Below are 115,343 nucleotides of genomic sequence, written 5' to 3' on the forward strand. Positions count from 1 at the left end.
TAGTCCATGGGCGCATAAAGTCAATACCACCACCAGACACAATAAAGGTCTTGAAGTCATGGGCTCTAAAGTATTCAAGTACTTCCAGCATGGGTTGAAAAACCATTTCCTTGTACAGCAAATTGGTTTTGGGATGTCGGGCGGTATTGATCCAATCCGTAACTTCTTTAGCAAAATCCTCTTCACTAATTCCTGAATGGGTCGCCATAACTATCTTCAAAAGTCCTTCCTCACCAAAAGACATAAGTTTTTCAATATCACCCATTGCTGCGGCATTCATTAACTCATCATCCCTCCATTCTGGATGATCTGCCGCCATGGATTTAACTCGGTCGATTGCAAATTGTAATTGAAAATAATATGGCTGCTCAGACCAAAGAGTCCCGTCATTGTCAAAAGTGGCTATTCTATCTTCGGGCGCTACAAAATCCGGACTTCCTGGAGTAGTGGTCGCCTTTACAAAATCAATAATGGATTGTTTGTTTGGCCCTTCATTCCATGAAACTAAATACTCAATCTGTGGCTCTGAAACGTCTTTAACTTCTTCCGGAGCGGAGCAAGCCACAGCTAGTAAAAGTATCCCCAACCAAATTTTCTGAATGAATTGTTTTCCCATTTTGTCTATTGCTTTGTGTTAGTCATTAGCCGAATTTCTACTTTCCGGTCTTTATCAGTAGATCCTTTTTTTGTTCCCCTGAGTATTAAACCACCTGCTTCGATCTGGATTCTATCTTTTGCGATTCCATACTGAGATTCAAGTAAGTCGGCCACAAATTTGACTCGATCTTCTGAAATCTTCAAATTATATGCGATACTTCCAGTATTATCAGCAAAGCCAATGAGCTCTACGTCTGTATTTGGATTTTCATTAAGGTAAGCAGCAACTTGATCAAGCTTGGCAGCTTCTTCGGAAGTAAGAGTGCGTGCATTAATGTCAAAATAAACTTCCACTTTACTGCTATTCAGAAGCATAGTTGTTGTTTTTTCGATCTGCACCGTATCGACTTGCGGAGGTACCCGTCTCAAGCTATCGATGAGTAAGGAATCGCTCGCTATTCGAGCAAGAAGTAAGGAATCAGGTTGTACATAAATACTATCTATTCGTACTTCATCCTTCCCACCACTGGTAATGGCTGCCGTGGCAGCTGCTGTTCCTCCAACGAGCAATGCATCCTTCAGAAGTTCATTGTTTTTCTTTTCTATTTTTTCTTGTTGTTTGTTTGCACGCTCTTCAGCTTTCCTCGCTTTCTCGTTGTTTTTCTGAATTTTTTTGGCGGTCTTATCATCCAGTGCTTCCTGGTTGATAATTATTTCTTGGGGCTCGGTATCTTCCTCGGAGTCTTCTTGAGCTCTGGTTTGACGGGCTTCTGCAGGAGGAGTTGATTCATATTTTTGGGCGAAGGCCATCATCATAGCTGAATCTCTTGTGGCTTGAGCTTGAAGCATTTCGCTCCTAAATTTCTCCATTTGTTCGTCAAACTCTTCTCTGCTCATGGTTTGGGAAGAAGTAGTCGCTGATGTCTGAGTCATACTGGAGTCCGTTAATACTCGAGTGGTTTGGCTATTGCCATATTCTATTCGAGTCACCTGGCCTGGATACAATAGAATTTGATTGAAATCAAGAGAATCAGGAGCAGCCTTTGGCTGAGAATCCATAACTAATAGTGAGTTCAAAGAATCCAGTTTAAAGGTATTTACCTGCTTGCTGGAATCTATGCTTGAAAGTTGAGTTTGCATAGAAATCTCTTGCTCACTTAAGCTTTGTAGTCTAGCTTCTCTCACTGCCTCCGAAGTGGTAGAGTCAGTCATCGCCAAACCTTTTACCTGATCCAATTCGCTCATCTCGAATTGCAAGGATTCTAAAGATTCTTGGATTTCTGCTGAGTCTCTTCTTGCAAATTCGATTTCTTCCAAAACGGCAAACCTGTCAATGGAATCAAGACTTATAGATAAACTATCCGCGGCTTGATATCTTCGCTTTTCAGGAAGTTGAATCACAGTAATGTAGTTGGTTTGCCCTTGGCTTGGACTTAGTTCTTGTCTTGCCTCTCTGGCGGCTTCTTCCCTTAACTGTTGTAAATCAAGTGAGGATGGTTCGAATGTATACCGTTGTGTAATCACAGGTGGTACAAAAGATTTTTTATTCGCACCGAAGCTGAATTTGATTCCCATACCATGATAGATATACCAATCCGGATTTCGATTATCGAAGCCTCGATTTCTGTTTTCTGGAGTGACAAGGTTCGTACCTGGTTTAGCAGCGTATTGCTGAAAATCATTGTCATAGACCGTTCTGTACTCTCCAGCAACGTCGTCTAGATAGTCTGTTGCTGCTCGTTTAAAATCGCTCTGCGCGAAAATTTCAAGTGATTTGGTGATTCTAAAACGAACTCCGAGACCCAAATTGGCATAAAATGTAGTGTTTCGGTAGCCGTTAGAAGTTTCTGTACCGAGGTCATTTAGCTGTGTCTCAAAGGTGCCATCAGGAATGGTAGCAGGATTAGTGTAATCGTAGCGATTTCCATCGGCATCAAGTAAGTCTCCGTAAACTGCGAAAGTCTGAACGCCAAATCCTAAAGTGAAATAGGGAGCTATGAAGGACTTTCCTGAGAGAATCCAATCATTATCAGGTTTAAATACGAATGATAAGCCCGCGTCGTACAAATCCGTCTGGAAATTAAGTGCACGATCAAAGTTCAAACCTTCAGTCAAAAGTGTCCCATCATTTTGAACGAATCGATCTCCAGCCCCGAACTGATAGGTCCCAGCCGAAAGCATTAAACCCACCGAATTGCCAAGCGCATACTCTAGAGATACTTGGTAGGAGAGTTGCTCAGAATAGGTGTCATATCGCTTGTAGAGCCTAGTGAAATTTTCGAAATCGTTCAATTTCAATGGCCTAATATCTCCTAGATAGTTTGTCACTCCGCCGCTTAGGCCAAAGCGAAACTTATTGCCATGTAGCTGAGCATGTGCTATGCTTACTACGAGAAAGGACAGAAGTAAAAGGGATAGTCGTTTCATATTACTTCTTTTTACCTATTCCCAACCAAAGATTAAACTCCGCACTCACACCGATGAAAGGATTGAATGAGTTTTGGTTTGTTCCATTCAGTTGCTCTGTAGTAATAAATGTACCACCGGCATTCAATCGGATAAATCGGAAAAAATTATAGCCAAGTCCCACGTAAATCGGGCGATCTATTACGGGTCCCGAAATGCGCTCTCCAAGGCTATTTTCCATCTTTCCACTGAGAAATACTCCAGTGGAAAGAGAAAGATTATTCATGAATTTGTTGAATGCTCGATTACCTAATGGAAAAGAAACTCCCACGTATGGGCTAGCCACAAACTCCTGTTCTTGCAAGTTCTTGCTTAAGGAAATCGCACCATAACCTGCATTGAGCGGAATTACATTTGGTTTATTCTCTGATCGGTAGCTCTTGAATATTTTTTCATCTACCATTACAAGCATGTTTGGAGAAAAATATTGTTTGAGTTCTGAGCCGATGATGGCATATACTTCATCGAGGTATGTCCTGGCATACACGGCACGAGCATTATCATTTTCACCTAAACCAGTCGCATTGTATTTCGCCTTACCCATTTTCAAGTTTTTGTGTTGCTCTAGTTTCGCTCGAGTAATGTCACTGAATCCGGGGAAAGGTTGACCATTTGGTAATTCAAAATAAAAAGTCCCGGACTCAACGATACTAGCCATTTGGGACATGATATTGGGAATGCTTTCTGAAAATTCCACACCTCCTTTTTTGATCGTCGTGATGGTAGAAAGGTAGGTTTCTAAATTTTGATAGACCAATTCAGCTACTTCACGAATTTGTTCTGGCCCAGCTTTTTGATAAAATCTAAATTCTAGTTCATAGTCGTCATTCGACCTCAACGGTTGTTCTACATTGATCTGGAAAGCTTCGTCTTTGTATCCAAAGGGAGATTTCCAAAAGTAGCTTGCCCCGGCCTTTTCTGATTTTTTAGATGGAAAAATGGTCAGCTTAACCATTTCAATTTTGTCAGGTACCGCACCAGTCACTGCAAATTGCTCTTCAGCCGGAATAGGCATCCCGCCATTCAATTCTCCATAGATCAGATTAAGATTGATCTTTTTTATTTGTCCAAATGCGGGACTTATGCAGAATGCCACAAAGACAAGAAGAAGGAGTAAATTTTTTTTCATATAGTATTGTTTTGATCCACACAGAGAAATGCGTTAGCTGAATTTAAAGATTTTTGATTACTAATTGAATTTTTTAAACCGAAATGAGTAGCCGATAAGTAGCCCGATGTTAGAGTATTTCGCCTGGGTAATAGTTAGCGCACCTTCCAAATCTGATGGCTGCCCATTCGAACTAAAGCTATTTTCCTGAATGTATGAACTAGTACCTCCAAAACTACCAACCAGTCCAAGAGTTAAACTGCTTCGATCTTTTTCAAAAACTGAACCCAGTGTAAAATGATAAATATCCCATTGGGTCAATTCTGTTGTGATTTGCTCTCCGAGAGTGGGGCCAGAGTCGTAGTAGGAAAAGTCGGTTCTAAAACTTCCAAGAAGTTTAAGCCCCGAGTTTAATCGTGTTTCATAGCCCAGTGCAAAATTGGTCACGGCCCGCATGGCGGTTTCTACATTCAGGAAATTTTCAGGGTTTAAATCATCACTTGCCAGAGAAGCAGGGCGAATAAAGTCACCTGGTTGGGCTTCTATAATCCTATAAGTGTCCACTCCTCCGAAATGTGTAATATTGAGGCTTATGATACTGTTATTGAATTGTTTATGACCTCCAATGCTAAGTTGAAATGGGGATTTGTAATTGGACTTAAGCTTTTCTTGTCTTGCCGAGCCAAAACCAGTAAGACGATCACCATCTTCGGAAAGCCTGAGATTCGTAATGGTAATATCTTCAGCAATTTCCCCATTTCCCATCCAATTGATCCCTGGACTCTGAACGGTGAGTGCTAGCCCGTAGCTAGCTTTTTGATAATTGAGTCCGGCTTTAATAGCTGAGCGTAGCGACCAATAATTCACGAATTCATTTTGGCTGCGAGAAATCAAAAATGGAGGATCCACGTTCGCAAAGGTCTTCGCGCTAAAGCGATAATTGTATTCTACATTCCTGAAGGTATTGATCAAGCTGAATCCAAAGCCAAAATTTGGATTGAGTCTTTTTCCCAAACCAAATACTACGCTCGTTTCCTGTACGCGCGTATTCAATCCAGATTCTGCAACCAAGTCTTCAAGTCCTGGGCTATCCTCTTCTTTGATAATGTCAATATTTTGGTCGATGCGGGCTAACCCATTAAACTTAAAACTTACTGGCGTAATCAGGGCGTAACTCAGGTTCCAATCCGATTTATTCCTTAATGTACCACTAATTAGAAGGGGAACGGTATTCAATTGAAGTCCTTGGAAATTTTGCTTTTGGCCAAGTGCGTTTTGGATTTCTATGTTTTCCAATCCATAAAGATTTGCATTGATCGAAAGTGAACTTGTGTCCAAAAAAGCCAAATTGGCTGGATTGTAATACACACCAGCATTATCCACAGTATCAGTCAAAACAGCCCCGCCAAGTAGCGCTGCACGGGTTCCAAATTGATTACTCCAGTGGTGAGTATCTTGACTCCACGCCACTTGGAAAAAAAACACCGACAGGCCAGCCAAAAGGATAATTTTATTCAAGCTGAAATTAAGGCGGATGATACCAAAAGAGCTTTTCATAAAGACAATTTAATTATTTATCCTCAGTCTGGATGACAGATCTTGGTATTTCAACATGGATGATTTGAGAGGATCAATGGATTTTGTGCAAGCCTGTTATTTCAAAACCTGCTTTAGGAGTTCTCTCCGGACAAAAACAATCAAAACCCAGGAAAGAAAACCAAGTGCCATTCCAATTGCCGCTCCAAGTACAATATCAAAAGGATAATGAACACCTAAATAAACTCTTGTATAGGCTACAACTCCAGCCCAGAGAAAAAGCCAAGGCAAATAAGGGAGTTTACGTTTCAGTTTTAAATTCAAAAACATGGCGACGGCAAATGTATTGGCTGCATGGCTGGATACAAATCCGTACAAACCTCCGCAGCGACCATAATTATGGATTACTCCTTCCCACCTAGGGTCGTGGCATGGCCTGAGACGCTCGAAGAAGGGCTTCATCAAGCCTGAGGTCAATTGATCTGCAAGGAGGATAGAGAGCGCTGCTCCAGCAAAAACCCACCAGCTGTTTTTTGGGTCCTGCCGATAAATAAAGTATATCAAAAAGGCATAAAAGGGGAGCCAAGTAATGGTCTGAGTCAATTGAAACATTACAGGATCTAACCAATCTGCCCGAAGGCCATTGAGGATCAAAAAAAGCTGCTCGTCTATTTCTTTCAAATTGTCAATCATGGCTTCCAGTTAACCCAATCCATTCCTTTAATAAGAAGCCTAAGAGTCTGTTCTTCAGCACTTCCCGATTCTGGAGTATGCATGTATTCCCATCCTGCATTAGGTGGCATGCTCATCAGAATGCTTTCGGTGCGCCCATTGGTATCAAGTCCGAATTTTGTTCCGGCATCCCAGACTAGGTTGAATTCTACATATCGTCCTCTTCGCATATTTTGCCAAGCTTTGTGGTTGTCGTCGAATTTAATTTCGTGATTTTTACCCATAAAGTGACCGTAAATATCAGGAAATAGATTTCCAATAGCTACGCTGAAATCTAGGGTCTTCTGAAATTTTTCATCTGTGTCGGGCTTAAGGTGATCGTAAAATATTCCACCTATTCCCCGGGTTTCGTTGCGATGTTTGATGAAAAAATAGTCATCTGCCCAGGATTTGAATTTGGGATAGTATGCTGAATCAAATTGGTCACAGACTCGTTTCACCTCGGTGTGGAAATAATGAGCATCCTCAGGCACCACATAATGCGGAGTTAGGTCAATTCCGCCACCAAACCAATGAACGCCATTGTCCATTTCAAAGTATCGGATGTTCATATGAATGATGGGGACGTGAGGGTTATGGGGGTGAAGGACAATAGATACTCCAGTAGCAAAAAAGTCAGCCTTTTCAAGCTTCAATTTTTGAAGTATTTTGTCAGGTGTTTTGCCATGGACAGCAGAGAGTGCCACACCTCCTTTTTCGATGATCCGTCCATTTTTAAAAATCCTTGTTCTTCCGCCACCGCCTTCGGGTCTCTGCCAAAGATCTTCATGAAACTCACCTTTTCCGTCGTGACGAGTGAGTTCTTTACAGATGTGGTCCTGAACACTTTTATATATTTCAGCTATATCTTCTTTGGTTTTTTTCATCATTATTAGATTAAAATGGATAGCCAATTCCAAAGTTGAGAACGGTTTGTCCACGCACACCAAAAGGCTTTCGGAAAGAAATATTATCTAATACCCATCTATTGCCCTCAGGTTGTGCAGGGTCTATGGCTTTGGTGGCCAAGTCAAGTCTTACGACCAAAAAGTCAAAATCCATTCGTAGTCCTATTCCAGTACCTACTGCGAGTTCTTTGTAGAAGCGATTCCACCTGAAGTCCGCTCCGGGTCTTGCATTATCCACCCCGATTACCCAGGAGTTACCCACATCTATAAACAAGGCTATATCAAAATATCCATATAGTTTCCTTCTGTATTCAAACATGGATTCAAAAATCATCTCCGCAGGCTGCTCAATTCTATAGTCATAGGGACCATTTTCGCCTACAGTAGGAGAGTAACTTCCTGGCCCCAATCTCCTTGCCTGCCAAGCCCTAACACTAGTACCACCACCAGCAAAAAAGTATTTCTCGTAGGGTAAAATCCCTCCGCTTATACCATATGGCTGAGCGATACCAAAATTTGCTCGATAGGCAAGAGTTTGTTTCTTGTCAAGGGGATAGTATCTTCTAAAATCAGCCTGAAATTTCAACCATTGGAAGTTTGCGAATTCAATATCTTCCTCATTACTAGGCACATCAAAAAAGTTTAAGCTGGTACCACCACTTTCTACAAAAAGCCTCAGGAGTGATGCATTTCGCTGCTTGAAGTTTCCATACTCATTAAAATTGATGATACTTTGAGCCGATACAGCGCTCACGAATGAGGGCAAAAATGACCAAATGAGGTTGTTTCCCTCAGCCTGTAGGTCCTCTAAAATCTCAACGAATTCGGGTAAAATACTTGGTGTCCGAACATAATTGATGTCTGCAGCATTTATGGTGAATTGTTGGCGATTATTACGGGTCGCCCAGGTGTAAGCTAGGAGTCCATTGAATGAGGTTCGAGTATATTCCGGTCGATTGGTGTAATTATATCCGAATTGAGCTCTCGTATTCGGATTATATCGACCGAATTTTTGCAAGCTAGTCCGATAAAAGGGTAACAAAAACCTAGGAAAAATCACTGATACAGATGTTCCCAGTTCTCTACTTTGATACACGCCTTGATCAGTGGCAGAAGCTACACCCTCTAAACCAGCTCTAAAGTTGAACTCAAGAATTTCTCCAGCCCTAAAGAAGTTTCTATTTCTCAATGAGGTTGAAAAGAAAGGACCAGGGAGCTGCTCTGTAATACTCAGACCAAGCTGATTTGTCAGCTGATATTTTTGATTCGGTTGGCTAAAGATTTTTGCAGTCAAAGAGGTCCCTAGCGTGTCAAAAGAGATGTTCAAAAAGCGGAAAAGGTCGAGGTTATTCAGTTGTTTTTGACTTTCTATAAAATCATCTCTACTGTATAAATCTCCTTCTCGGAAAAAGATCCTTGAGGCGAAGATCCGTTCTGAATAGCGCTCTTTGTAAAAACTAAAATCGATATTCTCGAATTCTCGTTGAACTTTCTCATCTACAAAATCCTCGCTAGGCGGGACAATGGTAAAAGTAATCGAATCAATAGTATAAGCGTTATGCTTTTCTGCAAAGGTGGGTTTTAGGATGAGCTGCTCCACATTGAGTCTTTTGGTGAGGGTATCCATAAAGACGTTGTATTCGATGTAGGACTTCGAAAAAGTATAGTAACCGTTGTTTTTCAGTAGTTTTTCTATTCGCTCTCTTTCTGCTATTACGTCCGACTGCGTGTAAATTTTACCGGTGTCCAAGAAGGATTCCTTTTTGGTTTTATTCAGAAGTCGAAGAATATCTTGATTTTCACTTTTGGTGTAAAAGGAATCCACCAAATAGGGCTCCTTCTCATTAATCAAGAAGCTGACATAGGCTTTTTGTTTTTTGGTGGTCACCTCAAAATCCACATCGGCATCAAAAAAACCGTTATTGATTAAATAGTTTTGTTGCTGGGTAACTGTCTCTGAGACCAGAGCGCTGTCCAAAATAGTTACAGGATTTCCTGTACGCATGAGCAGGTTACCATACTCGGCTTTTTCTTCCAGATGCTCAATTTTCGCATCCTTCTTTTCAGCTTTCTTTACTAATTTCTTGGTATTTCCTAAACTGTCTAGCTCGGCGATCAACAGGCTTTTTTCTTCCTTTGTTCGCTCAAGTTTTTCTACCACTTTGGCACTGTCATAAAAACTCTTTCCAAGCCGATAGATCGAAACTCCAAGCGAACGATTGATTAAGGGGATTCGAGTATTTGGTTCCTGACGGTATAATTCCGCAAGACCTTCTTTGTCAGATAGTTCTGTCCCAAGTAATTCATTTTCATACAAAACGAACTCTCCATCGGGTAGATTCTTGGTTAAAGAGCAGGCTGTCATAGCCATCAGTCCACCGATAAAAAGTATATATTTGGAAAATTTCAATGTTGGGGAATAGATCAGAATGCTTAGCAAAAATACAGTTAAGTTTATAAAATCCTTGCACCAGAAAAAATACCGATCAATTGAAGGGATGTTTCTGGTAGAAGGGGAGAAAAGCGTACTTGAGACCGTCAGATCCGATTTTTCGGTTCATCTTTTGGTCGGTACTGAATCATTTTTCCACAAACATGCTCTGGAACTTCGTTCTTTTCAAGGCCAGCAGATTCAAGTCACCCAAAATCAACTGGAGTCTTTGGGCACCTATAAGAGCAATAAAGATGCCTTGATTGTTGCAAAAATGCGAGATGAGCGAGTTGGAAGTTTGGATGAAAATGAGCTTGCAATCGCACTTGATGACGTGAAGGATCCCGGTAATTTGGGTACGATCATTCGGATAGCTGATTGGTATGGCATCAAAAAAATCATTCTTTCTCCACAATCAGCCGAGCTGTATAACCCAAAAGTGATTCAAGCGAGTATGGGTTCTTTTTTAAGAATTGACTGGTGGTATGAGGACTTGAGTCTTGCCCTCAAAAGACTGAAAATGCCTGTTTATGGAGCTTTTTTGGAGGGTGAAAACCTACATCAGCTCAAAAGTATTCAGCCCGGAATAATCTTGATGGGAAATGAATCCAAAGGGATTTCGAAGGAGTTGGAAGGTATGGTGACAAAAAAAATTACCATTCCTGCTTTTGGCGTGGCTGAAAGTCTCAATGTGGCTATTGCGACAGCAGTGATCACAGATACGATGAAACGATTACTCACCTAATGCCAAGCCCCATTCAACTTCTTCGAAGAATAGGCATCAACGGATTGTTGGTGGGAATAATCTTTTCGGCCTTTTTGGGATATTTTATACCCGAATGGGGGTCAAAGGACTCACCGATCCCTTGGGGTATTTTTACTACCATCGGGATTTCTTTTATTTTCTTTTTCTATGGTGTGAAGTTAGATCCCATCTCTCTCAGAAAAGGAATTTACAATTGGCGATTGCACCTCCTTATCCAATCAGGAACCTACTTGGTTTTTCCTTTAGTGGTGACTTTAATTATGCCACTTTTACCTTTTTTGACAGGGAACCTTAAAGTAGGCTTGTGGTTTCTTTCAGCACTTCCTTCCACGGTCAGTGCTTCCGTGGTTTTAGTGAATATTGCAAAGGGAAATCTACCTGCAGCGATTTTCAATGCGAGTATTTCCAGTTTGTTGGGTGTTTTTATCACTCCCATTTGGATGCTCGTGCTCACGGGAAACGAAACATCCGGTGTAGAGTTTACAGGCATTCTTACCCAGCTGATGCTAAAAATTCTACTGCCTGTTATTTTGGGGATTGTGCTCCATCGAAGGCTGTATCCAGTCCTTAATCCGTACTTCTCAAAATTAAAATATGTGGATCAAGCGGTCATCATGGCTATAGTCTACACTTCCTTTTCTGATGCATTCGTAAATGACGTCTTTAGTGGTTATAGTTCATCTTCAATGCTCGGTCTGGTCTTGGTCACAGGTTTTCTATATTTTTTGATCGGATTTTTCCTATTCTTTATTGCCAAATCACTTGGATGGGGAATGGCTGATCGGATTACCACAGTTTTTTGCGGTGCAAAAAAATCCTTGATTCAAGGGGTAGTAATGGGAAAAGTCATTTTTTCCGACCCTTTAGTTTTGAGCATAGTAATCCTACCTGTGATGATTTTTCACATCCAGCAATTGATTTATGGAAGTTTGTTGGCGGGTTTTTTTCAAAAGAAAATGTCCAGCCAGGACACTTAAGAAATGTATTTGGTGGCTAAGTTTGCAACCAAAGCTACGTATTCGCTTTCTGCCACAGTTTTATCTTTGCCCTTGAGGGCGATCCATGCATTGTATTTTGCCGCTGCTTTGAAATCAAAGCCACCTGGGCGCTCGCCTAAATTATCACCCTCAGTAGCTTGTTTGTATAGGGCGTAAAGTTTAAGTAGTTCTTCGTTACTAGGTTTCTGGGTGAATTGTTTGGTCAGGTTCACTGCTTCTTCTAAAGTCATGTTGCTAGAGGGATAAATACTGCGCAAATCAAGGTTGATTTGCTCTTTAAACAAAAAAAGCTCCAAATTTTGAAGCTTTTTTTGTCCTAAATCAAATTGATTATCGGCGATTCATAGAAACATATTCTCTTTCCTGAGCGCCTACATATACTTGACGAGGTCTTCCGATTGGCTCCCCGTTTTCTCTCATTTCTTTCCATTGCGCGATCCAGCCTGGGAGTCTTCCTAGGGCAAACATCACTGTAAACATATCAGTAGGAATACCTAAGGCTCTATAGATGATTCCTGAATAGAAATCAACGTTTGGATAAAGCTTCCTATCGATAAAGTATTGATCGTTAAGAGCAGAGTGCTCTAGTTCCTTGGCAATATCCAGAACTGGGTCATTTACCCCAAGTTTTTCCAAAACATCATCTGCCGCTTTCTTGATGATTCTTGCTCGTGGGTCAAAGTTTTTGTAAACTCTGTGTCCAAAGCCCATCAAACGGAATGGATCATTCTTATCTTTTGCTTTGTCAAGATATTTCTTGGCGTCTCCACCATCCGCTTTGATTGCTTCTAGCATTTCTATTACAGATTGGTTCGCTCCACCATGAAGTGGTCCCCAAAGAGCATTGATACCCGCTGAGATAGATGCATAAATACTCGCTTGAGAAGATCCTACAATTCTCACGGTAGAAGTAGAGCAGTTTTGCTCATGGTCTGCGTGAAGGATAAGGAGTTTATCCAAAGCTGAAGCAATTACTGGATCAACGTCATACTTTTCAGCAGGTAGCGCAAACATCATTTTCAAGAAGTTTGAGCAATAATCCAGTCGATTGTCAGGATAATTAACTGGATGACCTACTTCATTCTTGTATGCCCAAGCTGCGAAAGTTGGCATTTTTGCGATCAAACGAATGATGCTCAAGTTTACTTCTTCTTCACTACGGTTTGGAGCGAGCGAGTCTGGGTAGAAAGCAGTCAATGCGCAAATCAAGGAAGATAAAACTCCCATTGGGTGTGAATTACTTGGAAATCCCTCAAGAATTTTTTTGATATCCTCATGCACCAAGGTATGATGCGTGATTTCTTTCGAAAAAGATTCGTATTGCTCTTGCGTAGGAAGCTCTCCATAAATTAAGAGGTATGAAACCTCAAGGAATGATGACTTTTCAGCGAGATCTTCAATCTTGTATCCTCGATATCTCAGGATGCCTTCTTCTCCATCCAAAAAAGTGATGGCGCTTGAAGTTGATCCTGTGTTTTTAAATCCAGGATCCAAGGTGATTAGCCCGGTGGAGCCACGAAGTTTTGCGATGTCTATTGCGGATTCATTTTCTGAACCAGTGATTACCGGAAATTCGTACTCTTGGCCGTTATAGGTCAATTTGGCGTTTTCTGACATAGTTTTTTATTTCAAAAGGAAATTCTCATTAATTCTTCTTGGGTGCCTAAGATAATAAAATCATAAAGCAAATTTATGCTCATTTGTTTAGATGGAAATAAAACCTTTTCAACTGAGCAGAAAATATTTTTTTCCAAATCTTTGATTATGGTTTTGCAGGGTATACGAGAAGTGACCAACAAAGATTTGAAAACTAAAAAAGCCCACGAGGGGCTTTAATTATGCGCAAAAATGCTCGAATACTTCAACTAAATGATCTCCGATCATCTTAGCGTTTCTACCTTCAATGTGATGTCTTTCGATGAAATGCACTAGCTCGCCATCCTTGAAAAGTGCCATAGCAGGAGAGGAGGGAGGGTAAGGCAAAACAATCTCTCGCACTTTGTCTACAGCTTCACGGTCATTGCCTGCAAAAACTGTGGCCAAGGTTGTTGGTTTTACTTTTGCCTGATCTAGGGCGTATTTCACGCCTGGTCTTGCTGCTCCGGCTGCACATCCACATACTGAATTTACTACCACAAAAGTGGTTCCTTTATGGTCTGGGCCTAAGTGATTGGCCACTTGCTCCGCTGTTCTGAACTCTTCAAAACCTATGCTGGAAAGTTCTGCACGCATGGGTGCGATTAAGTCTTCTGGGTACATATCTCTTTAGTTTTTATTTTCAGTTATAAGAATCCTAATTCTAGTTTGGCCGCCTCTGACATCATGTCCTGAGAGTATGGAGGATCAAAAGTTAATTCAACTTCCACATTGGCTATACCTGGGATCTGCTGGATTTTATTCTTGATTTCAGATGGAATAAACTCTGCGGAAGGACAATTTGGAGAAGTCAAAGTCATCAATAAATAGACATTATTTACTGGATATACTGTGATTTCATAGATCAAGCCCAATTCATACACGTCCACAGGAATTTCTGGATCGTAGACTTGCTTGATGGCCTGAACTACTTTTTCTTTCAGGTTTTCTATTTGTCCTCCTGCGTTTTCCACTGTCTTTTCTGCTTCCATTTTATACATTTTGTTTGGCTTCAAAGGCCAAAGCGTAACGTTTCATTTGTTGGATCATTGAAGCCAGGCCATTTGAGCGTTGGCTTCCGATGATATTACCCATTCCGATCTTTTGGATAAAGTCCAAATCAGCATGAATGATGGCTCTAGGCTTTTGATTATTCAGGACTCTAATTAACAAGGAAATTAATCCCTTGGTGATATCTGTATTAGAGTCTGCTTGGTACTGAACTTTGCCTTCGCTTTCGCTAGCGGTCAGCCAAACTTTCGATTGACAACCTTTAATAATGTTTTCTTCTACTTTCGACGATTCTGGAAATTCAGGCAAATTGCCACCCAATTCCATGATATAGTAAATCGTAGATTCCTTGTCATCTCCAAGGATTTCAAATTCTGAAATGATCTCTTCTTGTATGTCCTGAATTGAACTCATTTATTCTTTATTCTAGCGATTTTTTCCACTCCCTCAGCAAGGGTTTCCACTTCTGATTTGGTGTTGTAAACAGCAAAAGAGGCTCTGACGGTTCCCTCAAGACCTAATCTTTTCATCAAAGGTTGAGTACAATGATGGCCTGTCCTCACGGCTACTCCCTTTGCGTCTAGCATCACTCCCACATCAAAAGGATGCATTCCATTGATTCCAAAGGAAAGAACGCTAACTTTTTCTTTAGCTGTTCCCACAGGCTGGAAGCCTTTGATTGGTAGCATTAGCTCATTAGCATAAGCCAAAAGATTGTCCTCATGTTCTTTAATTGCCGATTTTCCCAAGTCATTGATAAAGTTCAATGCAGCCTTAAAAGCGATCACATCTCCAATATTTGGCGTGCCTGCCTCAAATTTGAAAGGGATTTCATTATAGGTGGTCTTTTCAAAAGTCACCTCTTTGATCATTTCTCCTCCACCTTGAAATGGTGGCATGGCTTCAAGTATTTCTCGCTTTCCATATAGCACCCCCAAACCCGTCGGTCCGTACAATTTGTGAGCAGAAAATGCGAGAAAATCACAGTCCAACTCCTGCACATCAATCTGAAGGTGACTTGTGGATTGAGCTCCATCCAGCATCACTTTCGCTCCATGCGCATGGGCTAGATCGATGATTTGTTTGACAGGATTTATGGTGCCTAGTGCGTTAGACGCATGGACCACACTCACTAGCTTTGTTTTTGGGCTGATGAGCTTTTCAAATTCTTCGAAAACTATCTCTCCTGAATCAGTTATCGGAATGATTTTCAACTCAGCACCCATTTCCTCACATAGCATTTGCCATGGGACAATGTTCGAGTGATGCTCCAGCGTGGAGATGATTACTTCATCACCTTCCTTTATAAACTTTCTACCAAAAGTAGCTGCCACCAAGTTGATACTTTCGGTAGTACCTTTAGTGAAAATAATTTCAGCCGCTTCTTTGGCCCCAATAAATTCACGAACAGCCTCTCTTGTTTCCTCAAAATAACCAGTGGCACGATCTGCCAAGGCGTGTGCCCCTCGATGTATGTTGGAGTTATCCTTGGTATAATAATTTGAGATGGCGTCCAGTACGACTTGTGGCTTTTGAGTGGTCGCTGCATTGTCGAGATAAACCAAGGGTTTACCATATACTTCTTGATGAAGTACAGGAAACTGACTCCGGATTTTCTCGATATCGAATTTCATAAGGGTTTTAGAAGTTTGTGCCAAGTCTTTCTTGAATCAACTCAACACAATGATTTTTGAAGCTTTCGTCTGAAATATTTTCAATTACCTCACCGGCAAAAGCGTATAGCAATAAACCTTTGGCTTTTTCCTTACCAATACCTCTGGCTTGAATATAGAAAAGTGCTTCTTCATCCAACTGACCTGTGGTGCAGCCATGTGAGCATTTGACGTCATCTGCCCAAATCTCTAACTGTGGCTTGGTGTTTACGATCGCATCCTCAGAAAGCAGAATGTTGTTGTTTTGCTGAAATGCGTTAGTCTTTTGTGCATCCTGACGGACAAAGATTTTACCGTTGAAAACTCCTCTAGACTTGTCGGTTAGAATTCCTTTATACAATTCATTGGATTCAGCATGTGGAATGGTATGATCAACGTTCGTGTGATTATCCACATGGGTTGACCCGTTGAGCATATATAGCCCATACATATTGCCTTCGGAATTGCTTCCAAGCAGATTCAGGTTTAGATTATTTCTCACCATCTGTCCAGATAGGGAAAGATTCACTGAACTGAATGTAGCGTCTTTCTGAATGTCCGTTTCAATATTACTCATCGAAATAGATGACTTGCCTTCATTTTGAATTCTGAAGATTTTCAAATGAGAACTCAGTCCACCTTTGATTTCCTTCACCTCATTGTAGAAGTAAGGTGTGTCATTTAGTAAAACTTGTTGCTCAATAAATGTTGCCTCTGCAAAATCACCACTTTCGATCCAAAATCTTGGTTGGATGAAATTACCAGAAGTGGCATCGATGAAATTCAAAATCAGAATAGATCCCTCAACTTGCGTGTTTTTTGCAATTTGAATACAAACACCTTCTTGGAAAGTGGCTTGATTTAATGCGCAAAATGGATCCTTTTCTGGCTTCGCAATGGAGCCTAAAGATAAATTAGTAGCTTCAGAAAGCTTTGAAACTTTAACTCCTTCAATTTGTGATGACACTTCGGGTTGGAAGAAGCCATTGGCAAAGACCAAAACGTACCCCTCAAAGCCTTCAAACGTAGCCTCCTTCACTTGCTCAGCAGTTAACTGAAACTCAGCTCCAAAAACCAACTCCTCAAATGACTGGGCGATTTTTTTGGTGAGATTGGTGAATTTATACTCTTCTGCCTTGGCTGAAGGCAATCCTTGTACTTTAAATTCTTCCAGTCCTTTTTCCCTTGCCTTTTGATGACCATTTTGGGGCAAAGTCAATACAGAGTCAAGGGGATGTTGACTAATCAATGTGCTCATAATTGTTAGAGATTTAATTATACTGCTGCTGCAGCGTCAACTTCTTCTTTAATCCAGTCGTAGCCCTTTTCTTCAAGTTCCAAGGCTAGCTCTTTTGTTCCGGATTTAACAATTCGGCCTTTATACAAAACGTGCACAAAGTCAGGAACGATGTAGTCAAGCAATCTTTGGTAGTGTGTTACCACAATTGTTGCATTTTTATCAGACTTCAATTGATTCACCCCATTTGATACAATTCTCAAAGCGTCGATATCTAGTCCAGAATCTGTTTCATCTAGTATGGAAAGAGTAGGCTCAAGCATGGCCATTTGAAAGATCTCGTTTCTTTTCTTCTCCCCACCAGAGAAACCTTCATTAAGCGCTCTGCTCAATAATTTTTGATCCATTTCCACTAGCTTCATTTTCTCCTTCATCAAAGTGAGAAATTTAACTGCATCAAGTGGATCCTGACCTCGGTATTCTCTCACTTGATTTACAGCTGTTCTCAAAAAGTTCGTAGAACTAACTCCAGGGATTTCGACCGGATATTGGAAAGCAAGAAAGACACCTTCTCTTGCCCGGTCTTCTGGAGCAAGGTCAAGCAGGTCTTTATTTTTGAAAAGTACTTCGCCCTCAGTTACTTCATATTCTTCTCTACCAGCAAGCACCGAAGCTAAAGTTGATTTACCTGAACCATTTGGTCCCATGATCGCGTGAACTTCACCCGCTTTTACTTCGAGGTTGATGCCTCTTAGGATTTCAGTGCCTTCTATTGAGGCGTGGAGATTCTTTATTGATAACATGATTTAATCTTTTTTATTCGAAATTTTTTATCCTACACTTCCTTCAAGAGTCAAAGCCAAAAGCTTTTGTGCTTCTACAGCAAACTCCATTGGAAGTTGATTTAGTACTTCTTTGGCATAGCCGTTTACGATCAAAGCCACAGCATCTTCAGTAGCAATACCTCTTTGGTTGCAATAGAAAAGTTGATCTTCTCCGATTTTTGAAGTAGTTGCCTCGTGTTCTACTTTCGCCGTAGGATTATTGATGTCTATGTAAGGGAAAGTATGTGCGCCACATCGATCACCCATCAATAAGGAATCACACTGTGAGAAGTTTCGAGCATTGGCTGCTCTCTTCATCACTTGAACTTGACCTCGATAGGAGTTCTGAGATTTTCCTGCGGAAATTCCTTTGGATACAATCCTTGACTTCGTGTTTTTGCCGATGTGGATCATCTTGGTACCCGTATCTGCTTGCTGATAGTTATTAGTCACGGCAACGGAATAAAATTCACCAATCGAATAATCTCCTTTTAGTATACAGGATGGATATTTCCAAGTGACTGCAGAACCCGTTTCAACTTGAGTCCATGAGATTTTAGAATGATCGCCAGCACAAAGTCCACGCTTAGTTACAAAATTGTAGATTCCTCCTTTTCCGTTTTTATCACCGGGGAACCAGTTTTGAACGGTAGAGTATTTCACTTCTGCATTCGTCGCTGCATAGATTTCAACTACGGCAGCGTGTAGTTGGTTCTCGTCACGTTGTGGAGCAGTACACCCTTCTAGGTAGCTGACATAGGAATCGTCTTCAGCTACAATTAAGGTTCTCTCAAACTGGCCTGTGTTTGCCGCATTGATTCGGAAATAAGTCGATAGCTCCATAGGACATCTGACACCCTTCGGTATATAGCAAAAAGATCCATCGGAGAATACTGCTGAATTTAATGCCGCGTAATAGTTGTCTGTCATTGGCACTACAGATCCCAAATACTTTTTGACCAATTCAGGATGCTCTTTTACAGCTTCCGAGAAGGAGCAAAAGATAATTCCCAATTTAGATAGAGTGCCTTTGAAAGTGGTAGCTACAGAAACTGAGTCTAGAACCGCATCGACGGCAATACCTTGAAGGCGCTTCTGCTCATTGAGATTAATCCCCAATCTCTTATAGATATCCAATAATTCAGGGTCGACCTCGTCCAAGCTTTTAGGATTTTTCTGCTGCTTAGGTGCAGAATAATATCGAAGGTTTTGAAGTTCGATTTTTGGATAGGTAACATTAGCCCATTCAGGCTCAGTCATTTTCTGAAAAGTATCAAAAGCCTTAAGTCTCCAATCCAAAAGCCACCGCGGTTCTTCTTTCTTAGCTGAGATCCACTTGATGATTTCTTCATTGAGACCGATAGGAGCTTCGTCTGCCTCATAATTGACTGACCAGCCGTGCTCATATTCTTTGGATGTAAACTCTTCTAATATCTGATTGTCCTTACTCATGTGCTGACTTATTTAGACTAATTACATTTTGACTGCGAATGTACAACATATTCATAAAAAAAATTGTTCAGCATGCTTTGAAAAATCTATTGGCAATTCAAAAAATCTATCTCAGGATGGATTTCGGCCTGATTTATAGTCTAAAAAAAAGAAAAGACCAACTTATGATTGGCCTTTCATGTGAATGATAACGGAGCGGTATGTGCTATTTTATTTTATTTAGATTTAATCCAAATAACTATTTATCGGTCTCGAAGAACTGGATTGGTCTATTAATGCTTTCTTCCAAAACGATCAAAGTTTCGGTTCGGTCTGTTCCATCTACCTTTTGGATAGAGTTGAGCACATGTCGTAAGTGATCTGTGTCCTGACAGATGATTTTAGCGAAAATGGAATAATTCCCTGTTGTATAATAGGCGCTCACCACTTCAGGGATTTCTTTTAGTTTTTCTATCACATGATCGTATAGAGAGCTTTTTTCGAGATATATTCCGAGGAATGCTGCGATGTCGTATCCGAGCTTTGAAAAATCAATATTTAAAGTGGCACTTTTGACAACTCCCATATCCTCCAATTTTTTCATCCGGACATGGACCGTACCAGAAGAGACGAAGACTTTTTTGGCAATTTCAGTGTATGGGGTTTTAGCATCCTCGTTGAGGAGAGATATGATTTTTAGGTCGATATTATCGATATCTAAATTTTTGTCCACTTTCATTCCTGACTTTTATCTGATTTATAATAAATAGAGCGGGAAATTAAGGATTGTTCAAAGTATTGCAAAATTTTTTCTAGAATTTGTAATTAAAATTAAAATCTATTTTCTTTGCTGACATTTCAAGGACAGATTTTAAATTTGGTTTTAGGTCAGACTTGAAAAATGAAAGTTTGGATTTTCATGAAAAGTCCGATTTTCTCATGTTTAAGAACTTTTATCTCTAAAGTTATATTTGGGTTTATATTCTGAAAAGAGTCTTGCTAGTAGCAAGACTTTTTTATTTGCTCAATAAATTTTTAAATACATAAAATTGTATTTCAGAATATATTTTCTGTATTTTTGATCAGATTTTAAGAGCAGTATGAAAATTTCCATTTTCCCACCTTTTTTTCTTTTACTCATGGCTTTTGGCTTTCCAGGAACCTTAGGCCAAGCGTATTCCCAAGAAACAACCCATTCCGAGGTGGTTTCATTAGAAAGTGCCTTAGGGAAATATCATAACCTCAACCTTAAAAAAGTATCAGGCGATCCAGAGAGTTCTAAAATTTCAATGGCAAATGAAGTGGAATACCAAGAACTTACTGAGGTCGAGAAGGAAATCGTACTTGAGCTAGGGTCGCATTGGGCATGGCCAGAGAACACCTTAGAAATGATTGATAGTTACAGTCCATTTTTATTTCGTACCAAAAAGAGTAGAGCTTTTGAAGAAGTAAAAGTTCTACTTTATGTAAACGAGAAGGGGCGTGTTTCTGGGTTTGACATGGTTAGTGAGGTGGACAGAGGTTTGGAACAGAGATTAGATCATATGATCCGGAAATTACCTTCCTGTAAACCTGTCCCAGGGTTCAATTCATATGGATTTGAGACGTTTGAACTTACCATTTCAAAATAGAATTTAACCTCGGCTTTTTTTTAAACGGTCGCACAGGTATTAAAGGCTTGAGTATTTTTGATGCTCAATCTTTAATACCATGAAAAAGTCCATCGCCTTTATTTTTTGCTTTGTTCTCATAGGAACCTTATCTGCTCAGGTTCGGAGCTTTACTGCACCCAAAGTTTACACTGAACAGGATACCAGCAAAAAATTTCACACCGTTTCTGGGGAGAGACATGGCTCCTCATTTTTCGAGAAGCACCGATTTCCCGAAGTAGAGTATGTGCCGGGAGATGCTCTGACCTTCGATCATTACCATACCGTGGATGTAATGTATGCCTGGTATGAAAAATGGGCAGCCCAGTACCCTGATATCGTGGATTTGTATCAAATCGCGGAATCCTATGAAGGCAGGCCAATTTATCAAATGACAATTACTAACAAGTCAACAGGAAAAGATACAGATAAGCCTGCTGCATATTTTGAAGGAGGGCGTCATTCAGGTGAAATCACGTCGAGTGAATCCATCTTGTGGCTTACCCAGCATATTTTGACTAACTATGGTAAGGACCCTGAAATCACCCATTTGGTAGATACCAAAGCCATTTATTTGCGTCCGCAGAATAATCCTGATGGTTCAAACTTATATCTGCATACTGCCCAAAGGAATCGAAGTTCTGTAAAACCACAAGACAATGATCGAGATGGGCTTCTTGATGAGGACCCGGAAGAAGATTTGGATGGGGACGGGATTATCTATCAAATCAGAAAACTTGCTAGCACAGAAGGAGAAAAGAAAAAAGCCAATTTTATCATCGATCCAGAGCATCCAGATGAGCAGTTGATGAAGCGTGTGCTACCGGGTAAGGGCGATTATTTGATTTTTACCGAAGGTATAGACAATGATAAGGACGGCAGCTACAATGAAGATGGAGTAGGAGGACTAGACCTCCATAGAAATTACCCAGAAAATTGGAGACCAGATATAGGTGGAGACCTGACAGGAAGAGGATATACGCAGTATGGGGCAGGGGAATATCCCTTGAGTGAGCCAGAATCGCGCAGTATTGTTTTGTGGATGCTGAGTCATCCTAATATTTCAGTAGTTAATTCTATGGATACTCGCGTCCCGATGCACCTTCGTGCCCCTTCGACCTCAAAAGCGGAGGAAAGCATGTATCCCAGCGACCTCGCTATATATAAGGAGATGGATGAGCTTGGTTTGTCATTCACTTCGTATCCTTGGGCAGGAGATGTCTATGAAACTTACTCTACGAGATACAAGGTGAATAGCATGACTGGAGATCCTTTGAAGCCTTCACCGCTTTTTGGGCATGGACCTGACTTTGGATATTTCTACTACGGAAGTATTTGGTACGGAGATGAGCTATGGAATAATGGAGCCATGAAAGATTATAATGGTGATGGAATCTATGACGATTACGATGGCTATGTTTGGGACAAAACCGAAAATGGCGGAAATGGCTTCCGCGATTGGGAAGAATTTGATCACCCTGAATTGGGTAAAGTAGAAATTGGTGGGTTTCACCCCAAATTTTTTGGGCAAAATGGTCCACCATGGCAACTTGAAGATTGGGCCAAAAAACAGGCGCTTTTCAATCTTGCTATGGCCAAAAGATTGCCTGAAATCAAAATCGATGATGTGAAAGTGGAGAAGGCTGCTGATGGCCTTTTCAACATCTCACTCACTTGGACCAATGTAGGCGGTTTACCAGTAGCTCTGGAGCAAGCGAAGCTTGTGAAAATTGTACAGGAAGATCGAGTTTCTTTGGTCTTCGACAAAAAACTAATCGAAGGATACGAAGAGGCTATAGTTCAGATTGTTGCCCCTGAATTGTATGATAAAACCATCTACTCCGGATATACAGATCGTGACGAGCAGAAAAGCGTAAGCTTTACGGTAAAAGTGAATTCAAATGAAGAAATAAAAGGTAAGATTAGGCTTTCCTCTACTCGAGGAGGGCTTCATGAAAGAGAAATAATTTTAAAATAGGATAGCGGTAATATGATCAAACAAAAGTTTACACTTCTCGCCATTTTGGCGATTTGTATTGTGCAAGTTGGCTTCGGACAACAAAAAAGAGCATTGACTCATGCAGATTATGATGGATGGGAGAGTCTTTCTTCTGCCAGAATTACTGCGGATGGAAAGTGGGTTGGATACTCCATCAGTCCTCAGGAAGGGGATGGGCGTTTGGAGCTTATGCCTTACAAAAGCCCAACAACTAAAACGGTGATCCCCAGAGGATCGGGATTTTTGTTTTCTCCCGCAAATACGTTCGCCATTGGTAAAATTGTGCCGCAGGAGGATTCTGTGAAGCTATTAAAGCTGAAGAAAACTAAGAAGGATGAGATGCCAAAAGATAGTTTATTCATCTTTGATTTTGCCTCGGGCAAACTTGAAAAGCTTGCAGAGGTCAAGTCATTCTCCATTCCTGAAAAGGAAGGGGACTGGTATGCTATTCACTTTGAAAAAGAAAAGCCAGCGAAAAAAGATGAGGCTGATTCTACAGCTAAAGCAGAAAAGCCTAAGAAAACAGATGGTTCTAAGCTTTTGGTGAAGTCCTATGGGAGCGGGAAATCCTATGAAATAGATCGGGTGAAATCCTTCGGCTTTTCTGACAATGGAAAATTTTTGCAGTATGAATTGGCAACTGAAGACACCCTAAACAATGCTGGACTTTACCTTATGGAGCTTTCGTCAGGAGAAAAGGTCACATTGAGCGAAGGGATGACCAGCTACACGAGAGTAAAATTTTCACCCGAGTCGAGCTATGTTACTTTTATGGCTACAGCCGATTCAGCTAAAGCTGAAAAGCCTTACCATCAATTGTTTTTAGCTGATACAAAGGCCAAGTCCGTACAGGAAATTGTCAATGCTTCAACATCTGGTATCTTGGAAAATTCTCGAGTAAGTCCAGATGCGAGTCTAGCGTTTTCTGAAGATGAGTCGCGTTTGTTTTTTGGTGTGGCTGATGAATATAAAGAATATGACTACGAGTCTGATACCACGATTTTGGATGAGGATCGCGTGAGTCTGGATATTTGGGGTTGGCAGGATGATGAGATTCAGCCAATGCAGTTAAGGCGTAAGTCACAAGAAGAAAAACGTTCTTATCTAGCTATTTATGAAATCAAGGGAGGAAAGGTCATTCAACTGGAAGACCGAGAAATCAATAATGTTTCACTTCCTTCCAAAATTAAATATGACTTTGCCCTAGCAAGTACAGATAAGCCTTACCGTAGAAACTATTCTTGGGATATTCAGATTGGACGTGATTTGTACCTAGTCGATTTTGCTTCCGGCGATAAGTCTTTAGTAGCAAAGAATGCAACTGGTTATCCAAGTATTTCTCCTGAAGGAAATTATCTCTCTTGGTATGAAAGTGCTGATAGCACCTGGATGGCTTATGATATTGCCGCTAAAAAAATGATCAACCTTTCTGCGGGAATTCCAACGAGCATGTATGACGAATTGCATGACAGTCCGTCTCGTCCAGGAAGTTATGGGAGTGCAGGCTGGCTTGCCGATGACGCTGCCATTTTGATATACGATAGGTTTGATATTTGGAAAGTGGATCCAAGAAATCCCGGTAATGCAGTCAATATTACCAAAGGAGAGGGAAGAGCAAAGAATATAGTTTTCCGTAGGCAGACCATTGACAGGGATGAAGAATCTATTGATCCTAGTGAAACCTTAATTCTCTCAGCTTTTAATGAAGTTTCTAAGGATAGTGGTTTTTTTACCGGTGATTTTGAAGGGAAGAACGCTCCAAAGCAAGTGCTTTTCACTGCTCATGATTACAATGGACTGACCAAGGCGGAGGATTCTGACGAAGTTTTGGTTCGTAGAAGTACTTATCAAGACAATCCAGATTTGTATTTGACAGACTTGAGCATGAAAAATCTAACCAAAGTTTCCAATCTCAATCCACAGCAATCGAATGTAAATTGGGGCTCAGTGGAATTGGTGAACTATCTGGCAAATGACGGAACTCCGCTTCAGGGTTTGCTTTACAAGCCTGAAAATTTTGACCCAAATAAGAAATATCCAATGATGGTTTATTTCTACGAAAGAAGCAGCGATGGTATGCATCGATACAGATCTCCAGCTCCTAGTGCTTCCACGATCAATATTCCATATTTCGTGAGTAACGATTATTTGGTGCTTGTGCCGGATATCAAGTACGATTTGGGTCTTCCAGGACCAAGCGCATACAACTGTATCATTCCGGCAGTTCAAGAAGTGATGGCCATGGGTTTTGTGGATGCAGACAATATGGCAATCCAAGGTCAAAGCTGGGGTGGCTATCAAGTGGCTTACTTGATTACCCAAACCAATATGTTTAAAGCTGCTGGTGCCGGCGCGCCGGTGGTGAATATGACGTCTGCCTATGGCGGGATTCGTTGGGGAACAGGCATGAGTCGTATGTTTCAGTATGAGCAGACCCAGTCTAGAATCGGTGGTACCCTTTGGGATAAGCCACTTTATTACATCGAAAACTCTCCTTTGTTTTTTATGGACCGAGTAAAAACTCCAGTCCTTATTATGCACAACGACGAAGATGGTGCTGTGCCGTGGTACCAAGGCATAGAGATGTTTATGGCTTTGAAAAGACTGAATAGCCCAGCATGGTTGCTACAATATAACGGAGAGGATCACAATTTGCGCCAGCGAAAGAATCGAAAGGATTTATCGATCCGATTGAGTCAATTCTTTGATCACTATTTGAAAGGTGCTCCCGCTCCGCTTTGGATGACCGAAGGACTGCCCGCTGTAGAGAAAGGTAGAACCTTGAAGTATGGATTAGAAGAAAATTAAAAAAGCAAAAGGCCATCCAATTGGATGGCCTAATTTTATACTGCTACGGCTGCTTTGATATGCGGATGAGGATCATAATTGAGGAGTTCAAAGTCCTCGTATTTGAAGCTAAAGATATCTTTTACATCAGGATTGATTTTCATCTGGGGTAAGGGTCGGATTTCACGACTCAACTGAAGATTGGCTTGTTCCAAATGATTGGAGTACAAGTGCGCATCCCCAAAAGTGTGGACGAAATCACCTGGCTTAAGATCGCAAACTTGAGCCACCATCATGGTGAAAAGAGCATAAGATGCAATATTGAATGGTACACCAAGGAAGACATCTGCACTGCGCTGATACAGCTGGCAGGAAAGTTTGCCGTCGGCCACATAAAACTGGAAAATAGTATGACAAGGAGGTAATGCCATATGATCTACATCTGCCACATTCCAAGCACTCACGATATGTCTGCGGCTGTCGGGCTTAGTTTTAATTTGATGGATAAGATTTTTGATCTGATCAATTTCTCCTCCTTTTCCGTCAGGCCAGTGTCTCCATTGGTAGCCATACACGGGGCCTAAATCACCATTTTCATCTGCCCATTCATCCCAAATTGAAACTTTGTTTTCTTTGAGATAGCCGATATTAGAATCACCCTTCAAAAACCAAAGTAACTCTATAATGATGGATCGAAGATGAAGTTTTTTGGTAGTAACCAAAGGGAAACCTTCTGACAAATCAAATCGCATCTGATGGCCAAAAATACTGCGTGTTCCCGTACCCGTGCGGTCACCTTTAACAACCCCTTCATCGAGGATTTTTTGCATCAGTTCGTGATACTGCTTCATAGACTTTTTGCTAAAATACTTTCCGAGGCAAGATAGCTAGTCTTGCCAATAAATGGAACCCAGACTGAACAAAGCTCAAGGATTCCTTGTATAATTGACAGAAACTATCACACCGTAGAACGAGTATGTTCGCCAAGTCGATCTCCTATTTCTTTTTGGGTTTAGCACTTTTGGTCTCCTTGGCTTTGGTGATTTTGAGGCCTACTCCCGAATTCAATTACGATTTTGATCAGTTTTTCCCGCAGCAAGATCCTGACTTGGATTTTTACCAAGAATTTAAAAGGACTTTCGAAAATGATAATGATTATCTTCTTTTTGCGATCAACAATGGCGAGGAAGACTGGTTGGACTCTAGTTTTTTGGCTAAAAGCTTCCAGCTTCAGCAGTCCATCGAGCTTTTAGATGGAGTGGATTCAGTCATTTCAATTTTGAGCTTAAAAAAGCCAGTTATCGGAGTATTTGGTATTAGAGAAACGCAAGTTTTGAACTGGTCCAGTGAAGCGAATTTGAAACGAACTTCCGCTGATTTATCCATTTATCGTTCAGGTTTGATCTCAGAAGATGGAGAAGCCTTTCTCCTTTGGATAAAGAATGAACAAAATATTTCGAAGGAAAAAGGGGATCAGGTTTATGAAAGTATCCAAGCTGAGTTTCGAAAAAGCGGGATTGTTCCTTTGGCTGTAGCTGGCAAAATCCAGGCTCAAGGAGATTTTGTCAAGCTAATGCAATCCGAGTTTGGACTGTTCTTGGGCTTATCCTTTCTCTTGATTTTACTGGTTTTGACATTGATCTATAGGAACTGGACGGCTGTTTTGATCCCTGTGATTGTTCTTGCTGTAGGTGTTGCTTGGGCGTTTGCTTGGATAGTTTTGAGCGGAAGGTCGCTTGATGTCATGTCCATCATGCAGCCCACGATTTTTTTGATTGTGGGGATGAGTGCCTTAGTTCATTTTTTCACTCATTTGTCCAATGAGTTGAGGACAAGTGAGAAAGAGCTTGCGATCCGTTCTGTGTTCAAAATTCTAGCTATTCCCGTCGGTCTTACCATTTTAACTACTGGACTGGGTTTTATTTCTCTTTATTTTACCACCATACCTGCACTCAAATCATTTGGCCTAACCACCGGCATAGGGATTTTCGTCGTCTTTTTTGCGGTGATAGGTATTACTCCGGGCTTGCTTTTTCTTCTGCCAGTGAAGTTTCCCAGAGCGAATCAATCCAAGGCGAGACCGTTTCTCCTGGGTATTCTAACTTGGATTTTTCATCAAAAAAAGAAAATAGCTTTTGGTTTTTTAGGGCTTTCTGCCCTCTGTATTTTATTAGGGACTCAAGTAAAAATTAATGGTTTTCTCTTGGATAGCCTTCCCAAGGATCATCCCATTCAAGCAGATTTGAATTACTTTGATGCCCAATTTGGAGGGTCCAATCCTTTGGAAATTTCCATTCAAGCCCAGTCATCCGAAGTCAATTTATTGAGTTTTGAAGCCTTACAAGAAATACACAAGGTCGAGGAGAAGTTGAATGAGCTTTTTGCCCAAAGGGAATTTATTTCACCTGTGACTTTAGCAAAGATTCTCAATCAAGCTCAAAATCAGGGAGATGTAGATGCCTACGTATTTCCCAGTCCTGCTCAGTATCAGCGCATGTCTCGCTGGATTAATAGAGCTAGCAAAGAGTATGAGGGGAGAATGATTTCGTCAGACTTAAAGACCGCAAGAATTTCAGGTCGGCTTCCGGATTTGGGAAGCCTTGAAATGCAAAAGCGAAGAGAAGCCTTGGAGCAATTTGTGGGGGAAGAAGTCGATAAAAACCTGATTGCATTTCGATGGACGGGGACAGCCTATTTGATCGACAAAGGGCATGAATCTGTTACTTGGCAGATGGCACGAGGCTTATTTGTGGCTTTTTTGTTGGTGGGGCTAATTGCTGGTTTTTTATTTAAGTCTTGGAGGATTTCCTTGATTCTATTGATACCCAATCTCTTTCCTCTATTCATGATGTTGGGTTTGATGTATATGCTTGGTGTGGAATTTAAACTGTCCACCGCTATCCTTTTTTCAGTTGCATTTGGCATCGCTGTGGATGATAGTATTCACTTTATGACTCGCTTGAAGTTTGAATTAGGTCAAGGCAAAAACCTTTTGTATGCGATTAAGCGAACCTTTTTAGAAACCGGCTTTGCCATCGCTTTGACTACACTGGTTTTGGTGTCTGGCTTTGGGCTCTTGATTTTTAGTCAGTTTGAGGTCACCTATTTCACCGGACTGCTGATTTCAGCTTCACTGATTTTTGCGCTTTTGGCTGATTTGGTTTTGCTTCCAGTTCTTTTGTTGCCCATGAAGAAAGTTTGGGAGGCTAAAAATCCTGGGAATTTGGAAGAGTAAAAGTCGCAGAGACAGGGTAGTGATCCGAATAATCTACTTCTCTGTGGGTTTTAAAGTCTACTGCCTTGAGTGTAGGGGAGCTAAAAATATGGTCGATACGCAGGAAGAAAAGGATACGATTGTATGTAAATCCAAAACCTCTACCTGCCGTTTCAAAGGCATTTTTGAGATTTTCTGATAGTTTAAAATAAGTGTAAGAATAAGGCACTTCATTTAGATCGCCCATTAAAATGACAGGATGAGGGCTAAAAGAAATATGCTCTACTAGCACTTTGAGCTGCCTGCTTCGAGTAAGACTGCCACGATGCAGTTTGCCCAAGGTTTGCCGGTAATTGTCACGAACCCCCTCAATATCTTCCAAACCGTCAGAGTTGATTTTCATTGATTCGAGGTGGCTGTTATAAATCCGAATCGTATCCATATCAATCACCATATCGGCAAAAATAGCTCCGTTTGTCCGTTGATTATCAAAGACTTTCCCTTCATTAATGATGGGGTATTTCGAGAAAATCGCCAAACCATAGGAGCGTTTTTCTTCCTGGCCATCGATGACATGATAGCTCGATTCGAATCCTACATCCTCGCCCAAAAGCTTTAGTGCATTTCGACTTGAGGAGGTGCGATCATTGTAAAACTCTTGGAAAACCTTGATTTCAGCGGGATGCTCTTGGAGCCATTTAAAAACATTTGCATCAAATTCTCCACCATTCAATCTTCGCTTATAGTCAAATAAATGTGCATTGTAAGTTAAAACCTGAACTTTTGGAGTGGACACTTCATCAGGTGAGTTGAGCTGAAAAGTAATTTCAGTAAATCGATATCCTATAAGCAAAACCGCCAATGGAATGAGTGCCCATTTACGCCATGAGAGAATTCCTATGCATAGGAGGAAGAAATTCAATAGCCATGCTACTGGGATAAAAAATGGGAGCAGCCCAACATATGGAAGATATTCTGGAGAGACAAAAACACTTGAAAAGAGAATCAGCGTAATTATTCCTACAAATACATTTAGGATTTTCATGTAGCAAATTGAAACGCCAAGGTAGTTGGAGAGTTGTTAAAATTAAAAATTATGCGGCTATCCCTTAACATTTTTTTCTCTTTCACGTGATAGGGCAATGATTACATGCAATAATGTGAACGAATTAAATGATTAATCATTTTAGCATCCTTACATTTGAGGCAAAGATTTTGCTCTAGGATCAAAGGATTTTAAGATTAAAAAAACCAACTAGGATGGAGCAGGGGAGATGTCACCCTTAAGTGTAATAGCAGTCCCTGATAGATTTCGTCCAATAGCCAAAGGTTTGGCGATTGAAAAAAATGTAAAGACATGAAAAAGACAAGTATACTTCTCACATCCCTGACAGCGGCCCTTTCATTGGCAGCTTGTGACCCTAAGTCGGCGGAATCGATCGAAGGCTCGACAGCCGAAAACCAAATGGCTGCGGTAGAAGAGGAACAGCGTTCTAGCCCCTTGGTGAAACTCGATGGTGAAATAAATGGCAAAAAGGTTTTTATCCAATATGGTGCACCTTCAGTTAAAAATAGAGAGCTGTGGGGCGATTTGGTTCCATATAATGTAGTCTGGAGGACTGGCGCCAATGAGGCCACTTATATTGATGTCTCTGAAGAAATCATGGTTGAAGGAAAGGCCTTGAGTCCCGGAAAGTATTCCATTTTCACTATACCCAAAGAGAATCAGCCTTGGACAGTAATTTTTAATTCCGATTGGGATTTGGAGCACGGTCACTTTCAATACAATGAGAAAAATGATGTATTAAGAGTCAATGTTCAACCTGTAATAGGAGATAATTTTGAGGAGGTACTCTCCTTCGCTATAGGAGATCCAGGGATAATCCTGAAGTGGGAAAAAATGACTCTTCCGATTTCCATTCAATAATTAGAATTCAAAACCTCCAAATTGGAGGTTTTTTTATAGTGTAGGTTCTAATTTGATTTATGCATTTTTTTAGGAAGCAAACAAATCAGTAAATTCGCAGTCTTCACCCAAAGATTACATTCATGAAATACGTTTCGTTTATTCTGGCAGCTGTTCTTTCGGTTTGTTTGGCTGTTGCAGTCTCGAGATCTATCGGCTCCATTCCGCCCTTAGCGGGATTACTTGATCCCAATCATGGCTTTTGGCAAAATACGATCAGTGAAGATCAAATGGCAGAAAAGGAGCTTGAATTAGATAATCTCTCTGCCGAAGTGAAAGTGATCTATGACGAGGATCTTATTCCTCACATTTTCGCCCAGAATGAATTAGACCTTTATCGAGCGCAAGGGTATATCACTGCAAAGCACAGGCTTTGGCAAATGGAATTCCAAACCATGGCTGCTGCGGGAAGAATCTCTGAAATTGTAGGTCCAGTGGCCATTGAGTTGGACCGAATGACTCGTCGAAAAGGCTTGGCTTATGGGGCAGAAAAAGGTTTGGAGTTTTTGTCCCAAGATCCTCAAACTCTTGCATTGATGGAAGCCTATGCGGATGGAGTGAATCAATACATCGATCAGCTTTCCAATGCCACACTTCCAGTTGAGTACAAGATTCTCAACTATCGACCAGAACACTGGTCCCCTTACAAGTCAGCCTTGCTCTTGAAATACATGGCGGATATGTTAATGGGAGATAGAGATTTAGAGTATTCAAATCTCCGTAAAATCCTTGGACAGCAGATGCTAGACAAGCTTTTTCCTAACTTCCCTGAAGATAATGATCCGGTCATAGAAGCAGAGAGAGTTTGGGATTTTGAAGCTTTACCAATCAATACACCAGATAGTGCAAATTACCCAAATGATCTCTTGGTGATAGATCCTTTGCCTCAGCCAGAAGAAGGAATAGGATCGAACAACTGGGCAGTATCCGGGACTAAAACCAAGAGTGGACGGCCTATATTAGCTAATGATCCACACTTGGCCTTAAATCTACCCTCTATTTGGTATTCGCTTCAGCTGACTACTCCTGAGCATTCTGTAAAAGGAGCCTCACTTCCAGGAGCTTTGGGTATCACTTCAGGATTTAATCAAAACATAGCTTGGGGTGTAACTAATGCAACCAAGGATGCCAGAGATTGGTATAAGATTACCTTCAAGGATGAATCTAGATCTGAATATAAATATGGAGATGGATGGAGAAAATCTGAACTCAGAATCGAAGAAATTAAAGTAAAAGGGGAGGAGACATTTTTGGACACGGTAATTTACACGCATTACGGCCCTGTGGTGTATGATCGGACATTTAGATCCGATCGTCAGGATGTCAATTTTGCGTTGAAATGGACTGCTCATGAAGGCTCCAATGAACAAAAAACTTTTCTCATGATGAATAAGGCTAAAAATCATGATGATTATAATGCCGCCCTTGACAACTACAATGCCCCTCCACAAAACTTTGTTTTTGCATCCAAGTCAGGTGATATCGCTATGCGGATTCAAGGTAAATTTCCAGTGAAATGGGAAGACCAAGGCAAGTTTTTCATGGATGGAGCAGATCCTCAAATGGAATGGTCAGATTATATTCCTTTTGATCAGAATGCGAGTACGCTTAACCCAGAACGCGGTTTCGTGTCTTCGGCAAATCAGCATCCTGTAGATCCTTCGTATCCTTATTATGTGTTTGACAATTCATATGAACATTACAGAAATAGAAGGCTCAATTCAAGGCTTCGAGAAATGACGGACATTACTGTCGATGACATGAAGGCCTTGCAGTTTGATGACTATTATTTGCATGCCAAAGAGGCACTTCCCGTTTTACTTGGACTTCTTGATGAGAGTAAATTCCAGACGGATGCGGCTAAGAAATATTTGAAGGAATTGAAAGAATGGGACTTTTATGCCGACCCTAATCAGAAAGCACCCACTCTATTTTATATATGGTGGAACAAGACCACTGGCAAGATTTGGAAGGAATGGTATGAGTGGAATGCCCCAGTGGTGACTCCAAACTATTATCAGACAGTATCATTACTTGAAAATGAGCCCGAATCGGCTATTTTTGATTACACTGGGACTGAGACGGTAGAAATGGCAAAAGACCATGTGAACCTAGCTTTTGAAGAATTCTTGGAAGCCATGGCAGACTGGGAAAGAGAGGAGGGTGATTACTCTTGGGCTAACTATAAGCGAACTAGCATTAAACATCTGGTTCCTCAATTTGCTTCATTTTCGGTGGATAATGTCTACACAGGTGGAGGTAGAGGAATCTTGAATGCCACTAGCGAAAGACATGGGGCTTCATGGAGAATGGTGGTGGAACTAGGCGATGAGATCAATGCCTTTGGGATTTATCCTGGGGGGCAATCTGGAAACCCTGGGAGCCGCTTTTATTCTAACATGATCAATCGTTGGGCGAAGGGTGAATACATCGATTTTTCCTTGAGATCGATCGAAGACACACAAGACGCTCTTTTCACTACCACATTAAAATAAGCAGTATGAAATTTATAGGACTTACCTTTTTGGTTGTATTGGCAGTTGGGATTGTCAATCCCTTTTTACCCTTTTGGGTGGTAATGATCTGCATTGCAGTGCTCTCCGCATTAATAGGGATTTCTGGATTCGCATCTTTTTTGGCAGCTGGGCTCGGAATGGGCTTGGTCTGGATTGGTCAAAGCTTCTACCTGAGCATTTACACGGGTAGCGATCTTCCCCAAAAAATGGGAGAATTAATGGGTGTTGGGTCTGGGATGACTTTAGTAGCCATTACCGGGCTTTTAGGCTTTTTGTTGGGTGGTCTTAGTGGTTGGACCGGTACTGCGTTTCGGAAGGTAATCACTCCTGAGCCTTCAAACATTTACAAAGGCTAACAGCTTATTGTCCGCTGCAAGATTCTTGTCGTTTTTATTTTAGGAGTTGAGCCAAATGAGTACCTTTGTTACTCACTTTGCAAGTGGTTTTTATGCTAGAATCGTTGATCACCTCAAAGACCAGATTGAGGTTACTAGTCAAATTTTTTGTGAATGCTCAGAACCAAAGCCATCTGAGAGGCCTTGCGGATGAGTTTGGCGAGTCGACGAATTCTATTCGTAAAGAACTGAATAATCTCACCAGCGCTGGCTTTTTGGTCAAACAAAATGATAAGAATAAAATCACTTATCAAGCCAATATTGAACACCCTTTCTTTAATAATATCCAAGACATCATCCGTAAATATTTAGGGCTAGATAAGCTTCTAGAACAGATTTTGTCGCGTATGGGAAATGTTGACCAAGTGGTCTTGGTGGGTGATATCGCGCAAGGTAAGGATACCGGCCAGATTGAGGTTTTGATCTGCGGTGAAAAACTTAACGATAGGTATATCAACTATTTAACTGAGCGATTGCAAGAACTGATCGATCGCGAAGTGATTTTTGAGCTGGTCAACGAAAAAACGAAGGACCAAGGGTTGGTTCTTTTTGAAAAGTAAAAACCGGATACGGGATTTACTGGTAGTGAGGCTAAGTCCAAATGTGACTGAAAGGGCGAAGCTGTATCATAAGCTATTTATTTTCAGATTTAAATTGCAAATTAGCCGTGATTTTGAGTAGAATATATCCGAGCAAATTGAAAGAAAACATCTTTACTGCTAATCCAACATTTTTGAGAGCCCTACTAGTCCTCGTTTTGACTTTAGTTTTTCAGATATCTATGGCCCAAAGCCTTTCTGATATTCAAAACTTGAAAGTTGACAATCTAACAGACGCCCAAATTGAACAATTGATCACCCGGGCTCGCACTGAAGGCATCAGTCCTACTCAAATTGATGCACTCGCACGAGAACGGGGGATGCCGGCGACAGAGGCTTTGAAGTTGAGAAATCGGATCAATAATTTGCTTTCTGGTTCTTCTGCTAACACAACTGGTAGTGTAAATTCATTTCAAGGTCGCAGCACCTCGGGAGCCGAAGAAGACTTTTTGTTTGATTCGCTCCGCAAAAGTGATCCCTACTATGACCTGACGCCGACTCAGAAGAAAATTTTCGGATATAAACTATTTCACAATAGAGAATTAGATTTCAGCCCAAGTTTAAATTTACCTACGCCTAGCTCGTATATTATCGGCTCAGGAGACCAATTGCTGATTGATATTTATGGGGCTTCTCAGCAGTCTTATGATCTTACTGTCAATCCTGAAGGGACCATTTTCATTCCAAATTTGGGTCCCGTGCAAGTTGGTGGGGCAAGCATTGAGGCAGCTAGATCTAGGCTGAAATCCAGTCTGGGAAGAATCATTTCTGGACTAAATGGCTCAAACCCATCTTCCTTTCTTGAGATCCGCTTAGGAAATATCCGGTCGATCAAAGTTTCTATGGTTGGGGAATTGACTAAGCCGGGGACCTATACTTTACCTTCTTTTGCCACGGTATTTAATGGTTTGTTTGCTGCGGGAGGTCCGAATGAAAACGGGGCATTTCGAAATGTTCAAGTTTACCGAGATTCTAGGTTGGTTGCTTCCGTTGATATTTATGAGTTCTTATCGAAGGGAGATCAAAGTGCGAACATCAACCTGCAGGACAATGATGTGATCATTGTTCCTCCTGTTCAAGCTAGAGTTGAAATCATTGGGCCGGTACGAAGAGAGGGACTATTTGAAGTAAAGCAAGGGGAGTATCTATCAGATTTGTACGTCTACACAGGAGGATTTACTTCCTTAGCATACCGTGATAGGGTCACCATCCGAAGAATCGAAAACAATCAGAGAAAGGTAATTGACGTTCCTTCAGAGCAATTCAATCAGTTTGCCTTGATGGACGGAGATGAAATTTTGATAGGAGAGGCACTAGAGCGTTTTTCTAATCGTGTTCAGGTTACTGGATCGGTTAATCGTCCTGGCGAGTTTTCTATAAATGAGGGTAATCTAACAGTGAAGGGACTGATTGAGAAAGCGGAGGGGCTTAGACCGGAAGCCTTTACCAATAGAGCCACTCTTTATCGTACGAGTAGTGATTTGACTTTGGCTGCAGAATCATTAGACCTTCAAGGTATTCTCGATGGCACTGCCGAAGATATTGTCCTAAAAAATGAGGATTTATTGTTCATTCCTAGTCGCTACGATATTCAAGAAGAATTTTATGTCAAAGTATCTGGTGAAGTTAATTTCCCAGGAACTTATCCATTCGCTAAAGATATGACGGTGGGTGATTTGATTTTGAGGTCTGGTGGTTTGCTTCGCTCAGCTACCAACTCATCCATCGAAATAGCTAGAAGAGTTCGAGATTCTAATTCTGGCAAAATCGCTGATATTAAAACACTTTCCATAGACCCCAACTTAAATTTGACCGAGGAGGAAAAAAGCTTACCACTTGAGCCTTTTGATCATGTATTTATCCGGAGAAGTCCAGGTTATGAGGAGGAGCAATTGGTGACTCTCAAGGGAGAAGTTTTATATCCTGGTGACTTTGCCATTTCAGGTGCCAACGAGCGAATTTCCGATGTCATCAAACGAGCTGGAGGTCTGAGTAATTTTGCCTACCCAAAAGGTGCTAGCCTCATTAGAAGAACGGTTTATTATAAAGGGCCTACCGCTGAGGAGCTTAAGGAGAAAGTTCTTCGGGAAATAAGAAATAATCTCGATCCAGAGATGACGCGAAAACAAAATGAAGCGGAAGAATTGCTCTACGATAGAATCGACAATAAACTCAATCAAAAAGAACTTGACCGCTTGAAAAAAGAGCAAGAGCAAGCTCGGCAACAGCTTTTTCAAAACTTATCCGTTTTAGATTCACTGAGTTCAGATTCGACTCTTGTGAAAATGAGACTCAATGAGCGTGATTTTGTGGGTATAGATCTGGAATCTATAATGAAAAATCCAGGATCAGAAGAAGATTTGATATTGATGGAAGGTGATGTGATTCAGGTACCTAAAGAATTGCAAACGGTACGAATGATTGGTGAAGTATTGCTTCCAACGACCACTCGGTTTATCCAAAATCAAAGTTTAAAGAAATACATTTCAAAAGCCGGTGGCTTTACAGAAAAGGCAAGGAGGTCGAAAACCTACGTGGTTTATGCGAATGGAGACGCTAAGAGGACTCATAGCTTTTTGGGGCTGAAATTTTATCCTCAGTTAGAACCCGGGGCAGAAATAATTGTACCATTAAAACCAGAACGCCAAGGGCTAAGTGCAGCAGGCTGGATAGGACTAGCCTCTAGTTTGGCTACCCTAGGTATTTTGGTAGATAGATTAATCCAATAATTATTAAACAAACTTTTATACAATGAAAATTGCAGTAGTTGGAACCGGCTATGTTGGCTTGGTATCCGGAGCATGTTTTGCTGATGTGGGAATTGAAGTGACCTGTGTAGATATCGATCAGAAGAAGATTGATAATCTGAAGAAAGGAATTATGCCGATCTATGAGCCGGGTCTTGAAGAAATCGTCAATCGGAATTATAAGAGTGGAAGACTTCACTTTAGTACTGATCTAGGTGAGGCGATTCAAGGTGCTTCTGTGGCATTCATCGCTGTGGGCACACCTCCTGGAGAGGATGGATCGGCAGACTTGCAATATGTTTTGGCAGTTGCGGATGAGATAGGTACTAAGATGACCGATTACATTGTAGTTGCCACAAAAAGTACCGTTCCAGTGACAACTGGGGAAAAGGTACGGGCCGCGATCCAAGCCGCCTTGGCGAAAAGAAATTCAGATTTACAATTTGCTGTAGCTTCTAATCCTGAGTTCTTAAAAGAAGGAGCAGCAGTCGATGATTTCTTAAAACCTGACAGAATCGTAATTGGTGTTGATGATCAGCGTGCAGAAGAAATCATGAAAAGGCTATATAAGCCATTCCAGCTTAGCGGAGAGCGTATTATTTATATGGATATTCCTTCTGCTGAAATGACCAAATATGCAGCCAACTCCATGCTTGCTACCAAGATTTCATTCATGAATGATATCGCAAATTTGTGCGAGCTCGTAGGTGCCGATGCCAATATGGTCCGTAAGGGAATCGGTTCTGACCCACGAATTGGTAACAAATTTATCTACCCAGGAGTAGGATACGGAGGCTCATGTTTTCCAAAGGATGTGAAAGCCATCATCAAAACGGCCAAACAATATGGATACGACCTTCGAGTTCTTCAAGCAGTCGAAGATGTCAATGATGACCAGAAACATGTGCTGTCAAAGAAAGTAATGGCTCATTTTGGTGAGGATCTTTCAGGTATGACATTCGCCATGTGGGGATTGAGCTTTAAGCCAAATACAGATGATATGCGGGAAGCTCCGGCTGGAGTAATTGTGGATGATTTGAGAGCTGCCGGCGCTACAGTCAAAGCCTATGATCCGGTAGCGATGGAAGAAGCCAAAGAACACTACCTTTTTGATAAGGTGACCTATTGTAAGGATGCTTATGATGCGTTGGTAGATGCAGATGCACTATTATTGGTGACTGAGTGGTCTGAGTTCCGAATTCCTAGCTGGGAAGTGGTCGGGAAGCTTCTAAAGAACAAGATGATTTTTGATGGTCGAAATATTTATGACAGGAAATACCTGAGCACCTTGGGTTTTGATGTTGTGAATATCGGATCAAAGTGATAAAATATGCCTCTATGGGTTCCATAGAGGCATAACTTTATTAACACACCTAAAATTCAGGTATAAGAAATGTTGGAAAAGGCATATATAATCGCAGAGGCAGGGGTGAATCACAATGGGGATATTAGCATTGCCAAGGAGTTGATTAAAAAGGCCAAGGAAGCAGGCGCTGATTGCGTAAAATTTCAAACTTTTAAAGCGGAGCAAATCGTCACAAAAACTTCCCCAAAAGCCAAGTATCAGTTAAAAGTTACCGATAAGGCAGAAAGCCAATTTGAAATGCTCAAGAAGCTTGAAATGGATTTTTCAGGCTATTTGAAATTGGTGAATTACTGTAAAGAAGTAGGGATTGATTTTATGTCTACTCCTTACAACAAGGAGGATGTTGATTTTTTGGAAGAATTAGGGGTGGATTCCTATAAAATAGCCTCTGGTCAATTGACCGAAATCCCATTTTTAAAATACGTTGCGAAGAAAAAAAAGCAAATCTATCTTTCTACCGGAATGGGAACGATTGGTGATGTTTTTGAAGCAGTAGAGGCAATAAGAGGAGAAGGAAATACGCAATTGACGGTTTTACAATGTACTACCAACTATCCCTCAAGAATCGAGGATGCCAATATATTGGCGATGAATGGAATTAAAGAAGCGTGTGATGTGGAGGTTGGATATTCTGATCATGTTACCAATAATTACGCTTGCTATGCTGCTGTAGCTTTGGGCGCAAAAGTAATTGAGAAGCACCTCACTATTGATAAATCATTGGAAGGGCCGGATCATAGTTGTTCCCTCACTCCAGCTGAATTTAAAGACATGGTAGTTGGGATTCGAAATATCGAATTGGCACTTGGTTCAAAAATCAAAAAGCCCAGCCAAGTTGAAATAGAAAACAGTAAAGGAATGAAAAGGGGGCTGGTAGTCCTTCAAGATTTGCCCAAAGGAGCCGTTTTGACTGAAGATTTAATCGGGTTCAAAAGGCCCTTAAAGGGAGTCCCTATCAATATGTTGGATCAAGTGATTGGTAAAAAAATCTCAAAGGAAATGCATACTGATGATTCTATTGACTTTGATTGCATTATCTGGTAATGGAGTTTAACATCAGAAAAATAGGTCTAGGAGATTTAGAGGCCTTAAGTTTATTTGTTCAAAATCTCGGGGAGTCATCCAAAACCTTCAGGTATTTCGAGAGCAGGCCTTTGACTATTATTGAAAATCATCTGCTTACGGTACTGGCTAGCAATAATGAAGGGGAAGAAATAGGCTACGGTCATTTAGACCTTGAAGATGGTGTCACTTGGTTGGGCGTTGCTGTTTCTGACAAGCATGTTGGGAAGGGGCTTGGTACGGCCATAATGAATTTTTTAATAGACTACGCTGATAATAATGGAGTCGATGAGCTCAAACTGGCTGTGGATAAGATAAATAAGTCAGCAATCAAATTATATAATCGAACTGGCTTTAAGGTCAGTAAAGAATTAGAAAAATCCATTTTAATGGTAAGAAATGGACAGTAAGCTTTATGTGAGTTCTTTGGCCTTTATGGGCAAGCCTGTCAAAGAGATGATTCAAATTTGTGCTGAGAACCTATTCAATTTGGAATTCAGTTCTGGAATCCCTTTTCACCAAGATATGGAAGGTATTTACCTTAGGGCCAATATTCAGAAAATGCTTCACAATTATTTTCCGGCTCCTAAAATTCCATTTGTTTTAAACCTAGCCAGCAAGAATGATAAGATCAGGGAGATGTCAATTGATCATTGTAAAAATGGCCTGAGCTTATCCAGTAAGAGTAATGCTCCATTTTTTGCAGCTCATGCAGGATTTTGTATAGATCCTGATCCTGCCGAACTTGGTAGAAAGCTGAGTTTTGATCCGGATTTTGATCGAGAGTTGCACAAAACATTATTTGAAGACTCAGTGAAAAAAATTTTAGCCTATGCAGATAGCATTCAGGTGGATTTTCTCGTTGAGAATAATGTGTTAGCTTCATTTAACTTTGATGGAGTAAATCCGCTTTTATGTATAGATTCCAGAGGCATTAATGAGTTTTTTGAAAAAGTGAATCACCCAAGGCTAGGGTTTCTTTTGGACACAGCTCATCTAAAGGTGAGTTGCCAAACATTAAATTTAGACTTGGACGAGGAACTTCAACTTGTGAAAAAGCACATAAAGGGAATACATCATAGTGATAATGAAGGGGAAGTCGATAATAATCAGCCTATTGGGCAGGATTATTGGTTTTTAAAATATAGAGATCAGTTTGATTCCACAGTACAAGTATTGGAGGTGAAAAATCAAACAGTAAGGGAAATTAAGGATCAGTTAGATTTATTAGGAAATCTTGGAAGTTAAGGAATTGGTAGTTGCAGAGGATCATTCCATCCGAACTGCACTCAAACAACTAGATAAATTAGGTTCAGGAATATTGTTTGTCGTAAGCAATGAATCGAAATTGATTGGGATCATCACGGATGGGGATATTCGTAGATCTTTGATCAATGATGTTTCATTGGAAGCCGAGGTAGGAACTATCATGAACAAAAATTTCATTGCCCTGCCTGTAGGGTCTCCTAATGTATCCATTCTCAATGCCCTGAGCGATCGAATTAAGACCATACCTTTGATCGATAAGGAAGGTAAGGTGGTAGATTATGCTACGCGCAATCGACTAAGAAAAATCCCAATTGCTTCGCCTCAACTAGAAGGAAATGAATTGGCCTATGTGACTGATTGCATCAGAACTAATTGGATTTCTTCTCAGGGAAAATATGTGACCGAATTTGAGCGACTTTTTTCAAGCTTTCATAATGAATATCATGCTTTGGCTGTCAGTAATGGTACTGTCGCTTTGCATTTGGCATTGGTAGCGCTAGGAATAGGTGAAGGAGACGAAGTCATTGTTCCTAACCTAACTTTTGCGGCTTCAATAAATGCTATCATTTACACGGGTGCCACGCCTGTTTTGGTAGATGTGGATCCGACATCTTGGAATATTAGCGTCGAGCATGCGCGACGAGCAGTTACTTCTAGAACAAGGGCTATCATGCCGGTTCACCTGTATGGTCAGCCTTGCGAAATGACAGAAATCGTTGAGCTAGCACGAGGGTATGAGCTAAAGATAATTGAAGACTGTGCGGAGGCATTAGGCTCTCAATACCATGGAAATCCTGTGGGAATATTTGGAGATGCAGCTACTTTCAGTTTCTTCGGGAATAAAACCATCACAACGGGTGAAGGAGGCATGATTCTTTTCAAGGATAAATCTATCTTTGAAAAAGCAAATGTTTTGCGAGATCACGGCATGAATAAGAGTCGTCGATATTGGCATGATATGGTGGGCTACAATTACCGTTTGACTAATCTGCAAGCTGCGATAGGAGTGGCCCAATTCGAAAGACTTGGGGCTTTTGTAGAAAGAAAGAGAAATGCAGCTGCAGCCTATGATGCAGTATTATCTCAAAGCTCTTTTTTTCAAACTCCCGTTGACCAGCCTGAAAAATTCAATTCTTATTGGTTGTATACATTTTTGATCAAGAGCCATTCACCTTTCAGTAGGGATGAGTTTATGGATTATATGACAAGTAGATCTATTGAAACAAGGCCAGTTTTTTATCCATTGCATGAAATGCCTCCATATCAGGAATTTGGAAACCCAGAGGAACTGAGAATTTCTAAAGCTATATCTGATTCTGGCGTAAGTCTCCCTTCCTCGGTAAACCTTACTCAAGGCGAATTAGAGTATATCTGTCGGACCATTGCCGAGTTTGTGGAAGAAAAAAGCTCAATCCAAGTCTAAAATCTAAGTGTCAGAAAAGAAAATTCTATACTTGATCCCAGCAAGAGGTGGATCCAAAGGCGTTCCTAAGAAAAATATTAAGGAATTGGCAGGTGTTCCGCTGATTGGTCATAGCATCAAGGTTGCATTAGGGCTTTCCGACCCAAAAGACATTTGTGTTTCAACTGATTCAGATGAAATAGCCGAAGTTGCTGAAACCTTTGGATTGAAAGTTCCTTTTAGAAGACCAGAGGCCATTTCAAATGACTCTGCGAGTAATGAAGATGTCATCCTTCATGCACTCGATTTTTACAAAGAAAGAGGGGTTGATTACGACTATGTGGTAGTCTTGCAACCCACCTCACCCCTTCGAAAAGAGAGTCATGTTCAGGAGGCCATAGATCTAGTTCAAGATAATACCGAGTTGATTGTTTCTGTCAAGGAAACAGATTCCAATCCATACTATGTACTATTTGAAGAGGGCGAAGATGGGGTTTTGGACAAGGTTAAAAAAGGAGTATTTACTCGGAGGCAAGATTGCCCAACAGTTTATGAATTGAACGGTGCCATCTACGTGATTCATGTAGAAAGTTTGAGACGAAAAGGATACCAAAACCTTAAAATGACCAAATACCTGATGGAAAAGGATTATTCTGTAGATATAGATAATTTGATCGATTTCGCCTTAGCTGAATTACTGCTGAATCACCAAGAAGATACCCAAAATTCCTGATCGATGAATTTATTTAAATTCATACGCCATCATTACCGAACGTATAAGAAAAGATTCAGAATCAAGCGAAATACTGAAAAGGCGAAGAAAGTCTTAGGAGGATATGGCAGTCCACTCACGGTGAATTTTGAATGCCTTTTTAATGAAAAAGTCTTTTTGGGAAATAATTGCCATTTCAATGGGATAGAGATTCCTAAAGGCGGAATAGTGAGAATTGGGGATAATTTTCATTCTGGAAAGGGTTGCATGATTCTGTCTAAATATCACAATTACGAAGGCGATAAAATCCCATATGATAGCACCTATATTGTCAAAGATGTGACAATAGAAGACAATGTCTGGTTGGGAAATAATGTGACCGTACTTGGCGGAGTGACGATTGGTGAAGGCGCCATCATTCAAGCTGGAGCTGTCGTGGTCAAAGATATTCCAGCCTGTGCCATAGCAGGGGGAAATCCGGCCAGAGTATTCAAGGAGCGGGACAAGGAACACTACTTTAAGCTTAAAAAAGAGGGGAAATTTCACTAAGTCTCTCTCAAGAGTAGGCGTTTTACATGTTCAAAAAACTATTCAGTCACACTGTCATTTATGGTTTTGCTCCGCAAATTCCAAAAGTTGCTCAGTTTTTCATACTTCCGATTATTACCCAAGATTTAACAGAGGTAGATTTTGGTGTAGCAGGAGTACTTACTGCCTATACAGGAAGTATTGCAGTTTTGGCTTTTTTAGGCCTGAGAGTTATTTTGGTAAACTCATTTTATAAATCTCCCTCCCAATACAAATGGGCTTGGAGACAAATCTACGGATTCCTGTCTCTTTGGAATTTGGTTTATGCTGTGCTTTTAGGGGTCGTGGTCTATCTGGTGGTGCCTGAGGTGGCCCATGAAAATAGGTTTTTGATCATGTTAATCAATGTAGCTCCTCTGGTGATTTTTGGACCAGTGGGAAATATTGGCATGACCTTTTATCAGATGAAACAGAAACCTCTGCAGATTGGTCTTCGTACGGCGTTTTTTGGAATCTTGACGGTGTTCCTAAACCTCTATTTTATCTCCTATCTCAAGTTAGGTTACATGGGATGGTTTTGGGCGACGTTCATAGCCACCATTCTTTCTAATGCCTCCTACTACTATCCGATCAATTTTATTTATGGGATTAAACCCATTTTCAATTTTAAGTGGAGGTCAATTAAGCAATACCTGAAAGTCAGCCTACCTACCGTACCTCATTACTATTCCAGCTATTTGCTGAATTCATCGGACAAAATGGTCATGGACTTGGTGGGAGTGAATGTAGGAAACATAGGAAAATACAATGCTGCTTACACGGTAGGAAATATTTTTCAGCAATTGGGCATGGCAGCTGGATTTGCAGTTGCTCCCATGATGACAAAGAGTTTTAAGGAAGGAAATGACAAAGCAGCCAGAGACCTTATTTTTGGGTTACAATTTGCCTTTTTTGTTCTCACTTTTTTAGTAAGTATTTGGCTCAAAGAATTCTTTGGCTTCTTGTTGAGGAGTCCTGGATTGGCCGAAATGTATTCTTTAGGGATTATTATTGTGATGAGTTACAATTATCGCCCCATGTATATGGGCTCGGTGAATAAGCTGTTTTTTGTTGAAAAAACGAACATCGTTTGGAAAGTCACCTTTTTGGCAGGAGCCATAAATGTGATTCTCAATTTGCTATTAATTCCCAAATTTGGTTTTGAAGTAGCAGCCTACACCACATTTATTTCACTTATGTTTATGGGCTATATCGGGTATTTCCTCCCATCCATCAAAAAAGTGCATGAGGTAAATTATCATCCGATTCGATGGTTTGGCTTGACTTTAGTATTGACTTTCATGGCCTTTTACCTTTCTGAGATCTCAGTGGAAATGAAAATACTTATTTCCGCAATCGCTATTCTTTCCGCTATAGGTTTAGGCTTCTTATTCAAAAAGAAAATTATTCGATGAATTTCTCTGAAAGACAAGAACTCATAGGCTTTTTTAATGAATTTGAAAGAAAATTTTCAACAGAAAAGTGGGAATACCAAGGAGCAAAGGTTTGGCCCATTCTTAAGAATTCCTTGTTTTTAAGCTTGTTCTGGAGTCGAATGAAAAAGCGCAAGCACATCGCCAGAAAGCCTAGTTTATTTCAGTCCTTTAAGCCGGTAATCAAGAAAAAACTTACTGCTTTAAAATTTCACAAATTACAATTCGATCAGGTTGATTCTCTATTCTTCTCTGGCGGCAATTTTCGAGAGGAATTTAATGGTGAATCATTCAATAAATACTATGATCCCATTGGAGACTATTTGGAGGATAAAAACAAACGATTTCTATTCTTGGAATATGGAAACAAGGTGTCTCAAAAAACCTACAAGAACAGAGGATTGAATATTCAGCTTGTTTATCATTATTTCGAAACTAAACAGGAAAATTCGAAACCAGACTTTTCGAATTGGGTTGGGATGGATGATTTTGTAGCTTTTTTACAGGATAAATTCTCAGATTCAAACACTTCGATCTATTCCGAGGTCATAGAAACCCTACGGAAAGTACTCATTTGGAAGGCAAGCTTTGATTGGATTTTAGATCAAACCAAGCCTCAGCAAGTATTTCTGTTATCGTATTATAATCTTCCATGTTTTGGACTACTCTTGGCTGCAAGGAATAGAAATATTTCTTGCATAGATATTCAACATGGGGCCCAAGGAGTTTTTCACCCAGCCTACTCGGGATTTAAGGAAGATTACTCCATGCTTCCGACGGTTTTTTGGCTCTGGGATCAAAAAACAGAAAAACAGCTCAAGGAGAATCTGCATTTCCCAAATATTCATACCAAAGTGGGAGGGAATCCATGGCATCACTTTTTGAATAATACCAGAAACAAACTAAGTTTCAAGAAACCAGCCATTTTATATACGCTTCAACCTTTAGATCCACTTTTGGACGAATACGTTATTGAAGCCATCCTGAAGACCAAGCAAGATTTTGTTTGGTTGATTCGGTCGCATCCTAGAATTGATTCTGATTCTAAAAACCAATTCATTAGTAAGTTGAAGTCTTTAGAAATTTTTGATCAAGAGACATGGGGTCTGGCTAATAATACCCCTTTACCCCTATTGTTGAAAGAAGTAGACCTTCATATTTCTAAGTTTTCGGGTTGTATTTCTGAGGCGGCTGATCTAGGTACATTTAGTGTTATTCTTGAAAAGAATGGTGAGTCAAGCTTTAGCCATTTGATTGAAGAAGGAATTGCGATAGGAGGCATAGATTCTAATACCGAAAATCTAATAGCTGCCATTTATGCCAACCTTGGCAAAAAGAAAGCAATAAGTCAGGTGGATTTAGACTTGGTGATGGATCAATTGCCTTAAGTTTTTGATTTGAAGCTTCGTGTTTGTATTCATGACGAAAATTGAGTGTAGATTTAGGTTTAATAGTGGGATTTGCGAGGTTTCCTGAGATAAATCGTATTTAAATGAAAAATTGAATCTAATTTTGGATTCTACCTTAGGAGATACAACTATCGCAACGCGTCGAAAAAATGCCTCTATTCAAAAAGACAAGTCCAAAGAAGTGTGGAGTCTTGTCGTATCAGCTTTGATGAGCGAATGATCATCTCAGTTATTATCCCTGTTTTTAAGGATTGGAAGCGTCTTTCGAGATGCTTAGAAGGACTGGATAAGCAGACCTTGTCCAAAGAAGAATTTGAGATTCTGATTGTGAACAACGATCCGAAGTCAAAGGTACCTGAAGGCTATTGTTTTCCAGTAAATTCGAAACTAATCCATCAATCCATCCCCGGGTCGTATGCCGCTCGGAATTTGGCAATAGCTACTGCGAAATCAGAATATCTTGCATTTACCGATTCGGATTGTATCCCAAAAGAAGACTGGCTAGAAAATGCATTAGAATTACTATCATCCGGGTTGGATCTTGTTGGAGGTAAAATCACCTTATTCAAGCCTTCCAAAGGCACTGATCTAGCCTACATTTACGAACACCATTTTTCTTTCAATCAAAAGAAAAATGTGCAAGAAAAAGGGCAAAGCGTAACTGCTAATTTGATTGGAAAAAGAGCAATTTTTCAGGATATCGGGCTTTTTAGAGAAGATTTATTATCTGGAGGTGATTTTGAGTGGACCCGGCGAGCCACAAGCAAGGGTTACAAAATTGGCTTTGGCGAAAATGTGATTGTTTCCCATCCTGCGAGAAAAAACTTGAAGCAGCTGGTCAAAAAAAGAAAAAGAACGGTTGGGGGGATGTATTTTATGAATTTCCATAAATTCAGTTCTAAGCAAAGACTTGAGTATACGCTCATGGCTCTCAGGCCAAGAGTAACAATATTTACGTATCAAGGAATTGGATTGAAGCAGAAATTCCAGCTCTTTTTTGCAACTTGGTACGTTGAGTTTATAGGAGTAATGGAGCTATTCTTACTGGATAAGCGATTTAAAGGAGCAGAAAGACTCTAGGAATTGTCAAGTTTTGCAACGGGCTTTCGATTAAAACTCAAATCATAAGGTTACATGGATAAAGAGGTTAAAGAGATTTTAATGAATGATGATTTCACGATCATCAATATCTTCAAATTGGCTAAGCGGAAGAGTCTATTGCTAATTGTAATAATTGCGCTATTCATGTTGGGTGGTTTGATTTATTACTACACCACTCCGAAAATGTATGCCACCATGTCCGTCTTATTGGTTGAATCTCAACAAAAGGACAAAGGGGGATTGAGTTCGCTTGCTTCAGTAGCCGGGCTCGGGGGAGCAGGTTTTGGAGCTGAATCTGCAACTCTAGATCCTGCTCTTTATCCTGTGATTTTACAAAGTAAACCCTTCTTAGAGGAGTTAATCAATTCTAAGGTTTGGTCTGAAAACTATCCAGACTCAGTCACCATTTTTAAGTACATGGTGGAAAACATGCCGGATAATTCAATCTACAAGGTTTTTAAAAGACCAATGTCTGTTTTTGATGAATCGACAGTTATCAACGATGCCGAAAGACTGGCCTCTAGACCAGAAAAACGAGTGCAGTATGAGTCTCTTGAACTTCTTATTTTGTATAAAGTCGCAGACCTCATCACCCTTTCTAGTGAAGGGAGAATTTTGACGATTATGGCAAAAATGCCAGAGCCAGGATTGGCGTATCAATTTTCGCAATTGGTACAATCTCTCCTGATCGACTATGCGACAGAATATCTACAGGAAAAGCAAAGAAGCCAAGTAGAATATCTGGAAGCTCAACATGCCAAAAGTGAAGAGGGCTTTAAAAAATCGCAGGCTACTTTAGCCTCTTTTAGAGAAAGGAATCAAGGACTTTATCTTGAAAGTCAGAAAGCAATTGAGCAAAACCTAAGCTCCGATTACAATTTAAAGTTTGACCTTTACCGTACGGTAGCGCAGGAACTTGAAAGAGCCCGAATTGAGCTAAATAGCCAAAAGCCAATATTTACTTCCATCGAGCCACCTTTCATCCCAAATAAACCTGCAAGTCCTAGAATGCAGCTCACTTTGGGTTTTTGCTTCGCCATCGGCTTTATTTTTGGGTTGATTGCCATTGTGTTGTATTACATTCGAGCTTACATAATCCTTCGCGCTTAGGTTGGACTTGAAGGTTTCCATCCTTATTCCCAGCTTTAACAATTCTGAATTTATTTCAGAAACCATTCAATCTGTACTATCTCAAAGCTATCCCGAACTCGAGTGTATTGTTGTGGATGACGGGTCTACGGATGCCACAAGAGATATTGTTAGCACTTTAGCAAAACAGGATTTAAGGCTTTCTCTTTACAGTAGACCAGATCATTTGCCAAAGGGAGCAAATAGCTGTAGAAATTATGGTGCTAGTTTGTCTTCTGGAGATTTGCTCTTGTTTCTCGATGCAGACGATTTACTAAGTTTGGAATGTTTGGAAAATCGATTAAAAAATTATCAAGATCAAGATTTGCTTATTGGGTCTACAGGTAATTTTTCATTAGAGATACAAGATGCGACACCATTTTCTAAAGGTCTAAGTCCTACCAAAACACCCGAAGACTACTTGAGCCTATTTTTGGAATATTCGATTCCCTGGCATACAAGTAGTGGCCTTTGGAGGAGAGCTTTTTTTGATCAAATCGGAGGTTTCAATCCAGCACTTCAGCGGTTTCAAGATGTGGAAATACATGTAAGGGCCTTAAGTCAAGATGGAATCAAACTTAAAATCGATCCTACCAACGATTTCACCAGCTATTATCGAAAGTCTGCTTTTCACCAGAAAATGACGCTTGAAAAGCGCAGATATATTTTTGATCAAGGAATGGTTTATCTGGAAACCGTTGATGAATTTCTGCCTGTGGGTTTTAAAAACAGATTGGAAGGAACAATGATCTATTTGATGTTTAGGTTTGAGGAGGTCTTTACTGCCTTGGATTTGAACAGATTTAATGAAATCATTTCTACGGTAAAGCAAACATCATCAGCCTCTTTTGGTTCTTGGGAGTTCCAGGGTATACGAGCCATGTTTGAAAAATCTGGTCCAAATCGATTGAGGAAATATTTGAGTTTTGTCTTGTATCGCATGTATGCAAGGCGAATAGAAAGTGAATTAGGATCATGAAGCTGTATTATGAAAATATGGAGCTATGGGACTTTTTGACCTTACCCTTCTATTTTCTCTTCGTGTATTTAGTTTTAATTTGGGCAGCAAAGTCCGTTTTGCTCCCAGATTCTAAATATCTCAACTTACATTTTTTCGGGCTTTTACTCTTTTATCTAACTATTGGTCTGATTGACTTCAATTTTAAATTGATTCCATTTTTTCCAGACACAAACCTATTCACCAGAATCTTAGAAACCGGGGAAACACCATTTAACCAATCCATAGGAGTGAGGATTGGCTACAAGTACCTCGCAATACCCATCTACCAGCTATCGCTAAGATCCATTTACAATTACTTCCTGTTTAATATTTGTTTCCTCCATTTGGGTTTGATTTTTCTAGCTGCTGCGTTCAATCAATTTTATGCTCAGTCGGATGTTTGGGTACAGCGGTTTTTCTTGTTACTAGGAGCTGTGGCTCCTTCGATCCTGGTGTATTCATTTACTCCGCTACGCGAAAGTTACTTTGTGCTAGCTCTAGGGCTGTTTTTTTATGGTTTGTCCAAAAAGAATCTCCTGAATATTTTCCTCATTTTGGGAGTGTTGTTGGCGGGGATTCTCAGGGTTCAGCTATTACTATATTTCTTCATTTTGTTCTTTGTGCAATATCTCCACAAGAAAAAATTAAGCACAGGACTACTTGTGGTGCTTTTGATTTTTGCGATTCCCGTAGGTTATTTTAGCCTTAATTTCCTTTCACAGGCAATTTTGAATATTCGCATTACACCAGAGAGTTTGAGCTTGTTTCGAAATCTTCAGCGTCTTGAATATTTTGAATCTGGGGTGACCTACCCCGAAGTGTTTTGGACCAGTTGGTTTGATGTGATTTTGGATTTTCCGGGCCTATTTTTCCAGTTTTTATTGACCCCATTTCCAGTCATTATTTTCATTCCATTTTGGACCAAATTAGCCTATTTTGCTGATGGACTTTTTCTATTGTTTTTACTTTTCGTAGCGATTCCTATTTTCTCGGATTGGCGCAAGTATTCCGTTTGGCTTCTTTTTATTGGGATATACATTGGAATGTCGGCATTCTTCGAATTCCATCTTTTGGGAGCAGTGAGGCATAGACTTCCAGCGACCTTATTGTTAATGGCTTTAGCTGCCAAAGCTTTAGCATACCTTTTGACCAAGTATAGATGGATTTTCAGGTACTGATTTCTACTCAAAATCCTGACCCGAATGCTTTCAGAAAGTCGGATTTTAATAAACTCATTATTTCTCAAAACCCAAGTGGAGTTGGTCTTGATGAGGATAAATTGAAATTTATTTCTGTTGATGAAGCAGGCCTATCCAAAAGCAGGAATAGAGCTTTGCAAGAATGTGAGGCTACTTTTGCTTTAATCGCAGATGACGATCTGGAGTATTGCCAGGATTTTGAGGATAAAGTGGCAGCAGGCTTTCGTCAATTTCCAGATGCCGATATTCTCACCTTTAAGATTATTAGTCCCGAGGGAAAACCCTATAAAAATTACAAAGAGAGCGCATTTGAGCATTCTCGCACTTCCATTTACAAGGTGTCCTCTGTGGAAATGGTATTCAGGATGTCCAGTATAAAGGCCAAAGGACTTCGATTTGATGAGCGCTTTGGCTTAGGAAGTGAGTTTAAAAGTGGTGAAGAGACTATATTTTTAAATGATGCGCTCAATGCTGGATTAAATCTGTATTACATTCCAGAATATCTCGTGATTCATCCCATCGAAAGCTCCGGAAAACTTCTGGACCAAAATTTTTTTTATAGCAAAGGAGCTCTAATCAAACGACTTTATGGAGGCTCTTTTAAATTAATTTTGGGCTTACTTTTTTTAGTCAAACAAGTGACTAAGCCTCAAAATAAGCTAACTTTGACCGCTTCAATTCAAGCTATCAAAAAAGGTTATTATTCGATAAAATAGGTAAATGCTAGTATCGATCATCACACCCGTACACAATGCGGTTTTGCATATTGAAGAGACGATAGAATCTATTTTGAAGCAGACCTATGAAAATTGGGAATTGATCCTAATTGATGATAAGTCATCGGATAACGGGATCGATATTCTTAGAGACTATGAGGGAAAGGACCCGAGGATCAAGGTACTTCGAAACAATAATAACCAAGGTGCTGCGCTCACCCGTAATAGGGGCATAAAAGCTGCACAAGGCAGGTTTATCGCGTTTCTGGATAGTGATGATTTATGGTTGCCTGAGAAGCTTGAAAAGCAATTGGATTTCATGCTGCAAAATGGGCATGCTTTTACCTATACAAGTTATATCAAATTTCGAGATCAAGAGGATGTTGGGGTCATGAAGGTTCCTAAAAAGGTCAATCATAGAGATTTGCTGAAAACCTGTTCCATTGGGTGTTTGACTGCCATGTATGATACAGAACAGCTTGGCAAAGTCTATATGCCCATAATTTCCCGAAGACAAGATTTTGCGCTTTGGCTACAGATATTGAAGATTATTCCTTTCGCATACGGCATACAAGAGCCACTAGCGAAGTATAGGCTGCGCAGTGATTCTATTTCGGGTAATAAGTTTAAAGCGGCAGGATATCAATGGAGAGTTTATCGTGAATTTGAACATCTCAATGTAGTCGAAGCGGGCTATTACTTTCTTCACTATTCCTTCTTTGGTGTGATTAAAACCTATTTCAATAGGAAAAAGAACTAGCCCAGCGTGACTTTCATTTCCATTATCATCCCCACCTATCGCGACAATGAAAGGCTTGGCAAATGCTTGGATGCCATTGCAGAGCAAGTGAACCATGAAAGTCAGGTGGAGGTAATCGTTGCCAATAATGATCCCGAGTCAGAAATGCCTGATTTTGGCAAATTCCCTATTTCACTTACTATCGTGAATGAATCTATTGCCGGCTCGTATGCGGCAAGAAATAAGGGGATCGAAGTGGCTAAAGGAAATTTTTTGCTTTTTACTGATTCGGATTGTATTCCATCTAAAAATTGGATTTCCAAAGCCCAAGAAATTGCAAATGATCCACAAAGCGATATCATTGCTGGAAAAGTGGAGGTTTTTTCCAGGACTGGTAGCAGTTACGGAAAATTTGATCAGGTATTTGCCTTCCCAAATGAAGATTATGTTCAAAAAGAAGGCTTTGGCGTAACGGCTAATTTATTGGTAAGTCGAAAGGTGATAGAGACTACAGGGGGATTTAAAACTGGTCTATTAACTGGTGGAGATCGTGAATTTTGCCATAATGCATCGACTCACGGGTTTACACTCACTTACGACAAGGACATGTCAGTCTTTCATCCCGCACGAGAAACTTGGGAGGAAATGTCTGTCAAAGCCAAACGATTCGGAGGGAAGATTCCACAAGATTCAAGTAAGGCATTGGTTTTTTTAAAGTTGATAGGGAAATTTCGAATTAGAACCTCAGATTTCTCCACAGTGCACCGTGCTGATATTTCACTTATTGATAGAGTGAAATTTCTAGGGATCATCGCAAGACTCCGATGGGTGGAGGCAGCCGAATCAATGCGAGTATTCTTTGGGAAAGCTCCAGGGAGATTGTAAAAATGCAGCCCAGAAAAAAGCTTTTTGTTTTGATGTCAATGATTGTGCTGAACCTCTTGGTTCCACGTCATGCAAGGTTACAAACTCTGAATGCAGGTCTACCAATTTTAGAGGAATACCTCAGAAGGGATCAATTGAAAGGCAATTTTGGTCTGAGCAATTCCTTTATGATGAGGCCCCTCAATTTTCAAACCTTACGAGATTCAGGGAATGCTATAAATACGCTCCATTCTTTTTATCCGATAAATAAGGGAAGAAAGCCAAATTCATTTCGATTTAGCATTTTACCAATCATTTCTACTACAGAGTTCAATTCCAAAAGACCATATGGTTGGGGAAATAAGGGGCTGACTCCAAATGTAGGTTTACAAACCTATTTAAGTGCGGGTATTTTTGCGTCAGTTGGATTTTTAGAAATTCAGCTACAACCCGAATTGACATTTTCTGAAAATAGATCGTATCAGGGATTCTGGAATGGTTTCCGTACTCCAGTAACTAGTGCACGCTTTTTTTATTGGAATGACGGCGATAATCCTGAGAGATTTGAGTCGAATTCTTTCAGAGCGTGGTGGGGACAATCTCGAGTGCAATTGAATCTAGGTGGCTTTGGATTAGCGCTAAGCTCAGAAAATATATGGTGGGGTCCTGGCCAATTCAATGCCTTGATTTTTAGTGACAATGCAGAGGGTTTTCCTCATTTATCGCTGCATAGTACTAGGCCTCTAAAAACCTTCATTGGAAATTTTGAGGGCCAGTTGTTGATGGGAAGGCTAGAAAACAGTCTTTTAGACCCGAGCCAAAACGAAACGATGAATAACCGCTTTTTCCAGGATTTTACAGGAGACTGGCGCTATTTGAATGGACTGTCGATCACATACAATCCAGTATTTCTACCCAACTTGTTTTTTGGATTCAATAGAACTTTCCAGCAATACAATGAGCTAAAGGGCAATACCTTTAGAGATTGGTTTCCTGTTTTTGAGTTCTTCCAAAAAGAAAGGGTATTTGATGATGGGAATACGATCACCTATGACTCACGAGGCCAAGATCAACAGGTAAGCGTTTCTTTTCGGTATCTGGCCCCTAAGGCTAATTTTGAAGTGTATACTGAGTTTGGTCGAAGAGATCATTCATTCAATTGGCGGGAATTTATTTTAAATCCGGAGCATGCCAGAGCTTACATTTTTGGCTTTCAAAAGCTTTTTCCAGTGGCCAGACCAAATACATTCATTCAAGTTAGAGGTGAAATCACACATCAGCAGGAATCTGTAAATCGATATATTCGATATCGAGGCTTAATTGGCAATCAAACCTGGCATACTCACGGTCTGGCTAGAGGCTTTGTGAATTATGGGCAGACCCTCGGAGTGGGTAGTGGAGTAGGGGCCAACGTTCAAACCTTGGAGATAGCGAGAGTGGAAGGAATGAATAAGATGGGGATCGTCTTAGAGCGCCTGGAAAACCATCAAGATTTCTTTTATCGGGCCTTTGGCCAAAATGAAGAAAAGCAACCTTGGATAGACTTGAGTATGGGGTTGCTTTTTGATAAAAGGTGGAATAATCTCTTGCTGAGCTCTAAAGCTCAATTCATTTACGCCCAAAATTATCAATGGATTCCTGAGGGAATTCAGTCCGAAGAATTTCCGAGCGTACAGAATTTATTGTCCTTCTATGGCTCGCTAAATCTGATTTATAGTCTTAGTGGCAATTAAATCTTCTCCATGTGTTTTTTCCGGGGGATTATTTTAGTTTTGCCTGCTAAATACTGAGTAAAAATAGTACTCACTTTTTATGTTTTTGTTGAAAAGTGAGATATCCCAAGCTTTAGTAGGTGACAAATTGTGACTGAAAGGGCGAAGCTGAATTTAGTCTATATTTACTGTTTCATATTTTAATCCAATTTTGGTTACCATGGTAAAACCCATAAAAGACTCGAAAATTGCTATAATCGGTCTAGGATATGTAGGCTTACCCCTAGCAGTGGAGTTTGCTAAGAAATACCCCGTGGTGGGACTCGATATTAATCAAGCGCGCGTAGTCGAATTGATGAAAGGGAAAGACTCAACACTTGAAGTTAGTGATGATCTTTTGAGTAGTGTAATTGTACCAAATTCACCTCAAATTTCTACAGCTGGCTTATTTTGTACTGCTGACTTTGACGCGCTTGGGGATTGCAATATTTATATTGTCACTGTACCGACTCCTACGGATAGACACAATCGTCCCGTGCTTACCCCGATGCTAAAAGCTTCTGAAACGATCGCGAAATACCTCAAAAAAGGGGATGTGGTGATCTATGAATCTACCGTTTATCCTGGTGTGACTGAGGAAGAATGCGTACCGGTTTTGGAACAGTTTTCAGGTTTAAAATTTAATGAGGACTTTTTCGCTGGATATTCACCAGAAAGGATAAACCCAGGCGATAAAGAACATACCGTCGCGAAAATTTTGAAAGTTACTGCTGGAAGTACACCTGAGATCGCGAATTATGTGGATGAGCTATACCGATCTGTAATTACTGCGGGAACCCATAAAGCACCGTCTATAAAGGTGGCTGAGGCAGCCAAAGTCATTGAAAACTCACAGCGTGACATCAATATTGCCTTTGTGAATGAACTCTCGAAGATCTTCAATCTTTTGGGTATTGATACCAACGAAGTCCTCGAAGCGGCTGGTACCAAATGGAACTTCCTGAAATTTAAGCCTGGACTTGTGGGAGGGCATTGCATAGGAGTTGACCCGTTTTATTTGGCTCAAAAGGCACAGGAAGTAGGTTATCATCCAGAAATTATATTGGCTGGTAGACGCCTAAATGATAGTATGGGCAAGCATGTGGCTACTGAAGTGATCAAGCACATGATGCGTAAAGATTTAAAAGTAATCGACGCCAAGGTGCTAATTTTGGGATTCACATTTAAGGAGAATTGTCCAGATGTGAGAAACACACGAGTCATTGATATTTTCCATGAGTTGCGCAGTTTTGACATTTCAGTTGATGTCTATGATCCTTGGGCCAATGCCGAAGAGGTAAAGCACGAGTACCAAATTGACATTAGACATGGTGAAGATGTGCCTAATCTTTCTGATTATTCGGCCATTATCCTAGCTGTGGCTCATGACCAATTTCAATCTCTGTCCATCAAAAAATCTCAAGATCAAGTCGTTTTTGACGTCAAAGGATTCTTAGACAAGGCCGATGTTGATGCTCGTCTTTAGTACCTAAGCAGATGTTGTTTTTTATCTCTACTTTTACCCATTAATTCAATTAATCCTAGTCCAATGAAACAAAGACATTTCCTGTCTACAATTTTATTTCTTGTAGCTTTGACTTTTTATTCCTGCGTGTCAAATAAAAAAATCATTTACATGCAGCAATTGGAGGAAGAAGAAGCCGGTGTGCTGGTAGAAACCAGCCAGAAGTATCCTTATGAGACAGAAGAGTATTTTCTCCAAGTCAATGATATCGTGGAAATAAATATCAAAACCACGAGTCCTGAATTGAATTTGATTTTTAGCGCGATCAGTGCTGATCCAAATAATAATATGGCGCAAATGGGTGGAGGTCAAGGTGCAGGTGATGCCTTCTTTATGAATGGATACACTTTGGATGAGACTGGTTTAGTTGAAATTCCACTTTTAGGGAAAGTCAATCTTCTAGGACTCTCCACAGACCAGGCCAAAGATCTCATTGAATCCAAAGTAGCCGAATTTGTAAACAAGAACGAGTACTTTGTGAGGGTAAGATTGGGGGGGATTCGATTCAGTGCTTTAGGTGAATTTACTCGATCTGGAAAGTACACCATCCTTCAAAATAGAGTAACAATTTTTGAAGCGATTGCATTCGCTGGAGATCTGACCAGTGTGGCAAAACGTGATGAGATACTTCTTGTGCGACAGTATCCAGACGGATCTCAAATTCACAAAATAAACCTCCTGGATAGAGATTTGCTTGGATCGGAATATTACTTTCTCCGTCCAAATGATATGATCTATGCAGAGCCTATGAAGGTTAGGGAGCTAGGATCAGGAACCACCTTAGTAGAGACCTTGACTCTTTTGACTACCACCATTACAGCTGTTGCTTTGGTTCTTACTCTAATTCAAAATTAAAAAATCATTACATGAGCTTAGATAAAGAAGAGCAGGATTACTTCCAAGAAGAGGAAAGTAGTTTTGATTTTAAAGCTATACTACCCAAGATTATAAGAATTTGGCCCTGGGTTATTTTGAGCCTTGTGACCTGCCTTGGTATAGCCTACTACATGACCCAAAAGGCAACGCCGATTTACCGCGTGTCTAGCAAATTCTTTATAAAAGAAAATTCTAAATCACTTTCATTTTTTGAAGCTCCAGGAATGCCTGGGGAGCAGGGTGTCGGAATTACAAATGAAACCATCATTTTGAAATCTCGACCAATTGCTTCGGCTACCCTAGAAAAGCTGAATTTTCAGGTTGAGTATTACGAGAAAGGCACTTTTATCCCAAAAGAAATCTACAAAAATACTCCAATCGTGATGGAGGTAGATTGGAAGGCTCCTCAGCTCATTAATGCACCTATTACGATCACTTGGAATACGATTGATTCGTACAGTGTTAATTTTGATGCTCCGGGGTATACGATGTATCTACCCGATGGAAGCAAGGACTGGACTGAAGAGGTACCTTCAGCAGAATATGCCTTCGGTGAGTGGGTAGAAACTCCTCAGTATCGTTTTAGGGTATCCAATACCTCCAGTAGAGAAAAAGGAGAAAGTATGGTTGTTCTCAGAGATAAGGAGTTTTTAATCAATAATTATTCCTTGAGCCTAATTGTTGAGCTTTCAGAAAAGAACTCTTCCATCTTAGACCTATCCTTACTTATGGCAAATAGAGCCAAAGCGGAGGATTATCTAAACACGCTGATGGCTACTTATTTGGAAATTGAACTTCAAGATAGAAATGAAATAGCCAATAGGACGATCACTTTCATTGATAGTCAAGTAGCTGGAGTTGCAGATTCATTAAAGGTTTTTGAAAATGAATTACAGAACTTCCGCTCTACAAACAAGATTTATAACCTAAGCAATGAGAGCTCTACGGTTTTCAATCAATTGACAACCATAGAATCGCAATTAGCGCAGGAAAGACTAAAGAGAAGATACTATCAGGGTCTCCAAGAGTACCTAGTCAGAGAAGATTACAGTCAGATTGTTGTGCCATCTGGCCTAGGGATAGATGATCCATACTTAAATGGATTAATTGAAAACCTTTTGAATACCCAAGTAGAAAGATCTAGGCTTTTGGCTACACAAACGGAAACCTCGCCTCTTGTACGAGAAGTCAATAAAAATCTAGCAGATTTGAACAGTTCTATTCGTGAGATTCTGAAACGAGTGGATGTCAATAATGAAATGATCATTAATGATCTGGAAAACAGAAAGGCTGGCCTAGAGTCATCATTCAGAAATCTTCCAGCAGCTGAGCAGGGATTGATTCGGATCGAAAGACAGCAGACCCTCACAGAAAATATCTACAACTTCTTATCTGAAAAAAGAGCGGAATCAGCTATTTCGAAAGCTTCAAATACTCCCAATAACAAAATCATAGAATATGCTAAGGGAGGATCTCTACAGGTAAGTCCAAACCCGACCAGAAATTACAGTGCTGCTGCATTTGCCGGTCTTTTGCTTCCGATTCTTTTTGTCTTTATTCGGGAGTTTTTGAAAACTAAGATCGAAGACCCAAAAACCCTAGAAAGATTATTGAAAATTCCGGTACTCTCTAATATTCTATACAATGACTCTAAAGAGAACCTTGTGGTGTTTAATTCGGGTAAATCAGGAATTACGGAAGGTTTTAGATCCTTACGATCGAATATCAAGTTTTTGGTTCCAAAAGAACGTCAGTTGACTTTCATGATTACATCGACGATTTCTGGCGAGGGTAAGACATTCTGTGCTATGAATTTGGCCTCAGTGTACTCCTTGACAGGAAAGAAAACAGTCCTGATAGGATGTGATATGAGAAAGCCAAAGATTTTCGAAGATTTCGGATTGAAAAATGATATTGGTCTTTCCTCTTTTTTGAGTGGGCAGGAAGATGATTGGCAAAAAATAGTAAAACAAACCAAGTATGATAACCTCGATTTGATTCTTTCAGGACCTATTCCCCCAAATCCTTCTGAGCTACTTTTCTCTGTGGATTTCGAGAAGCTGATTAAGGAATTGAGAGGTGTTTATGATGTTGTCATTCTTGATACCCCACCTGTAGGACTAGTGTCTGAGACTCTTGACCTTCTGTCTTTGGTGGACTTTACGCTATTTGTGTTTAGGCAAAATTATAGCGACAAGGCATTTATTGATGCGGTGAATGGATTGAAGGAGCAGAAAGGTGTGAAAAATATTTATGCCATTTTCAATGGTCTTGATTCGTCGAAACTTACATATGGTGGCTATGGCTATTCTTATGGCTATGGATACGGCTATTACGAAGAGGATCAGAAGCGCAAGAAAAGATTTGGATTTTAATAAGCGAGGGTGAATAATTTTCTTCAGAAGTATTTTAAGTATTTCGCATTTTTTTACGAATACCTTGGTTATAAGGTATTTATACTGATTTTCGCGAGTTTACTAGTAGGGATCCTGGATGGCTTTGGTCTGGCCTTGTTTATCCCAGTCTTTACCATGGCTGCGGATGGTTTTACTCCAGAAAGTAGAGAGGCTTTAGGAAGCCTAAATTTCCTTTTAGACTGGATTGAGGCACTAGGTTTTGGATTGAATCTCAATGTGATTTTAGTGGTGATGGTGGTGCTATTCTTCGCAAAATCCGTTATCAAGTTTTATGATGGAATCTGGAAGACAAAGCTTCAGATGGAGTTTGTCAAAAAATTGAGATACGAAATGGTAGATGGGCTGGGTGGCATGTCTTACAAAAATTTCGTCAATCTTGATGCCGGCAAAATCCAAAATACACTATCCGGAGAGGTATTTAAGGTAACCTATAGTTTCCTTACCTACTTCAGCACCATTCAATTTGTAGTCTTACTCGCAGTATATCTGACGCTGGCCCTTTTGTCAAATTTTCAATTTGCGATACTTGTTGGTATTGGGGGCTTCATGTCGAACTTTCTCTTCAAGATGATTTTCAAGTTTACGGAGAAAGCTTCTGTGGGAGTCACTGCCTATAATCATGAATTTCAGTCTTATTTAATACAAGCGGTACATAATTTCAAGTACCTGAAGGCCACGGATTACTTTTCGAAATATAAAATGAAGCTCAAGGCGATCATTGATTCGATTGAGTATCAGCAAAAGAAAATCGGTGTTTATAACGCATTCCTTTCTTCAACACGAGAGCCGATTGTCTTGCTTATAGTGGTAGCTGTAATTATTATTCAGGTTAATTACTTAGGAGGACAGATGTCCACCATACTTGCCAGTTTGCTCTTCTTTTATCGAGCACTGAATTACCTGATCAGTCTTCAAACCAGTTGGCAAGGATTTGTAGCTCACTATGGGGGAATTGTTGCAGCGATGGAATTGATGGATGAGTTCAGACGCTTGACTGAACCGGTCGGTGGCCAACCCGAGGTAAAGAAGCTCAATCATATAGAGCTGAAAAATATGTCTTTTGCGTACAAAGAAGATATCCCCGTTTTGAAGAATATTAATTTGGATATTCAGCCATTAAGGACATTGGCTTTGGTAGGAGGATCTGGTTCAGGCAAGACCACAATGGTAAATTTGATCATTGGATTACTGGAGCCGGTAAAAGGCGAAATAATCATCAATTCAAAAACTAGGACTGACTGGGAGAGGGCGTCTTATCGAAGAAGGTTCGGATATATCACTCAGGAGCCTGTAATATTTAATGATAATATTTTCAATAATGTCACTTTTTGGGATGACAAAACACCCGAAAATATTCAGAGGTTTGAAGATGCGATTCGTCTCGCCAATATCAAGGATTTTGTAGAAGGATTGCCAGACAAGGAGGCTACGACCTTAGGAGATAACGGGATGCTTGTCAGCGGTGGTCAAAAACAGCGAATTTCTATAGCTCGTGAACTCTACAAAAATGTAGATATCCTTATTTTGGATGAGGCGACTTCTGCACTGGATAGTGAGACTGAGCGATCGATTCAAGAAAATATTGATAACCTCAGAGGAAGATATACCATCATCATTGTTGCACACCGGTTGAGTACTGTTAAAAAGGCAGATGAGATTTTGGTTTTGGATAAGGGTGATATTGTGGGTAGAGGTTCATTTGAGTCCTTAGTAGGACAAAACACATTATTTAAGCGAATGGTCGAATTGCAGGAGTTTTAGCCTGTTCCGACCCAAATATGCAGTATAAGGTACTGGTTTCATCGATTGCTTTGCCACCGACCACATTTGGTAGTTGGACCAATCGGATTATGTCGTTTCAAAGACGGTTGAATTATTTCGATTATGTGCTTTCCCCGACTACCGAACCTAGTGAAAGATTCATTTTTACAAAAAAAAAAGAATTGAAACTATGGGAAAAAGCTAGTCGTCGAAGGGCTGAGAAAATCTATCGAGGGTACCTGAAAGAGCTTAGAAACATTGCACAAGCAGGACATGCACTTCAAATTCTAGTAGTCGATGATAGAACTCTTCTAGAAGCTGTAGTATCAATTAAGTCTAATCTTCCCAAGGGTACCCAAATTTACTATTCTCATCATGGGCATAGTTTGCCCTCCAATAACTTTGTTTTCGACCAAGTTGATAAAGTGTTTTTCTTGACAGAATCGGGCTACAAACAGACTTTATTGACTAATTATCAATTTACTCCAGAAGTATTTATAGTAGGAAATGGGGTTGTGGGAGAGGAATTTTCTCCACTTTCTATTTCTGAAAAAAAGAAGCAAAGGGAGAAGTTTGGATTGGGTGAAAATGATTTAGTGATTTCTTGGATGGCTAATTCTCGACCGGTAAAAGGCCTTCACATATTTAGAAAAGTGGTGGAAAAGATTTTAAGAATTCATCCAGAAATTAAAATTATAAGTATCGGCCATGATCCCATCCCAACTATTGACCATGAAAATTGGTTGCAAGTGGGTAAGATTCCAAATGAAAAACTTCCCGAGTACCTAAGACTGTCTGATGTGTATTTTTTCACTTCGCTTTGGCAAGAGGGTTTCGGCTTATCCCTAGCAGAAGCCATAAAATGCGGGAATTGGGCGATATCCTCAAAACTAGGTGGTATCCCTTATTTATTGGAGGGAGTAGATAATTCGATCTTGGTGGAAAGGCCAAATGTGGTAGATGATTGGATAGAAGCCTTTGAAATTTTTTTAAAGGAAAGAAATCGAGGAATTAAGGCTCCTGACAAAGCTAAGTTAGATCAGTTACATTCATATTCGAACTGGGAAACCCGTTTCTTAAACGCTCTAGAATCCTGATATGTGTGGTATAGCTGGAATATTTTCCCACAAAGTGCCTCTAAATGATGCCGCTAAGTCTAGGATGATTTCAGCACTGGGATTTCAGGAGCATAGAGGACCAGATGCTACAGGGACTTGGGCAAATGAGAATGTAATTCTTGGTCATAATCGACTTTCGATTATTGATCTTTCTCATGCTGCAGATCAGCCGTATCAGCGTCCGGACTTACACATGCGGATCTCATTCAATGGAGAAATTTATAATTACAAAGAATTAAGGGAGGAGCTTAGGGCTGTAGGGTATCAGTTTTATACGCAATCAGATACAGAGGTTCTTTTGGCTGGTTACCATGCCTTTGGAGAAAGTGTTTGTGCTAGACTGACAGGTATGTTTGCTTTTGCGATTTGGGATGATCAAAAAAATGAAATTTTTATAGCCAGAGATCGATTTGGAGAAAAACCAATCTTTTATGTGGAAAATAAAGAGGCATTCTATTTTGCTTCTGAGTTGCGTGCGCTTCGAGAGCTGGTAAATCAACCTTTGACCATCAACCCCGATGCAGTGGTTGATTTACTGGAAGGAATGTATATCAATCTTCATCACACCATCTATAAAGAGGTGTCTAATTTTCCTCCAGCCAGTTTTTTGAAAATAAACTCAAAAGGGGAATTTCACTGGGATAAATACTATGAATTTCCTACCCAAGTTGGGGATCCCATCGGTTTTGAAGATTTAAAGAAAAATACCCGCTCAATGCTCTATGGGGTCATTGATAAGCAATTAAATGCAGATGTACCTGTGGCCACCTTCCTTAGTGCTGGTGTAGATTCGGGGTTGATTACTGCTATAGCAAGGGATATCAAACCGGATATCACAGCAGTAACCATGAGTACTTCGGAGGATATCACTGACGAAACCGAAGGCGCAACTCGGCTTGCTAAAAAATTAGGGATTAGACATGAAATTGTACCCGTCAGTACAGAATCTGTTGATCACTTATCAACCATCTTTAGAAATATACAGCCATTGGCTGATGCATCATTGATTCCAAGTCACTTGGTAACCAACAAGGTGAAGGGCAATTTTACCGTAATGCTCTCCGGTGATGGAGGAGATGAAATTTTCGGATCTTACAACCGCCCAAACATTTATCTGAAGTCAAAAAACAAACCCATACCCTTTGGTGACAAGCTAATTCAATTTGGGCTTGGAATTTCAAATCCAAAATTAAGCCCTAAACTTAAGAATCAATTGAATGATTCGAATAGAATGGCATGGGCTGGTTGGGAAGGATACTACTCTGCGCATAATTTGAATGGTGGAGTTATGGACAAGGTTTTCAAAAGTGGAAGTGAGCAAGGCGTTCAATTGCAGCTGTTGAAAAAAATATCGCCAAAGTATAAATCCAATGAGTCCAAAATTTCATTTGGAATTGATCTTCTTTCAAGACTTCCTGGAGACTTTTTGTTTAAGGTTGACTCGGCAGCAATGCATTCCTCTGTAGAGGTAAGAGCCCCGTATTTGGATCATCATTTGGTTGATTATTTATTACAAGTTCCCACCCAAAGCCTAATGCCAAATGGTGTCGACAAAGAGTTGAGTAAATCACTGCTTTCAGATTTCACGGGCTTGCCTTGGGTTGCTCCCAAAAAAGGGTTTACCATCCCTTATTGGGAGTATTTGAGAGCTGAATGGGGGGACCTTCTAGAATCTTATCTTCATGAAGGCCACTCGGAAGCATTACTTTCTTTTAATAAAAATGGTATTTTAGAATTATTAAATTCTCTACGAAAAAATGGAGGTATACAGTATTCTCGCGTTCTTTTTGGGATCTTGGTGCTGGAGATTTGGTTGCGTGTGTTCCATTTGAAGCGTTCAGAAATTCAAGTAGGTTTAATAACGTAATTTTAGTTTTGAGTGATAAAAAGCTATTTGCGAAAACTGATTCATAGCAGATATAGAGTCTCGTTTTCAAAGTCCGGTGAGGACATTCAGCTATTCAAATTATTGAATACAAATCAAGGAATGTACCTCGATATAGGTTGTTTTGAGCCGGTAACTTTTTCCAATACTTATTTCTTTTATCTCAGAGGTTGGGTAGGTCTCGTGGTCGATCCAAATCCTTCTCTGGGCAGTTTGTTTCAAAAGATTCGCCCAAAGGACACCTTTGTAAACAAGGGTATTGGAGCCGAAGCTGGTATTTTGAAATATTACCGCCTTCCTCAAAAAATGAGTTCGATGAATACCTTTGACTATAGCTTTTTGGAGCAAAATGGTTTGGTGAAATACATTGAAAGTGAAATCGATATCCCTATTACCACCATGAAGGAGATCGTGGAAGAATTTGGGAACGCCCATAAACTAGACATTTTGGACGTGGATGTTGAAGGATTGGATTTAGAAGTGCTACAGTCAAACGATTGGGAATATTTTAGACCAAAACTGGTCATGGTAGAAACGGATTCCTCGATAGAAGAAGACCTTGGTGGAGAGGTTTATAACTATATGGTTTCTAAAGAATACTCGTTGATTTCAAAGCTGGTCCAAAGTAGCTCTGGGGCTGGTAATTTAGTTTTTATCAAAAACGAATTTAAACTTAAATAGCTCATGAGAATAGGAGTTAACCCGGCTAAATTGGATGCGACCATCCCGAAGAAGTATTATCACCGCATTATTATTCCTGTTTTCGTTCCAAATTTTGAAGGATATTTCAAAGAGGTATTTGAGGTATACAAAACTTGTATTAAGTCTGCTTGGCTTACGCAGCACGGAAGATCGGCCATTACAGTAGTGGATAATGGATCTTGTATAGAAGTACGAGAATGGCTTCATGAGCAATGGGAGAAAGGAATTATCGAAACTCTGGTATCTCGTTCAGATAATATAGGTAAAGTTGACGCTATTCTTGGGGCAGCTAGAGCATGTAGAGAGGACCTTATCACTATTTCAGACAGCGATATACTTTTTAAGCCAGGATGGCAAGAGGCTACAGAGGAGGTTTTTAAATGTTTTGAACAAGCAGGTTCAGTCGCTCCTTTCCCGATTGCTCGTCATATGTATTATTTTTCTTCTGCCGTCCTGAGATCCATAATTCAAAAAAAACTTTCCTTTGGCTTCTTAAAATCTGAATTTCCAAAGGACATCGAGGATATCTATTCCTGTTATGAGTGGGATTTTCTGGAATCATATGATGGCGTTTTGCCAACTGTGAATAGAAATGATCATACTGCTGTGGTAGGAAGTGGGCATCAAATCATGACACTAAGACGAGAAGCTGTCTTTTCTTTGCCGAATTACCCTTCCTTTATAAAGATTTCAAATGGGAGTGAAGTTAATTGGATTGATAAGCCTATAGATGATTTAGGCTATTGGAGACTCAGTACGCTTCGTCCATGGGTGATTCATATGGGAAATACCATAACCGACCAAAATCGTAGAGATTTTGATCAATTAAAAAAGAATCAAAATATTCCTGATCAAATCGCCCTGGCAGAATTAAAAAAAGATCCCATTTCAAATTTGGCAAAAAGAGTTTACACCAGATTATTTAAGAAAAGATTTGATAAAAGAGGACCAGCGCCAAAGCTTAAAGCTAATATTCAGCAGGACGGGGTGTGATTTGATTGATTGAAAATCCATTAACAAAATGATAATAGCAGAAATAGCTCAGGCACATGACGGTAGTTTAGGTACTGCTCATGCATACATTGATGCATTAGCGGATACTGGTGTTGATGCGATCAAGTTTCAAACCCATATCGCTGATGCAGAAAGTTCTATTCATGAGCCCTTCAGGGTGAAATTTAGCAGGCAAGACAATACCCGAATGGACTATTGGCGTAGAATGGAGTTTTCTTTGCCGCAATGGATGGAACTGTCTGAACATGCCATCGACCGAGGATTGGAGCTTATATCTTCACCTTTCAGCAACTTGGCAGTAGACTGGCTAGAAAAGGTTGGTGTCAAAAGGTATAAAATAGGTTCGGGTGAAGTATCCAATTTATTAATGCTGGAGAAAATCTGTGAAACAGGAAAACCAATTATTCTTAGCTCAGGCATGAGTTCTTGGGAAGAATTAGATAGGACAGTTTCATTTATTCAAGGTTTTGGAAATCCTCTTAGCATTCTACAATGCACAACTGCCTATCCAACTGTGCCAGGCCAGTGGGGACTTAATGTAATTTCAGAATTAAAAAACAGATATAATCTTCCAATCGGTTTTTCAGATCATAGTGGAGATATTTTCGCTAGTTTGGCAGCTGCAACTTTGGGTGCAGAGATATTTGAATTTCACGTAGTTTTTGATAAACGCCAATTTGGGCCTGATACTCCTGCTAGCATAACCATTGATCAGACCAAAACTCTGGTTTATGGAATCGAGCAGATTCAAGATGCTTTAATGAAGCCGATTGTAAAGGAAGATATTTCGGCATTTGAAAATTTAAAGCAAATATTCGAAAAGAGTCTTGCAGTTAACTGTGATTTGAAAGCAGGAGAAATCCTGACCAAAGCTCACCTAGAAAGTAAAAAGCCTAAAGGGTTTGGAATCAATGCCGGAGATTTTCAAAAGGTAATTGGTAAAAGACTTAAGGTAGATCTCAAAAAATGGGATTTTATTAATTGGTCAGATTTAGAGAGCTAATTATGGATAAAAGAAAAATTTGTGTTGTGGTCACGGCAAGGCCTTCTTATTCTAGAATCAAAACTGCTTTACGGGCCATCCAAAATCATCCTCAACTTGAACTACAGCTAGTGATAGCAGCATCAGCTCTTTTGGATAGATACGGTTCAGCTGTTGATTATATTAAACAAGATGGTTTTTCGATCGCTGCAAAAGTATTTAATGTATTGGAAGGAGAAAACCTTACCGCAGCCGCCAAAACAACTGGAATAGGAATTTTAGAGCTTTCTACGGTTTTCGATAATCTCAATCCAGACATTGTTGTCACAGTCGCCGACCGATTTGAAACGATGGCTACTGCTATTTCAGCCAGCTACATGAATATTCCTTTGGCACATGTCCAGGGCGGAGAAGTCACGGGAAATATAGACGAGAAAGTTCGTCATGCGATTACCAAACTTGCTGATTATCATTTCGTGGCTTCGGAAAGTGCCCTAGAACGAGTGATTAAATTAGGAGAGAAGCCCGATGTCGTTTTTAATACTGGTTGTCCAAGTATTGATCTTGCCGCTGAAATAGAGGGAATTTCTGGACTTGATTTTGATCCTTTTCAAAAATATGGTGGGGTAGGTTCAAAACCCGACCTAGCAAATGGCTATTGGGTAGTCATGCAGCATCCTGTCACCACAGAGATCGGTTCTTCAAGAATTCAAATTGAAGCTACTTTGAAGGCTGCTTATGAAAGGGATGAGCCAATACTTTGGTTCTGGCCGAATGTTGATGCTGGTGCTGATGGAACTAGTACCGGAATTCGAGCATTTAGAGAAAATCATAATCTTAAAAAATTTCATTTTTTTAAAAATATGCAGCCGACGGATTTCTTAAAGCTTTTGTCTAATTCTAAGGGATTAATAGGGAATAGCAGCGTAGGGATAAGAGAATGTGCCTATTTGGGAGTACCTGTTGTTAATATTGGGAGTAGGCAAAATTCCCGGGATCGTGGCAAAAATGTGATTGATGTGGATTATGATCCCGCAGCTATATCTGCAGCCATGAAGGAGCATTCTAAAAATAGTAGAACTCCTCGGTCCTTTGTTTACGGTGGAGGAGATGCTGGGATCAAAATGGCCAATCTATTGGCAGAATTACCTTTGAAATTTTCAAAGACAATAACCTACTAAAGCCAGATATACTTGAATGTCTTAGGTATTATACCTGCTCGAGGAGGATCAAAAGGAATTCCAAGAAAGAATATTAAAATTCTGAACGGGAAGCCTCTGATGTCTTATACTGTCCAATCTGCTCTAGAGAGTCAGCTGCTTTCAAGAGTTATATTAAGTACCGATGATCCCGAAATTATGGCCGTCGGTAGCGATTTGGGAATAGAAGTGCCTTTTGAAAGGCCGAGCGAATTGGCCGCAGACAATTCTCCAACTTTGGCAGTATTACTTCATGCGATAGAATATTTTGCTTCTAGAGAAGTGTTTTTCGATGCTGTTTGCATTTTGCAACTGACTAGTCCCTTTCGAAGAAAAGGAATCATCGATGAAGCCATTCAATTGATGATGGATCAGGATTCAGACTCTGTTATTTCGGTTTTACCCGTTCCTCATGAATTCAATCCTCATTGGGTGTTTGAACCAAACAATCAAGGCTATCTTAAAATAGCCACAGGGGAAGAAAAGATTATTCCTAGAAGACAAGAATTGCCGGCTAGCTATTATAGAGATGGCGGTCTTTATCTGACAAAGACACAGGTTTTGACGAGTCAGAGAAGTCTTTATGGTTCCAAGGTGGGATATGTTTTAGGCGATGAATCTACTCATGTAAATCTGGATACCATGGCTGATTGGGCACAGGCAGAGGATATGGCATCAAAACTTTTTCCGTCAACCTAAATGTGTGGAATAGCAGGAATACTGGGGAGAGCTGGTAGTCTAAATAGGCTTGAAGCGATGCTAAAAGCGCAAAGCCATCGAGGCCCGGATAATCAAGGTGAATTTCTTGAAAATGGTAAGATTGCATTAGGTCATAATAGACTGTCTATCATTGACTTATCCGAAGCAGGTAATCAGCCATTTTTTAGTCCTGATCATAGATTTTGCATCATTTTCAATGGTGAAATCTATAATTATCTAGAGCTTCGAGCTGATCTTGCCAAAAGTCATCATTTTCGGACTGGCTCCGATACTGAGGTCTTGCTCCAGGCTTATATTCAGTGGGGGGTAGGTTGCTTGGATAAGCTCAATGGTATGTTTGCATTTGCCATTTGGGACAAAGTGGAGGAAAAGCTGTTTGCTGCTAGAGATCGGTTTGGAGTTAAACCTTTTTATTACAGTGACTTTGAGGATTCGTTCTTTTTCGCATCTGAAATTCCAGCTTTATTCGCAGGTGGGATTGAAAAAACACCTAAGCAAAGTGTTTGGGCCTCATTCTTTAGCAAGGGAGTATATGGCATGCCGGATGAAACCTTTTGGGACGGCGTTTATCAATTGCCGGCAGGATCCTATCTAGAAATTTCTAAAGCAGGGAAGAAGATATCTCAATGGTACTTTTTTGTTGAGGCGGTCAAGAATTTGGGCGAAGTTTCTCATAAAGATGAAGAGGATTATATTCTTCAGTTAATGAGAGATTCTATCAAATTGCGTTTTCGAGCAGATGTTCCGGTAGGATTCAACTTGAGTGGTGGCTTGGATTCGAGCACATTATTAGCATTAGTTTCTGCCGAAAATCCCGGGTCAGAGAGTATCAAGGCTTTCACGTTTTACACTGAGGATGAACGATATGATGAGCTTCCTTGGGTGAAAGAGATGATTTCCAAAACCAATTTCCCATTAAATACTTGTCTCCTCACAGCTTCAGAAGTCCCTGAGTTGACGAGGCGGTTTTCAGCCCTGCAGATGGAACCATTTGGCGGTATACCCACGCTAGCTTATGGAAAAGTTTTTGAAAGAGCCAGAGAAAAGGGTGTATTGGTTTTACTTGATGGACAAGGGGCTGACGAGTCTTGGGCTGGCTATGATTATTATTTTCAGACGGGAAACTCTATAGTTCAGGGTGTCAAGTCTTCTCCTGTAAAAGCTGATAGTTTAAGGAAAGATTTTTTAGGTAAGGCAGAGTACAAATCATTTCCAGAACCTTTTTCTGAACGGCTACTTAATCTTCAGTATAGAGATTTGTTTTATACCAAAATTCCACGTGCCCTACGCTTCAATGATCGAATGAGTATGGCTTACAGCACAGAACTTAGAGAGCCATTTTTAGATTATAGGCTGGTGGAATACGCATTTTCAAGACCTGAGAATTTCAAGCGAAAAAATGGTGTCCAAAAATATGCGCTTCGTCAAATTGCCAATAAATTCTTAGGAGATTCAATCACTTTAGCCCCGAAAAGACCTTTACAAACACCACAACGAGAATGGCTTGGCGGAGAATTAAAAGATTGGTCCGGGGATAGAATTCAGTGGCTGGCTGAGCACTCGAGTTGGTTCGATAAGAAGGTAATGTTGGATTACTGGGATCGTTATTTAAAGGGTGAAAATGACAATAGCTTTTACATCTGGCAATGGATAAATTCAGCAGAGATCTTATATGAGTAAAATTTGCTTTTTGATTCCTGATGGAGTAGGAATCCGAAATTACCTTTATTCTGATATTATCCGTCAGCTCTATGAATCAGGACATGAGGTTGTGATCTGGCATGCCCTAGCCTCGCAGGTAGTTGAGCTTTCAGCTAAGGTGAGCGGGTATCTACCACAGCAAAAAACTTTTAAGGGCTTTAAGGAGGATTTGACTGTTCAGATTCTTCGCGAGAGTAGTACTTATGCCAGGCTTGTACACAACGCTGGAATCACAGATAATCCTACGATCATGCTGAACTGGCATGAGAGAAAAGGGCCATTAAAACGGAAAGCCCTTATTAGATTATCAGAGTTTCTGGGCAAGCGGATTAAAGGATATGAGGGTATTTTGAATACTGAAAAAATATATTTTTCACGTCTTTCTAAAACTCCAGCTTATAAGCAGTATTTATCAGATCTGAAGGATATGAATCCTGACGTGATCCTGTGTACTCATCAACGATTTCCGGGGGCAGCTTTTGCCATGGAAGCCGCAAAAGCATTAAAAATACCTACGGTAGCTTCGATTTTTTCTTGGGATAATTTACCCAAAGCGAGACTTCCCTTGAGAACTGATTTTTATTCAGTCTGGTCTGAACACATGAAATCTGAGCTACAATTTTACTATCCCGAAATCGAAGGAAATCAGATTAGTATTACTGGTACACCCCAGTTTGACTTTTATAAAAACATGCGCTCAATTCAAACGCGTGAAGATTTTGCTAGGGAACACGGTCTTGATTCCAAAAAAAAATGGGTTTGTTTTTCAGGCTGTGATATCAAAACTTCTCCCTTCGACGCAGCTTACCTTCGAGATGTTGCCAATGCTTTGGACGAGGAAGATGATGTTCAGTTACTTTTCCGTCAGGTACCCGTGGAGTCTGCAGACCGCTATGCCGATGTTTTAAAAGATTTCCCTAAGATCGTCCACCTCCCACCTAAATGGAACAAAGGGAAGCATTGGAATGAGTTTTATCCTTTGCCTGAGGATATTCATCATTTGGTAAACCTGAGCTACCATTGCGCGACTGTGGTTAACATAGGGTCCACCATGGCTTTGGATTTCAGTTGGTTTGATAGTCCTGGTTTATATCTGAATTACGATCATACTGCTGATCAAGAATGGACTGTAAGGGATATTTACAACTTCCAGCATTTCAAATCTATGGGTACATGGGATGCCATTGTTTGGGCAAATGGGACTGAGGAGATCAAGGAAAAAGTAAGAGCTATTTTAGATCATCCGGATCAAATGGCAAAGGATCGCAAAAAATGGATGAATAGAATAATAGGAGCAGAATCCCAAAATCAATCCGCGGCTAGTAATCTGGCGAAACTCCTCGTGGACGTGGCAAATAAAGAATCTATTCAAGTCTAATGCATATTTGTTTTTTATCTCAAGAATTCCCTAAACCAGGTGCCATTTATGGCGGAATAGGAACTTTCTTAAGCACATTTACCAAGGAGCTTCTTCGTCAAGGTCACCATGTGACAGTCCTAGGAATTGGTTTTGTGGACATCCGTATGGAGGAAATTATTGAAGGAGTAAGGGTAATCACCATTCCCCATCGTAAATCTAAAGTGCTGGCATGGCGTAAAAATTATCAGGACGTTTTCACTGAGCTAGTATCAATCCATACCCAAACTCCAATCGATATCATAGAAGGGTCCGAATTAAATTTCGCTTTTCTAAAAAGGCATTCAGATTTTACGTATGTAATTCGGCTTCATGGAGGACATCATTTTTTTGCAGAAGGAGAAAATAGGAAAGTCAACCGCTGGAAAAGCTTTCAAGAGAAAAGGTCTTTCCAAAAAGCAGTCGCTTTTATCGCAGTCTCAGACTATGTGAAAGTCCATACTGGAAAGCTTTTGTCTTTTGGGGGTAAGCGGGTTGAGGTCATCAATTATCCTGTTCCGCTGACTAAGTTTTATGAGGCCGATCCCGATAAGGTTGTTAAGGGGAAACTAGTGTTTGCTGGGACAGTCTGCGAGAAAAAGGGGATTAGGCAACTTATTCTTGCCCTTCCGGAAATCATAGAGAAATTTCCTGAAGTACATCTTGAGGTGTACGGCAGAGATTCCCGTGACTCTCAAGGACTCTCATTTACAGAAATGCTCAAAGAAAGCACTCCCGCGGAAATTTTGGAGAAAATTAATTTTCATGGACCCGTATCACATGATGATCTTCCAAAGTACTATGAGCAAGCCGAAATATGTGTTTTTCCCTCACATATGGAAACCCAAGGCTTAGTGGCTCCAGAGGCTATGTCCATGGGAAAGCCCGTGATCTTTTCGGACAAGGGCCCCGGCCCAGAGACCATAGACCATGGGGTGACTGGTTGGCTTTGTGATCCGTTGGATCCGCGAAGCATTGCCCAAACGGTGATTCAAGCTTTGCAAGGGAGGGAAAAGCTCGGAGAAATTGGAGCTGCAGCTAGAAAAAAAGTACATAGTAAATTTGATCCGGAGTTGATAACCAAAAAGAATGTAGCCTTCTATTCTGAAATCCTCCGCTCCAAATGAAATTTTTGATTGTTGGTCATGTGGTTCACAAGTTGATCAATGGTAAAATTTACGCCTATGGACCTTATGTCCGGGAGATGAATTTATGGATCAAATACGTGGATGAAGTGATAATTTTGGCTCCCTTCACAAGTCTCCATCCAAAGGACCCCATTGATATTCCTTTTGACCACGAAAATATCACCCTAGCTCCAGTCAAAGAGTTCAATACCACCTCCATTTCGTCAAAAATCCAAACCGTGATCAATTTGCCAGGTATTCTTTTGAAAACATGGAATGCCATGAAGAGGGCAGATCATATCCACCTAAGGTGCCCAGGAAATATGGGATTGGTAGGGAGTTTGGTCCAGGGGTTTTTCCCAAAGAAAGTGAAAACAGCCAAGTATGCGGGGAATTGGGATAAATCGAGCAGTCAACCATATACTTATAAACTTCAGCAAAAGATTTTAGGCAATACCAATTGGACTAAAAATATGGCTGTTTTAGTTTATGGAGAATGGCCAAATGAATCCAAAAATATTCGGCCTTTCTTTACTGCTTCCTATAGTGAAAAGGAAATAAAAGTAATTGAACCGAGAGCGCTTTCCAGAAAAACACCTATCAAATTTATGTTTGTAGGAACTCTTGATACAGGAAAACAACCCCTTTTGTCTATTCAGGTTTGCCAACGATTGCTGAATTCAGGGTGGAATGTCAGGCTTGATCTGTACGGAGAAGGAGAGCTTCGATCTGACCTCCAAGAATACATTATAAAAAATAAGCTAGCCGATTCGATTCAATTGCATGGCAATCAGCCCGCTGAGAAAGTCAAAATTGCCTATCAAGAAGCTCATTTTCTGATTTTTATTTCTCGAAGTGAAGGCTGGCCAAAGGCTGTGGCAGAAGCCATGTTTTGGGGATGCTTACCTGTGACCACAGCTGTTTCATGTGTGCCCCAGATGCTTGGATTCGGCGAACGCGGTGAGCTAGTAGAGCCGAACGTAGATGAGGTGGTTCAAAGGATCGAAAACTTAGCCACGAACGAATCTCTTTATAAGAAAAAGGTGATAGCAGGAATTAATTGGTCCCAGCAATATACCTTGGAGTCCTTTGAGGAGGAAATCAAAAATCTCTTAGAAAACCAACCTCTTGAGGCTTGAGGATACTTCAACTCATTGATACCTTAAATCCTGGAGGAGCTGAGAGAATGGCTGTAAATCTAGCTAATTCATTTGATGAACTAGGGATTACTAATATTCTGGTTGTGAGTAGATTAGATGGTTTGCTTTCTGATCTTGTGAGGCGACAAGAAACCCTTGTGTTCCTTGGTAAAAAGAATACTTTTGATCTTTCAGCTTTTCAGAAACTCAAAAAAATAGTTACTGATTTCAAACCTGATATTATCCATGCGCATGGTACCTCTATTTATTGGGGAGTGGGACTGAAGCTCCTGAAGCCTAAGTTGAAATTAATCTGGCATGACCATCTAGGTGTTTCAGAGGATGTTGTCAAAAACAACCCGAGGAAGGAATTGGATTGGATGAAATCAAGGATTGATTTTGTGGTTACTGCTGATGAAAGTACGAGCAATTATTGGCTTCACAGAAAGTTAAAGAGTTTAAATCAGATTAAATACCTAAGCAACTTTCCTCATTTAACTCTGGGGAAAAAGCAAGTTTCGGAAAAGTATAGATTTTTACATTTGGCAAATTATCGTCAGGAGAAAGGGCATTTTCATATACTTGATGCTGTGAAAAGGTTGAAATCCAGTAATCTTTCCTTCCATGTAAGGATGGTTGGTGCGGCTATCGAGCCTGATTGGAAAAGGCAAGTAGAAGAGGCTGTGGCAAATGAAGAATTAAATGAGTGGATCACCGTAGATGGGCCGACTGCAGACACGAGTAGGGTTATTGCTGAGGCAGATGCAGGATTGGTCGCCTCAGATCGTGAGGGTCTTCCTGTGGCCCTTTTGGAGTACGGACTGGCAGGTTTGCCAGTGATTTCGACTAAAGTGGGGCAATGTTCCAAAGTTTTGGAAGATGGAGAATATGGGATTTTGATTGACAAGGGAGATTCCGAAGCTCTGTCGAAAGCTATGTTAAATTTGATCCAAAACCCCGAAAAGGGCAAGGCAAAAGGAGATAGCTTTAAAATTCACGTAGCAGACCATTACGGTTTCAAGGAGTTTTATAAAGGGTATCAGGAGATTTTAATGAACCTAGGCATAGAGCAAACATCAAATGATTAAGTATCTCATACTCAATAAGAGGCCATTTTTCTGGGTGATATTCCATTTACTTCTAGGTATTTCGGCTACGGTTTCTCCTTTCATAGTGATTGGATGGTTTTATTTTGTGACTTTTTCATCTTTAGCGCAAGTAGTTAAAAAACGTGAGACTCCCTTCGTTTTGGTTTCTTTGCTTTTTTACCTGACCTCATTTGAGCTTTTGTCTAGGATGGCGAGAACCTCACCATTCATTCCTTACGAGCTTGGGAAATATCTATTGGCAGCAGGTATGATTTGGGCGATTTTCCAATTCAAAACAATTGGTAAAAGTGGGATGATCATGTTGATCTGCTTGGTGCCGAGCTTATTCATTGATGCTTCAGGACTTGTACAACGTTCTGATATAATATTCAATGTTTTAGGTGCTGTAAATGTGGCCTTGGTATGTTGGTTTTTTTACAAACAGAAATTCTCCACCGAAGAGCTGGGTAATGTGCTAAGGATGATGGTTTATCCTATTCTAGGCGTATTGAGCTACACTTTTATCAAAACCCCAGATTTTAGCGAAGTTGAATTCGTTTTGGGTGCAAACCTAGATTTGAGTGGAGGGTTCGGTTCGAACCAAGTGTCAACGCTTTTTGGATTAGGAACCTTACTCGTTTTCATTTTATTGGTCAATAAATGGGAGTTTTCGGGAAATTTTTATGTCGATGTTGCTATTCTTTTTGCCCTTTCATTTCAAGGACTTTTGACTTTCTCAAGAGGAGGTATGATCGGAACAGCTTTAGGGGTTTTGACCATACTTTATTTTCTACGGCAGGCCTCATCTCGAGAGAAAAGAAAATACAACCTACCCAAAATTGGAAAATTTGTCATTCCGACCATTTTGATTGGTATCCTTGCTTTCGTCGTGGTAGACCAGATCACCAATGGTCTCTTGTCTCTTCGGTATCAGGGAGAGACTATGGGGACCATTCAAGGTAGCAAGGTCAAAACTTTGAATACTATCTCTACCGGAAGATTCGATATCTTTTTGGGAGATGTGTCTCTGTGGTTTGAACATTTCTTCCTTGGTGTCGGTGCCGGTGCTTCGAGATTCTTGAGAGAAACCATGAATGGAACGATCGCTCATGTCGAGTTGAGTAGGTTACTAGCAGAGCATGGGGTTTTAGGTTTCGTATATTTTGTAATCCTATGTTATTTAGGTATAAAGCTCTTTAAATCACATCCCAACCCTTTGATCAGAGGAGTACTAATGGCGCTATATATCGTAGCCGTTTATACTACATTCCATGCCGCTATGCGTACTTATGTTACTCCGGCACTTCTAGGACTTAGTCTCTTGAGCATTAAAACTAGTCCAGGTGCTTTGAAAAAGGCCAGGTTTAGGAAACGGAAAATGAGCTTCAGATCGCCAGCTGTAATGAAATTAAAGCCTATTGAGCCAGTCCTGTCAGAAGATGGGACGTCCAATTCATCCCTAAAAGAGAAATAGCAAGCATCTGTGTTTGATAGTGGGCGTTTGGACTCGAGTAAATAGTTAATCCCTTGAATTTCACTCAAAGAAATATTGAGTTCCTTTTGACGCTGGGAGACCTAGCTTTAAGTACTTCATTTATTGATAAGCTTCGTTATTGGCGAAAAAAGCTCAAAGGGAAAAAGGAGGATCTTGAAAACCTTCAAGCCTTGAAGCTCAAGGAGATGCTACGTTTTGCGAGTCAAAATTCGGAGCACTATGCCAAATTAGATATTAAAGAGACTGAAGATCCATATACTTGGCTTCGGAAATTCCCAATCCTTCCAAAGCAAAAATTGAAGGATGATTTAGATTCATTTCTCACTCGAAAAGATTTAGACAAGCTGGTAGGAATTACATCCTCAGGCAGCACTGGAGCTCCTTCCAAAGTTTATTTTTCTAAATCAGAGTTATCCAACAATCGCGCACTTCAAATAATCTGGTGGGAGTGGGCAGGGTATCAATTCGGAAAATCTTTGTTGCAAACAGGCGTAAACACCAAGCGAAGCTTTGATAAAAAGGTTAAGGATAAACTGCTCAACACAAGATATATCGATGCGGTTACACATGACGAGAAACAGATTTTAGAAGAATTGGAAATACTCCGTAAGGAGCCTAGAGCTTACTTTGTCGGCTATGCATCAAGTATTTTCTTATTTGCCAAAATTGCCAAGAAGTATGGAATCCGAGATGTTAAATTCGATGGGGTTATTTCCATTGGCGAAAAACTCTTACCCAATTTTCGGCAAGAAATAGAGGAGGCTTTTTCTTGCTCTGTTTTTGATACGTATGGAGCTTCGGAAGGCTTTCTGATCGCTTCACAATGTACTTATGGGAAATACCATTTGATGAGTCCCCATTTGGTTTTAGAAATCCTAGATGAAAATGATCAGGAAGTGAAACCGGGTGAGACTGGCAGAGTGATCTTGACGGGTTTGGATAATTTCACTACACCTCTTATTCGATATGAAGTTGGAGATCTAGCGATCAAAGGAAATCAAGAGCCTTGCAAATGTGGTCTTGAATTGCCGGTTATTGAAGAAGTCATCGGACGTATCACGGAATTTATCCTGACCGAAAAAGGGAAATTCATTACAGTTCAAACGGTGGTAAGGCTGATGAAAAATTTCTCTCAAGTCGATCAGTTTAAATTTATTCAACTGGGCGAAAATCGATTAGAGGTAGAAATGGTTTCATCGGAGACCTTGGATGATACTTTTTTTATTGCTGTACAAAATGAGATCGAGCGGGTGGTGGGTGAAAAATTCGAGATAGAATTCAAACAACTGGATCAAATCTCTAAAGCAAAATCAGGAAAATTCCAATTGATCGAAAACAGATTCAATCAGTCTAATGCAAAGTCTGTTTAATAAAATCAAACCAGTACATGTAGACCAGTTCGTTTACTTTCACGAAAAAGTAGATGCCGATTTATTGGAAACAGACACCTATTTGCCATTTCCGGTCTCTGAAAAGTCTAAGGATGTGTTTAGCTTTTTCGACGGAAGTGAACTGGCCCATAAAAGCAAAGTATTTCACCACAGTAGACTGCTCAAGAGTTTCGGCTTTAAATCTCCGATGGTTTGCATTGGGGATTGTGTGACATTTCCTGAATATAGAGGGAAAGGGCTTTATCCGGCAATGCTGACCTATCTTAAAAATCGTTTTTCTCCTTTCTCGCAGATTTTTATTTTAGTTTCTCCCCAAAACAAACCTTCAATAATTGGAATAGAAAAAGCTGGTTTTAAACGAATTGCCAGAATCAAATGCCTAAAAATAGGGCCCATTTACCTGGATAAAAGAAAGGAGGAACTTGATACGCTTTGATCAAGTCAATGTTAGGCTTGGTTCCCGAAAGCTCGATTCTGCCTCCTTTTTGGAAATATTCTCAGGTCAAGCTGAGAACAAATTTTCCCTTCAACTGAGTGTATTCAAGAGTCAGAGAATTAGTGAGTTGAGTGTTGATTTTTTTTTGGAAAAAGCTCCCTCATTCTTTAGGAGTGCTGATTATGAATGGGCTGAAATATCTTCCAACTCCGTGATCCTTTCGAATAATTCATCGAGGATTTTGAGGTTTGATGACGGACAAAAAATGATGGCGTTGTCCAACTTTGGGGCTTGGGAAGTCTTTCCCAAAAAGCAAAAACTTAGGTGGCATTTAATCCATCCAGACCTTACACCTTCATTTACTTATGATGAAGCCGATAAAAGAATTTGGCATAAAGAATTCTCACTGCCGGAAGGGACTCAATATGAATTGAGTTTTTTTTGTACATACGCTAAGGTTCCAGAGTGGGCGAGAACACCCTTGGGTTTTTTGCCAACCGTATGCTTCACAGATCACTGTGATTTTGATACTCCTGAATTACTGCTTCGCCAAAGAGAAATTCTCAAAGAGTGTGGTATAAGGATAACCAAAGGAATCTTTTTGTACGATTACAGTCATCATCCCTTTACTGCTTCCTTAGAACATCCTGGGATTTTAGAGGAATTCAAAAAGTGGGAAAATGATGGGCATGAACTCGCATATCATGCTTTCAGTAAATCAGAGGGGCCTGATAGTGTTTCACATTTTCAAAACTACCAGTCCCCGGACGAACTCCAGACTATTGAAACTTACATTGATCATGGATTCCTAAGCTACAATGCCACTCGCCAAAAGCCGGAGGATCTTTTCCAATGGGCAGCCCATCAAAGTGAGAAAGGAATTAGATTAAACTGGAATTATGTGGATGCATTTGAGGCCACAGCAAACTGTAACAATCAACTTGCTCCCATCGACAGTTCGATAGCTGCTTTGTGGAAAAGTAAATACTTACACCAAGAGCTTGGACTACCAGAAGACACAAGTCGTTTGTTCAAGGCTTGGTTGAGCTATGGTACCAATGAAGATTTGGACTTTGCTGTAAAAAGGCTGCAGGTCAGTCTAAGCAAAGCCAAGAATAGAGAACAGAATGCCATTGTGGATTTGCTCAAAAATGGCTTGTCTTCCCTCGGTAATTCACTGGATTCCAAAATTTGGAAAAGAAATCTTTTCAATCGGACTAGTCCCAATCATTTCAGCTCTTTTTCAACTGTTTTTTATAAAAACCCACTTTTTGAGGATAATGATATTTGGTCCTTTCAGACAGCCTCGGTGAAAAATTATGAAGCAGTCTTTAGCCAATATGGCTTGGACAAAATGCAAAGGGAAAAAGGCGTATTGATAGCCCATACCTATTTGGCCTACACGGGACAAAACCACCAAGGAAGATTGTTTTTGGACGAATCGGGTGAAATCAATCAAAAGGCTAAATCTGCTCTGAGGGAATTAGGAAATCTGATCCGTCAAGGCAAAGTATGGAACCCCACTGTGAAAGAAATGCATCACTTTTATAGGAAGTTATCTTCCATTCAGTACCAAATTGAAGGGGATAATTTACAAGTTGACAACTGCCCTGGGCCTGTTAGATTCGTTGATTAGATTTTGAAAATACTCTACTTCTATCAGTATTATGCTACGCCAAAAGGATCTTGGGGTACTCGAGTACATGAATTCGCTCAGGAATGGGTCAAACAGGGCCATCAAGTTCAAGTGGTGACATCTATCTACTCCAAGTCGGATTTGAAGGCCAAAAAATTTATCGAGCATCAAAAAATCGAAGGCGTGGATGTGACTGTGATCAATGTACGAATAGATAACAAGCAGCCTACTCTTAAGCGGATTTACACTTTTTTGGCTTATGCGGTTTGTTCGATTTGGTTTGCCTTGACAGCAAAGGCGGACGTAGTGATCTCATCATCCGGCCCCATCACTGTTGGCATACCTGGATTGGTTGCACATTATCTTCGAGGCAAGAAAATGGTCTTTGAGGCGAGGGATCTGTGGCCAGAAGGAGCGATCGAGCTTGGATTAATCAAGAACAAAACGATCCAAAAAATCGCCTATGCCTTGGAAAGCAGATGTTATAAAGCATCTAGTTTGGTGGTGGGACTAAGCATTGGCATGCGGGAAAACATCCAAAAAAGATTCCCTAACACCAATGTCATTGACGTGACCAATGCCGCCAATATCCCTTTGTTTGCTACGCCAAAAGCATTTAAATCTAAGGATGGTCTAATGCCAAAAAAGTATGCCATTTACACGGGAAATATCGGGATGGTCAATAATTCCCTATGGCTACTGGAAGCGGCTAAAATCCTCAAGAAAAGGGACAGAGAAGACCTTGTGATTTTGATGATTGGAGAGGGGCAACAGCGGGAAATTATTCAAGAGAACATTGGGAAACATAAGCTTCGGAATCTTCTGATTTGGAATTTGATGCCAAAGGAAGATTTGGTGAGCTACGTCCAGCATGCTATGGTATCCCTGGTTCCTTTGCGTGGAACACCCGTTTTGGATACCTCTTCTCCAAATAAATTTTTTGAATCTCTGGCTGCTGGGGTACCTGTGGTACAAAATACGCAAGGTTGGATGAAAGACTTTTTGAAGGAGAATGAAATTGGATTCACACTCAATCCAAATGATCCTGAAGAGTTGGCTCAGACATTAATTCAATTAGACTCCCAAAGCGAGCAACTTGATGCGATGGGTGAACGAGCCAAAATCATAGCGGCTAAAAAGTTTGACAAGGATTATTTGGCAAATAAAATGCTGAAGGCCATAGAAGAAGCCGTAAGATGAAAATTCTGCTTACAGGTGCTTCAGGATTTCTAGGCTCTATTCTCTTGGAAGAACTCCGGAAAAATCATGAAGTGATCTCCTTGGGTAGAGGCGATTCGAATCAGATTATTGCAGATTTAGCCAAGGAAAAGCCAGAAATACCCGAAGTGGATATTCTGATTCACTCGGCAGGCAAGGCCCACAGTGTTCCTAAGACTGAAGCGGAAAAAAAAGAGTTTTTTGCGGTTAATTTTGAAGGAACCAAGAACCTGATTGAAGGCATTAAAAACCCACCAAAACAATTTGTTTTCATCAGTACCGTCGCTGTCTATGGTTTGGAAAAAGGTGAGTTAATCACCGAAAATCATGACCTAGACGCCGTTTCTCCTTATGGCAAAAGTAAAATTATGGCTGAGCAACTCGTTGAGTCTTGGGCCAAAAGGGAAGGGATAAATTATTTGATTCTAAGACTCCCACTGGTGGTAGGAGCTAATCCTCCAGGGAATCTCGGAGCCATGATCAAGGCAATTCGCAAAGGATACTATTTCAGATTAGGTAGTGCAGAATCCAAGAAGTCAATGGTGCTGGCAGAAGATCTTGCGCAGCAGCTGCTCAAATGGCAAGGCCACTCTGGAATTTATAACCTTACCGATGGACATGACCCAAAAATGAAAGAGCTTGAAGCCTATTTGTCTTCTCAATTTGGGAAAAGTGTTAAAACCTTTCCAGAAGGTCCATTAAACTTTTTTGCAAAAGTAGGGGATAGAATTTCGGCCTTTCCACTGAATAGTTACAGACTGGAAAAATTGAAACATTCATTGACATTTTCTTCTGAAAAGGCCAAACACGAATTGGGTTGGGAGCCTCGATCTGTCATTGGTAATTTTAGAATTTCGAAATGAAAATACTTTTTTTAGGTGAAACCTACAGAGCGGATGCTCAAACTTGGATTCAAGGAATTCAGACCGTATCGGGTGTTAAAATCGATACCAAAGAATTACCAAGAACGGGCTCAAGAATGGCCAGGATGATTGAGGCGATTAAGTTTTTCTCCAATCTGATTTTTTCTAGAGAACAATACGATATTTCACTTGCAGAGCGATCTACGAGCTATGGGTTTTTTAGTCTTTTTGTAAATGCCAAAGTGCGGGTTGTAGCACAGCAAGGCATTTCAGATGTGTATCCAGAGCATGGTTTTGCCGGCTGGTACAAAAAGAAGTTGCAAACAGCCATATACAGACGGGCTGAACTCATTCATGCTTGGGGCTGGGTAATGACGCCTGCAATGCTTGAATGTGGAGCTGATCCAGCCAGGATTTTGGTGAAGCCCAAGGGATTAAACTTAGATAGATTTCGATTTGAAGCTCCAGCGCAAAAGCAGTCGAATTCTGCCATTGTCACCCGAAGTCTTTACCCAATTTATAGACATTCTGAAATCATCGATGCTGCGAAAATCCTGAAATCAAAAGGGATTCACATGGAGTGCAAACTTATTGGAGATGGAGAACTTTTTGATTCTTTGGTTCAAAAATCCAAAGATCAAGGAGTGGAGGACATGATCCAATTTGAGGGAAGAATTGATAATCACGATCTTCCTAATTTTCTACGACAGGCCCAAGTCTATATTTCAGTTCCCGAGACCGATGGAGTTTCAGCCTCCCTTTTTGAGGCAATGGCATGTGGCTGTTTTCCGATTGTCACGGATCTTTCTGCAAATCGAGCTTTTATAAAGGATGGATTTAATGGTTTTTTAATCCCTGTGGGAAATGTGGAAGCCTTGGCAGAAGGAATAGAAAAATTTCTTAATTCTCCAGAAAAGTACGAAGAAGGTATTCGCTTTAATCGAGCCTATATAGAAAAGAATTGCGATTTGAAGAAGAATATGGAGTTCTTCTTTGATCAATACCAAAAAGCCCTATACTCAAAATAAAATGTGCGGAATTGCAGGATTTTGGAATAAAAGAAACCAACCAGCGAGCAAAGCTGAGTTGAAACAAATGTGTGATGCCATAGTACATAGGGGGCCAGATGCCTATGGCTACTATGTGGAGGAGTCTCTGGCACTTGGGCATAGAAGATTGTCCATTCTGGACCTCAGTGAGCACGCCAATCAGCCTTATCAATCGGATTGCGGTAAATTCATCCTAGTCTTTAATGGCGAAATTTTCAATTTCAAGGACTTTTATCCCGAGCTGAAAAACAAGGGCTACACCTTCAAAACGACATCAGATACTGAGGTTTTACTTTATCTCTTGATGGAGTATGGGATTTCGGTTTTATCTCGATTGAATGGATTTTTTGCTTTTGCATTCTTTGAAAAAGAAAAGGGGCAAATGTATCTAGTAAGGGATAGATATGGGGTGAAACCACTTTTCTATGTAGATGATGAGACGGCTTTTTCTTTTGCCTCAGAACCCAAGGCTTTATTTGCCAAGGGTATTACTAAAGCTGTAGAAGAGGATAATCTTGCCGAACTTTTCTTTTATCGACATGTGAGTGGTAGAAATACCATTTTTGACGGAGTGAAAAGGCTTTTACCCGGATATTATCAAATATGGAAAGGAGGGGAGCTGAAGGAAGAAAAGAGATGGTATCATCTTGGAGAGGAAGCGCTAAGTCATCAAGAGATATCAAAACCATTTGACTGGTATGAAGAAACTTTCCTTGACTCTGTAAGACTTCGAATGATTTCTGATGTTCCCGTAGGAACCATGCTAAGTGGTGGCTTGGACAGTACCGGGGTGCTTTATGCACAGCATGAACTGGGGCACACAGAGATCAGTACTTGGAATTTGAAATTTCCTGGATTCAGTAAGGATGAATCGCATTTGGCGCAGCGAATTTCTAAGGATTATGGAGTAGAATATAACGGCTATGAATTCATCGGCTCAAACTTGGTCGATCTACTTGACGAATCTATCCGAATAAATGACGAGCCCTTGATGCATTTTACAGATGGTTTGCTTCTCGGGCTTTCCAAAAAAGCAAAAGAAAAGGTGACGGTCTTGCAAACTGGTGAAGGAGCGGATGAAATAATGGGAGGCTATGTTCGCTACAAGGTGTTTGGGAATAAAACGGTTTATCAAGGACTTCAGGTTTTACGGTATTTGCCTGATTCATTATTGAAAAATGAGCGTCTAAGGAAATTGAAACGCTACATGACGGTGGGAAGTATCGATTTCCAACTCCTCACCAATGCGAATGAAATTTTCTTAGATGGATTCAAAAAGCAAGGCTTAGACTATCTAAATCTACTGCCTGAATATAGAGTGGAAATGCTGGAAGAAGCCAAATCCATATACCCAAAAAACCGCTTGAGGCAATTACTCTATTTGGAACAGCATACCCATTTATCCTCTTTAAATGACAAAAATGATCGGACGACCATGGGTGCATCCATTGAGTGTAGAGAACCGTTCCTTGATTATCGTTTGGTTACGGGCATTGCATCTTTGCCGGACAAATATTTTTCTACAAAGGGAAAAGGGAAATATTTGGCTATGAATACCATTGGAAAAAAACTTCCTGATTATATTCAGAATCATGAAAAAATTGGTCTGGCTATACCATGGAATCAGTACATGCTCGAAGTGCCTGAACTGCGAGAGCATCTGGAGACGATGCACCGTAGCGAATTGTTTCAGATGAGTTGGCTGAAATACATTGATGTCCCTTCCATAGTCAATGAATTTAAAGCTGACCCAGTAAAAAATTATACTTTTATTCGACAGTTGTTTTTCAATTCATACTGGTACCAAAAAACGTTTGCCTCTTAATGTTTTTATCTAACGTCATCATCTTTCTAATTTTGCTCCTGATTGGACTAGTATACCATCGGCTGGCAAAAAGGTACAATATTGTCGATAAACCCAATCACCGGAGCTCTCATACTCATGTGACTGTACGTGGAGGTGGTATCCTGTTTCCTGCTGCGGCCCTATTTTGGTGGTTTTCAAATGATTTTCAGCACACTTGGATGATCATTGGAATGATTTGGGTAGCTGCAGTGTCCATGTTAGACGATATCTATGGCTTGTCTGGCAAACTTCGAATGGGTATACAATTCGTGGCAGTCACCTTTGCTTTCATGGATTTAGGTCTTTTTGAGCAGGTTGATTGGTGGGCATTGCCTATTCTCTACTTTATTGCCTTGGGCATTTTGAATGCCATCAACTTCATGGACGGAATCAATGGAATTACCGGCCTATATGCGGCCGTGTTTTTTGGGACCATCATGGCTGTAAATGTCTATTTGCCAATTTTTGATATAAGGCTTCTTGAGTATGAACTTATAGCGATCCTCGTCTTTTTGATATTTAATCTTCGTAAAAGGGCCATTATGTTTGCTGGCGATATAGGAAGTATTTCGCTTGCATTTATCATGATCTATTACATGGCACAGTGGTACCTTGTGTCTCGGGAATGGACCCTTGTACTTCTCTTGATGGTTTATGGAATTGATTCATTTTTGACTTTGGCAAAAAGATTGAAAAACAAGGAAGATATTGGAGAGCCACATCGCACCCATTTGTATCAAATTTTGGCCAATCAGGCTAAAGTCCCACATGTTACCATTGGTCTGGCCTATGCCCTATTACAACTAGGAATCAACCTTCTCTTTTTTATTCTTCCACAAAGCACACCTAGTCCATATCTGGCTTCAGGTATCTTAGTGGGAGCAGGTGTCCTTTACTTTTTTGGAAAAAACTTTGTACAGAAAAAGTACGCACACTCCTCATGACGATAGACCTACTCAATATTCCCAATTTCTATTCAAGTTACTACCTGCAATCACTTGAGTTGAGTGGAAACCTGAAGTATCGCCCGGAGAATGTTTTTGAAAAATTCAACAATAGGGGCTTTGTGATTTTTAGAGCTAATGGGAAGCTTTTGGTCGTAGACAACCATGATCCAGTAGGGGTGAATGAAGAGCTTTATGAGGCCTGTGACTTTTACTTTGCTACTAATAAATTATTGGATCACCCTAGCTACAATCAAGAAAAGGTCAGACCCCTCTTTCCCCATTACCCGATCAATATCATCCCATTGTATTTAAAAACGTTTGGACTGGATTTGATTCGCCGGCTGAAACCAAAGGATTTGGCACGAGAACTTTACGTGTTGAATTCTCGACCGAAGTATGAATCCATGAGCCCATCAAATTATTCTCATGATCCTTATATTTTCTTTTCAGGGAGCACTTGGAAGAAGGAAGGCTGGGCCAATGAGATTCGAGCAGAATTTATTCGGGCCTGTAAGCGGAATGCAGATTTAGTTTTTGAAGGAGGCTTTATTCCTCGATCAGATGGAAACAACTTTGGCTATGATGCGGAGTTGAACACAAAAAAATACGGGCCAAAGGAGTTTTCAAGGCTTAGCGCCAAGTCTTTGGTTTCCTTGAATAATCCTGCTGTGCTTGGTGCCGTGAGTTGGAGATTGGCTGAATACTGGAATAGTTCCTCTTTTGTATTATCCTTTCCTTTCAAAATTGATCTCCCAAAAGGTCTGGAGCATGGCGAGAATATCTATTTTATCAATAGCTCCGAAAAATACGATCAGGTTTTGTCAGAAGTGTTAAGTAACCAAGGGCTTCATGAAAAGATCGCCCGAGGAGGGAAATCCTATTTTGAGCAATTTTGCACCCCAACTGCACAAGGTCAATATCTATTGTCATTCGTTTAAAAATATGACCTTGGAATAAACAAAAAAGGCCTAGAGAAACTCTAGGCCTTTTATAATTTGGCCTAAACCAAAATTTTAACTTAACACAGGTTAAAATTGACTACGAAAAACCATAAAAAAAATACCCAATTGTGGGTATTTTTGGCATATTTTAAAAAGTTAGTAGGGCTTTTTTAGCCCTTTTTGGCTTTAAAGAGTTAGTTTTTTAGATCGAAATGAATAACCTAAGGGTACCGGAATCCCGCTTAAACGGAATTAAGGATTATTCACATAAGGGAATTTCAAATTGGCTCGCCTTTTGACAAATATGCCTTGGTTTTTTATTTACTTTGTAGGGTTATTACAACACCAAAAAGGATAAGACTCCATTAAAATTTTAAACAAACCCAATTCTAAAAATGAAAAAAAATCTAATTGCTTTTTCGGCTAACAGGGCTTTGATATTGGCCGTACTAATCACATTCGCCATGGGCGCATGTAAAGGCAAGAAAAAAGTAGCCGAGACTGCACCTCCTCCTCCACCAGTAGAACAGGTCAAAGAAACTCCTCCTCCAGCACCACCAGCACCGGCTCCAGAAGAAGTAGCTGCCCAAAAGCTAGAAGGCTCTTTTAACCAAATCGCCGCTGCGGGTAATGCATCCATTGCGAATCAGTCTATTGAGGAAACTTTGAGAATGTTTTCAAACCAAGAATCTCCAGTACTCATCGTGATTCACGAAGAAAATGGAATCAAAGACTACGATGAGCCAACGACGATTCGAAAGTATCTGGAGTACCTAAAGGATACTAAGAAGAATTTGAACTACATCAGTGATATCCGTCTGGATGCCAATGGAAAAGTATCTGAACTTGAGCTCAGAAGAAAATAATCTCTCATTCGTAAAATATATCAAAATGAAAAATAAATTAATTCTTTTCCTAGGTGTGTTTTTCCTAGCTATGGCTGGTGCCTATGCTCAATCAGAGACGATTAGCCCTGCAAGAAAACAAGCAATTGATTCCTTGGCCTTAGAGAAAGTAAAGGACCTAAGTAAATACATCTCCATCATCGGAAGCAAAGAAACTCAGTTTTCTGAGGCAAACCGAGTAATGGACCGTGCTGAAGAACTATTCGCTCCTGGAGCTGAAATGGGAGTTTCATCAATCAATTCTAATGATATCGCTTACTACAAAGTGAGAGGGTATTTCGAAAGATTGATGGCCTTGAATTACGATCGGGTAAATATCACGTGGTATGATATCCAGTATATTTCAGATCTAGAGCGTCAGCCTGACGGAAGATATGTAGGTGTGATCACCATTTATCAGAGATTTGAAGGTACCTCTATAGAGACGGGTATGAACTACAAGGATACCACCAAGAAGGATATCACTATCTATGTGGAAAAGAAGCAAACACAGATCGCAGGACGTACCATTGATTTTTGGGACGTGATGCTAGGTGATGTGCGAGTGACTGAAACCTCAGCATGAGAATAACACTTGCGGTACTTGCATTCTTTTTTGCATGCATCTCAATGGTTCCGGGACAGACTTACAAAGGTCCCGGGACCGTTCAGGATGATGGGAGGTTCGCAGCTTCCACCAAACAACTGAACCAATTTTTCCGAAGATTTAATGCCGAAGAATCTCCTGACGGTAGCAAAAGATACTATCCCGGGGATTCTCTTTATCACAACATTCCACTGCGTCAGGGGTTTATTCAAATTCTCTTTGATAACCAAACCTCATCCATAAGCCAACAAACCAAAACAGAATTCATCAATTATGTTTTGTCTAGTGTATATCCTCAATACATCAATTTCCACAGAGAAGGTTGGCTAGCCGAGGTCAAAACCGAATTTATTTATAAGGGAAGGAGGGAAGTTGCCACGCTGATTCTGAAACTTCAACCAGAGCGGCTTGGCTTTGAGTGGGTGATTGAAGCGGTGAGTTTCGATCCTTTCAAAAAAATATTTAATAAACCTCAAGGTGAACAGAAGCAGTTTTTGCATCCGCTAAGCCATGAGTTGGGCTTTATGAACTTGAGAAGGGCTTTTCAAGATTCAGATTATCCTGAAGCCTATACTGAGACTAGTTTTGAGCCAGACTATCTTACCTTATTTCTCTATGAGATGAAATTGGGCAACTTGCGCTTTGATACCGTCTCAGATGTGAAATTCCATTTTTTCCAGATTGAGGGCTGGTATTTCGAGGTCAATCAGTTTAATCGTCCTGGATTTAATACGGGATGGCTTATCTCTAACCTAGTCAAAGTCAATCCTAGTGATAAAAAGACCGTTTTAGATTACATCTATGATCAAAAGTAAAGGCTTTCTATTTATTGCCCTATATTTCTTTGGGATGCTTTCTTTGACCGCTCAGACGATCAAAGGGTACACCAAGGATGAAATTTCTGATTTTACTGAAAAAGTAGAAGATCAGGTTCGATTTCTTGAATACCTCTTAAATACAGTAGGATCAGCTGAAACGCCCGCTCGGGACAAGGATGTCGTGATTCGGGAGAGTTTCCTTAAAATTTTTAGAGATGGTCAAGTCCAAGTGGAAGACGATTTGATTCTCGATCGACAAGTCGTGACCAATAAGGACGTGACGGCATACATGAAGGATATTGAATTCTTCTTTGAAGATGTAAACTTCAAATTTAAAGTTCGGGAAGTAAAGCCGGCACAAAAGGAGAATGGGGATGTGTTTTTCTTGGTATCCATGGACCGAACCCTTACAGCCACTCAAAACTCGGGCGAAAAGGTCACCAATACCAAAGAACGCTTTGTGGAGATCAATCTGGAGGAGAAATCTCAGGAGCTTAAAATAGTCAGTATTTATACTACCAAGCTGAGCAGGAACGAAGAGCTCCAAGAATGGTGGGAGCTTCTCGATGAGCATTGGCAAGGATATTTTAGGGGAAGGTTTGGTGTGAGTGAATATGATTCAGTCAATCTGGATTTGATTTATCGCTTTGTCAGTGTGGATTCTTTGGATATCTCGGGAACTGACTCCTTATTGGATTTGGCTCCGATCCAAGCTATGCGTGAGTTGAAATATGTGGATCTTAGCGATACACAGATCACCGAGCTCGGCCCCATCTCTAATGTCACCTTCCTAGAGACTTTGGATCTGTCAAATACCCCTGCACAGGATATTAAGTTCATCAAGTACTCAGATAGAATCAAAAGTTTAAATATCTCTAACACTCAAGTTTCAGATATCAGCGAGTTGACCAGTCTCACCAAACTAGAGGAACTTAACGCGAGCAAAGCACCGATTATGAGCTTCGCGGTCTTGAATCAATTCAAAAACCTCAAGTCCTTGAACCTGAGTGAAAGTGGCTTTAACAATGCCGAAAACATCAATGAGCTTAGCTTATTGGAAGCTCTGGACTTGAGTAGAAATTATTTTATCAATGCTTCTGAGCTTCAAAAACTTACCAATTTAAAATCCTTGGATTTAGCCGAGACCAATGTACAGGATGTGACTGTGCTGAAGGATATGAATCAGCTTGAAGTACTCGATTTGACGGCTACTGATGTAGCCGACTTATCATCCCTGAACAATAAGCCAAATCTTGCAAAGATTTTGGCTGATGAAACCAAACTGAGTGTGCCGTCTGCCGATAACTTCATTCGCGCCAATCCTGGGGTATTACTCATTCATCATGTCAAAGATTTGAATACCTGGTGGGAAAGGTTATCAGAGCCTTGGAAGCAAGCATTGAAGGACGCCAATCCTGCCATTCAATCAGACTCCCCATCAATCGAGATTTTAACTCAAACCACTGGGATAGAAGAGCTTGATCTGAGTGGTAAGGGTATTAGCACCTTAAATCCAATTACACGCTTCGTGAAGCTTAGGACTCTGGATTTTTCGGATAATGAAATTTCAGAATTACTGCCTATTTCCGAGGTCATGACCTTGGAAATGCTAGTGGGTAAAAATACTCAGGTAGAAACTATTGAGGCTATAGCCAAAAATGAAAATCTAACCGAGATTTCGCTAGGTGGCAGCCCGGTTAAAAGTATTCTTCCCATCCTGGATCTGCCCAATCTAAAAGTGATTGAGCTCAATGATGGGGCATTTTTCGAAGAGGAAGTTCCTGAGATATTGATTCAGAGGCCCAATCTTGTGATTATTTACCGCAGTGAAGAACTGAGTACCTGGTGGGAGTCACTTGCTGGGGATTGGAAAAGTGTGCTTCGCAAAACATTCGAGCTGGATGAATCGCCCGATGCATTTGCACTTCATCAAATGACTGGGGTGTCCTCCTTAAGGATAGAAAGATCTAGTATCTCTGACCTGAGCCCAATTCAGAAGTTTATCAATCTTAGGTCCTTTGAAATGTTTGATGCTCCGCTGGCAGAAATTTCTCCTCTGAGCGAGATGAAGTATTTGAAGAGCCTGACTTTATCTCAAATGCCGGTGATTGATTTTATGCCTATTAGCTCATTTTTCACTTTGGAGAGACTTGATATCTCCAATACAGGAATAGAAGACTTAGAGGCTTTGGCCAATCTCACTCAACTTACATATTTGAATCTTTCGGGTACAAACCTGAAAAACCTAAAGGGACTTGAAGGACTAGTTTCACTTCGGGAACTTGATGTGGCCAGTACCAACCTACGATCACTTAGGCCACTTGAAGATCTCAAGAATCTCGAAAAATTGAGCTGTTTCAATACGCGGCTAACATCCAGAGCGGTGGATTCATTTAAAGCAAAAATACCTGACTGTGAAGTCAGGTATTATTGAAGATGAAAAAGGGAAGAAAAAGTGTTGAAAAAAGTCCCTTTAAGATGTTTTAGTAAAAGTCATGAGAAAAATTGCTTAATCACCCTGACATAAAAGTAGATACTACAAACAGTAAAAAAATACCCAGTACAGGGTATTTTTTTGTTTTAAAGGAAATAACTTATCCCTAAAATATGAATATACTAATCGAGAATTGAATTATGCCAATCCTCTTCATCGGTTTCTGCTTTTGTAAATGACTAGAGCCTATCAAATCCTCACCTTATTATTTGTCCTTGCCAGCATCTTGCTGGTGATTTTGGCAATTCCGCGTGGATTTGATTTTACTGATGAAGGACTTTATGTCCTTTTGGCTGATCCAAAGCAGCAAAATGTGGGTGGAATTTTTAATTACGATCTATTTTTTAAACTAATTCATCGATTTACAGGCTTCGAATTTGGGATCATCGGCTTACGAATTATCCGATTTTTGAGTTATTTTTTAGGAGCATGGGCATTGACAAGATTCTGGCAAAACTTGTATCTGTCCGGTAAGATTTTTCGGCCAGTTTTTATTTTGGTATTAGCGGGTCTCATGGCGGGGTATAGTTTTCTACCACCGTCTCTATCTTATAATTCCATTAGTGTGGTAGGAGCTTGTTTTTGGTTGGCAATCCTCTCAAAACCTAAACCAAGATCTTGGGACTTTCTGTCGCTAGGTATTGTGCTTTTATTCTTGTTTTACTCTAAAGCTACCTTTTGTATTCTTGTTACCATTGTCTCCTTAATTTATTTTTGGGATAAAAAAATGTTGAATATCAGGACTTTAAGTCTAATCTTGATACCGTTTTTACTAATTGAAACCTTTTGCTTTTTCATTTTTGAAACCAATGCAATTTTGAGAATTTTGGCTACAGATAGTTTTGTTTTTTTGAGAGTAGACTATAGCTTTCCTTTACTTCTGAAGTACACTGGTGTCGGAATTTTCTGGAGCTTGATTCCTGGTTTGTTATTTTTTTTAGCAGGTCTGATTTCAAGAAAAAAATCACAACTCCGAATCCCGAGTCTGCTGATGGCTGTAGCCTCGATACCCTTGGTTTTTTATTTTACTTGGATTACATCAGAATGGAATCATGCTTTCCTATTGATCTTGTGTGCATTATTGGGATGGAAGGTCGCACAGGGAAATATTTATTGCTTAGATAGGAAGAAACAATTCTTCTTTATCCTACTTCTTCTGTTGCCTTTCGCTATGCATTTTGGCAGTAACGTATATTGGCTTCGATTAGGAATTCATTATGCGGTATTTTGGGTTTTGGCTATTCAACTTCTGAACAAGGAAACTTCTGTTTCTTCCTTCTCGCAATTCCACCTAGCTACCACCATGAGTATTTTTGTCTTAATCGGTTTTGGAATTTGGATTATGCCTTTTGAAGGGACTTCTTTGGAGCTTGCCACAGAGGAATGGGAATATAAGACAGGGAAAAAAATTAAACTCAATTCAGTACAAGTAAATATGTTGTCCACTCTTCGTGATGAACTGGATGACATTGGAGAAGGTGAGATTGCGGCCTTTTACAGAAATCCAGGAATCCTGTATCTTTTGGACTACAGATCCCCTTTTATCCCTGGTTATTGGACAGCAGATCAAGCAAGACATTATCTAAAAGAGGGAAACGAATTGAGCGTAATACTGGAGAATGATCTAGGTGCCTTTCCATTTGATTCGACCAATTGGGTTTTAAAACAAGAGCTTTCCCAACCCAATGGAGAAAGATTGCGAGTACTATGGAAAAAGTAGACAAGTCAAATTTTCTAGCGGTTTGGGGTACTATAGGGCTTCTTTGTATGCTTGGGGTTTGGTTTACACCTTGGCGCTTCCAGACTAATGATGACGTGATTATGATGTGGCTGGTATCAGGAGCTTACACGGGGACTCCTGAAAAATACGCAGTATTTATCCATCCCAGCCTTAGTTTGTTGTTTTCGTTCCTTTATGAGTTGACTGAGATACTAAATTGGTATGGATTTGTCTGGTACCTGATTCTGTTCGGGGCATACTTGGGAATGGTCAAAGTTATCTCGGACAGAATAGCCACCAATTTTTTAAAAACTTCCTTAGTTACTTTCGCATTAATAATTACCCTTCATTTTTGCCTTTTTCCTCAGTTCACCTTAGTAGCTGGGTGGGCTGGAATAGCAGGATTTTTACTATTATTTAAAGATAATGAGAGAGTCAAATCAAACTTTGATTTGATTTTGGCCTTTTTCCTCATGTTTTTCGCGCTTCTCGTCCGGTTGGAGTCATTTGCTTTGGTAGGATTGGCCTTCGGTCTTTATTCTATTTGGGAAAGGAGAATCCAGTTTTTATTCAAAAACTGGAAAACACTGACTTCAATTATTTTCCTTTTTCTTTTGGTGTATGGAAGTAAAAGGCTTTATGAAAATCAGTCTCGATATCAGGAGTATCTGGTCTTTAATGAGGCCAGATCCGGGGTGATAGATCACCCTGTTTTCTATCATTTGTACCGAGAGGGTAAAATAGTAGAAAGAGAGTGGTTTTACTTTGCTCGATGGATGATCGATGATCTAGAGATAAGTGTGGAGGAATTAAGATTGAAAAAATCCGAGCTAAATGAACTCCTTTTTAGTCGTGAATATGTGCTTAAATCCTTTTTTAGACTTAAAACTATAGCGACCACAGAGCTTTTTAAATCTTCAATTGCACTTATTTTGTTGCTTTTGCTTTTTTATATCAAAGGAGGAAAACCTAGGCTTTGGGGCTTTTTGCTGACCTGGTTGCTATTTTTTTTACTAATGAATTATTTTTTTCTATTACAGGGTAGGGTCCTTGTTCTTTTTGCCTTGGTTTTATGGTTTCCACTAATTTTAAGCGAGGGATTGGTCAGAAGAAAGGTCTCATTAAAATGGCTTCCTCTTGCGTTGGTGTCCCTATTTTTATTGCATCTGCTCAATGCCTACCGTGAGTCGGAAGGTAGAAAGCAGATGAATGCAGAGTTTAAGGAATTACTTTCCTATATGACCAATGAGAGCCCGATATTCACAGAGGGCTTTTTTGAATACAATTATTTAGAAAGGTTTTCGACGACTTTTCCGGTGCCGGCACTAAGTTATGGTTGGTTAAGTCAAAGCCCATTTCAGGATTCTGCTTTTAAGAATCATGGCTTTTCGAGTATGTCAAGTTTAAATGAGTTTTACCTTTTGCAAGTCAAATCCCCCGAAAAAGCCCTTTTTCCCGAGTATATTGAATACCTCGATGGGGATTTAGAGTTGCTCGAAAGCAAGTCAGGTGAGTTTTTTAACTTTTTCCACTATAGTAAAAAATAAGAAAGTCAATCTCTTTCAGTACCTAAACAGTTCATATTGATTTATTTGAAAGGAATTTTATATTTGTTACCGAGTAATTTTTTTACTCATTGCTAGTTTCTTGGTTGGGAGTGAAAGGGCGAAGCTTTTTTAAAGTGTAAAGTGACTAGTTTATAGTGTAAAGTGGCCATTTAGGCTAGGTGCGATAAAATTCTTTGTGAGTCCTATACCATAGATTTAGTGGAGAATCCCATTCAAAAAAGAACTATGCACTTTGCGGAAAAAATTATTGCCGCTTATCTGTTTTTAAGAGAAAACAAGCATTACCGTCTTGCAGATCAGCTAGTTGGTGCGGGAACTTCAATTGGCACCAATGTGTCAGAAGCTCAGGTTGCTCATTCGAAACTTGATTTTATTGCAAAGTTGACTATTGCAAACAAAGAAGCAAAGGAGACTCAATATTGGCTTAACCTATTGGACAGGGAAGGACTTTTGCTTGATTTTCAGGAAATGAAATTCTTAAAGCAGGAAATAGGAGAAATTATTCTAATCCTCAATTCAATCATTATTAAATCTAGACAAAACCTCAATCCTAAAAAATAGGACCGATCCGTCAACTTTAAACTCTCCACTTTAAACTTTAAATTAACCCTTGCTCGACTCCCTAGTTACATCCAAAACCCGTATTAAACTGTTGTTGAAGTTTTTTTCGCATGCCAATTCAGGATACTTGCGTTCGCTGGCAAAAGATTTTGATGAATCTACGAATTCGGTGAGGGTAGAATTAAATCGACTGACAGAAGCGGGATTGCTAGTGGCAGAGGATGAGGGGAAAACCAAAGTTTACAAAGCCAATCAAAGTCACCCGTTTTTTGAGGAAATTAAGGGAATGGTTTCTAAATTTCTGGGCTTGGATGATCTTCTTGAAAAGGTAGTCAAGCGAATGGGGAATGTGGAAAAAGCTATAATTACCGGAGATTATGCCAATGGAATTGACTCTGGCACTATTCAAATGACCCTCATCGGTAAAGATATTGACTTAGAGTATTTGGACTTTTTGATTCAAAAGACTTACGAAAAAATTAATAGGAAAGTAGAAGTAAAAGTGATGCTTGAGTGGGATAATCAGCAAAAAGGCATCCTTGTTTATGGAAAATAGTGAATGAAAGAGGAATACATTAAACCTGAACACAAAATTGTAGCAAGATTCACTCAGCAAACCTTTAAGTTTATTTTAGACGGGAATTTTAGGGGAGCTGTGCAAGCTTTGGGTGCCTATTCGGCTTACAGTCGATACACCAAAAGAACGGTAGCCCCCTACCAAATGAATGCACCTTGGATTGCTCATTTTGCATTCAAGCGACTTGAAAACTTGGTATTTCCCGAAATGAACATTTTGGAATTTGGGAGTGGTGGAAGCACACTTTATTTTAAGGATAAAGTGCAAAGCATTTATAGTATCGAGCATGACGAAAAATGGTTTGGAGAAATTGCCTCGCAATTCGAGCATTTTCCAAATGTGAAATTAAATCTAATCCAGCCTGAAACCGGAGATGATTTCGATCCGACCTATAGCAGTGTCAATGGCCTTTTTTCTGAGGGCAAATCTTTCAAGGCTTATGCTCATGCTGCAGATCATTTAGAAAAAGACTCCATTGACCTATTGATTATTGATGGCAGGGCAAGACCGCAGTGTCTTGTTAATTCTATCGATAAGTTGAAGAAGGGTGGGATTCTTTTGTTTGATAATTCAGATCGTAAATCATATAAGCCAGTAATTAATAAATTATTGAAGGGTTGGAAAAGAGAGGTGTACGCTGGTGTTGCGGTTTACGATTGGCAATTCAGTGAAACATCTATATTTTTCAAGCCCTAAAACAAGTTCGGTTTGATTAAAGTTAGTGCCATACTCCCTGTGTACAATGCAGAAAAAACTCTAGAGAGAGCCGTAAATTCCCTTTTAATTCAGCCAGAGATTGATGAGATATTTTTGATTGAGGATGGTAGTGAGGATGGTAGTTTTGCTCTTTGTCAAAAGTTGGAAGCCGAGTTTCCAACAATAAAGTTACACACACATCCCAATCACGAAAATAGAGGTGCCCCTGCATCTAGAAACCTTGGATTAAGTCTTGCTAAGAATGATTGGCTTCAGTTTATGGATGCAGATGATGAGCTTCTTTCAGGAAAAATAGCTGATCAAGTCAAATTGATAGAGAATAATGAGTCTCTTATTGTCTCTCCGTTTTTGATGCTTGATGATGAGAGCGAGTCTTTATTCATCCCTATGGAGGATTTTTGGTCAGGTCTTATCGCTACGCGCTTGGGTAACACAGTTTCAAATTTATTCAATAGAAAAATTGCTATTCAGGCAGGAGGATGGAATGAATCACTCAAAAATGTACAAGAGTATCATCTAATGTTTGAGATGCTTAAGCTTAATCCAATCTTTAAGATGACCGAGGCTTGCCTTTCACATATTTATCCACAGCCAGAATCTATTACTAATTCTGAATCAAATTTCGATGAAAAAAGAGATAACTATTTTATATTCAGAGATATGGTTAGAAATTATTTATTGGAAGTGGGTGAATACAACTTGAAAAGGAAACACTATTACAATATTTGTACAGGTGAAAATCTGAAATACCATAGTCCTTCGTTCGAAGTGGTCTGGAATCCCATGTATTATTCTTTTTATAAACTTTTTAAACGTCTTAAACCTGCATAATTTCTAAATCCAATTTATTTTTTTTGGCGCAGGACATTAGAAATTTATAGACTTTAAAGCCGATTGCATTCTGGGCTTATTTTGGAAAAAAGAACATAATTATAAAAATTTCTTTGAGCTCTACGAAGAGTATCAAGATCAATTCCCTCATAAACCTAAACATTGAATAACTCAGAAAGTAGTCACTACAAGGTCATCGAACCCAGCTCAGGCTGGAAGATGGTCGATTTTAAAGAATTGTGGAGATATAAAGATCTCCTTTATTTCTTGACGCTGCGAGGGATCAAAGCCCGATATGCGCAGTCAGTCCTCGGCGTGGCATGGGCCATTATTGTTCCGCTCTTTACTACCCTGGTTTTTACGGTGGTTTTTGGAAATCTAGCTCAGGTGGATTCGGATGGGATGCCCTACATTTTATTTTCCTACCTCGCTTTGTGGCCTTGGAATTATTTTTCTGGAACCCTCACAGAATCTGCTAATTCCTTGATCCAAAATGCGAATATGATCACCAAAGTGTACTTCCCTAGGATGGTTCTGCCGCTTTCAGCGATTCTTTCAAAGCTTCTTGATTTTACCATTGCCTTTATTGTGTTGGTAGTTATGCTGATATATATTGGTCAGGTACCTGGTTGGGGAGTTTTATTTCTGCCCATGTTAATCCTTCAGCTATTAATGTGTAGTCTCGGGATCGGGATGTTCCTTTCAGCTTTGGCTGTGAAATACCGCGACGTAAAGCATGCCCTGACTTTCGTGGTGCAGTTGCTTCTGTACGCCGCTCCAGTGGTATATAGTACTTCGGCAGTACCTGTGGAATATCAAAAATTCTATATCCTAAATCCTATGGTAGGGGTAATAGAAGGCTTTCGTGCCGCTTTTTTAGCTAGACCTATGCCTTGGGAGTGGATCTGGCCTGGAACCCTCGTCGCGATCGTTTTCTTTATTTTCGGGATGTTCTATTTCCGCCGAATGGAGAGGATTTTTGCGGATGTAGCGTAATATTCGGTTGTCTGTTGTCTCGCCTTGGGCTGTTGTCTGTTGTCGGTTGGGATCACGTCTCCCGATAGCCATCGGGAGCGAGGACGACGAAGGAGGACGCGGCAGTCTTTCGGTAGTAGAGCACAAACAGATTGCTTCGCTACGCTCGCAATGACGCACAAATCAACAGACAACCGATAACCCAGAACCGACAACCTTGATCACAGCTCTTCCCTTCGACTCAAACATCTTCAATTACCCTGTTGGGAAAATAGTGGTAGAAGATAAATGGGACGAACAGGACTTTTTGAAGACAGTCAAGGATTTTCAACTTGTTTATATCTTTTCATCCAAAGCTTTAGATATTTCTAGCCCTTCAATTCAGCATGTGGATACGAAAGTTACGTTTCAGAAGTCTTTAGAATCGATTGAGAAAGTAAATGGGATTGAATCCTATAAAAGCGATGAGTTCTCGGAGAGACTAGAAGAACTGGCATATTTGAGCGGTACCTTCTCTCGATTCAAGACTGATACCCGACTTAAAAACGGAGAATTTCAGAAACTTTATAAACAATGGATCATCAAAGCAATTGAAAGCAAGCAGGTCTTAGTAGGGATCAACATGGAGGGGATGATCACCTATTCCTTGGAAAAAGAGCATGCAAAAATTGGGCTTATAGCCGTATCAGAAAGTCACCAGGGTTTAGGTGTGGGGAAAAAGCTTGTCCGGGCTGCCGAATATATTTGTCAATTGGAAGGCGCTCAGGAAATGCAAATTCCAACCCAAGAGTCTAACATACCCGCCTGCAAACTATATGAATCTTTAGGCTATCATGTTGCTGAGAAGGTGTACATCTATCACTGGTACAAGGACTGATCACCACTCAGCACTTACTCATTCCTAATAACTTTCCTCCGAAATCCAGACACTAAAAAATTGCATCTCTCTATCATTTCTCCAGTTTATCAAGCCGAGACGGTTCTAGAGGAACTTATTGATCGAATTCGCCAGGTGGTATCTGAGATTTCAGAATCCTATGAAATTATCCTTGTGGAAGATGCGAGTAGAGATAATTCTTGGATTAAAATAGAAGAACTCGCTCAGATTTACCCAGAAATTAGGGGAATAAAATTGTCCAGGAATTTCGGACAGCATTATGCCATCACGGCAGGCTTAGATGCAGCGAAAGGAGAGTGGGTGATTGTAATGGACTGCGATCTTCAGGATAGACCTGAGGAAATTCCAAAGCTTTACTCGGAAGCCCAAAAAGGCTTTGATGTAGTATTGGCAAAAAGAGAGAATAGGAAGGATGGATTTTTTAAAAGGGTTTCTTCCAAAGTTTTTTACCGAACTCTGGCATGGCTTACAGGGTCTGAACAAGATGAGAGTATAGCTAATTTTGGGATTTATCACCGAAAGGTAGTCAACGAAATCATCGGAATGCGGGAGTCAATTCGTTATTTTCCAACCATGGTGAAGTGGGTTGGATTTCGACAAACTGCCATTCCTGTGGTTCATGGAGAAAATGGAAAAAGAGCTAGTGCCTACAGCTTAAAGAAGTTGTTTAACCTTGCTCTGGATATCATGTTGGCTTATTCTGACAAGCCTATCCGACTCACGGTCAAATTGGGATTTTTGGTTGCCTTAACCGGGTTTATTTTTGCCATTTATACCCTTTACAGATTTATCCATGGCGATATCATCGTAGCTGGGTACGCCTCTTTGATTATTTCAATTTGGATGCTAACTGGATTTCTTCTCATCACCCTCGGTATGGTGGGACTATATATTGGAAAAACCTTCGAAGGAGTGAAGGAGAGACCGATTTATATAGTGGAAAAGAGAATAGGGAAGCAGTGAGTGTCAGTTGTCTCGGCTGTTATCGGTTGTCTCGCTTCGCTGTTGTGGGTTGTCTCGCCTTCGGCTGTTATCGGTTGTCTCGGCTGCGGCTGTTGTCGGTGGAATTCTGCTAACTGAAAACTGTGACTGCAAACTGTTGTCTCGCTTCGCTGTTATCGGTTGTCTCGGCTACGCCTGTTGTCAGGTATTTGGTATGTTGATTACACTTAGTCCTTAATTCAACAAGGATTGTACGTAAAAGAAATTACCTCAAACTTAATTCTTCTTGAATGAAAAGTTATCAGGACTTGGAAATATATACGTTTGCAATCAAGTTGTTTATGGAAACACATAGGTTTAGTTTGAAGCTCCCCAAATATGAAACCTATGAGCTTGGAAGTCAACTTCGCAGATCTTCTGATTCTGTAAATTCTAATATTGTTGAAGGTTATGGACGTAGGAGGTATAAAAATGATTTTGTTAAGTTTCTCGTTTATGCCCATTCTAGCAATTTGGAGTGTAAGAATCATCTCATTAAGATATCTTCGTTGTATCCAGAGCTGTCTGAAGAGGCCAAAAGACTATCAGCTGAATATGATCTACTGGGTATAAAGATTCATAGATTTATTCAATACGTTGAAAAGAGCTGGCTTCAAAATGGTAAGTAAAATGTCAATTCGATCTTTTCGACTACTTCGATTCTCATCCAGCTAATTTTTCAAACAGACTAGAATTTTCTAAGCGCAAAAAATTAGAACTGGACAACCTGACAACAGCAATGCAGACAACAGGCGAATCCATGAAAACAGCTATGCCGACAACCCACAACCGACAACCCCCAACCCACCCCTGAAAACTCCCTTTAACAAACCCTACCAAACTGGAAAAGAGCTTGAATACATTCAGGATGCGATAGCTCGTGGACATATATCTGGTAATGGACACTACACCATACGCTGTCAGGAATTCTTTGAAAAGCGATACAGTATTCCAAAATGCCTATTGACCAACTCATGCACAGATGCCCTAGAAATGGCTGCATTGCTTTGCAATATTAAGCCTGGGGATGAGGTCATTATGCCAAGCTTTACTTTCGTGTCCACTGCCAATGCCTTTGTATTACGAGGAGCCAAAATCGTTTTTGTGGATAGCCGCTCTGACCATCCAAATATGGATGAAAGTCTAATTGAGGACTTAATTAACCCTAAAACCAAAGCCATTGTGGTGGTGCATTATGGCGGCTTTCCTTGTGAAATGGATGTGATTATGGAGATTGCCGAGCGATATGGCCTTATGGTAATCGAAGATGCGGCGCAGGCTATTGACTCTTTTTACAAGGGAAATCCACTAGGAAGTATAGGACATCTTTCCTGCTTTAGTTTTCACGAAACCAAAAACATCCAATCAGGGGAAGGAGGGCTTTTAGGAATAAATGATCCCGAATTAATCAAACGAGCAGAAATTCTCTGGGAAAAGGGAACAGATCGAGTCGCATTTTTTAGAGGGGAAATAGATAAATATGGCTGGGTGGATTTAGGGAGTTCCTTTCTGCCCTCAGAACTCACAGCTGCATTTTTATGGGCACAACTGGAAAATCTAGAAAAGATTCAAAGCAGAAGAAAAACCATTTGGGAAGATTACTATAACGCTTTCACCAGCGATGAGGCTAAACCTAAAGTTCTGAATAGGAATTACCTGGCTTTATTAAAGAATTTAAAATTTAAGATTGAAAATACAGAACCCTCAATCGATGAAGTACCTTCTAACTCTGAAGACGACTCAATTCTAAACTTCTCAATTTTAAATTTTAAATTTCAGGCCAACGCTCACCTCTTTTATCTCCTCTTCCCAGATTTAGCTAGTCGGTCGCGATATGTTGCTGAATTAAAGGGAAAAGGGATTATGGCAGTATTCCATTACCAAAGTCTTCATAAATCAGAATATGCCAAAAGGCATTTTCCGGATCAATACCAGCGTGATTTACCAAATTCGGATAGATATTCGGATTGTCTGTTGCGATTGCCGCTCTTCTATGAGTTGGCGGAGAGTTAGTTGTCTCGCCTTCGGCTGTTGTCCGCTTCGCTGTTGTCAGTTGTCTCGGCTACGCCTGTTGTCGGTTGGATTGTGCTGACTGAAAACTGTACGTTTCCACGTCATTGCGAGGACGACGAAGGAGGCCGTGGCAATCTTTTGGTAGTAGAGCACTAACAGATTGCTTCGCTGCGCTTGCAATGACGCACAAATCAACCCACCACCCACAACCGATTAACCGATAACCCACAACCCATAACCGATAACCGACAACCGATGACCGATAACCGACAACAAAAAAGCAACCTTTCCCTTGTGCATTAAAGCCAACCGAGTAAATTTATTACTCAGTCGCTAGCTCGCAGAAATGGGAGTGAAGGGGCGAAGCTTTAAGATTAGTAAAATAGGGATTAGGGAACAGGGATCAGTCGAACCATGAACCCTGAAGCCGGAACATCAAACCGACAACCTGCCTTCAGCAGGCAAGCCCACAACTGACAACCGATAACCGACAACCTACCTTAGGCAGGCAAGCCCACAACTTTAAATTTTACATTTTAAATACTCAAACCCTCTAAATGATAATCGCTGGAGCCGGTGGACATGCGCTAGAAGTATATGATATCCTCAGATCGAGAGATTTACTCGAGGGTCTGGAGATTTATGATGCGGATGAAAACAAAAAACTCTTCAAGCAGAGCTATGCCATCAAGCATCAGCTTTCTGGTTTTCAATCGGATCATTTCTGTCTAGGAATAGGTACTCCAAAGTCAAGAGAGGAGCTTTATACCGCATTTATTGCTCAGGGTAAAAAGCATTTTTCACTTCGCGGAAATCAAAGCGAAATCAGCCCAGATGCATTTCTGGATCAGGTGGATGTCTTCCATCACTGCTTTATCGGGCCAGAAGTGAAGATAGGAAAAGGTTCTCTAGTCAACACCGGAGCTCAAATCCACCATGAAGTAAAGATCGGGGCCTTTTCGGTGATCAATCCAGGAGCCTTAGTACTGGGAGCGGTACAGATCGGAGACTTCTGTAGCATAGGAGCCGGAGCCAAGATCTTACCCGGGATCAAAATCGGCAATCAGGTCACTATAGGAGCAGGTGCTGTAGTGATCCGAGATGTAAAGGATAGAGAGACGGTGGTGGGAGTGCCAGCTAAGTCAGTGGGCAGTTTCAAGTAATCAGTAATTTAACTCACTAAATAACCAATTTACTAATCAACCAATTCACCGAGTTAACAATTTTAAATTCCCCCATTTTAAATTTTAAATTCAAAAATTGCTTTTCAATTCCTTCACATTCCTGATCTTCCTGCCGATAGTATTTCTACTATACTGGTTTGTATTTCAGAAGAACTTGAAGCTTCAGAATGCATTTCTATTACTTGCTAGCTATGTGTTTTATGGCTGGTGGGATTGGAGATTTTTGGGGTTGATTATTGCGAGTTCGGTAGTGGATTATTGGGTAGGAATGAGGATGGGGTCCGTCATCTCGACCAATAACGCAGTCATTTCGACCAAAGGGAGAAATCTCAATGAGGATAGCAAAGTTGAAAATGAGATTTCTCCTTCCGCAGGCTCCAGTCGAAATGACCAACAAACCAAGTCACCTCGAACGCAGAGAGAGGTCTCATTTGATGGGAATAACGGTTCCAACTTGAAATCTTGGTTCACAGGAAGAAAGAAGTACCTTACCCTGAGCCTCGCCTTCAACCTAGGCATGCTAGGTTTCTTCAAGTACTTCAACTTCTTTATCGATTCGGCAGCGGACTTTATTTCTTTATTGGGATTCCAACCTCATATCAGTACGCTAAACTTAATCCTTCCTGTAGGCATAAGTTTCTATACTTTCCAAACATTGAGTTACTCCATAGATGTCTATAGAGGTAACTTAAAGCCAACAAAGGACCCTGTTGCATTCTTTACGTTTGTGGCTTTCTTCCCACAGCTAGTGGCTGGACCCATAGAGCGGGCATCTAATTTATTGCCTCAGTTCTTCAAAAAAAGGGAATTCGAATACCAACAAGGTTCCGATGGGATGAAACTCATACTCTGGGGTCTCTTTAAGAAAATGGTGATTGCAGATAACTGCGCCTTGATAGTCAATCCCATCTTCGAGAACTACCAAACAGCTTCCGGATTAGAACTTATTATGGGAGCCATCCTCTTCGCATTCCAGATCTATGGAGACTTCTCAGGCTACTCTGATATCGCTATCGGTATAGCGAAGCTCTTTGGATTCGATCTGATGACCAACTTCCGAACGCCCTACTTCAGCCGGGACATTGCGGAGTTTTGGAGAAGGTGGCATATCTCTCTTTCTACCTGGTTTCGGGATTATCTCTACATTCCACTGGGAGGAAGTAGAGTTTCCAAAGCCAAAGCCATCCGCAATATCTTTATTGTATTTCTAGTCTCTGGATTCTGGCATGGAGCCAACTGGACTTTTATTGCTTGGGGAGGGATTCATGCAGCTTTATTTATTCCGATCTTTTTGATTGGGAAGAATAGAACTCATTTACATGAGGGTGATCATCTAATACCTTCCATGAAAGAAGCTTTTCAGATGTTATCAACTTTCGCTTTGGTTTGTATCGCTTGGGTGTTTTTTAGGGCAGATACGATAGGGGATGCTTGGGGGTATTTTCATTCCTTTTTTACTAATCCTTTTTTATCTTCAAACTTTGGATGGTTCATTTATGATTTGAGATTTGCGTTAGTAGTTTTTTTGTTTCTTGAATGGGTTGGAAGATTTAAATTGAATTGGATGGAAGGCCTTAGAGAGAAATGGTATCGATATCCGGTTTATATTGCATTAGGCCTTTTGGTTGTATTTTGGGGGGTCTTTACAGATGCTAAGGAGTTTATTTATTTTCAGTTTTGATGAAAAAGTTTTTGCTGAAATTTGTACTGACCTTTTCTTTCTTAGTTATAGCTTTATTTTTGATGGATTTTTTAATTGTTGAAGGTCTAAAGACCTCAAATTATAGAGAAATCACCAAGTGGAATGATGTAGTCTCCGGTAAAGTTGAGACTGATGTTTTGATTGTTGGTTCCTCCAGAGCCCTCGTTCATTTTGATTGTGAGCTTTTCGAGAAAATTGTAGGAACCTCATGTTATAATTTAGGTTTTAATGGAACAAATCTGACTCAACAGATTAAAATGCTTCAGCTTTTTCTCCGAAAGAATAATAGCCCTAAGAAGATTATTTGGTCTCTGGATTATCATATGTTTGAGAATAGAGAACAATTCTTCGGCTTTGATCAATTAATTCCATTTATGGCTGAAAAAGAGATAAAAGAGTTGGTACAAATGAATAATATTGACGAGCCTTGGCTGTATAATTTCCCAGTAGCCCGCTTCTCATTCAATCGCAAGATGAAACTTGTGGGCTTAAACAATCTATTAGGTTTCTACAAGAATGGACGTCCACTCATTAAAGGGTTTATAGGAGAGGATAAAGGTTGGGATGGGGAATTTGAGCTTATAAGAGCGAAAGCCAAAGAACAACTTTATTATAAAGTGGATCAAGAATCAAAGAAATCATTCTTGGAAATAATAGACTTCATTCAATCTCAAGATATTGAGATTGAATTTGTTATTTCTCCAATATATTATGAATTAAATGAGTTCGCGGAGAACGAAGATGAAATAAAAAAAGAGTTTAGAACTTTAGCTGAGACTTATGATATTAAGTTGTACGATTTTTCTGAAGATGAAATAGGAAGAGATAGGCAGTATTTTTATAACTCTCTACATTTAAATTTAAAAGGTGTTTCTAAGTTCAACCAGCTTTACTATTACTCACTGATACAAAAAAGCAACCTAGATTGAGCAAGTTTTTAATAAGTATTAGAAGAACTCAAGCTTTTCAAAAAATTAAGAATAAGGCCTTTTTTTTTAAAAAGGGAATTCAATTTTACATAAAGCCGTATTCTGAAAAAGTAGAGAGTTCTCCGATTTTTATTTTCAATCATATTCCTAAATGTGGAGGTACTAGCTTCAATTTGGTTTTACGGAATTGGTTCTATTTGAAAAAGGATTATTCGCCTCATGAAATTATATTTAGAGACAAAAAAAGGCTTGAAGAGGAATTTGAAAAATTTGAAAACTTTCCACCTGATCTAAAGACTCTAAAGCCTTGGGTAATTTTGGCGGGTCATTATCATAATTCAAGATTTCGACTGAGTAAAAGGTTTCCTGATATCTATGAAAATCAAAAAGTTAAGTTGATCACCTTTGTTAGAGATCCGCTTGCACACCATCTTTCCATGTATAAGTTTGGAAAAAAGAAAGGGCATGACTTTGTGAAAGGTCTTTCTCTATCAGACTATTTGAAAAAGGATTCTAATTTTTTAGCGGCTACTCTAGAGTGTACACTTGAAAATTATAAATCTAGAATTGATGGTTATTTTTTCGCTGGAATAGTGGAAGAATACGAGGAATCGCTTAGACAACTTTCCAACAAATTGGGAAAAGCTATGGTAGAGAAAATACCCTTTGAAAATCAAACCAATTCTAATATGCTTTATGAATCTCTATCAGAGGAAGAAATCAATTTATTTAGAGAGAGTAATAAACTAGACTATTTGATTTATACTTATTGCTTGACTAAACTTCAATCTAATGTGGTTTAAACAGATCAGGTTGAAATTCTACTTTTTAAGAAAAAAATGGGAAAGAAACCGTGTAAAAAGAAAAATTTTATCATATCTGAAATCTAGAAAGAACTTAAATGACGAAGAAAAAGAAGTTTACCAGGGCTTAGAGAGTTTTGGGTTAAGAGTTTTTCCATATGAGTTTGAAAATAGATACAGGCAGCTAAATGTTGATATTCAATTTCAAGATGGGTTTCCATTTGTTAAGGTAGGTGATAAAAGCCTGTTTTTTAAAAAAGGATGGTCTGCGGATAAAAGCTCTAATTATTACAAAAGTTTAATTCTGGAACAGGACCCCTCTTCACCCCATCTTTATTGTGATTCAAAATTTCAAATTCAGCCTGACGAGATAGTGATTGATATTGGAGTTGCTGAGGGTAGTTTCACTTTTGATAATATAGATAAGGCATTGAAATATTATGTTTTTGAGAAAGAAAGAAGTTGGATAGACCCTTTGAAATTAACTTTTGAACCCTTTCAAAATAAGGTAAAAATTGTAGAAAAATTAGTTTCAAATTTTACAAGCGACGAGTCGGTAAAACTTGATGATTTTTTAGAATTTTATTCTAATAAGATTTTTATAAAAATAGATGTTGATGGTTCAGAAAGAGAAGTTTTAGAGGGAATGGAAGGTATTCTTAAAGCGAATCAAGATGTTAGATTAGTTATTTGTACTTACCATAAGCAAAATGATCTAAAAGATTTTCTCGAACTATTTCAAAAATTAGGGTTTAACCACCAAGTCTCTAAAGGTTTTATGGTTTTCTTTTATGACAAAGAATTATCTCCACCGTATTTAAGACGAGGCGTACTAAGAGTTTGGAAATGAAGTTTTTTGCTTATTACCTTCCTCAATTCCATCCGATCCCAGAAAATGATCAATGGTGGGGAAAAGGATTTACAGAATGGACCAATGTGAAAAAGGCTAAGCCATTATTCGCCGGACATAATCAACCTTTTCTTCCTGCCGATTTAGGTTTTTATGATCTTCGGGATTCGCAGGTTATGGAGATTCAAGCTAGGCTTGCTATAGATCATAAAGTAAATGGTTTCGTTTTTTACCATTATTGGTTTGGAAATGGAAAGGTATTACTGGAACAACCTCTTCAGGATTTTTTAAACAATCCTAAGGTCGAAATTGAATTTTGTATCTGCTGGGCAAACGAATCCTGGAAAGGGACATGGCATGGGGCAGGAAACAAAATGCTTCAAGAGCAATTTTACCCAGGAAAAGAAGATTATATAGCGCATTTTAATTACCTACTGCCTTTTTTTAGAGATCCAAGGTGTCTTAAAATCCAAGGAAAACCTGTTTTTCAAGTCTATGTTCCAGAGTCTATTCCGGATATAGATGTTTTTATGGACGTTTTTGAAGAGGAGGCTTCTAATGCTGGACTGAAAGGTATTTATTGGATAGGGGTGAAAAGTTCGAAGAAATGGCTTAAATCAGATAAGCGATTTCAGGGATACGTTAATCCTAATCTCAATCAAATCAACGCCTATTTAACAAAGTCAATTTCTGGATTTCTATTGAGATATGGATTGAATAACCCAATAATTAGAAAGTGGAGAAAATGGCCAAAGCGAATGTATTACCATTCGGTCAGAGCCTGTCTAGAAGACTTTAACGAGCAATCATTTAAAGATTTTTTTCCATTGGCAATACCTAATTGGGACAATACACCCAGAACAAAAAATGAAGGAACTGTTTATTTGAACTGCTCCCCAAAAGAATTCAAGAAGCACTTGAAAGTATGTATTTCTCGCGCAAAAATGAATCAAGACGATAAGCAAATCATTTTCATCAAATCATGGAATGAGTGGGCAGAGGGAAATGTGTTAGAACCAAGTATAAAAGATGGAAAAGCATATTTAGAAGAGATTAAATCATTGGAAAATGAGTAAGCCAGTCATCCGAGTAGAAGGCTTGTCCAAACGGTATCGTTTAGGCCTTAAAGAAAAGCAGGCTAAAACGCTCGCTGGTCAAATTGGCAATGTACTCAAAGCTCCTCTGGACAACTTAAAGCGACTTCGAGATATGAGTCGATTTTCGATTGAGGATGAATCCGTTTTTTGGGCATTAAAGGATATCAATTTTGAAGTAAAGGAAGGTGAAGTTTTGGGGATTATTGGAAAGAACGGTGCAGGTAAATCCACATTACTTAAAATCCTTTCACAGATCACTGAACCGACGTCTGGTAAGATAGAGATACGAGGTAGAGTCGCTTCACTTCTTGAAGTGGGGACCGGCTTTCATCCAGAACTTTCGGGAAGAGAAAATATCTATATGAATGGGACAATCTTAGGAATGACCCGTCGTGAAATTGATTCAAAACTTGATGAAATTATTGATTTCTCAGGAGTAGAGAAATTTATTGATACGCCGGTTAAGTTTTATTCATCTGGCATGAAAGTTCGCTTAGGCTTTTCAGTAGCAGCACATCTAGAACCTGAAATTTTAATCATCGACGAAGTATTGGCTGTTGGAGATTATGAATTTCAAAAAAAATGTCTGGGTAAGATGGAGGATGTAGCAGGGCAAGGGAGAACGGTTTTATTTGTTAGTCATAATATGGAAGCAGTTTCTAGTCTGTGTGGAGAGGCAATAAATCTAGTAAATGGTAGAATAGACTTTCAGGGAAAAGTCCGAGAAGCTGTAAATCGTTACCTAGGAAATTCTTCGGTTGAAAAGATTTCTCATGTTCACGTGAATCCAGAATTTGAAAATGGGATAACTGAAATTAATGTGCTTACATCTATGCCTGGACAAATTCATCGATTTGGTGATCCATTAGAGGTTTCTGTAAAAATTAGTGCTAAGGTTCCTTTAGATCAAGCAAATATTGCATTCCAAATAAAAGAAAGAGGGTCAGGTAAAAGTGTTATCTATACTTGGTTGCATGATAAGGAAAATCCTTTAGGCAAACTAGAAGGTCAACATTGGCTGAAATGTATTTTTCCCAAATTGAGGTTATATAAGGGAGATTATGATTTTACATTTCATTTTTCCGAAAGAAGTGGCCAAAAAAATCCACAAAAAATAGATAATGTATGTCCTTTTGAAGTGTCAATGATCGGAATTCCGCATCAATTTGAATGGACAGATAATAATTGTAATTATATAGATGATTTTGAATGGAAAGTTATTTAGGAAAAGTAATTGGTTCTTGGGATTCAGAAAAAATAAATGATTTTTGGGATTTCGCATCAAAAGAACCGAATAAATATTTTACTCACAACCAGGGAAATGAAATAGTTCGATATTTTGAGTCAGACCTATCTAAACACGATAAAATTCTAGATTATGGGGCTGGATTAGGATTTCTTTCAGAAATTTTACTTAAAAAAGGGTACCAAGTGAAATGCATGGATTCTTCTTCAGATTCACTTCAAGTACTTGATGACAAGTTGAAAAGTTATCCAAATTATCTAGGGGCTCAAAATCTAAAAGATCTTCAAAAAACAGATGAAAAATTTGAAGTGATTTTTGTCATTGAAGTGATCGAACATCTTGATGATGTTTTTTTAGATGAACTTTTAAAGAATGTAAAAGCACTCTTATCCGAAGGAGGTAAAGTTATTTTTACTACTCCAAATAATGAGGATCTTACCCAATCATATATTTATTGTCCATTTAGTGACTTGATTTTTCATAGGTGGCAACATGTTAGATCTTGGAACAAAGAAAGTCTTGCTAAAACCTTGGATTCAAAGGGTTTCAATTCAATTGAAACCAGAGAAACTCATTTTTTACCTAAACCAAAGTGGAAAGGATTAAATCGTAAATCTGCTGGACTCTATTTGGATTACCTAAAACATAAAATTGAAAAGAAACGACCTCATTTAGTAGGTATAGCATCAGTTCTTTGAGAAAGTTTGCTTTTGTTTCTTCTGAGTTTATTACCCCTCAAGAAAAAAGGACGGGTGGATTAGGAAGCTATATTTGGAATATTTCAAATCTCTTGGTTAAAAACGGACATCAGGTTTATGTTTATGCCCCATTGAAAGTTAAGATAAATGAGCTCACCTTATCAGAAGGATTGCATCTTGCTGATTTACCTAATGATAGATCTTATTTTGGTCTGGCTGATAGGGTTAAGAATAGTATTACAAGAATATTCTTTGGCTACTCATTTTTTCATTATAAGAAACTGAAGCACCATGCTAAGTTGATTCATGATTTTTTATCAACCGAACACCAAAAACATCAATTTGATTTAGTTCAATATTCCAATCTTGGAGGAATAGGGCTTTATCCTTTGAAAGAATGCAGTACTATCTTACGAATAAGTAGTTTGACGGATTTATACTCGAGGTTAGGGGCAGGATATTATGGGTTGTCTCAAATAAAAATTCAATCACAGATTAGAATTGAGAATGAAAGCTATCAAAAGTTTGATACGATTATCGGTCCGTCCTCACAAATGCTTAATAAAATAGAAACTAATGCAAAAAAGATTAGACTAATTAGTCCTCTAAATCAATCTGAATTTAATAGAACCCCTTCTACTAATATTTCAAATTCCCATTCATTAATTTTCTACGGAAGCGTGGACTATCGAAAAGGAGTTGACTTATTACTTGATGCAATAGAAGGTCTTTCTGTAGATGTATTAGTGATCGGTAAACTGAATGATGATTCCCCAGAAAACATTAAAATAAAAAGGCGAATCATGGAAAGCAATTCTGTGACCCATTTTCATAGTAAATCCAAATCAGAGCTTTTTGAATTACTTTCTAAAGCGGAAGTTGTGGTATTGCCATCTCGGGTTGACAATTTGCCTAATACACTTTTGGAATCTATTCAATTAGGGAAGATAGTAATTGGTCCAAATGCTTGGGGCTTCGAGGAGATTATTGAAGATGGAAAGAATGGTTTTTTGTTTGAATGTAGTTCATCAGCTTCCTTAAAACTCAAGATTGAAGAGGTGCTAAAACTCTCCAAGGAAGAACGAAATGTTATCAAAAAGAAAGCTTTAGAAACTTCAAAGAAGATTTCCGAGGATTTTAGTATCAAAGAGGTTTTACACATCTATGAAGAAAGTATCATTAATTATCAACCACACCTATGTGCGGAATAGCCGGGATAGTTAGTAAAAATAGATCGGATCATGGACTTTGGTTGGATGAAATGCTTCAAAGGCTTAAGCATCGTGGGCCTGATGGAACAGGAGTGGTTTTGAAGGATAATTTTGGGTTGGCGCAAAGCAGGTTAGCTATTATTGACCTAGTAGGAGGTGTGCAGCCTATGTCTGACCCTGAAGGTAGATTTTGGATTACTTACAATGGAGAACTATATAATTTCCTAGAGCTTAAAGGTCAATTGTCAGCGTTAGGTTTTGACTTTAGGACTAATTCCGATACCGAAGTAGTTTTACAGGCTTATGCTTGTTGGGGAAATAATTGTGTCAATCATTTTCGGGGCATGTTTGCTTTTGGTATTCTGGATTCACTTCGTCAAGAATTATTTTTAGCGAGAGATCATTTTGGTATAAAACCCTTGTTTTATGGCGTAAGCTCAGATTTGTTTGCTTTTGCCTCAGAGCTTCAAGGCCTAAGATCGATTCCAAATATCGATTGGAGTTTGGATCATAATTCAATCGATCAGTTTCTTAGCTATCAATATATTCCGGCACCAAATTCAGTTTTCAAGGGTGTAAAAAAACTTCCTCCAGGTTATTTTATGCGTGTTAATGCAGAGGGATGCATTCAGGAAATTACTCAGTATTGGGATCTTGATTTTAAACCTGATACTAGTAAATCAGAAAGATATTGGCTTGAAAAAGTTGATAATGCCATTGCGGAGTCAGTAAAGAGCCATTTGATCGCTGACGTTCCATTTGGAGCATTCTTATCAGGGGGAGTTGATTCTTCTTTAGTAGTATCCAAAATGGCAAAGCAGATGAGTTCATCTTTGAAAACCTTTTGCATTGGTTTCGAAGAAGATGATTATTCAGAACTGCTATTTGCAAGGCAAATTGCTACGAAGTATGGAACAGACCATTTTGAGGAGATAGTCAAGCCTGACGCATTAGCTATTCTTCCCGATTTAGTTAAGCACTATGGAGAGCCATTTGGTGATTCCTCTGCAATTCCGACTTATTATGTTTCGAAACTTGCTAAAAAAGAGGTCACGATGGTACTTTCAGGAGATGGAGGAGATGAACTTTTTGGAGGCTATGAGAGCTATACGAATCGATGGACTCGGCATTATAGTCCAATTCCAGAGCATTTGCCATTGCATAAGAAGCTAGCATATTTTGGATTGAATAAGGTTATTCCAAAAAAATATCCTTTTCGAACTGCCAACCTTCCAGACTGGCAAAGATATATTTATTATTTTTCAGAAGAGGATAGAGCTAGTATTTGGAAAGAAGAATACTTGGAAGTCTTAAGTGATACGGATGATTTCATAAAAGAGACTTGGGAGCATGCAAATTCTTTCTCTCATTACCATAAAGCTCAATACACGGATTTCAAAACCTATATGCCTTTTGCCGTTTTGACAAAAGTAGATATTGCAAGCATGATGAATAGTTTGGAAGTACGTACTCCACTTTTAGATTTAGAAGTAGTTAAAATTGCTTCTCAGATTCCAGAGAACTTTAATATTAATAAGCACAGGGGGGAGTGGGTAGGAAAGGATATATTGAAGAATCTACTTTCCTTAGAAATGGGAAGAGGCTTTGCTTATCGGAAGAAAATGGGTTTTGGAGTTCCTCTAAAGCACTGGTTTGGGGAGGAAGCGAAAACGGATAAAGAAATTCAAGAGCGTTTACTTTCTAGAGGAAATGGTCTAGATGAACTTTTTAACCTAAATGCATTAGAGCAAGTAGCTTTTGGGAAAAAGTCTAGTCAGCAGTGGCTATTGATTTTTTTACAAGAATGGTTATCGCAAAATAAATAATTCCAACTTGAGTAAAAGGGTTTTAATTGCACTTCATAGATATGAAATCGGCGGGGCAGAAACGCAAGCTTTTTACTTGGGGTGTCATTTAAAACAACAAGGTTTTGATGTGATATTTAGTGCTTTTGGGTCAGAGTTAGGCCAAGGTTTTGATCGGTTTGAGCAAGAGGGGTTTTCTTGTATTAGATGGGGCTTCCAAGAGAAATTGATTTTGGATCCACCTAGAGGATTGTTAGGAGGTCTTAGACGTTATAGATTTCTGTTAAAACTATTTCAGAAAGTGAGAGCCCTTAAAGTAGATGCTATTATTCCATTTACATATCCTCCAAATCTGATTTTTTGTAGCTATTTCTCATTAATGGGTGCTAAAACCTGTCTTTGGAATCAACGTGATGAAGGAAGGTTTTTTCTAGGAAATATTGGAGAGATAAGAGCACTGAAATTAGCATCAGCAATTGTTTCTAATTCAAGGGAAGGCATGGGATTTCTTCAAAATCACACCTCCAGAAAAATTACCTTAATTAAAAATGCTGTTGATCTTAAGAAGTTTTCTAGGGTTGCTCCAGATTATAAATCGAATCGGGTAGTGATGATTGGTAATATTCATGGCTTTAAGGATCATTTAACTTTATTAGAAGCATGGAAGATAGTACTAGTTAATTTCCCGAATCTCAAATTGGCATTAGCGGGAAGAAATGGAAGTGCCTATCCTGAATTACTTGATTTCGTTCGGAGTCAAGGAATTGAGGAATCAGTAGATTTTATTGGGGGTGTTAATGA

General features: G+C 39.8%; 99 protein-coding genes (2 of these 99 only partly in view). 80 read left to right on the forward strand and 19 right to left on the reverse strand.

The window, feature by feature from the left end:
* The 7 genes from ACFOSV_RS11560 to tamL all read right to left on the reverse strand — a co-directional run.
* A protein-coding gene (locus ACFOSV_RS11560; RefSeq protein WP_377906172.1) for an HAD family hydrolase crosses the window boundary here: on the reverse strand, positions 1-616 show its 5' portion. The gene continues 401 nt to the left of window position 1, outside the view; 616 of the gene's 1,017 nt are visible here — the first part of the coding sequence; the start codon lies at positions 614-616; the stop codon falls past the left edge of the window.
* A gap of 5 nt (positions 617-621) precedes the next feature.
* On the reverse strand, positions 622-3,024 hold the full coding sequence (locus ACFOSV_RS11565; RefSeq protein WP_377906173.1) for an OmpA family protein: 2,403 nt from the start codon (positions 3,022-3,024) through the stop codon (positions 622-624).
* Between the two features lies 1 nt (position 3,025).
* Positions 3,026-4,192: a hypothetical protein gene (locus ACFOSV_RS11570; protein WP_377906174.1), complete on the reverse strand. Its 1,167-nt coding sequence runs from the start codon at positions 4,190-4,192 to the stop codon at positions 3,026-3,028.
* Positions 4,193-4,252: 60 nt separating this feature from the next.
* Entirely contained in the window at positions 4,253-5,728 is a 1,476-nt protein-coding gene (locus ACFOSV_RS11575) for a hypothetical protein (RefSeq protein ID WP_377906175.1), read from the reverse strand.
* A 96-nt stretch (positions 5,729-5,824) separates the two neighbouring features.
* Positions 5,825-6,400 (reverse strand): phosphatase PAP2 family protein, encoded by a 576-nt coding sequence (locus tag ACFOSV_RS11580; protein ID WP_377906176.1) that lies wholly within the window; start codon positions 6,398-6,400, stop codon positions 5,825-5,827.
* On the reverse strand, positions 6,397-7,308 hold the full coding sequence (gene hemF, locus ACFOSV_RS11585; protein ID WP_377906177.1) for an oxygen-dependent coproporphyrinogen oxidase: 912 nt from the start codon (positions 7,306-7,308) through the stop codon (positions 6,397-6,399). The genes ACFOSV_RS11580 and hemF overlap by 4 nt, the downstream gene beginning before the upstream one ends.
* Before the next feature lie 7 nt (positions 7,309-7,315).
* Positions 7,316-9,736: a translocation and assembly module lipoprotein TamL gene (gene tamL, locus ACFOSV_RS11590; protein ID WP_377906178.1), complete on the reverse strand. Its 2,421-nt coding sequence runs from the start codon at positions 9,734-9,736 to the stop codon at positions 7,316-7,318.
* Positions 9,737-9,755: 19 nt separating this feature from the next.
* Here tamL and ACFOSV_RS11595 point away from each other — a divergent pair, with 19 nt between their 5' ends.
* Both ACFOSV_RS11595 and ACFOSV_RS11600 read left to right on the forward strand, forming a co-directional pair.
* Positions 9,756-10,502 carry a TrmH family RNA methyltransferase gene (locus ACFOSV_RS11595; protein WP_449224152.1) on the forward strand — a complete coding sequence of 249 codons (747 nt, stop codon included), beginning with the start codon at positions 9,756-9,758 and terminating at the stop codon, positions 10,500-10,502.
* Positions 10,502-11,500, forward strand: coding sequence for a bile acid:sodium symporter family protein (locus tag ACFOSV_RS11600; protein ID WP_377906180.1), 999 nt, complete (start codon positions 10,502-10,504; stop codon positions 11,498-11,500). The genes ACFOSV_RS11595 and ACFOSV_RS11600 overlap by 1 nt, the downstream gene beginning before the upstream one ends.
* Here ACFOSV_RS11600 and ACFOSV_RS11605 read toward each other — a convergent pair.
* The 10 genes from ACFOSV_RS11605 to ACFOSV_RS11650 form a co-directional block, all read right to left on the reverse strand.
* Positions 11,497-11,751, reverse strand: a complete 255-nt coding sequence (locus tag ACFOSV_RS11605; RefSeq protein WP_377907298.1) for an acyl-CoA-binding protein — start codon at positions 11,749-11,751, stop codon at positions 11,497-11,499. The two genes, ACFOSV_RS11600 and ACFOSV_RS11605, sit on opposite strands and share 4 nt — an antisense overlap.
* A 100-nt stretch (positions 11,752-11,851) precedes the next feature.
* A complete protein-coding gene (locus ACFOSV_RS11610; protein ID WP_377906181.1) occupies positions 11,852-13,138 on the reverse strand; it encodes a citrate synthase in 1,287 nt (428 codons plus the stop codon).
* Positions 13,139-13,357: 219 nt separating this feature from the next.
* Complete coding sequence (locus ACFOSV_RS11615; RefSeq protein ID WP_377906182.1) at positions 13,358-13,780, reverse strand: BrxA/BrxB family bacilliredoxin; 423 nt, start codon at positions 13,778-13,780, stop codon at positions 13,358-13,360.
* Between the two features lie 23 nt (positions 13,781-13,803).
* Positions 13,804-14,148 (reverse strand): iron-sulfur cluster assembly protein, encoded by a 345-nt coding sequence (locus ACFOSV_RS11620; RefSeq protein WP_377906183.1) that lies wholly within the window; start codon positions 14,146-14,148, stop codon positions 13,804-13,806.
* Between the two features lies 1 nt (position 14,149).
* Positions 14,150-14,581: a SufE family protein gene (locus ACFOSV_RS11625; RefSeq protein ID WP_377906184.1), complete on the reverse strand. Its 432-nt coding sequence runs from the start codon at positions 14,579-14,581 to the stop codon at positions 14,150-14,152.
* Complete coding sequence (locus tag ACFOSV_RS11630) at positions 14,578-15,801, reverse strand: SufS family cysteine desulfurase (RefSeq protein WP_377906185.1); 1,224 nt, start codon at positions 15,799-15,801, stop codon at positions 14,578-14,580. The genes ACFOSV_RS11625 and ACFOSV_RS11630 overlap by 4 nt, the downstream gene beginning before the upstream one ends.
* Positions 15,802-15,808: 7 nt before the next feature.
* Positions 15,809-17,077 (reverse strand): Fe-S cluster assembly protein SufD, encoded by a 1,269-nt coding sequence (gene sufD / locus ACFOSV_RS11635; protein ID WP_377906186.1) that lies wholly within the window; start codon positions 17,075-17,077, stop codon positions 15,809-15,811.
* Positions 17,078-17,094: 17 nt separating this feature from the next.
* The gene (gene sufC, locus ACFOSV_RS11640; protein WP_377906187.1) at positions 17,095-17,859 is read right to left on the reverse strand and encodes a Fe-S cluster assembly ATPase SufC; all 765 of its coding nucleotides are present in this window, start codon (positions 17,857-17,859) and stop codon (positions 17,095-17,097) included.
* Positions 17,860-17,886: 27 nt separating this feature from the next.
* Positions 17,887-19,332: a Fe-S cluster assembly protein SufB gene (gene sufB / locus ACFOSV_RS11645; RefSeq protein ID WP_377906188.1), complete on the reverse strand. Its 1,446-nt coding sequence runs from the start codon at positions 19,330-19,332 to the stop codon at positions 17,887-17,889.
* Positions 19,333-19,570: 238 nt separating this feature from the next.
* The gene (locus ACFOSV_RS11650) at positions 19,571-20,044 is read right to left on the reverse strand and encodes an Lrp/AsnC ligand binding domain-containing protein (RefSeq protein ID WP_377907299.1); all 474 of its coding nucleotides are present in this window, start codon (positions 20,042-20,044) and stop codon (positions 19,571-19,573) included.
* A 367-nt stretch (positions 20,045-20,411) separates the two neighbouring features.
* Here ACFOSV_RS11650 and ACFOSV_RS11655 point away from each other — a divergent pair, with 367 nt between their 5' ends.
* From ACFOSV_RS11655 to ACFOSV_RS11665, 3 genes are all read left to right on the forward strand, one after another.
* Positions 20,412-20,942: a hypothetical protein gene (locus tag ACFOSV_RS11655; RefSeq protein ID WP_377906189.1), complete on the forward strand. Its 531-nt coding sequence runs from the start codon at positions 20,412-20,414 to the stop codon at positions 20,940-20,942.
* A 79-nt stretch (positions 20,943-21,021) separates the two neighbouring features.
* Positions 21,022-22,938 (forward strand): M14 family metallopeptidase, encoded by a 1,917-nt coding sequence (locus ACFOSV_RS11660; protein WP_377906190.1) that lies wholly within the window; start codon positions 21,022-21,024, stop codon positions 22,936-22,938.
* Positions 22,939-22,950: 12 nt separating this feature from the next.
* Entirely contained in the window at positions 22,951-25,767 is a 2,817-nt protein-coding gene (locus tag ACFOSV_RS11665) for a S9 family peptidase (RefSeq protein ID WP_377906191.1), read from the forward strand.
* A gap of 35 nt (positions 25,768-25,802) precedes the next feature.
* Here the strand turns inward: ACFOSV_RS11665 and ACFOSV_RS11670 are convergent, their stop codons facing one another.
* On the reverse strand, positions 25,803-26,597 hold the full coding sequence (locus ACFOSV_RS11670) for a thymidylate synthase (RefSeq protein ID WP_377906192.1): 795 nt from the start codon (positions 26,595-26,597) through the stop codon (positions 25,803-25,805).
* A 125-nt stretch (positions 26,598-26,722) separates the two neighbouring features.
* On the opposite strand from ACFOSV_RS11670, the gene ACFOSV_RS11675 reads away from it, so the two are divergent.
* On the forward strand, positions 26,723-28,981 hold the full coding sequence (locus ACFOSV_RS11675) for an efflux RND transporter permease subunit (protein ID WP_377906193.1): 2,259 nt from the start codon (positions 26,723-26,725) through the stop codon (positions 28,979-28,981).
* Here the strand turns inward: ACFOSV_RS11675 and ACFOSV_RS11680 are convergent.
* Positions 28,953-30,005 carry an endonuclease/exonuclease/phosphatase family protein gene (locus ACFOSV_RS11680; RefSeq protein WP_377906194.1) on the reverse strand — a complete coding sequence of 351 codons (1,053 nt, stop codon included), beginning with the start codon at positions 30,003-30,005 and terminating at the stop codon, positions 28,953-28,955. The two genes, ACFOSV_RS11675 and ACFOSV_RS11680, sit on opposite strands and share 29 nt — an antisense overlap.
* A 312-nt stretch (positions 30,006-30,317) precedes the next feature.
* Here ACFOSV_RS11680 and ACFOSV_RS11685 point away from each other — a divergent pair, with 312 nt between their 5' ends.
* From ACFOSV_RS11685 to ACFOSV_RS12050, 74 genes are all read left to right on the forward strand, one after another.
* Positions 30,318-30,887: a DUF2911 domain-containing protein gene (locus tag ACFOSV_RS11685; RefSeq protein ID WP_377906195.1), complete on the forward strand. Its 570-nt coding sequence runs from the start codon at positions 30,318-30,320 to the stop codon at positions 30,885-30,887.
* Between the two features lie 122 nt (positions 30,888-31,009).
* A complete protein-coding gene (locus ACFOSV_RS11690; protein WP_377906196.1) occupies positions 31,010-33,421 on the forward strand; it encodes a penicillin acylase family protein in 2,412 nt (803 codons plus the stop codon).
* A gap of 5 nt (positions 33,422-33,426) precedes the next feature.
* On the forward strand, positions 33,427-33,798 hold the full coding sequence (locus ACFOSV_RS11695; protein ID WP_377906197.1) for a hypothetical protein: 372 nt from the start codon (positions 33,427-33,429) through the stop codon (positions 33,796-33,798).
* 149 nt (positions 33,799-33,947) lie between these two features.
* The gene (locus ACFOSV_RS11700; protein WP_377906198.1) at positions 33,948-34,397 is read left to right on the forward strand and encodes an ArsR family transcriptional regulator; all 450 of its coding nucleotides are present in this window, start codon (positions 33,948-33,950) and stop codon (positions 34,395-34,397) included.
* 221 nt (positions 34,398-34,618) lie between these two features.
* Positions 34,619-37,165 carry an SLBB domain-containing protein gene (locus ACFOSV_RS11705; RefSeq protein ID WP_449224154.1) on the forward strand — a complete coding sequence of 849 codons (2,547 nt, stop codon included), beginning with the start codon at positions 34,619-34,621 and terminating at the stop codon, positions 37,163-37,165.
* 22 nt (positions 37,166-37,187) lie between these two features.
* On the forward strand, positions 37,188-38,507 hold the full coding sequence (locus ACFOSV_RS11710) for a UDP-glucose dehydrogenase family protein (RefSeq protein ID WP_377906200.1): 1,320 nt from the start codon (positions 37,188-37,190) through the stop codon (positions 38,505-38,507).
* Positions 38,508-38,576: 69 nt separating this feature from the next.
* A complete protein-coding gene (gene neuB / locus ACFOSV_RS11715) occupies positions 38,577-39,593 on the forward strand; it encodes an N-acetylneuraminate synthase (RefSeq protein WP_377906201.1) in 1,017 nt (338 codons plus the stop codon).
* Complete coding sequence (locus ACFOSV_RS11720; protein ID WP_377906202.1) at positions 39,593-40,021, forward strand: GNAT family N-acetyltransferase; 429 nt, start codon at positions 39,593-39,595, stop codon at positions 40,019-40,021. Before neuB ends, ACFOSV_RS11720 begins: the two co-directional genes overlap by 1 nt.
* Positions 40,011-40,859, forward strand: a complete 849-nt coding sequence (locus ACFOSV_RS11725; RefSeq protein WP_377906203.1) for a sugar phosphate isomerase/epimerase family protein — start codon at positions 40,011-40,013, stop codon at positions 40,857-40,859. The genes ACFOSV_RS11720 and ACFOSV_RS11725 overlap by 11 nt, the downstream gene beginning before the upstream one ends.
* On the forward strand, positions 40,849-42,303 hold the full coding sequence (locus ACFOSV_RS11730; RefSeq protein ID WP_377906204.1) for an aminotransferase class I/II-fold pyridoxal phosphate-dependent enzyme: 1,455 nt from the start codon (positions 40,849-40,851) through the stop codon (positions 42,301-42,303). Before ACFOSV_RS11725 ends, ACFOSV_RS11730 begins: the two co-directional genes overlap by 11 nt.
* 7 nt (positions 42,304-42,310) lie before the next feature.
* Complete coding sequence (locus ACFOSV_RS11735; protein WP_377906205.1) at positions 42,311-43,015, forward strand: acylneuraminate cytidylyltransferase family protein; 705 nt, start codon at positions 42,311-42,313, stop codon at positions 43,013-43,015.
* Between the two features lie 3 nt (positions 43,016-43,018).
* Complete coding sequence (locus tag ACFOSV_RS11740) at positions 43,019-43,543, forward strand: acyltransferase (RefSeq protein ID WP_377906206.1); 525 nt, start codon at positions 43,019-43,021, stop codon at positions 43,541-43,543.
* Positions 43,544-43,569: 26 nt separating this feature from the next.
* Positions 43,570-44,976 (forward strand): lipopolysaccharide biosynthesis protein, encoded by a 1,407-nt coding sequence (locus ACFOSV_RS11745; protein ID WP_377906207.1) that lies wholly within the window; start codon positions 43,570-43,572, stop codon positions 44,974-44,976.
* Between the two features lie 140 nt (positions 44,977-45,116).
* Positions 45,117-46,382 carry a hypothetical protein gene (locus tag ACFOSV_RS11750; protein WP_377906208.1) on the forward strand — a complete coding sequence of 422 codons (1,266 nt, stop codon included), beginning with the start codon at positions 45,117-45,119 and terminating at the stop codon, positions 46,380-46,382.
* Positions 46,383-46,586: 204 nt separating this feature from the next.
* The gene (locus ACFOSV_RS11755; protein WP_377906209.1) at positions 46,587-47,483 is read left to right on the forward strand and encodes a glycosyltransferase; all 897 of its coding nucleotides are present in this window, start codon (positions 46,587-46,589) and stop codon (positions 47,481-47,483) included.
* 54 nt (positions 47,484-47,537) lie between these two features.
* The gene (locus ACFOSV_RS11760) at positions 47,538-48,614 is read left to right on the forward strand and encodes a Wzz/FepE/Etk N-terminal domain-containing protein (protein ID WP_377906210.1); all 1,077 of its coding nucleotides are present in this window, start codon (positions 47,538-47,540) and stop codon (positions 48,612-48,614) included.
* Between the two features lie 7 nt (positions 48,615-48,621).
* Positions 48,622-49,611: a glycosyltransferase family 2 protein gene (locus tag ACFOSV_RS11765; RefSeq protein ID WP_377906211.1), complete on the forward strand. Its 990-nt coding sequence runs from the start codon at positions 48,622-48,624 to the stop codon at positions 49,609-49,611.
* Positions 49,608-50,810, forward strand: a complete 1,203-nt coding sequence (locus tag ACFOSV_RS11770) for a hypothetical protein (protein ID WP_377906212.1) — start codon at positions 49,608-49,610, stop codon at positions 50,808-50,810. The genes ACFOSV_RS11765 and ACFOSV_RS11770 overlap by 4 nt, the downstream gene beginning before the upstream one ends.
* Complete coding sequence (locus ACFOSV_RS11775) at positions 50,792-51,547, forward strand: glycosyltransferase family 2 protein (RefSeq protein WP_377906213.1); 756 nt, start codon at positions 50,792-50,794, stop codon at positions 51,545-51,547. Before ACFOSV_RS11770 ends, ACFOSV_RS11775 begins: the two co-directional genes overlap by 19 nt.
* Positions 51,548-51,551: 4 nt before the next feature.
* Complete coding sequence (locus ACFOSV_RS11780; protein WP_377906214.1) at positions 51,552-52,307, forward strand: glycosyltransferase family 2 protein; 756 nt, start codon at positions 51,552-51,554, stop codon at positions 52,305-52,307.
* Between the two features lie 6 nt (positions 52,308-52,313).
* A complete protein-coding gene (locus ACFOSV_RS11785) occupies positions 52,314-53,171 on the forward strand; it encodes a glycosyltransferase family 2 protein (RefSeq protein WP_377906215.1) in 858 nt (285 codons plus the stop codon).
* Entirely contained in the window at positions 53,111-54,883 is a 1,773-nt protein-coding gene (locus ACFOSV_RS11790; protein WP_377906216.1) for a capsule assembly Wzi family protein, read from the forward strand. The genes ACFOSV_RS11785 and ACFOSV_RS11790 overlap by 61 nt, the downstream gene beginning before the upstream one ends.
* 199 nt (positions 54,884-55,082) lie before the next feature.
* On the forward strand, positions 55,083-56,387 hold the full coding sequence (locus ACFOSV_RS11795; protein ID WP_377906217.1) for a nucleotide sugar dehydrogenase: 1,305 nt from the start codon (positions 55,083-55,085) through the stop codon (positions 56,385-56,387).
* Positions 56,388-56,450: 63 nt separating this feature from the next.
* Positions 56,451-57,281, forward strand: a complete 831-nt coding sequence (locus ACFOSV_RS11800; protein ID WP_377906218.1) for a polysaccharide biosynthesis/export family protein — start codon at positions 56,451-56,453, stop codon at positions 57,279-57,281.
* An 11-nt stretch (positions 57,282-57,292) separates the two neighbouring features.
* On the forward strand, positions 57,293-59,677 hold the full coding sequence (locus tag ACFOSV_RS11805; RefSeq protein WP_377906219.1) for a GumC family protein: 2,385 nt from the start codon (positions 57,293-57,295) through the stop codon (positions 59,675-59,677).
* A gap of 9 nt (positions 59,678-59,686) precedes the next feature.
* On the forward strand, positions 59,687-61,480 hold the full coding sequence (locus ACFOSV_RS11810) for an ABC transporter ATP-binding protein (RefSeq protein ID WP_377906220.1): 1,794 nt from the start codon (positions 59,687-59,689) through the stop codon (positions 61,478-61,480).
* 17 nt (positions 61,481-61,497) lie between these two features.
* A complete protein-coding gene (locus ACFOSV_RS11815) occupies positions 61,498-62,577 on the forward strand; it encodes a glycosyltransferase family 4 protein (RefSeq protein WP_377906221.1) in 1,080 nt (359 codons plus the stop codon).
* A 1-nt stretch (position 62,578) separates the two neighbouring features.
* Positions 62,579-64,465 (forward strand): asparagine synthase (glutamine-hydrolyzing), encoded by a 1,887-nt coding sequence (gene asnB, locus ACFOSV_RS11820; protein WP_377906222.1) that lies wholly within the window; start codon positions 62,579-62,581, stop codon positions 64,463-64,465.
* Between the two features lie 120 nt (positions 64,466-64,585).
* A complete protein-coding gene (locus ACFOSV_RS11825) occupies positions 64,586-65,164 on the forward strand; it encodes an FkbM family methyltransferase (protein ID WP_377906223.1) in 579 nt (192 codons plus the stop codon).
* Between the two features lie 3 nt (positions 65,165-65,167).
* Entirely contained in the window at positions 65,168-66,178 is a 1,011-nt protein-coding gene (locus tag ACFOSV_RS11830; RefSeq protein WP_377906224.1) for a glycosyltransferase family A protein, read from the forward strand.
* 28 nt (positions 66,179-66,206) lie between these two features.
* Entirely contained in the window at positions 66,207-67,202 is a 996-nt protein-coding gene (locus ACFOSV_RS11835) for an N-acetylneuraminate synthase family protein (protein ID WP_377906225.1), read from the forward strand.
* Positions 67,203-67,204: 2 nt separating this feature from the next.
* Positions 67,205-68,362 carry a UDP-N-acetylglucosamine 2-epimerase gene (neuC, locus tag ACFOSV_RS11840; RefSeq protein WP_377906226.1) on the forward strand — a complete coding sequence of 386 codons (1,158 nt, stop codon included), beginning with the start codon at positions 67,205-67,207 and terminating at the stop codon, positions 68,360-68,362.
* A 12-nt stretch (positions 68,363-68,374) separates the two neighbouring features.
* Positions 68,375-69,079: an acylneuraminate cytidylyltransferase family protein gene (locus ACFOSV_RS11845; protein ID WP_377906227.1), complete on the forward strand. Its 705-nt coding sequence runs from the start codon at positions 68,375-68,377 to the stop codon at positions 69,077-69,079.
* On the forward strand, positions 69,080-70,780 hold the full coding sequence (asnB, locus tag ACFOSV_RS11850) for an asparagine synthase (glutamine-hydrolyzing) (RefSeq protein WP_377906228.1): 1,701 nt from the start codon (positions 69,080-69,082) through the stop codon (positions 70,778-70,780).
* Complete coding sequence (locus ACFOSV_RS11855) at positions 70,773-72,179, forward strand: hypothetical protein (protein WP_377906229.1); 1,407 nt, start codon at positions 70,773-70,775, stop codon at positions 72,177-72,179. The genes asnB (ACFOSV_RS11850) and ACFOSV_RS11855 overlap by 8 nt, the downstream gene beginning before the upstream one ends.
* Positions 72,179-73,324, forward strand: coding sequence for a glycosyltransferase family 4 protein (locus tag ACFOSV_RS11860; RefSeq protein ID WP_377906230.1), 1,146 nt, complete (start codon positions 72,179-72,181; stop codon positions 73,322-73,324). The genes ACFOSV_RS11855 and ACFOSV_RS11860 overlap by 1 nt, the downstream gene beginning before the upstream one ends.
* Positions 73,321-74,463 carry a glycosyltransferase family 4 protein gene (locus tag ACFOSV_RS11865; protein WP_377906231.1) on the forward strand — a complete coding sequence of 381 codons (1,143 nt, stop codon included), beginning with the start codon at positions 73,321-73,323 and terminating at the stop codon, positions 74,461-74,463. The genes ACFOSV_RS11860 and ACFOSV_RS11865 overlap by 4 nt, the downstream gene beginning before the upstream one ends.
* Entirely contained in the window at positions 74,460-75,551 is a 1,092-nt protein-coding gene (locus ACFOSV_RS11870) for a glycosyltransferase family 4 protein (RefSeq protein WP_377906232.1), read from the forward strand. The genes ACFOSV_RS11865 and ACFOSV_RS11870 overlap by 4 nt, the downstream gene beginning before the upstream one ends.
* Positions 75,544-77,025 carry an O-antigen ligase family protein gene (locus ACFOSV_RS11875; protein WP_377906233.1) on the forward strand — a complete coding sequence of 494 codons (1,482 nt, stop codon included), beginning with the start codon at positions 75,544-75,546 and terminating at the stop codon, positions 77,023-77,025. Before ACFOSV_RS11870 ends, ACFOSV_RS11875 begins: the two co-directional genes overlap by 8 nt.
* Before the next feature lie 53 nt (positions 77,026-77,078).
* On the forward strand, positions 77,079-78,416 hold the full coding sequence (locus tag ACFOSV_RS11880; protein ID WP_377906234.1) for a phenylacetate--CoA ligase family protein: 1,338 nt from the start codon (positions 77,079-77,081) through the stop codon (positions 78,414-78,416).
* Entirely contained in the window at positions 78,400-78,873 is a 474-nt protein-coding gene (locus ACFOSV_RS11885) for a hypothetical protein (protein WP_377906235.1), read from the forward strand. The genes ACFOSV_RS11880 and ACFOSV_RS11885 overlap by 17 nt, the downstream gene beginning before the upstream one ends.
* 265 nt (positions 78,874-79,138) lie before the next feature.
* The gene (locus tag ACFOSV_RS11890; RefSeq protein ID WP_377906236.1) at positions 79,139-80,509 is read left to right on the forward strand and encodes a hypothetical protein; all 1,371 of its coding nucleotides are present in this window, start codon (positions 79,139-79,141) and stop codon (positions 80,507-80,509) included.
* 3 nt (positions 80,510-80,512) lie between these two features.
* Positions 80,513-81,709: a glycosyltransferase family 4 protein gene (locus tag ACFOSV_RS11895; protein WP_377906237.1), complete on the forward strand. Its 1,197-nt coding sequence runs from the start codon at positions 80,513-80,515 to the stop codon at positions 81,707-81,709.
* Positions 81,706-82,590 (forward strand): NAD-dependent epimerase/dehydratase family protein, encoded by an 885-nt coding sequence (locus ACFOSV_RS11900; protein ID WP_377906238.1) that lies wholly within the window; start codon positions 81,706-81,708, stop codon positions 82,588-82,590. Before ACFOSV_RS11895 ends, ACFOSV_RS11900 begins: the two co-directional genes overlap by 4 nt.
* Positions 82,587-83,618, forward strand: a complete 1,032-nt coding sequence (locus ACFOSV_RS11905) for a glycosyltransferase (protein ID WP_377906239.1) — start codon at positions 82,587-82,589, stop codon at positions 83,616-83,618. The genes ACFOSV_RS11900 and ACFOSV_RS11905 overlap by 4 nt, the downstream gene beginning before the upstream one ends.
* Before the next feature lies 1 nt (position 83,619).
* A complete protein-coding gene (gene asnB / locus ACFOSV_RS11910) occupies positions 83,620-85,464 on the forward strand; it encodes an asparagine synthase (glutamine-hydrolyzing) (protein ID WP_377906240.1) in 1,845 nt (614 codons plus the stop codon).
* Positions 85,464-86,429: an MraY family glycosyltransferase gene (locus tag ACFOSV_RS11915; protein WP_377906241.1), complete on the forward strand. Its 966-nt coding sequence runs from the start codon at positions 85,464-85,466 to the stop codon at positions 86,427-86,429. Before asnB (ACFOSV_RS11910) ends, ACFOSV_RS11915 begins: the two co-directional genes overlap by 1 nt.
* Complete coding sequence (locus ACFOSV_RS11920; protein WP_377906242.1) at positions 86,426-87,370, forward strand: hypothetical protein; 945 nt, start codon at positions 86,426-86,428, stop codon at positions 87,368-87,370. Before ACFOSV_RS11915 ends, ACFOSV_RS11920 begins: the two co-directional genes overlap by 4 nt.
* Before the next feature lie 398 nt (positions 87,371-87,768).
* Complete coding sequence (locus tag ACFOSV_RS11925) at positions 87,769-88,239, forward strand: nucleoid-structuring protein H-NS (RefSeq protein WP_377906243.1); 471 nt, start codon at positions 87,769-87,771, stop codon at positions 88,237-88,239.
* Between the two features lie 25 nt (positions 88,240-88,264).
* Positions 88,265-88,843 carry a hypothetical protein gene (locus ACFOSV_RS11930; protein WP_377906244.1) on the forward strand — a complete coding sequence of 193 codons (579 nt, stop codon included), beginning with the start codon at positions 88,265-88,267 and terminating at the stop codon, positions 88,841-88,843.
* On the forward strand, positions 88,840-89,679 hold the full coding sequence (locus ACFOSV_RS11935) for a hypothetical protein (RefSeq protein WP_377906245.1): 840 nt from the start codon (positions 88,840-88,842) through the stop codon (positions 89,677-89,679). The genes ACFOSV_RS11930 and ACFOSV_RS11935 overlap by 4 nt, the downstream gene beginning before the upstream one ends.
* Complete coding sequence (locus tag ACFOSV_RS11940; RefSeq protein WP_377906246.1) at positions 89,666-92,116, forward strand: leucine-rich repeat domain-containing protein; 2,451 nt, start codon at positions 89,666-89,668, stop codon at positions 92,114-92,116. Before ACFOSV_RS11935 ends, ACFOSV_RS11940 begins: the two co-directional genes overlap by 14 nt.
* Positions 92,117-92,351: 235 nt before the next feature.
* Complete coding sequence (locus ACFOSV_RS11945) at positions 92,352-93,896, forward strand: hypothetical protein (protein ID WP_377906247.1); 1,545 nt, start codon at positions 92,352-92,354, stop codon at positions 93,894-93,896.
* Positions 93,884-95,443, forward strand: a complete 1,560-nt coding sequence (locus tag ACFOSV_RS11950; RefSeq protein ID WP_377906248.1) for a hypothetical protein — start codon at positions 93,884-93,886, stop codon at positions 95,441-95,443. Before ACFOSV_RS11945 ends, ACFOSV_RS11950 begins: the two co-directional genes overlap by 13 nt.
* Before the next feature lie 219 nt (positions 95,444-95,662).
* A complete protein-coding gene (locus ACFOSV_RS11955; RefSeq protein ID WP_377906249.1) occupies positions 95,663-96,025 on the forward strand; it encodes a four helix bundle protein in 363 nt (120 codons plus the stop codon).
* Positions 96,026-96,074: 49 nt separating this feature from the next.
* A complete protein-coding gene (locus ACFOSV_RS11960) occupies positions 96,075-96,581 on the forward strand; it encodes an ArsR family transcriptional regulator (protein WP_377906250.1) in 507 nt (168 codons plus the stop codon).
* A 3-nt stretch (positions 96,582-96,584) separates the two neighbouring features.
* A complete protein-coding gene (locus tag ACFOSV_RS11965) occupies positions 96,585-97,298 on the forward strand; it encodes a hypothetical protein (protein ID WP_377906251.1) in 714 nt (237 codons plus the stop codon).
* Positions 97,299-97,310: 12 nt separating this feature from the next.
* On the forward strand, positions 97,311-98,150 hold the full coding sequence (locus ACFOSV_RS11970; RefSeq protein WP_377906252.1) for a glycosyltransferase family 2 protein: 840 nt from the start codon (positions 97,311-97,313) through the stop codon (positions 98,148-98,150).
* A 219-nt stretch (positions 98,151-98,369) separates the two neighbouring features.
* On the forward strand, positions 98,370-99,146 hold the full coding sequence (locus ACFOSV_RS11975; RefSeq protein ID WP_377907300.1) for an ABC transporter permease: 777 nt from the start codon (positions 98,370-98,372) through the stop codon (positions 99,144-99,146).
* Between the two features lie 196 nt (positions 99,147-99,342).
* Positions 99,343-100,002 (forward strand): GNAT family N-acetyltransferase, encoded by a 660-nt coding sequence (locus tag ACFOSV_RS11980; protein ID WP_377906253.1) that lies wholly within the window; start codon positions 99,343-99,345, stop codon positions 100,000-100,002.
* A 60-nt stretch (positions 100,003-100,062) separates the two neighbouring features.
* On the forward strand, positions 100,063-100,986 hold the full coding sequence (locus ACFOSV_RS11985) for a glycosyltransferase family 2 protein (RefSeq protein ID WP_377906254.1): 924 nt from the start codon (positions 100,063-100,065) through the stop codon (positions 100,984-100,986).
* Positions 100,987-101,255: 269 nt separating this feature from the next.
* Positions 101,256-101,633 carry a four helix bundle protein gene (locus ACFOSV_RS11990; protein WP_377906255.1) on the forward strand — a complete coding sequence of 126 codons (378 nt, stop codon included), beginning with the start codon at positions 101,256-101,258 and terminating at the stop codon, positions 101,631-101,633.
* A 181-nt stretch (positions 101,634-101,814) separates the two neighbouring features.
* The gene (rffA, locus tag ACFOSV_RS11995) at positions 101,815-103,017 is read left to right on the forward strand and encodes a dTDP-4-amino-4,6-dideoxygalactose transaminase (RefSeq protein ID WP_377907301.1); all 1,203 of its coding nucleotides are present in this window, start codon (positions 101,815-101,817) and stop codon (positions 103,015-103,017) included.
* Positions 103,018-103,574: 557 nt separating this feature from the next.
* The gene (locus ACFOSV_RS12000; protein WP_377906256.1) at positions 103,575-104,180 is read left to right on the forward strand and encodes an acetyltransferase; all 606 of its coding nucleotides are present in this window, start codon (positions 103,575-103,577) and stop codon (positions 104,178-104,180) included.
* A 97-nt stretch (positions 104,181-104,277) separates the two neighbouring features.
* On the forward strand, positions 104,278-105,882 hold the full coding sequence (locus ACFOSV_RS12005; protein WP_377906257.1) for an MBOAT family O-acyltransferase: 1,605 nt from the start codon (positions 104,278-104,280) through the stop codon (positions 105,880-105,882).
* Complete coding sequence (locus ACFOSV_RS12010; protein ID WP_377906258.1) at positions 105,882-106,832, forward strand: hypothetical protein; 951 nt, start codon at positions 105,882-105,884, stop codon at positions 106,830-106,832. Before ACFOSV_RS12005 ends, ACFOSV_RS12010 begins: the two co-directional genes overlap by 1 nt.
* A 197-nt stretch (positions 106,833-107,029) precedes the next feature.
* Entirely contained in the window at positions 107,030-107,635 is a 606-nt protein-coding gene (locus tag ACFOSV_RS12015) for a hypothetical protein (protein ID WP_377906259.1), read from the forward strand.
* Positions 107,636-107,645: 10 nt separating this feature from the next.
* On the forward strand, positions 107,646-108,485 hold the full coding sequence (locus tag ACFOSV_RS12020; protein ID WP_377906260.1) for an FkbM family methyltransferase: 840 nt from the start codon (positions 107,646-107,648) through the stop codon (positions 108,483-108,485).
* Positions 108,482-109,561, forward strand: a complete 1,080-nt coding sequence (locus ACFOSV_RS12025) for a glycosyltransferase WbsX family protein (protein WP_377906261.1) — start codon at positions 108,482-108,484, stop codon at positions 109,559-109,561. The genes ACFOSV_RS12020 and ACFOSV_RS12025 overlap by 4 nt, the downstream gene beginning before the upstream one ends.
* The gene (locus ACFOSV_RS12030; RefSeq protein WP_377906262.1) at positions 109,554-110,807 is read left to right on the forward strand and encodes an ABC transporter ATP-binding protein; all 1,254 of its coding nucleotides are present in this window, start codon (positions 109,554-109,556) and stop codon (positions 110,805-110,807) included. Before ACFOSV_RS12025 ends, ACFOSV_RS12030 begins: the two co-directional genes overlap by 8 nt.
* Positions 110,792-111,526 carry a class I SAM-dependent methyltransferase gene (locus ACFOSV_RS12035; RefSeq protein ID WP_377906263.1) on the forward strand — a complete coding sequence of 245 codons (735 nt, stop codon included), beginning with the start codon at positions 110,792-110,794 and terminating at the stop codon, positions 111,524-111,526. The genes ACFOSV_RS12030 and ACFOSV_RS12035 overlap by 16 nt, the downstream gene beginning before the upstream one ends.
* Positions 111,523-112,737: a glycosyltransferase family 4 protein gene (locus ACFOSV_RS12040; protein ID WP_377906264.1), complete on the forward strand. Its 1,215-nt coding sequence runs from the start codon at positions 111,523-111,525 to the stop codon at positions 112,735-112,737. Before ACFOSV_RS12035 ends, ACFOSV_RS12040 begins: the two co-directional genes overlap by 4 nt.
* Positions 112,725-114,563, forward strand: a complete 1,839-nt coding sequence (gene asnB, locus ACFOSV_RS12045; protein ID WP_377906265.1) for an asparagine synthase (glutamine-hydrolyzing) — start codon at positions 112,725-112,727, stop codon at positions 114,561-114,563. The genes ACFOSV_RS12040 and asnB (ACFOSV_RS12045) overlap by 13 nt, the downstream gene beginning before the upstream one ends.
* A 7-nt stretch (positions 114,564-114,570) precedes the next feature.
* A protein-coding gene (locus ACFOSV_RS12050; protein ID WP_377906266.1) for a glycosyltransferase family 4 protein crosses the window boundary here: on the forward strand, positions 114,571-115,343 show its 5' portion. The gene runs 322 nt beyond the window's last position; 773 of the gene's 1,095 nt are visible here — the first part of the coding sequence; it begins with the start codon at positions 114,571-114,573; the stop codon falls past the right edge of the window.

This window comes from Algoriphagus namhaensis (assembly GCF_042649705.1).
In the GTDB taxonomy this organism is placed as follows: Bacteria; Bacteroidota; Bacteroidia; order Cytophagales; family Cyclobacteriaceae; genus Algoriphagus; species Algoriphagus namhaensis.

Excerpts from the sequence above, each read along its gene's own strand:
- ACFOSV_RS11660 (WP_377906190.1), top strand. The coding sequence starts at position 21,022 with ATGAAAAAGTCCATCGCCTTTATTTTTTGCTTTGTTCTCATAGGAACC.
- ACFOSV_RS11575 (WP_377906175.1), bottom strand. The coding sequence starts at position 5,728 with ATGAAAAGCTCTTTTGGTATCATCCGCCTTAATTTCAGCTTGAATAAA.
- ACFOSV_RS11920 (WP_377906242.1), top strand. The coding sequence starts at position 86,426 with ATGACGATAGACCTACTCAATATTCCCAATTTCTATTCAAGTTACTAC.
- ACFOSV_RS11990 (WP_377906255.1), top strand. The coding sequence starts at position 101,256 with ATGAAAAGTTATCAGGACTTGGAAATATATACGTTTGCAATCAAGTTG.
- ACFOSV_RS11680 (WP_377906194.1), bottom strand. The coding sequence starts at position 30,005 with ATGAAAATCCTAAATGTATTTGTAGGAATAATTACGCTGATTCTCTTT.
- ACFOSV_RS11795 (WP_377906217.1), top strand. The coding sequence starts at position 55,083 with ATGGTAAAACCCATAAAAGACTCGAAAATTGCTATAATCGGTCTAGGA.
- ACFOSV_RS11940 (WP_377906246.1), top strand. The coding sequence starts at position 89,666 with ATGATCAAAAGTAAAGGCTTTCTATTTATTGCCCTATATTTCTTTGGG.
- ACFOSV_RS11625 (WP_377906184.1), bottom strand. The coding sequence starts at position 14,581 with ATGAGTTCAATTCAGGACATACAAGAAGAGATCATTTCAGAATTTGAA.
- ACFOSV_RS11720 (WP_377906202.1), top strand. The coding sequence starts at position 39,593 with ATGGAGTTTAACATCAGAAAAATAGGTCTAGGAGATTTAGAGGCCTTA.
- ACFOSV_RS12030 (WP_377906262.1), top strand. The coding sequence starts at position 109,554 with ATGAGTAAGCCAGTCATCCGAGTAGAAGGCTTGTCCAAACGGTATCGT.
- asnB (WP_377906228.1), top strand. The coding sequence starts at position 69,080 with ATGTGTGGAATAGCAGGAATACTGGGGAGAGCTGGTAGTCTAAATAGG.
- ACFOSV_RS11925 (WP_377906243.1), top strand. The coding sequence starts at position 87,769 with ATGAAAAAAAATCTAATTGCTTTTTCGGCTAACAGGGCTTTGATATTG.
- ACFOSV_RS11690 (WP_377906196.1), top strand. The coding sequence starts at position 31,010 with ATGAAATACGTTTCGTTTATTCTGGCAGCTGTTCTTTCGGTTTGTTTG.
- ACFOSV_RS11770 (WP_377906212.1), top strand. The coding sequence starts at position 49,608 with ATGAAGCTGTATTATGAAAATATGGAGCTATGGGACTTTTTGACCTTA.
- ACFOSV_RS11905 (WP_377906239.1), top strand. The coding sequence starts at position 82,587 with ATGAAAATACTTTTTTTAGGTGAAACCTACAGAGCGGATGCTCAAACT.
- ACFOSV_RS11790 (WP_377906216.1), top strand. The coding sequence starts at position 53,111 with ATGGGTGGAGGCAGCCGAATCAATGCGAGTATTCTTTGGGAAAGCTCC.
- ACFOSV_RS11930 (WP_377906244.1), top strand. The coding sequence starts at position 88,265 with ATGAAAAATAAATTAATTCTTTTCCTAGGTGTGTTTTTCCTAGCTATG.
- neuB (WP_377906201.1), top strand. The coding sequence starts at position 38,577 with ATGTTGGAAAAGGCATATATAATCGCAGAGGCAGGGGTGAATCACAAT.
- ACFOSV_RS11825 (WP_377906223.1), top strand. The coding sequence starts at position 64,586 with ATGTACCTCGATATAGGTTGTTTTGAGCCGGTAACTTTTTCCAATACT.
- ACFOSV_RS11815 (WP_377906221.1), top strand. The coding sequence starts at position 61,498 with ATGCAGTATAAGGTACTGGTTTCATCGATTGCTTTGCCACCGACCACA.
- ACFOSV_RS11875 (WP_377906233.1), top strand. The coding sequence starts at position 75,544 with ATGATTAAGTATCTCATACTCAATAAGAGGCCATTTTTCTGGGTGATA.
- ACFOSV_RS11675 (WP_377906193.1), top strand. The coding sequence starts at position 26,723 with ATGTTCGCCAAGTCGATCTCCTATTTCTTTTTGGGTTTAGCACTTTTG.
- ACFOSV_RS11835 (WP_377906225.1), top strand. The coding sequence starts at position 66,207 with ATGATAATAGCAGAAATAGCTCAGGCACATGACGGTAGTTTAGGTACT.
- ACFOSV_RS11860 (WP_377906230.1), top strand. The coding sequence starts at position 72,179 with ATGCATATTTGTTTTTTATCTCAAGAATTCCCTAAACCAGGTGCCATT.
- ACFOSV_RS11710 (WP_377906200.1), top strand. The coding sequence starts at position 37,188 with ATGAAAATTGCAGTAGTTGGAACCGGCTATGTTGGCTTGGTATCCGGA.
- hemF (WP_377906177.1), bottom strand. The coding sequence starts at position 7,308 with ATGATGAAAAAAACCAAAGAAGATATAGCTGAAATATATAAAAGTGTT.
- ACFOSV_RS12025 (WP_377906261.1), top strand. The coding sequence starts at position 108,482 with ATGAAGTTTTTTGCTTATTACCTTCCTCAATTCCATCCGATCCCAGAA.
- ACFOSV_RS11805 (WP_377906219.1), top strand. The coding sequence starts at position 57,293 with ATGAGCTTAGATAAAGAAGAGCAGGATTACTTCCAAGAAGAGGAAAGT.
- ACFOSV_RS11740 (WP_377906206.1), top strand. The coding sequence starts at position 43,019 with ATGAATTTATTTAAATTCATACGCCATCATTACCGAACGTATAAGAAA.
- ACFOSV_RS11900 (WP_377906238.1), top strand. The coding sequence starts at position 81,706 with ATGAAAATTCTGCTTACAGGTGCTTCAGGATTTCTAGGCTCTATTCTC.
- ACFOSV_RS11945 (WP_377906247.1), top strand. The coding sequence starts at position 92,352 with ATGACTAGAGCCTATCAAATCCTCACCTTATTATTTGTCCTTGCCAGC.
- ACFOSV_RS12000 (WP_377906256.1), top strand. The coding sequence starts at position 103,575 with ATGATAATCGCTGGAGCCGGTGGACATGCGCTAGAAGTATATGATATC.
- ACFOSV_RS11865 (WP_377906231.1), top strand. The coding sequence starts at position 73,321 with ATGAAATTTTTGATTGTTGGTCATGTGGTTCACAAGTTGATCAATGGT.
- ACFOSV_RS11615 (WP_377906182.1), bottom strand. The coding sequence starts at position 13,780 with ATGTACCCAGAAGACTTAATCGCACCCATGCGTGCAGAACTTTCCAGC.
- asnB (WP_377906240.1), top strand. The coding sequence starts at position 83,620 with ATGTGCGGAATTGCAGGATTTTGGAATAAAAGAAACCAACCAGCGAGC.
- ACFOSV_RS11685 (WP_377906195.1), top strand. The coding sequence starts at position 30,318 with ATGAAAAAGACAAGTATACTTCTCACATCCCTGACAGCGGCCCTTTCA.
- ACFOSV_RS11950 (WP_377906248.1), top strand. The coding sequence starts at position 93,884 with ATGGAAAAAGTAGACAAGTCAAATTTTCTAGCGGTTTGGGGTACTATA.
- ACFOSV_RS11750 (WP_377906208.1), top strand. The coding sequence starts at position 45,117 with ATGAAAAAGCGCAAGCACATCGCCAGAAAGCCTAGTTTATTTCAGTCC.
- ACFOSV_RS11670 (WP_377906192.1), bottom strand. The coding sequence starts at position 26,597 with ATGAAGCAGTATCACGAACTGATGCAAAAAATCCTCGATGAAGGGGTT.
- ACFOSV_RS11695 (WP_377906197.1), top strand. The coding sequence starts at position 33,427 with ATGAAATTTATAGGACTTACCTTTTTGGTTGTATTGGCAGTTGGGATT.
- ACFOSV_RS11890 (WP_377906236.1), top strand. The coding sequence starts at position 79,139 with ATGATGGCGTTGTCCAACTTTGGGGCTTGGGAAGTCTTTCCCAAAAAG.
- ACFOSV_RS11570 (WP_377906174.1), bottom strand. The coding sequence starts at position 4,192 with ATGAAAAAAAATTTACTCCTTCTTCTTGTCTTTGTGGCATTCTGCATA.
- ACFOSV_RS11565 (WP_377906173.1), bottom strand. The coding sequence starts at position 3,024 with ATGAAACGACTATCCCTTTTACTTCTGTCCTTTCTCGTAGTAAGCATA.
- ACFOSV_RS11630 (WP_377906185.1), bottom strand. The coding sequence starts at position 15,801 with ATGAAATTCGATATCGAGAAAATCCGGAGTCAGTTTCCTGTACTTCAT.
- ACFOSV_RS11935 (WP_377906245.1), top strand. The coding sequence starts at position 88,840 with ATGAGAATAACACTTGCGGTACTTGCATTCTTTTTTGCATGCATCTCA.
- ACFOSV_RS11775 (WP_377906213.1), top strand. The coding sequence starts at position 50,792 with ATGGATTTTCAGGTACTGATTTCTACTCAAAATCCTGACCCGAATGCT.
- ACFOSV_RS11800 (WP_377906218.1), top strand. The coding sequence starts at position 56,451 with ATGAAACAAAGACATTTCCTGTCTACAATTTTATTTCTTGTAGCTTTG.
- asnB (WP_377906265.1), top strand. The coding sequence starts at position 112,725 with ATGTGCGGAATAGCCGGGATAGTTAGTAAAAATAGATCGGATCATGGA.
- ACFOSV_RS12035 (WP_377906263.1), top strand. The coding sequence starts at position 110,792 with ATGGAAAGTTATTTAGGAAAAGTAATTGGTTCTTGGGATTCAGAAAAA.
- ACFOSV_RS11855 (WP_377906229.1), top strand. The coding sequence starts at position 70,773 with ATGAGTAAAATTTGCTTTTTGATTCCTGATGGAGTAGGAATCCGAAAT.
- ACFOSV_RS11610 (WP_377906181.1), bottom strand. The coding sequence starts at position 13,138 with ATGTCAGAAAACGCCAAATTGACCTATAACGGCCAAGAGTACGAATTT.
- sufD (WP_377906186.1), bottom strand. The coding sequence starts at position 17,077 with ATGAGCACATTGATTAGTCAACATCCCCTTGACTCTGTATTGACTTTG.
- ACFOSV_RS11580 (WP_377906176.1), bottom strand. The coding sequence starts at position 6,400 with ATGATTGACAATTTGAAAGAAATAGACGAGCAGCTTTTTTTGATCCTC.
- ACFOSV_RS11915 (WP_377906241.1), top strand. The coding sequence starts at position 85,464 with ATGTTTTTATCTAACGTCATCATCTTTCTAATTTTGCTCCTGATTGGA.
- ACFOSV_RS11605 (WP_377907298.1), bottom strand. The coding sequence starts at position 11,751 with ATGACTTTAGAAGAAGCAGTGAACCTGACCAAACAATTCACCCAGAAA.
- ACFOSV_RS11705 (WP_449224154.1), top strand. The coding sequence starts at position 34,619 with ATGGCCCAAAGCCTTTCTGATATTCAAAACTTGAAAGTTGACAATCTA.
- asnB (WP_377906222.1), top strand. The coding sequence starts at position 62,579 with ATGTGTGGTATAGCTGGAATATTTTCCCACAAAGTGCCTCTAAATGAT.
- ACFOSV_RS11655 (WP_377906189.1), top strand. The coding sequence starts at position 20,412 with ATGAAAATTTCCATTTTCCCACCTTTTTTTCTTTTACTCATGGCTTTT.
- ACFOSV_RS12010 (WP_377906258.1), top strand. The coding sequence starts at position 105,882 with ATGAAAAAGTTTTTGCTGAAATTTGTACTGACCTTTTCTTTCTTAGTT.
- neuC (WP_377906226.1), top strand. The coding sequence starts at position 67,205 with ATGGATAAAAGAAAAATTTGTGTTGTGGTCACGGCAAGGCCTTCTTAT.
- ACFOSV_RS11760 (WP_377906210.1), top strand. The coding sequence starts at position 47,538 with ATGGATAAAGAGGTTAAAGAGATTTTAATGAATGATGATTTCACGATC.
- ACFOSV_RS11620 (WP_377906183.1), bottom strand. The coding sequence starts at position 14,148 with ATGGAAGCAGAAAAGACAGTGGAAAACGCAGGAGGACAAATAGAAAAC.
- ACFOSV_RS11830 (WP_377906224.1), top strand. The coding sequence starts at position 65,168 with ATGAGAATAGGAGTTAACCCGGCTAAATTGGATGCGACCATCCCGAAG.
- sufB (WP_377906188.1), bottom strand. The coding sequence starts at position 19,332 with ATGAGTAAGGACAATCAGATATTAGAAGAGTTTACATCCAAAGAATAT.
- ACFOSV_RS11975 (WP_377907300.1), top strand. The coding sequence starts at position 98,370 with ATGGTCGATTTTAAAGAATTGTGGAGATATAAAGATCTCCTTTATTTC.
- ACFOSV_RS11965 (WP_377906251.1), top strand. The coding sequence starts at position 96,585 with ATGAAAGAGGAATACATTAAACCTGAACACAAAATTGTAGCAAGATTC.
- ACFOSV_RS11600 (WP_377906180.1), top strand. The coding sequence starts at position 10,502 with ATGCCAAGCCCCATTCAACTTCTTCGAAGAATAGGCATCAACGGATTG.
- ACFOSV_RS11885 (WP_377906235.1), top strand. The coding sequence starts at position 78,400 with ATGCAAAGTCTGTTTAATAAAATCAAACCAGTACATGTAGACCAGTTC.
- ACFOSV_RS11725 (WP_377906203.1), top strand. The coding sequence starts at position 40,011 with ATGGACAGTAAGCTTTATGTGAGTTCTTTGGCCTTTATGGGCAAGCCT.
- ACFOSV_RS11745 (WP_377906207.1), top strand. The coding sequence starts at position 43,570 with ATGTTCAAAAAACTATTCAGTCACACTGTCATTTATGGTTTTGCTCCG.
- sufC (WP_377906187.1), bottom strand. The coding sequence starts at position 17,859 with ATGTTATCAATAAAGAATCTCCACGCCTCAATAGAAGGCACTGAAATC.
- ACFOSV_RS11595 (WP_449224152.1), top strand. The coding sequence starts at position 9,756 with ATGCTTAGCAAAAATACAGTTAAGTTTATAAAATCCTTGCACCAGAAA.
- ACFOSV_RS11665 (WP_377906191.1), top strand. The coding sequence starts at position 22,951 with ATGATCAAACAAAAGTTTACACTTCTCGCCATTTTGGCGATTTGTATT.
- ACFOSV_RS11780 (WP_377906214.1), top strand. The coding sequence starts at position 51,552 with ATGCTAGTATCGATCATCACACCCGTACACAATGCGGTTTTGCATATT.